This window comes from Proteus sp. G2300 (genome assembly GCF_009915965.1).
Classification (GTDB): Bacteria; Pseudomonadota; Gammaproteobacteria; order Enterobacterales; family Enterobacteriaceae; genus Proteus; species Proteus vulgaris.
Genome location: NZ_JAABNK010000021.1, coordinates 1 through 89,718 on the forward strand (window position 1 = coordinate 1; position 89,718 = coordinate 89,718).

An 89,718-nucleotide genomic window follows, 5' to 3' on the forward strand; every position below is an offset into this window, starting at 1 on the left:
TTCTTCATCAGACAATCTGTGTGAGCACTGCACATAACACGTATCTCTTAGGTAAGGAGGTGATCCAACCGCAGGTTCCCCTACGGTTACCTTGTTACGACTTCACCCCAGTCATGAATCACAAAGTGGTAAGCGCCCTCCCGAAGGTTAAGCTACCTACTTCTTTTGCAACCCACTCCCATGGTGTGACGGGCGGTGTGTACAAGGCCCGGGAACGTATTCACCGTAGCATTCTGATCTACGATTACTAGCGATTCCGACTTCATGGAGTCGAGTTGCAGACTCCAATCCGGACTACGACAGACTTTATGAGTTCCGCTTGCTCTCGCGAGGTCGCTTCTCTTTGTATCTGCCATTGTAGCACGTGTGTAGCCCTACTCGTAAGGGCCATGATGACTTGACGTCATCCCCACCTTCCTCCGGTTTATCACCGGCAGTCTCCTTTGAGTTCCCGCCATTACGCGCTGGCAACAAAGGATAAGGGTTGCGCTCGTTGCGGGACTTAACCCAACATTTCACAACACGAGCTGACGACAGCCATGCAGCACCTGTCTCAGCGTTCCCGAAGGCACTCCTCTATCTCTAAAGGATTCGCTGGATGTCAAGAGTAGGTAAGGTTCTTCGCGTTGCATCGAATTAAACCACATGCTCCACCGCTTGTGCGGGCCCCCGTCAATTCATTTGAGTTTTAACCTTGCGGCCGTACTCCCCAGGCGGTCGATTTAACGCGTTAGCTCCAGAAGCCACGGTTCAAGACCACAACCTCTAAATCGACATCGTTTACAGCGTGGACTACCAGGGTATCTAATCCTGTTTGCTCCCCACGCTTTCGCACCTGAGCGTCAGTCTTTGTCCAGGGGGCCGCCTTCGCCACCGGTATTCCTCCACATCTCTACGCATTTCACCGCTACACGTGGAATTCTACCCCCCTCTACAAGACTCTAGCCAACCAGTTTCAGATGCAATTCCCAAGTTAAGCTCGGGGCTTTCACATCTGACTTAATTGACCGCCTGCGTGCGCTTTACGCCCAGTAATTCCGATTAACGCTTGCACCCTCCGTATTACCGCGGCTGCTGGCACGGAGTTAGCCGGTGCTTCTTCTGCGGGTAACGTCAATTGATAAAGGTATTAACTTTATCACCTTCCTCCCCGCTGAAAGTACTTTACAACCCTAAGGCCTTCTTCATACACGCGGCATGGCTGCATCAGGCTTGCGCCCATTGTGCAATATTCCCCACTGCTGCCTCCCGTAGGAGTCTGGGCCGTGTCTCAGTCCCAGTGTGGCTGATCATCCTCTCAGACCAGCTAGAGATCGTCGCCTAGGTGAGCCATTACCTCACCTACTAGCTAATCCCATATGGGTTCATCCGATAGCGCAAGGTCCGAAGAGCCCCTGCTTTGGTCCGTAGACGTCATGCGGTATTAGCCACCGTTTCCAGTAGTTATCCCCCTCTATCGGGCAGATCCCCATACATTACTCACCCGTCCGCCGCTCGTCAGCAAGAAAGCAAGCTTTCTCCTGTTACCGCTCGACTTGCATGTGTTAGGCCTGCCGCCAGCGTTCAATCTGAGCCATGATCAAACTCTTCAATTAAAAGTGTTTGATGCTCAAAGAAATCGAAAACTTAGCTATTCATAAATGAATTTACTTTTGTTGTTCACTCTTCAAGACTTGATACATCTAATATTTTAGAAGATATCGTCTCTGCGAGTGCCCACACAGATTGTCTGATAATTTGTTAAAGAGCAGTGCAACATTCGCTGCCGTTTCCGGTCTTCTGCGTTGTTGCGAGGAGGTGCATTCTACATCTTCCTCATTTCGTGTCAAGCGTTTATTTTCAAGGCTTCACACTTTTTTCTTTGTTCTCTCGACTAACTCACTTAGCGTGGTTTGCCGTGACAACGAGGGCGCATTATAGGGAGTTTTCTGAATGTGACAAGTATTATTTTAAAAAAAGCTCTCGATAGCGCATTTAACAATCAACTTGACGGTCAGTGTATGAATTATAGCCACATGACGATTGAAAAACAATCAAACACCTCTCGCTCTATTTAAATTCTTTCTTTATTGATATTCAAGAAACCACAAATAATCGGAAAACACTCTTAAATAGAGGTCTTTTTCCACATATTGGCATACTCATGGATCCCTATGACTCAATATTATGACATTCAACCAATCATTATTTGGCCGTATCTCATACATATCGATTCAGAACTTCTAAAGCTTCCTATTTTGTATACACCAACAGCGAATTCATATCGTTATTCCATAGAGTGACTTATTTTCGATGTTATACTCAAAAGCACATTACTTTATTATTTAACAATCCACTTTCTTAACTATTATGAAACAGAAAACAAAACCTAAATTGACGACAAAAGGGCATCAACGAACCCAAGCGATGATAAATGCCGCTATAGATTGCTTTTTGACTTATGGTTACGAAAAAACATCTCTTGATATGATCATTCAAAAATCAGGAGGATCTCGCTCAACGCTTTATCATCACTTTAAAAATAAAGAAGGATTGTTTTCCGCAGTAATTGAAAACCTAATTGATGATATCTTTCTTGAAGTGCAAAATAAGATGCTAGAACATAAAACAGCCTATCAGCTACTTGAGCACTTTGGTTTTTCATTCATCAATAAATTACTCGAACCTAAAACAATGGGTCTTTATCGTTTAGTTATTGCGGAATCTGTGCATTTTCCTATGTTAGGACAAGCATTTAATCAACTTGCACCTGAAAATAGTTATAAATATTTGGCACAAGAACTCGAAAAATTAGAAGAAATTAAATTAGATTTTGAACAACTACGCCATGTCGCTGGATTTTTTATTGAGATGTTAAAAACAAACTTCTTTATGAAAGCATTAATTACCCCTGATTATTCCCCAACAAATGAAGAAATACGTCAACAATGTAAGTTATGCGCTTTGATTATTGGGGATTACCTTTTATTAGACAAAAAAGAAAAATAATTATTCTCTTTATACTTATACTATACATTAGCCTGTTTACCGATTTGTATTCACAATAGTGGCGGGCTTCAACACCGTTTTCTCAAAAGCGTTATATAAACTCACTCCAACCTCAATACGTACACTCTCCTTTTTTATTCATCATTCGTCATTTTTACATCAACGAAGTTGTACTCATTATTAAAAATTCAAAAAAAAAATTATGTACTATTCAATACACAAAAAACAATGTTAGAATAATTCTGTACTGAACAATACATTTTTTCATTGAGATAACATCATGACAAATAATAAAAATACAATTTCAAGACGCGCTTTTATAAAAGCTGCTGGTGCAGGCTCTTTGGGCCTAGCATTTACTACACCAAATAAAGCTTCAGCAATATCCTCTTCTTTAGATAAGGAAAATAGAAGCTACATCGCGACCAAAAAATCTAAAAAAATCATATATAACGGCTATGTCATAACAATGGACGAAAAATACGGTGATTTAGAGCATGGAGCCGTTCTAATTGAAAATGACACTATTATTGATGTTGGGGATATCTCGAAATTTGCCCACATTGATGCAGAATTAATTGATGCTGAAGGCGGTATTATTCTTCCAGGTATCATTGATAGTCATCGACATACCTGGATGTCTCTTTTAAGAAGCATTTCTGCTGATATGTCATTAGCGCATTTTTTAAACTCCGTTTTCTATGGTATCGGTGCATTAATGGAAGCTGACGATTTAAAAATGGCAACCTTAGTCGGTTCTTTAGAAGCGCTAGATGCTGGGGTAACGACGATTTTAGATTGCTGTGATTGTGTAAACACCCCCCAACATGCCGTAGCTGCTATTGACTCTTTACGTGAATCAGGGATCCGTAGCATCTATGCTTATGGCATGCAGTCTTATGATTATAAAGGTGAAAATAGATTTAAAACACATTCACAACGTCTTGAGACAGCAAAAGAGATCTACCAAAAATTTTATAAAAATAACAATACAATAAACAAAATGGGCGTATTGCTGAGCGATTTTGGGACCATTCCGTTTGAGCATACACGCCAAGAAATTGAGCAAGCCCAAAAAATGGGGATATTTATTGCCTCACATACAGGCGCTGCAGAAAAATCTATTTTATTAAAAGGATTACATGAACTAAAACAAAACAATCTTCTCCATCCTGGTCATCTCCATATCCACTGTACCTCCTTAGATCGTAGTGAATGGGATATTTTATCTCAAACAGGTGGAAAAATATCTATTGCACCAGAAACAGAAATGCAAATGGGAATGGGGAGACCGCCTTTTCGTGCAAGCATTGACCATGGATTTAAGCCTGGATTAAGTACAGATATTGTTTGCGTTGGTTCTGGTGATTTATTTTCACAAATGCGTTTAGGATTACAATTCCAACGTTGTATGGATAATGAAGCGACAGCTAATAGGACAGGTAAAACAACGACTCATATTGATTTAAGTGTGAGAGATGCATTGACTTGGGCAACTCAAGGTAGCGCTGAAGCATTAGGAATGGAAAAACAGATAGGTACTCTTACACCAAGTAAAAAAGCAGATATTATTATTGTATCTCAAAGCAAAGCCTTTGTTCCTTCGAGTTACCCTGCCGGCTCAATTGTATTACAAACTACCGCTTCTGATGTTGATACTGTCATTATTAACGGTGAAGTTAAAAAACGCTTTGGTAAATTGCTCCATCATGATATTGAAAAAATTAGAACAGAAGCAACGGCAACATTAAAACATATTCAAGAAAAAGCAAAAAATATCCCGAATACTTCACCAGAAGAGATTGCTCAGTTTTTTGATATGGCACAAGAGCAAGCAAGAGAAAATTTTGCTCAGGCTTATAAAAAATAAACTCACTCCCTACTAAATAAAAAGCCTACAACGTGAAATTTGTAGGCTTTATTATCAATAATATTATCTATTACTGTTTTGCTATTATCTTATTATCATCTAAATCTAAGATAATCTCTTTACCCGGCAATAACTTACCAGACAAGATATCTTGAGCTAGTGGGTTTTCAACCTCTTGTTGGATGGCTCGTTTCAATGGACGAGCTCCATAAATTGGATCGAAGCCAACTTCACTCAATTTCTCTAATGCAGCTCCAGTGATCGTCACATGATAACCACGCTCTTCCAAACGTTGATATAAACGACGCAACTGAATTTGTGCAATCGCTGCAATGTTTTCTTTACCTAATGGGTGGAATACCACAACTTCATCAATACGGTTAATAAACTCTGGTCTGAAATGATGACCAACAACATCCATCACAATTGTTTTCATTTCAGGATAATCAAGTGTCCCGAAACGTTCTTGAATTAAATCAGAACCTAAGTTCGACGTCATAATCACAACCGTGTTACGAAAATCGACAGTTCTACCTTGCCCATCAGTTAGACGACCATCATCCAATACTTGTAATAAGATATTGAATACATCAGGGTGCGCTTTTTCAACTTCATCTAATAAGATAACAGAATAAGGACGACGACGAACCGCTTCTGTTAAATATCCGCCTTCTTCATAACCGACATATCCTGGAGGCGCCCCCACTAAACGAGAAACGGAGTGTTTTTCCATAAACTCAGACATATCGATACGAACCATTGCATCATCACTATCAAACAAGAAGTTTGCTAGTGCTTTACACAATTCCGTCTTACCCACACCTGTTGGTCCTAAGAATAAGAACGATCCAATTGGACGATTTGGATCAGACAACCCAGCACGGCTACGACGAATAGCATTAGACACAGCACTTACAGCCTCAGACTGGCCAATAACACGTCTATGTAACTCTTGTTCCATTCTTAATAGTTTTTCACGCTCCCCTTCTAACATTCTAGAGACAGGAATACCTGTCCAGCGTGCTAAGATTTCAGCAATTTCAGCATCAGTTACTTTATTACGTAACAGTTTCATATGCTTATCCTCAGCTTTATTAGCTTCGGCAAGCTGTTTTTCTAAAGTTGGAATTTGTCCATATTGGATCTCTGACATTTTTGCCAAATCACCACTACGACGAGCTTGCTCTAATGCAATACGTGCTTGCTCTAATTCTGATTTAATATGCTGAGTTCCTGTCAGCTCTGCTTTCTCTGCTTTCCACTCTTCTTCTAAAGCAGAGTACTCTTTCTCTTTTTCTGCAAGCTCTTCATTTAGCATTTCTAAACGCTTTTTACTTGCATCATCAGACTCTTTTTGCAGTGCTTGTTGTTCCAGTTTCAGTTGAATAATACGTCTATCAAGTCTATCTAATGCTTCTGGTTTTGAATCCATCTGCATACGTAGGCTTGCACCCGCTTCATCAATTAAGTCAATCGCTTTATCGGGTAACATACGATCAGAAATATAGCGATGTGATAAAGTTGCTGCCGCGACAATGGCTGGGTCTGTAATTTGAACGTGATGATGAAGTTCATAACGTTCTTTCAAACCACGTAAAATCGCGATGGTATCTTCAACTGTTGGCTCTGCCACATATACTTTTTGGAAACGACGTTCTAATGCGGCATCTTTTTCAATATATTGACGATATTCATCAAGTGTTGTTGCACCAACACAGTGTAACTCACCGCGAGCTAATGCAGGCTTTAACATATTCCCTGCATCCATCGCACCGTCAGCCTTACCGGCACCCACCATCGTATGTAATTCATCAATAAACAGAATAACGCTACCTTCCTGTTTAGATAAATCATTTAAAACAGCTTTTAAACGTTCTTCAAATTCACCGCGATATTTAGCACCCGCTAATAACGAGCCCATATCCAAAGAAAGTACACGTTTATTTTTTAAACCTTCAGGGACTTCGCCATTAACAATACGTTGAGCCAAACCTTCAACAATTGCCGTTTTACCTACACCTGGCTCACCGATAAGAACAGGGTTATTTTTAGTACGGCGCTGTAAGACTTGAATTGTTCTTCTTATTTCTTCATCACGACCAATAACAGGATCGAGTTTACCTTGTTCTGCTCTTTCCGTTAAATCCACAGTATATTTTTTCAATGCCTGACGTTGGTCTTCTGCATTTTGATCGTTCACTGTTTCTCCACCACGTATTTTTTCAATCGCTATCTCAAGACTCGCTTTATTCGCTCCGGCGGCTTTTAGCATGTCAGCAACTTGACCACCGGTTTCCATTGCAGCTAAAAGAAAGAGCTCTGATGAAATGAATTCATCACCTTTTTTCTGTGCTAATTTATCGCACAAATTAAGGTGCTTAATTAAATCATTCGAGGGATGAACCTCTCCACCAGCACCTTCGACTTTAGGTAATCGAGACAAAGCGTCGTTAATTCGCTCATTAAATTGTGATGCATTAACACCTGTTGATGTTAATAAAGGGCGAATTGAGCCACCTTGTTGATTAAATAACGCACTCAGTAAATGTATGGGTTCTATAAATTGATTATCGTTCCCAAGTGCCAATGACTGGGCGTCTGCGAGAGCTTGCTGGAATTTATTGGTTAATTTATCCAGACGCATAACACCTCCAAGTAAAATTTAAATTAAAATTCGTAACTGGAGAATAGATGAGGTCATTTTGACAATATTCAAGCTCAAAATAAAAATTTTGAGCAAAAATATTCATCAATATTTAAGATAAGTGAGAAAAATCGTTGGTAGAAGTTTATTTAATCCAGATTAATGATGCCATTCTACCTGTTATCTGCTCTCGTCTATATGAGAAGAAGCGTGATTTATCAGTCACAGTACAGAAATCACCACCATAAATCTGTGTCACTCCACTTTCCTGTAAGATTATTCTCGCTAACATATAAATATTAGCGAAGTATTTATCATTATGGGGAATAAATGCAGGATCAAAGGCAATATTTTTTTCAATAAAAGCCAAACGGACCTCAGCCCCTACTTCAAAAGCATTAGGACCAATTGCGGGTCCTAACCATGCCATTATTTGACTTTTAGGCGCTTTGAAGTGCGCAAGTGTATTTTGCAATACGCCATGGCAAAGCCCTCTCCACCCACCGTGTGCTGCACCAACTTCTGTTCCATCGACCGTAGTAAAAAGAACAGGTAGACAATCTGCCGTCATAATTGCACAAACTTTTTTCATTGTAGAGGTATAAAGGGCATCACCTTCTACTTCATTATTTTTCCCAGAATTTAGCGTAACAACATGTGTACCATGAACTTGTTCTAGCCATAGTGGCATTTCCGGCAATTGGGCTTGTTGACAAAGTCTGTGTCTGTTTTCTTCAACACGAGACAATTCATCACCAACATGTGCACCTAAATTAAAGCTATGGTAAGGAGGTAAACTAATTCCCCCTTCCCTCAGCGTACTACAAGCACCAATATTGTCAGGTTGTGGCCAATCAGGAAAAATCAATGAAGTCATTTACCAATCCATTTCATCTTTAAATTGTTCAGCATCATCTTTTAATACATCGATAAGCTTAACCATATCATCAGGTAATGGTGCATGCCATTCCATTTCAATACCTGTGATAGGATGATAAAGGCGTAACATCGTTGCATGTAATGCTTGTCTATCAAACAAACGTAGCATTTCACGCAGTTCTTCTGAAGCACCTTTTAAAGGGCGTGGCCTTCCTGCATAAAGTTGATCACCAATTAAAGCATGATGAATATGTGCCATATGAACACGAATTTGGTGAGTACGTCCAGTTTCTAAGCGCAAACGTAAGCGTGTATGAGCACGGAAATGCTCCATCACACGATAATGTGTTACTGCAGGTTTACCCATTGGGTGCACCGCCATATGTGTACGCTTAGTCGGATGTCGAGAAATTGGTTCATTGACTAATCCTCCCGCCGTCATTCTTCCTGTTGCAACCGCTTCATATTCACGCGTAATTTCGCGACGCTGCAAAGCTTCAACTAAATGAGTTTGAGCGGGAACTGTTTTTGCAACAACCATTAAACCTGTTGTATCTTTATCTAAACGATGGACAATACCTGCACGAGGTACATTAGCAATTTCTGGATAGCGATAAAGTAATGCATTTAATACGGTACCATCTGGGTTACCAGCACCGGGATGTACAACGAGATCTCTTGGCTTATTGATAACTAAAATATCATCATCTTCATAGACGATATTTAACGGAATATTCTGAGGCTCCCAGCGAACTTCCTCTTCAATTAAGGCATCGACTTCAATTTTTTCACCGCCAAGCATTTTTTCTTTTGGCTTATTGATGATTTTATCGTTAACCTGCACTCTATTGTCTAAGATCCACTCTTTTATACGAGATCTTGAATAATCAGGGAACAATTCGGCCAAAGCCTGATCTAAGCGTTGACCCAGCTGCGAATCTGCGACTGTAGCATTAAGTCGTATTTGTTGAGACATAAATAATTTTCTATTAATTAAGTTAGTGTTTTGACGGCACAGCCGTTTCATTTAAAATGAGTTATAGTGTAACCGATTTTAGGGGAGCTTCACGGAGAGACTCCCCAAACCTATTCAGAGGATAATCAATACGTGATGAGACGCATTAAATACCTGGTGGCAGCGGCCACTGTAAGCCTATTACTTACTGGCTGTTCGAGTTCAGACAAAGACACTACTGCCGATATGTCGCCTTCTGAGCTTTACTCAACCAGTCAGGAAAAATTGCTAGATGGCAATTATGGAGCGGCTATCAAACAATTAGAGTCTCTCGATAATCGCTATCCTTTTGGCCCTTACTCTCAACAAGTTCAACTCGACCTGATTTATGCTTATTATAAATCAGCAGAGTTGCCAATGGCGATTTCTGCAATCGACCGTTTTATGCGATTAAACCCAACCCATCCTAATATTGACTATGTTCTTTATATGCGAGGCTTAACCGCTCAAGCATTAGATGATAGTGCATTACAAGGATTCTTTGGTATTGATCGTTCAGACCGTGATCCTCAACATGCAATTGTGGCATTTAAAGACTTCAGTCAATTAGTACGTTACTACCCTGATAGCCTTTACGTCGCTGATGCAACCAAGCGCCTTGTCTTTCTTAAAAACCGTTTAGCGAAGTATGAACTTTCAGTTGCGAAATTCTATACTAAACGAGGGGCTTATGTCGCGGTTATTAATAGAGTAGAGCAAATGATGCGTGATTATCCTGATACACAAGCCACTCGTGATGCGCTTGTCTACATGGAAAATGCCTATAAAGAATTAGGTCTGACACAAGAAGCGGAAAAAGTGGCTTCATTAATTGCAGCAAATCCAGCTTAACTCAAACATCACCATCAAAAACAGCAGCTTATCGCTGCTGTTTTTTATTCTTGTTAGCTAAATTGTCTTTACATTTTATCAGCCCAACCTTTCTAATATGACTGAATAAATACAACTTAACAAGCGGTCTTTTTCAGCTATTTATCATTTGTCACGTTTCTATTACTTGTTACACATACATCTAACAAAAAGTGATTTTGATCATGTTTTTAATTGTATATCACGATATTCTGAAGTTATCGAAGACGGAGTAATTAAGAGGTAACTATATGATTATAAATATTACTAGCAAACAAATGGAAATTACCCCAGCACTACGTGAACACATTGAAAGCCGTCTAACTAAACTTAATAAATGGCAGGTGAATTTAATCAATCCTCGTATTATTCTGACAAAAGATCCTAAAGGTTTTAGTGTTGATGCCAGCATTCATACACCAAATGGACAATTAGTCGCTAATGCACAACATGCCGATATGTATGTTGCTATTAATGATTTATTAGCAAAACTTGAGCGTCAATTAAACAAAGTTCAGCATAAAAATGAATCTCGTCGGGCTAATAACAGCCTGAAAGAAGAAAATTTACTTGTCGATGAAATATAAATAGTAAAGCTAGATTAAAAATTAGAATAAATCACTGACTCAAAACGCCTCTGCGCATCCTTGTGATGCGCTTTTTATTGTATTTCTCTTGACTCCTTTCACATCATCATGTTTGATAGCTATATGTTAAATAATTTACCAAACAATATAATGACGACACATTCGTTTTTGTCTTTCTTCTTTTTCTTTTTACTCTTTCATTAAGAGGCATTGTCATTTCAGAAAGAAAAATAAGAACGACAATAGCCTCCAAAAATGGAGGCTTTTTTATTTATAATGGTACGACGCAAAGATATAGGGCTAAAACATGGAAAAACGCGATTTATTAGCAATCAGAGATAAAATCACAACGTTAGATTCAGAATTACTCACGTTGTTAGCAAATAGACGCCAATTATCTGCTGATGTCGCTCAATTTAAATTGAATACACATCGCCCTATTAGAGATAAGGATCGTGAACGTGAATTACTTAATTTATTAATTGAGAAAGGAAAAAATGTTGGGTTAGATGGTTTTTATATCAGCCGTATTTTTCAAATGATCATTGAAGACTCCGTATTAACACAACAAGCTATCCTACAACAGCACCTCAATGCAACACCAAATGAATCAGCTAGAATTGCTTATTTAGGGCCCAAAGGCTCTTATTCACATATTGCAGCTCGTCAATATGCAGCCCGCCATTTCGATACCTTTGTTGATTGTACCTGCCAAAAATTTGATGATATTTTTACACTGGTTGATACAGGCCAAGCTGATTACGGTTTATTGCCTATTGAGAATACTAGCTCCGGTGCAATTAATGATGTTTACGATTTACTGCAGACAACATCACTGTCTATCGTAGGTGAAATCCGTATTCCTATTAATCACGCACTTTTAACTAGCGTTGATAGTACAACAGAAGAACTACAAATTATTTATAGCCATCCTCAACCTTTCCAACAATGTAGCCATTATTTAAATCAGTATCCAAATTGGAAAATCGAATATTGCGAAAGTACTGCTGCAGCCATGGAAAAGGTTGCATTGGCGCAATCACCTCACATAGCCGCCATTGGTAGTGAAGCGGGTGGTTCTCTTTATGGTTTAAAACCTTTAGCGAATAATTTAGCTAATCAGCAAATAAACGTTACACGTTTTATTGTTATTGCACGAAAAGCTATCGATGTCTCAGAGCAAGTTCCTGCGAAAACAACGTTCTTAATGGCAACAGGACAACAAGCAGGTGCTTTAGTCGATGCTTTAATGATTTTAAAGAAATACGACATTATTATGACGAAATTAGAATCTCGCCCTATTAATGGCACGCCTTGGGAAGAGATGTTTTATATTGATGTTCAAGCTAATCTACGTGATATCAGTATGCAAAAAGCCTTACACGATTTATCACAAACTACGCGTTCATTAAAAGTTCTAGGCTGTTACCCTTCAGAGAATGTTGTTCCCGTTGAAGTCAAATAATCTCACTCAAAGATAAAAGCCAGATAGTAATATAACTATCTGGCTTTTCTGTTCTTATTATAAATTCAATTAATTATAAAAAGCCATACATCGCTGCAAATACCCAACCAAAGACACAGGAAACTGTTACACCAATTAACCCTGGTAGAATAAAGCTATGGTTAATAACAAAACGCCCTATTCGAGTTGTACCAGAACGGTCAAATTGAATGGCGGCTAAGTCACTCGGGTAAGTTGGCAGAATATAGTAACCATAACAAGCAGGTGCAGATGCAATAATATAAGCAGGATCTACACCAATCCCCAATGCTAAGGGAACAATTGCGGCTAAAGCCGCCGCTTGTGAGTTAACAAACTTAGACACTAATAATAAAACAACAGCATAAGCCCAAGGATATTCTCGTACTAATTGCCCTAATGCGGCTTCTATTTCTTTCATATGCGCAGAGAACATGGTTTCTGCCATCCAAGCAATACCATATACAGCAACAATTGCTATCATCCCTGAGCGGAAAACTTCATTTTTAGAAATAAGAGACGGATTCGTTTTACAGATAATAATAATTGATGCGCCCGCTAATAACATAAACATCTGAATAACGAGCACCATAGATAACGGTTTACCATTAAATACAGGACGTATTTCAGAAAAGGCACCTAATATCGCAACAACCGCAATTGCACCTAAGAATATCCACATTGCCACCCAGTTTTTCATCGGCAACTTTTTATCTAAAAGTGTCGCTGTATCACCATAAACATAATCATGGTTTTCAGGAACTGAAATAAACTCTTGGAAGCGTAGATCCTTATCTAAATCCTTACCTCTAAACCAACTAAAAATACCAATCGCTAAAATACCAATAAAAGTAGAAGGAATTGTAATTGCTAATAAATCTAAAAACTCAAGGTGTTTACCATTAAAAGTGACGTCACCTAGCATTGCCACTAAGGTTACAACCGCAACAGACACGGGGCTTGCAATAATTCCCATTTGTGAACCAATAGTACTTGCAGCCATTGGCCTTTCTGGTCGAATATTATTTTTAATCGATACATCATAGATAATAGGTAAGATGGTATAAACAACATGCCCTGTGCCACATAATATTGTCAATGTACAAGTAACGAGTGGGGCAACGATAGAAATGTATTTCGGATTTTTACGTAATAGTTTTTCTGCTATTTGTAGCATAACATCCAATCCACCAGATGCTTGTAATGTTGCTGACGCAGAAACAACTGCAATAATAACGAGCATTACATCAACAGGTGGCTTTCCCGGAGGAAGATTAAAAATAAAAACTAAAATAACAAGACCTACACCACCTAATAGACCTAATGCAATTCCCCCTTTCCTAGCTCCATAGAATAGACACACTAATATAATGGCGAGTTGTATTAAAAAATCCATAAGTTACCCCTTGGAAAATACATCGGAATATAAAAATAATACAATTGGTTTTTTAGCATTTCTTTCAAGAAAAACAGCTTATGAAATATAATCTACGATAACTGTTATATCTATTTTTTTGATCACTGTTATAGTTTTAATAATACATTTTAATTTCATTCAGTTTTAAGATCTCATCAACAAAAAAAATTCAATAAAAAGAAAATATTGAACATTAATAGTTATTTAATTAAACCCAACAATAACAATTAAATAACAATAAATATAAATGACATTAGAGTATTAATAAAAGAAGGTATTTATCTTATTGTTTTTAAATATATATTTAAATTCAGCCACTCTTATTTCCTGAATAAAAGTAGGAAAAATCTATTTATTTTTAATAATTGAAAAACAGGAAAATAATATGAATATTTTTATCATGCTGATTTTAGGTCTATTTTTCACTAACCATGAAAGTAAGATTGATTCAGAAAAGGGCTATTACACTTATTCAGTGAGTCATCAATCACATTTACAACGATGTACAGTGAGTCCATGTCCAGATCCTAAAGACTACTAATTTATAACTATATTATTTTAGAGAAAATTATTATGAAAAAATTATCTATTTTGATACTCTCACTTTTATTTTCTAGTTATGTAAGTGCTCAAATCCATAATAAGAACATAAAAAATAAAACATCAATAAATACGTATTCACAAAGTAAGACTAACACAACAGACTCTAATCGTTGCGTTTGGCCACCTTGCGATGATGAGTGGTAATAAACTAAACAAACCCAATAAATAATTAGCAAAATAAAAGCCGAACAATCACTGTTCGGCTTTTATACTGTTATTCCTTTATACCTTTTATAGGTAGATAAATACTATATATAGCTAAATACGGCTATCATTCGCTTTTTGTAATAATACACCACTCTCTTTCATAAATTGAGAAGCATAATCACCGAACCAATCACTCACGTTATTAAATGAATGAACAAACTCATTCTTTGCATTAATATCTAATAAATAGATAGCTTGGCCTAATGAGTGATGATATCTACGAATTAATTCAATATTTTCTTTTGATGATAAAATAATATCTGCATACAGTTGTGGGTCTTGAGCAAATAGTCGCCCTATCATTGCTAATTCTAAACGATAAATAGGAGATGACAGTCTAAGCAAACTCGCAAGATCAACATTCTCTTTCGCTAAATGCTGACCGTAAGCAAACGTTGTAAAATGCCGAAGTGCTTGAATAAAGCTCATATTTTTATCATGATCTTCTGGTGCGATTGCCTCAATTCTAGCGCCCCATACCATTAATTGCTCTAGCAACCATTCAAACTCTTGATGGTTACGACCCTCACAATAAGCCACAACCTGTTTTGCTAAGCTAGGCACGTCAGGGCCAAACATAGGATGAAGACCTAAAACAGGCCCACTATGTGCTTTTAACATCGCTTCTAAAGGTATTTTTTTAATGGAGGAGAGATCCACAAGTAAACAATTTTCAGGTAAAGGTGGAAGCGACTCGATCACGTCAACAGTTAAATGGATAGGCACACTAATCATGACCATTCCCGCATTCTCAAAAATAGCGGGTGATTTCGTTTGCCATTCATTTGCTTCTAAACTTTCCACTTGATAACCAGAAAGGGTAAATAAACGAGAAAATAGTTTTCCCATTTTCCCCTTCCCCCCTACAATAACAATTTTACCCAGTTGAGGATTTAGCGTTTTAAAACCTTTGTCATTCTCTTTCGTATAAGACTCACGCATCACTCGGCGTAACACATCTTCAATCAAATCTGGAGATATTCCCATTTTCTGTGCATCATTACGCCGAGAAGCAAGCATAGAGGCTTCTCTATCAGGGGCATAAATCGGTAAGCCATGGCGATTTTTAACTTCTCCTACTTCAGCTACCAATTGCATTCTTTTCTCAAGTAAAGAAAGCAATGATTTGTCTACCTGATCAATTTGCTCACGCAAATATTGTAATTCTTCAGCCATCGATGCTTGCCTCTTTTTCTTTATGGTTATCTAGCTTAACTTACTTTTTTAAACAACGCTTCACGCTGGGCTAAAACAGGTGAAATTTGCGCATGTAAATTTCTTAATACAGATTCTGTTGTCTCCCAGCTAATACAAGCATCTGTTACTGAAACACCATATTTCATTTCATTACGAGGCTGTTCTGATGATTGATTACCTTCATTAATATGACTTTCTAACATAATACCGGTGATAGACTCATTACCTTTCGTGATCTGTTCAATCACTGAATCCACCACTGCGGTTTGACGTCGGAAATCTTTATTCGAATTACCGTGGCTACAATCAATCATCAATGAGGGTTTTAAGCCTGCTTTTATCATATGAGCTTCACATTGAGCCACGTCTTCTTCATGGTAATTTGGTGTTTTCCCCCCCCGTAAAATCACATGCCCATCAGGGTTACCTTGCGTTTGTAATAAACACACTTGCCCTGATTGATTAATTCCCATAAAGCGGTGTGGCATAGAAGCTGCTTTCATTGCATTAATTGCCGTATCTAAATTACCATCAGTCCCGTTTTTAAAACCAACTGGCATTGAAAGTCCTGATGCCATTTCACGGTGAGTTTGAGACTCGGTTGTTCTTGCACCAATTGCAGACCAACTAAATAAATCACCTAAGTATTGTGGATTATTAGGATCTAATGCTTCTGTTGCCAAAGGTAGCCCTAGTTGCACTAATTCAGTCAGCAATTTTCGCGCAATATGTAATCCTTTTTCCATTTCAAAGCTACCATCCATAAATGGATCACTAATTAAGCCTTTCCAACCCACTGTTGTACGAGGTTTTTCAAAGTAGACACGCATCACAATGTACAAACTATCACTTAATTCGGACGCTAATGCTTTTAGGCGTTTTGCATAATCGATAGCAACATCAACGTCATGAATCGAACAAGGCCCGCATACCACAAGTAAACGAGGATCACGATGTTGAACAATATCAGAGATTGTTTGACGTGATTGAGCAATGGCATGCAGATCATTGCGACTCAATGGGTATTTTTGTTTTAACTCTTCGGGCGTAATTAAAACCAGCTCTTCGCTGATATTCACATTATTGAGTGCATCTTTTTGCATGATCATAATCGTTACCTTTTTATATCTGTCATTGTGATTTTTGTGTGTCTGAAAGATAAGATAACATGCAATGTAAAGAAATCAATCCATATTTTCAATAATTACGATAATATTGTAACTCAATCTTTACACATACTATTTTAATTATAAATAATCAATAAATAACAATCAGTTATAGACATTAAAAAAATAAAAATGATGTGATAAATATTGAGTCAAAACAATATATCGTAAACATATAATTACACTTTATCTTTTAATGAATCTCAGCATAAGAAGAGTAGAGAAGATAGGGAGATTGAAGTAAAAGAGATAAAAAAAAAGGTCAGCAAATGCTGACCTTTTAACAATAACTTTCGGATGTGCGAAAGCGTATTATTTAGCGTTAAGACGCTCTTTGATACGAGCAGCCTTACCTGAACGCTCACGCAGGTAGTACAATTTAGCTTGGCGAACCGCACCACGACGTTTCACAGTGATGCTATCTACGACTGGAGAGTGAGTTTGGAATACACGCTCAACACCTTCGCCATTAGAAATTTTACGAACAGTAAATGCAGAGTGCAGACCGCGGTTACGAATAGCGATAACCACGCCCTCGAATGCCTGCAGACGTTTTTTAGAACCTTCAACAACCCATACCTTAACTTCTACATTATCGCCTGGACGAAATGAAGGTACATCTTGCTTCATTTGTTCTTGTTCGATTTGCTTAATAATATTGCTCATAATAACTCTCTTACCCTAGGTAAACTGATATTAATGACACCTTGTGTCAGACTTACTCTGCTGTACTTTCCAGATATTCCTGTTGGAACTCTGTTAACAGCACTCTTTGCTCGTCAGTCAGAGCTAGGCTTTCCAGAAGCTCAGGTCTTCTTAGCCAGGTTCGACCCAGTGATTGTTTCATACGCCAGCGATTAATATGTGCATGGTTGCCCGATAGTAGAACTGCCGGAACTTCCATACCATCTAATACCTCTGGGCGAGTATAGTGAGGATGATCCAGTAAACCTTCAGCAAAAGAATCCTCTTTCGCAGAGGCTGCATGTCCGAGAACACCCGGTACAAAGCGTGCTACTGCATCTATCATTATCATGGCAGGTAATTCTCCACCACTTAATACGTAATCACCCACAGACCATTCTTCATCGATTTCTGTTTGAATGACACGCTCATCTATACCTTCATACCGACCACAAACTAGAATTAGCTTCTCATTTGTTGCCAGTTCACAAACTCCTTGTTGATCGAGTTTGCGTCCCTGAGGTGATAAATAAATCACCTTTGCTCCATCACCAGCCGCAGCTTTCGCTTGATGAATGGCTTCCCTTAGAGGCTGTACCATCATCAACATACCAGGACCACCGCCATAAGGACGATCATCAACGGTATTGTGTCTGTCGTATGTAAAATCTCGGGGATTCCAACATTCTACATTAAGCAGACCATGCTTCACTGCCCGACCAGTCACCCCGTACTCGGTTATAGAGCGGAACATTTCTGGAAATAGGCTAATTACCCCAATCCACATTTTAGTGTCCCACTGTTGAGAACCGTTAACCGGATAATCTAAAAACCAGGATCCCAATCAACGATAATTTTTTTCGCTGAGAGATCGACTTTCTTGATAACCTGCCCATCAAGAAACGGAACTAACCGTTCCCCAACACCGAATGCATCTTTCAGATTAGCTTTAATCACCATGACGTCATTTGAGCCCGTTTCCATCATGTCAGTAATGACACCTAAATCGTAGCCTTTGTCAGTTTCAACATGGCAACCCATCAGATCTTTCCAGTAATATTCACCTTCAAGTTCAGGCAGTTGCGATGCATTCACGACAATTTCAACATTCGTCAGGAAATTAGCCGCATCTCTGTCGTCAATACCTTTTAGCTTGACAATAATATCTTGGTTGTGATGTTTCCAACTTTCAATTTCAATAGTTTCCCACTGTCCATGACGCTGAATAAACCACGGTTGATATTCAAAAATGTTTTCGGCATGTTCGGTGGAGGAAAAAACTCTGAGCCAACCACGGATCCCGTAAGGTGAGCCCAACTTACCCATAACAATAGGTTCTACAGGCTCTTTTAAGGTTTTTTGTTCGCTCATTGTTACCACCGCGACAGATTAAGCGCTTTTCTTCGCTGATTTGATCAGGCCAGCAACACGTTCTGAAACAGTTGCGCCTTGAGCAACCCAGTGTTCAACACGGTCTACGTCTAAACGTAATTCTTCTGCATTACCGGTTGCCAGTGGGTTATAAAAGCCTACGCGTTCAATGAAACGACCATCACGCGCATTGCGGCTATCGGTTACTACTACTTGGTAAAACGGACGCTTTTTTGCGCCGCCACGAGCTAAACGAATTGTTACCATAACATCCTCATTAGTTAATAAAACAACCAGACGCCATCGAGGAACGGAGTCCGGTTGTCATATAAAAAGCCCGAAAAGTTTACTCACTTTGGCGAAAAAAGCAATCCAAAGCACGTTTTTTTTCAGGCTTTTTGATTTTATCGGCCTGGAAATCCTGGTGGCATCATACCTTTCATGCTACGCATCATCTTAGCCATGCCACCTTTTTTCATTTTTTTCATCATACGTTGCATGTCATCAAACTGTTTTAACAAACGGTTGACGTCTTGCACCTGCGTACCTGATCCCATCGCAATACGACGTTTTCGAGATCCTTTGATGATTTCGGGTTTTTGGCGTTCTTTTTTAGTCATGGAGTTAATAATCGCTTCCATTTTCACTAAAATTGAATCATCCATTTGTGATTTTACTGCATCTGGCACCTGAGACATACCCGGCATTTTGCTTAACATACTCGCCATGCCGCCCATGTTCTTCATTTGCTTTAATTGATCTAAAAAATCATTTAGATCAAAACCATCACCTTTTTTAAGCTTCGTCGCCAATTTTTCAGCTTGAGCTCTGTCAACTTTGCTTTCAATATCTTCAATCAATGACAGAACATCACCCATGCCTAAAATACGAGAGGCAATACGATCTGGGTGGAAAGGTTCTAATGCTTCTGTTTTTTCCCCAACACCGAGGAATTTAATTGGTTTGCCCGTAATATGACGAATTGATAACGCCGCACCACCACGCGCATCACCATCAACTTTAGTTAAGACAACCCCGGTTAATGGTAATGCTTCATTAAATGCTTTTGCCGTATTTGCAGCATCTTGCCCCGTCATGGCGTCAACAACAAACAGGGTTTCAACGGGATTAATGGCTTTATGAAGGAGCTGGATCTCTTCCATCATACCTTCATCTACGTGTAAACGCCCTGCGGTATCCACCAGTAACACATCATAAAATTGAAGCTGTGCATGTTTTAATGCATTACTTGCAATCGTGACTGGGTTTTCTTGTACGGTAGAAGGGAAAAAATCAACACCAACAGTTTCAGCTAATGTTTCAAGCTGTTTAATCGCCGCAGGGCGATAAACGTCAGCAGAAACAACCAGAACTTTTTTCTTCTTTTTCTCTTTTAAGAATTTACCTAATTTTGCAACACTGGTTGTTTTACCTGCACCTTGCAGACCCGCCATTAAAACAACAGCTGGTGGTTGAGCAGAAAGATCAAGGTCAGTATTGACTTCTCCCATCGCATTGACGAGTTCATTTTGAACAATCTTCACAAACTCCTGACCAGGTGTCAGGCTTTTGTTAACTTCATGTCCTACTGCACTTTCTTTCACTCGCGCAATAAAATCACGAACCACCGGTAAGGCAACGTCGGCTTCTAATAACGCCATACGTACTTCACGCAGTGTCTCTTTAATGTTTTCTTCGGTCAATCTTCCTCGACCGCTTATATTGCGCAATGTGCGCGATAATCTATCACTTAAATTCTCAAACATTATCTTAGCTCAGTGTTAAAGTTGGGCTTATCAGTATGTATGTCATCGATTATATCACGATGACTCGCGGATCTCTGCATAGAGATTTAAGCTTAATGACTTCAATAGTTGGAGCCGAATGCTCCTAGCGCTATACTAGGAAGTTATTCAAACAATATATGTAAGCGAAACTATGCCCGTTATATCAATCTCTATCGTCGCTGTCTGCGCTTATTTACTCAGTCTGGTGCTCATTTTACCTAGCCTGTTACGAAAAGAGCAGAATGGATACCGAGGATTAGCCCTCCTCTTCGCGGTCATTGCGCTTGTTGCGCATGCTATTTCATTAAAATTTTTAATTTTCCGTCCTCACAGCGGGCAGGATCTTTCACTCACCAACCTAGGTGCTATTGTTAGCCTGATGGTCTGCGTTATTATGACGATTGTGGCTTCGCGTGGCCGAGCATGGTTTTTACTGCCTATTGTTTATTGTTTTGCAATAGTCAATCTTGTCATTGCGACACTGATGCCAGGTGAGTTTGTTACACATCTTGAAAGTAGTACATCACTCTTTATCCATATAGGGCTCGCATTATTAAGCTATGCCACACTGTTAATCGCAGCATTGTATGCATTACAACTAAGCTGGCTCGACTATCAGCTAAAAAATAAGAAACTAAAATTCTCACCTCAAATGCCACCATTAATGACGATTGAGCGTAAAATGTTTCATATCACACAAGTTGGTGTCGTGTTACTCACACTAACATTGTGTACAGGTTTGGTGTACATGGATAATATTTTTGGTAAAGAAAATATCCATAAATCGATTTTTTCTATTATCGCTTGGTTTGTTTACATCATTTTATTATGGGGACATTTCCGCGAAGGGTGGAGAGGGAAAAAAGTCATTATCTTTAACTTGATTGGCGCCATTATTTTGACATTAGCTTTTTTTGGTAATCGTTTATTACAAGAGTTAATGCTTAATTAATTTTTATTTTAAGGTAGCAAAAGGATCTCAATTTTGGAGCATGTGTCGACAACTACGCTCATTATCATACTAATAGCGATGATTATTGCCTCAGCTTATTTTTCTGGAACAGAAACCAGTATGATGACGATTAATCGTTATCGTCTTCGTCATGCAGCAAAACAAGGAAATCGCTCTGCAAAACGTGTTGAAAAACTATTGCAACGGCCTGATAGATTGATCAGTCTGGTATTGATTGGCAATAATCTGATTAATATTGTTGCATCTGCATTAGCAACTATTGTGGGCATGCGTTTATATGGTGATGCTGGTGTTGCTATAGCAACAGGGATATTAACGTTTGTGATCCTTATTTTTGCGGAAGTACTACCAAAATCAATCGCGGCGTTGTATCCAGAACAGTTTGCCTACCCAAGTAGCATCATTCTTTCACCATTACAAAAAATCATGTTACCGATTGTTTGGTTTTTTAATAAAATCACATTAATATTCATGCGAATTTTAGGAATAAAGTCGCCAGTAATACAAGGTAATGCCGTTTCAAAAGAAGAGCTAAGAACCATTGTAAATGAATCAAAATCAAAGCTTTCTCAAAGAAATCAAAATATGTTGCTTTCTATTCTTGATTTAGAAAAAGTAACTATTGGCGATATTATGGTTCCAAGAAATGAAATTATTGGTATCGATGTAAATGACGAATGGAAATCAATCGTAAGACAACTCACTCACTCCCCTCATGGTCGAATTGTGCTTTATCGCGATACTCTTGATGATGCCATTGGAATGTTACGAGTGCGTGAAGCCTATCGTTTAATGACGGAGAAAAAAGAATTCACTAAACAAATTTTGATGAAAGCGGCAGATAAAGTCTATTTTATTCCTGAAAGCACACCGTTAAATTTACAGCTTGTTAATTTTCAGCTTAATAATGAAAAAGCAGGTATTGTGGTAGATGAATATGGTGAAATTCAAGGTTTGGTCACTGTTGAAGATATTTTAGAAGAAATTGTGGGTGACTTTACCACTTCAATGTCACCGTCATTAGCAGAAGAAGTGACATCTCAAAAAGATGGATCATTACTCGTTGATGGCACAACAAATATTCGAGACATCAATAAAGCATTTGGCTGGCATTTGCCCGAAGATGAAGCCAGAACTATTAACGGTGTCATTATTGAAGAACTTGGTGACTTACCTGTTGTCGGCGATAAAATAAAAGTCAGTGATTATGAATTCGAAATACTTGAAGTCCAGGACAACGTGATCAAAAAGGCCCTAATTCGCCATCTCGCTATTCCTCATCATTAATGAATGCAAAATAAAGCGCTTATTGAAGCGCTTTATTTTTTTCTATTTATCCTAACTCAAATCGTAATTTGCTATTACGAAAATCAAACTCTCTCGCGGGTTCCATATAAGAAGGTTCTATTGCTTGTTCTCTCTTGAGTTGAATAGGCCTTACTTGTTGATAATCAGAATAAAAACCATGATTTTTTACTCACATCACTAGATTAAGTGCTGGCTCATGAGAATAAGAATAACCATATTCTTCTCGTTGACAAATAAAGCATGCTGTTTCATCTTTTTTTAACGTAAGAGAAAGAGACTTGCGTGGAAAATGAGTACGCAATGTACTTTTACCAAAGAAATAAAATTCTCGAACAAAAAATTCTAAAACCAATTTGGGTGATAGGAATGGATGATTTTCCATAATAAAAGTGTACTCCGTGTATTAAGCATAAATTTAATCCATTATTGTGATAACAATATAAGAAGATAAGAAAATAAAACAATGGGATAAAAAAAAGAAAAATAGGAAAAAATTAGAATAAAAAGAGACAATAAATCAGGATGCGAATTTCTTGATCTATTGTCCCCTAGTTTTATAAGGTGCCTAAGACTAGATATGTAGCTCTTTTAAAGTCTCTTCAGGAAGTGCTAATTCGTCGTTATGATTAATACCAATATGGTGAGATAAAATATCCCGTGCAATGTCTTGTGCTTCAGTCAGAGAGTGCATTTCATAAGTACCGCATTGATATACATTCAACTCAGGGATATGATTTTGATCTTTTACTTTCAAAACATCTTCCATTGCTGCTTTCCATGCATCAGCAACTCTCTGTTCTTCTGGTTGCCCAATTAAGCTCATATAGAAGCCTGTACGACACCCCATCGGCGAGATATCAATGATCTCGACTCCATTACCATTAAGATGGTTACGCATGAAGCCAGCGAACAGATGCTCTAATGTATGAATTCCTTTCTCAGGCATAGCTTTTTTATTTGGCACAGTAAAACGTAAGTCAAATACCGTGATGGTATCACCTGATGGCGTTTTCATTGTTTTAGCAACGCGTACAGCGGGTGCAGACATACGAGTATGATCAACAGTAAAACTATCCAATAAAGGCATAAAAAACCTCCTAAGAAAAATTTAAATATTTTTAAGAAAAAATGAAACTTTCTGCAAGTAGCCCGGTCTTAGTAATGAATACGCGCAAAATGTTATCATCCCTATTTCTCTATAGAATTTTTCAGCCACACAAATCTTAGTGTGGCTTTTTTCTATCTAAGTTTAGGAAGCCACGTTATCGGCATTCGCCCCCGCATGGTTCTTCAAATACTCATCAAAAGAAATGGTATCACTCTTTTCTAACTCTTCTTGACGTTTTATAGATGAAATTCTCTCATGTTCGAACGCTTCATCAGTCAATGTTTCATAAGGTGTTTTAATTAATTCTTGGTAATACTCTTCCGCTAAAGATAAACCGTAGCTACCAATGCCTTGTGTTTTGATTTTCTCTAACAGTCTGCCAGAAAAGGTTAATTCTGGATTATCAAACATTTCTTCTAACTTAACACAAACTTCCATATATTTTGTGCCAGAACAGCAATCAAGAACATTAGCTACACGTTTTAAATCTGCAAATAACGCTTTACCCACTTGTGCTAACGGCTCTCTTCTTTCTCCACACCCCATGCCAATAACTTGACCTGGTTTACGTCCTTCTAGAATAACGTTATTCCAATTTGAACGACAACACGCTAATTCAGATGCGCTCATTTCTGGTGCATCAGCTAAAACACACCAAATCAAAAATAAATCAAGGAAACGAATTTGTGTTTCATCGACACCAATTGGTGTAAAAGGATTAATATCGAGTGAACGAACTTCAATATATTCAATGCCACCTCGTAATAAAGCATCAGAAGGAGACTCATCACCTTTGACTACACGCTTAGGGCGAATAGGTGCATAAAGCTCATTTTCAATCTGTAGTACGTTGGTGTTTAATTGAATGTATTCGCCGTCTTTATTCTTAACACCCAGTTTTGCAAATTCATCAGATGGCTTATGAATCGCTTTTTTCAGCCCTTTGACGTAAGTCTCGAGGTGATTAAAGGTAATATCCAAATCACTTTGGGATTTGTTGGTATATCCCAAGTCACTTAAACGTAATGACGTTGCGTAAGGTAAATACTTCGCACCTTTTGGCGTATTTTCAAACGGTAAGTTTGTTTCTCTTCCCTTTAAAAAAGATCCACAAATTGCCGGCGATGCACCAAAGAAAAATGGAATAATCCAACCAAAGCGATAATAGTTGCGGATCAAACGCAAATAACCATCTGAAATCGCCTCTTTACCACTGTTTTCATCTTTGATATTCGCCCATGCTTGCCAAAATTCGATAGGCAATGAAAAATTATAATGCACACCTGAAATAGTTTGCATTAAAGCGCCATAACGATTTTTCAGCCCTTCACGATATAGCGTTTTAAAACGCCCGACATTGGATGTGCCAAATTGAGCAAGCGTAATCTTATCTTCTGCTTCAATAAAGCAAGGCATACTCATAGGCCACATGCGTTCATTATCTAAGTGACGCGCCGTATAGCGATGTAAATCAGCTAAAAAGTGCAGGGTATGTGAAATATTGTCATCAACAGGCGTTATAAACTCTAACAGCGATTCAGCGAAATCTGTTGTGATCCATTTATGAGTTAATGACTTACCTAATGAGATAGGATGCTCGGTTGATGCTAAATTGCCTTCTGGTGTTACCCTTAAGGTTTCACGCTCGATACCACGGTGGATGCCACATAAAACTTTAGGGTGTGCTTCCAACCAAGAAAGCGCTTTGGATACGTCCGGGATCAAAGGTGACCTCCCGCGTTGATTAATGTTAGTAAATAGATAGGTGTTACTTTATCGTAAAGTCACTAAATTGTCGCTGATTAGATGATGTTAGCATTGTTAGTAGATGCTAAACAAAATCTTAGCATAATGAGAAATGAATGAATCGTGGAAAGCAAAAAGCCTCGCAAAAGCGAGGCTTTAAAGATGGTGCATCCTGGAGGATTCGAACCTCCGACCGCTCGGTTCGTAGCCGAGTACTCTATCCAGCTGAGCTAAGGATGCAGGTCTAACGAATTATTCTAGAAGCGATTTAACTATGATATCTAATAAAAGATGGTGCATCCTGGAGGATTCGAACCTCCGACCGCTCGGTTCGTAGCCGAGTACTCTATCCAGCTGAGCTAAGGATGCGTCGTCGTAATCTTTCTAGCTGCTCATATTGCTATTAGCAATAATGAGTAATGAGATGGTGCATCCTGGAGGATTCGAACCTCCGACCGCTCGGTTCGTAGCCGAGTACTCTATCCAGCTGAGCTAAGGATGCGCCGTTTTAATACTTTACTCTTTTAATGCAAATTATTCACCATTTGCACCAAAATAAAAACCCCATACATTAATCATGGGGTTGGAATTGGTGCATCCTGGAGGATTCGAACCTCCGACCGCTCGGTTCGTAGCCGAGTACTCTATCCAGCTGAGCTAAGGATGCAATCTAAATGGCGGTGAGAGAGGGATTCGAACCCTCGATGCAGCTTTTGACCGCATACTCCCTTAGCAGGGGAGCGCCTTCAGCCTCTCGGCCATCTCACCATATTTAGAACCACTCAACGAAGTTCTTACTGAACATCTCGTCTCTGTGTGGCGCACATATTACTTTCTCAGCCTAAGAAGTCAAACAATTTTTCTCAACTTTTTACGAATATATGTTTGTTTGAACACTTCACAAACAAACTGATGCGTTTATCAGCAAGATTGGCTAAAAAAGTCTTAAACACAATGATATCGCTGATGAAAAATCATTCAAGTATTTTATACTCATAGCAAATATATTTATTTGCAAAACAAATAATTGTGAAGCGAATGATTAGAGGTAAAAAGAGTTTCAATTCTGTCAATCAGAATAAACGGATAGTGCAATAATAAATGCAACTCAAGGAGAGTGATGATAGGAACCAAAAAAGGAATAAAAAGTCTTATAAAGAGAAAAGCGCCCAGACCCGGCAAAAGTGTGGACGCTTACGAATGAATTGTAGCTAACTAAAAGTGGGAATTTATTTAGTAGTTATCAGTAGGCTGAGTTTTCTCGGCCTGAATTCGTTGATAGATCTCTTCACGATGGACTGATACTTCTTTGGGTGCATTTACGCCAATCCGTACCTGATTACCTTTAACCCCTAAAACGGTTACGGTCACATCATCGCCTATCATAAGCGTTTCACCAACTCGACGAGTTAGAATAAGCATTCTTTGCTCCTTGAAAATTTACAAGAGTCGGGTCTCTAGAATTTCCCGGCCATTATCCATCATACATTGTCAATTCGTATAATCATTATTTATCACAAGTAACTCATACTTCATAACAAAATATAAATTTTGTGACTGATTATTTAACGGATCATCAATATCTCTATAAGGCGTTATCCCTATAAATCAGGGATAGCGCCTTTTTTCAGGTTATTATCGCTTACAGATGCGATTCAACCCACTCGTCAACACTTGCTAAAGCCACAGGTAAAGCATCAATATCAGTACCACCAGCTTGAGCCATATCAGGGCGACCGCCACCTTTACCGCCGATTTGCTGTGCTACAAAACTAATTAACTCACCCGCTTTAACTTTAGCAGTCAAATCTTTAGTGACCCCAACAATTAAGCTCACTTTACCATCAGAAATAGTAGAAAGCACAATAATTGCTGAACCCAATTGATTTTTTAAATCATCAACCATGGTTCTTAACATTTTTGGCTCAACACCATTAAGCTCACGAACTAAAAGTTTGATACCTTTCACGTTTTTAGCTTGACCACCTAAAGAAGAACTTTCTTGGGCTGCTTGCTGATCTTTTAGTTGTTGGAGTTCTTTTTCTAATAAGCGGTACTTTTCTTGGACTGTCTTAATTCTTTCAACCAAGTTTGTACCGTCACTTTTTAGAACTTGCGCAACAAGAGAGATAAGATCTGATTGCTCATGAACACTCTCAATTGCTGTAATACCTGTAATTGCCTCAATACGACGAATACCAGCCGCCGTTCCTGACTCACTGATAATACGGAATAAACCAATATCCCCCGTCCTAGAAGCGTGAGTACCGCCACAAAGTTCAGTAGAGAAATCCCCCATGGTTAAAACACGAACACGTTCGTCGTATTTCTCACCAAACAGAGCCATCGCCCCTTTCTCTTTAGCGTCCTCAAGATCCATTAGCTCAGTGACAATCGGTGAGTTAAGACGGATTTGCGCATTCACAATGTCTTCGATTTCTCGTAATTGCTCTGGTTTAACTGCTTCAAAATGAGAGAAGTCAAAGCGCAGGTATTTATCGTTAACTAAAGAACCTTTTTGCGTAACATGCGTACCTAATACTTGGCGTAATGCTGCATGTAATAAGTGAGTCGCAGAGTGATTCAATCGAATGGCATCACGGCGAGCAATATCAATGGTAGCATTGATTTTATGGTTAACAATAAATGACCCTACGTTAACTTTACCAATATGGCCAATTGCTTTACCGTATTTTTGCGTATCTGTGACTTCAAACTGACTATCTTTACTCGTCAAGACACCTTTATCACCCACCTGACCACCAGACTCTGCATAAAATGCCGTCTTATTTAAGAAGATTATACCTTCTTCGCCTGCTTTTAATTCAGTGACTGATTGTCCATTACGAAAAATGGCCGTAACAGTGCCTTGCTGTTCGTTATGATCATAGCCAGAGAAATCACTGCGGCTATCAACTTTGATAAGGCTATTATAGTCAGTACCAAAACCGCTGGATTCACGAGCACGTTTACGTTGCTCCTCCATTGCAAGATCAAAGCCCTTTTCATCAACTTTAATATTTCTTTCACGGCAAACATCAGCCGTTAAATCAAGAGGGAAACCGTAAGTATCATAAAGGCGGAAAGCTGTTTCACCCGGAAGAACGTCATCTGTTAATTGAGCAAGCTCTTCATCTAATAGTTGAAGACCACGTTCTAACGTACGAGCAAACTGCTCTTCTTCTGTTTTGAGTACTTTCTCAACAGTAACTTGTTGACGTTTTAATTCTTCACCCGCCTCAGCCATCACTTCAATTAATGGCGCAACTAATTTATAGAAGAAGGTATCTTTCGCGCCAAGCATATACCCATGACGCACAGCTCGACGAATAATACGACGTAGCACATAGCCACGACCTTCATTAGAAGGAATAACACCATCACAGATAAGGAAGGAACAAGAACGAATATGGTCAGCAATAACGCGTAACGATTTATTACTTAAATCAGAAGCATTAGTCACTTTCGCGACTGATTCAATTAATGAACGGAATAAATCAATATCATAGTTAGAGTTTACATGCTGTAAAACAGCCGTAATACGCTCTAATCCCATACCTGTATCAACAGATGGTTTGGGTAATGGATCCATTGTACCGTCTGATTTACGGTTAAATTGCATGAAGACAATGTTCCAGATCTCAATATAGCGATCGCCGTCTTCTTCTGGTGATCCCGGAGGCCCCCCCCAAATGTGGTCACCGTGATCATAAAATATTTCGGTGCAAGGTCCACAAGGACCAGTGTCTCCCATTTGCCAGAAGTTATCTGAGGCAAATGGTGCACCTTTATTATCGCCAATGCGAATTATTCTTTCTGCAGGAATACCAATTTCTTTATTCCAAATATCATAAGCTTCATCATCTGTAGCATATACGGTTACCCAAAGCCTTTCTTTAGGTAAGTTAAACCACTCTTTGCCCGTTAATAATTCCCAAGCAAAATGGATTGCGTCATGTTTGAAATAGTCACCAAAACTAAAATTACCTAGCATTTCAAAAAAAGTATGGTGACGGGCAGTATAACCCACATTTTCTAAATCGTTATGTTTACCACCAGCACGTACACAGCGTTGCGCGGTTGTCGCTCGGGAATAAGGTCTATTGTCCAATCCAAGAAACACATCTTTGAATTGGTTCATCCCTGCGTTTGTAAACAGCAATGTTGGATCGTTATTTGGAACCAAAGAACTGCTAGGTACTATTTGATGTCCTTTAGTATGAAAAAAGTCGAGAAACGCCTGACGGATCTCAGCGGTGCTTTTGCTCATAATTATCCCGAAATCAAGCTGGAAAAACAGAAATTAGAAATCTAGTTAGAGGAGGTTTATGGTTACCTCTACTTAGCCAACGAATACATAAGTAGGGATAAGATAGAATTTCTTCTGTCAGAAGTAAAACCCCCGATAAACTTATTCGTGTTGACATTGTAAATCGTCTAGTTTTTTTCTGAAAGTGGGATTGTTATATGAGAATGGGACTTTTCTCTATTTAAGTGAGATTATTCTAAGAAATGTAAGAGGTTTAAAGTATTTTCATTTTGTAATTATTAAAAAGTATTTGTTATTATTGTTTTTTTGTCATCTCACAAACTAGATGTGTTTTTTTCTTGAATAACCTCTTTTTCTTATAACAATCAAGAATAAATACACTGGCATTATCCATTAAGAAATATAATAAACTCACGATAACTGACTAAAAAAAAAGTACTTCTCAGTATGAGATCTATCATATCACTCAATAAGCTCTTAAATATCATCCTTATTATATTCAAATATTTTGAAGGTATTTATCTCTCTATGTCAATTATTTACAATCTTACTCAGCGAGCAAATTGTAATGATTCTTATTTATATTAATAATTACTGAGAATATATCATCAAAATTTCACTATATAAACTTTCATACAACTATAAAAAATCATTAGTAAAAAATATCGTTATATTAAATAAAATAGTGTTAAAGGCTAGTTTTAATGGATAGAAAACAGAATAAAACCAATATAAGCCATAACTTGGATAAATAAAACTACACATAACAAAAAGGAAGCCTTTTTAGAGCTTCCTTTTTAAGTGAGTTAAATCACATTAATTGACTAGCTATTTACCATTACAATAATAGTAATTTATCTAAATACACTATCAATTTTAGTCATTCTATTACGAGCCGAGAGATTATTCTTCTGTCTCTTCAGTCTTACCTTCATTGGCAAAATCAGCCGCACTTGTAAACTCACCTGCATGATTTAATAACATTTCACGTAATTTTGTATTTAATTCATCGTACATCTCTGGATGTTCTTTTAGATAAGTTGTTGCATTAGCTTTACCTTGACCAATCTTCTCGCCATTGTAGCTGTACCATGCACCTGCTTTTTCTACCAATTTATGTTTAACACCTAAATCGATAAGCTCACCAAAAGTATTAATACCTTCGCCGTACATAATTTGGAATTCAGCTTGTTTAAATGGCGCTGCAATCTTATTTTTTACAACTTTAACGCGGGTTTCACTTCCCACAACTTCATCACCGTTTTTAACAGAACCAATGCGACGAATATCTAAACGAACAGATGCGTAGAATTTAAGTGCATTACCACCAGTTGTGGTTTCTGGGTTACCGAACATAACACCAATTTTCATACGGATTTGGTTGATAAAAATAAGTAACGTATTGGAATTTTTTAGGTTACCCGCTAACTTACGCATAGCTTGGCTCATCATACGAGCGGCTAAACCTACGTGAGAATCGCCGATTTCACCTTCAATTTCAGCTTTTGGTGTTAATGCTGCTACAGAGTCAACAACGATAACATCAACAGCACCAGAACGAGATAATGCATCACAAATTTCTAAGGCTTGTTCACCCGTATCAGGCTGAGAACACAGTAGGTTATCAATATCTACACCCAATTTTTGGGCATAGATTGGATCTAAAGCATGTTCAGCATCGATAAAAGCACAAATTTTGCCTTCACGTTGAGCTGAAGCGATAACTTGTAATGTTAAAGTTGTTTTACCTGAAGATTCTGGGCCATAGATTTCAACAATACGACCACGTGGTAAACCACCAGCACCTAAAGCAACGTCTAATGATAAAGATCCCGTAGAGATGGTTTCAACGTTCATGGAACGATCTTCGCCCAAACGCATGATAGACCCTTTACCAAATTGCTTTTCAATTTGACCAAGTGCTGCGGCCAATGCTTTTTGTTTGTTTTCATCAATAGCCATGTTATCTCCCTCTGGGCAGTGAAGCATAAAGATGGGTCACTACCATTAAAACGTATATGATTTTGCTTGTTGAAACTCATTATACTGTATAATCATACAGTATCAAGTTAATTATTTATAATTTCTTTAAGAATTGATTTTAAAGAAAAAATAACAGATTCTGCTCTTACTTGCTCTCGCGAACCACTGAATATACAGTGTTTTGCTGTTACCTGAACACCGGTTGTTGTTTTAACCGCAAAGCCAAACCAAACTAAGCCCACTGGTTTTTCTTTACTACCTCCACCAGGGCCTGCAATACCACTGACAGAAACAGCAAAATCGGCATTTGCAGCATCAAGTGCGCCTTTCGCCATTTCTAGAACGACTTCTTCGCTAACAGCGCCATATTTAATCAAGGTTTGTTCATCAACACCTATCATTTCATGCTTTGCTTCGTTACTGTAGGTCACAAAGCCACGGTGATAATAATCAGAGCTTCCTGCAATATCTGTGATGACTTTTGCAATCCATCCACCAGTACAAGATTCTGCCGTTGTTATCGTGCTCTTCTTTTCAATTAGCGCGTTACCCACTTCAATACTTAAGTGAGTCATTTCATCGTAATTTATCATTAAGGTTCATCTAACCTCTATTCTAAATCCTACTGTTTAAGATTTCTTTCTAGTGCAATCCCATAACCATAAACCACCTATTGCGAGTGCAAAGATAGCACCAAATCCAATTCCGATGGCAACAACAGATATTCCAATACTGGTAACCAGTGAGAACAAGCCTAACATTAATAGCATCGCTGTATTTTCACCTAAGTTTTGTACTGCGATAGCATTACCCGCTCCCACGCTGTGCTTTCCTTTATCTTGTAATAGTGCATTCAATGGAACTACAAAGAAGCCACCAAAAATACCAATAACGATAAGGATTAAATAAGATGGAATAATTGAGGTTTGCAATGAAAAGTAAACGACCCCAAGGCCAATTAAAATACCCGCAGGCATACAGCGACGTACTGTTTTCAGTGTTACAAATTTAGCGGCTAATCCAGCGCCAACAACAATACCAATAGCCACCATCGCATTTAATATTGTTGGAGTGGTGTTATCAGTCATGCCTAATGCAATAGGTACCCATTGAACGAGCAAAAAACGCAAAGTCACGCCTGCGCCCCAAAACATACTGGTTCCCACTAATGAAAAACGACTTTCTTTATCTGCCCATAAAGTACCTGTTGCCTCAAGAAATTGAGCGAACATTTTTTTTATGTTCCAACCTCGACCTATTTGCGCGGCAGATAATTTAGGGATACCAAAGTTAACAAGAACCGCCAAAGCGTACATCATTGCACAGACACCTAATGCAAAAACAATACTCCAATCAGAGAGAAAACCACCAATCACTGAGCCCAATAAAATAGCAGCAATGGTTGATGCTTCCATTAAACCATTCGCTTTGACTAAACGCTCTCCATCGGTTAATTCGCCTAAAATACCATATTTGGCTGGAGAATAAACTGCAGCACCAATCCCGACTAAGGCATAACCTAAGAAGGGATCAGAGCCCACACAAATAAGAAAAGCCCCCACAAATTTTAAGATATTACCACTGAGCATAACCCTCCCCTTAGGATTACGATCAGCAACTTGCCCCACAAAAGGGGCTAAAAGAATAAAAGCCAGCACAAAGACCATTTGTAAAACAGGCTGGCTCCATTCAGGGTAAAGAGCTGACTTAAACTGAGCTAAAATGGCAAACAGTAGTGCATTATCAGCAAAAGCAGAAAGAAATTGCGATAACAATACTGCTTTCATTCCCCTACTCATTAAAGGAGGCTGGCTAATATTCTCTGACATTAGTTATTTTCCTGTTCAGCAAGTTTTTTCAATGAGACAAAATCCGTTTTCCCACTCCCAAGAACAGGAATTTCTTTAACAAAACGAATATCTTTCGGCACGGCTATTTCCGCAACACCTTCTGCTTTAGCCAGTGTTGATAATGCGCTACGATCCAATTGCTTATCTGTTGTAAACAGTACCAAGGATTCTCCTCTACGTTTATCGCTGATAGCCACGACTGCGTGCTCACCTTTAGATGCTTTACGTGCAAGTTGCTCGACACCTTCAAGAGAGACCATCTCACCAGCAATTTTAGCAAAGCGTTTTACGCGCCCTTTAATAGTGCAATAACCTTCACTATCGATAGCAACAATATCACCAGTGTCATACCAACCTTCTTCATCAATACCTTCCGCGTTTGTAGCTACGGGGACTTCTAGGTTTTCTGGTGATTCAACACGTAAATACCCCATCATGACATTCGGGCCACGTAATTGTAGTCGTCCCCCTTCCGCGATCCCATTCATTGGGATAAGTCGGCCTTCCATGCCCGGTAATAAACGGCCTACGGTATGTGTTTTAGCACTCATAGGTACGTTGATTGACACAACAGGTGCACATTCGGTAACACCATAACCTTCCAAAATGCGGATACCGAACTTTTCTTGCCATAAAATACGAGTTGATTCTGATAGTTTTTCAGCACCAGCAACCACATACCTAACTCTGGCAAAATCATAAGGATGAGCAAATTTGCCGTAATTACCTAAAAAGGTTGATGTACCAAATAACACTGTACAATTTTGGTCATACACTAATTCAGGCACAACGCGATAGTGTAATGGGCTTGGATAAAGAAAAACACGAGCGCCTAAGCAAATTGGCGTTAATAGACAAGCAGTTAGGCCAAATGCATGGAATAACGGTAATGCTGACATAAATTTATCTTTAGGTGAAAAGTCAGCAATAGCACGAATTTGATCTACGTTAGCCAGTAAACTTGAATGACTATGAACAACACCTTTAGGCGTACCTTCAGATCCTGACGTAAATAAAATAACCGCAGCATCCGTCGATTTTTGCGGTAACATCGCTTTATGTGGAGTAATAAGATGTTTGAGGATCCAGCGTTTATCTTCACGCGTCACACTATCTTTGAGATCTTCAAGGTAAATCCAATTCGCTTCCGGAGTTTGTTCAGGAATATGTAATAAGTTCCCTTTTTCTAAAAATTGGCGTGATGTAAAAATGGTTTTGATTGAAGCTGCTTTCATTGCATTTTGTACGCCTAAGCTACCCGCAGTATAGTTAAGCATAGCCACAACACGTTGGCGCATTGTGGCACCTAATAATGCAGCCGCTGTTACCGTTGTGTTTGGCAATAACAAGCCAATACGTTCATTAGGTACTGTGTAACGTTCAATCAGCCGGCTGATCCCTAACGTTTTTTTCAATAACCCTTGGTAAGAATCTTCTTTTAGATTGATATCTGAAATTAACGGGCTAAATCGCCCATATTGAGACATCGCTTGCAAGAAGGCCTCATATAGCGTAAATGCTGGGCGCGTTTGCATAATAGCATTCATCATAATATCGCGCATCGCTTCACCTGCTAACCGACGACGCTCTGATGATTTTTCTGCTTTTGGCATAGGTAAATCAATTGCAGGCAACACCTTTATCGTGATTCGAGGAAAAAATTTGGACTTTATACGTAAACTTTTACGGACTCGTGAAAAATAGCTAAATTCAGCGCCTTCAATTCTGATAGGAACCACTTTAGCACCTGATTTTGCAGCAATAAAAGCAGCACCTTCATAGATTTTCATCAAACCATTGGTCACGGTAATTCTCCCTTCAGGGAAAATTACCACTGGACGGCCTTTATCCACTTCTTTCACAAGATGCCGTACAGCCATTGGATTAGCAGGATCTAAAGGTACAATATCGGCATAACGACCTAACCATTTTGTCGTTTTTGCAGAAGCCACTGAAGTATAAACAGCAAATACAGGATTAATAGGTAGGAATAAACGTAATAATATACCGTCAATAAAAGAAGTATGATTAGGTGTAATTATACATTTTTCATATTGCGAAAACTGATTAACAAGTCCTTCAATTCTTATTCTAAAGAAGAATTTAAATAGTGTTTTAAAAAACGCTATTAACATCATATCCATATCTCATTTTGCTATAATTAGCCTTACTATAAATAGGATGTGATGAAAATAAAATAGATGTCTTTTGTTTTATCCTTTATATCGGACGACTACCTAATTATTTGATGAGTTTTGCAAGAATTACCGCAATAATTTCATTAATAGATAATCCAGCATCAACAGTGATATCTGCACACTGCATATATAAAGGCTCACGCTTAATTAAAACATCATGCATCTCTGAAACTAACGTTTTCCCCGTTAAGCTAGGTCTTTGTGCTTCATTAGGATCTTGAGATAAGCGTTCAACTAGCGTTTCAACCGAGGCCTGTAAATAAACTGTGACACCTGAGTTTTTCATATAAGCGCGATTTTTATCTGCCAAAACCATGCCACCACCAGTTGAAATAACTTGGTTGGGTTGACTAACTTGAATAAGTGCTTCTGATTCTATTTGACGAAAAAAATCCCAACCTTTTTCTGCCACCATCGCGGATATAGTTTGTTGATACTTTTGGGTTATCCAATAATCCGTATCAATAAATCTATAATTTAAAGAGAGAGAAAGTGCTTTACCTACTGTTGTTTTCCCTGCACCTCGAGGCCCGATAAGGTAAATTGTACTTTCCATAAAATGCACTATCTCCATAGGGTATTCCCATTAGGGTGTAATTAAAAATTTACATACTGTAAAGTATAAAACATCATACCTGATGTAACAAAAAAATAAAGCCACACTTTAGAAAAGTATGGCTTATTTAATAATTTCAATAATTAACGGCGAATTGTATTATCACCATAGCCAATCCATTTATAGGTCGTTAGGGCATCTAATCCCATCGGTCCTCGAGCATGTAATTTTTGTGTGCTAACAGCGACCTCGGCACCTAAGCCAAATTGTCCACCATCAGTAAAGCGTGTACTCGCATTAACATAAACAGCAGCAGAATCTACTTGGCGAACAAAGCGATCAGCATTAGCAATAGATTGTGTCAAAATTGCGTCTGAATGTGCAGTTCCATAACGGCGAATATGGTTAATTGCTTCAGTTAATCCACTTACCACTTCTACATTTAAATCAAGTGATAACCATTCATCACAATAATCAGCATCTTTTACATCAACAATCGTTGCTCCGCCTTTTTTTAACCCAGCTAATGCTTTTTCACTTGAGTGTAAAGTCACCTTTTGCGCTGCCATGGCGTCACTTAGTTGTGGTAAAAATAGATCCGCGATATCTTCATGTACTAAAAGCGTTTCTAAAGAATTACATGCACTTGGGCGTTGCACTTTTGCATTCACAATAACTGTTAATGCTTTTTCTAAATCGGCACTGTCATCAACAAATGTATGGCAAACACCAATACCACCAGTGATAACTGGAATTGTCGATTGTTCACGGCAAAGCCTATGTAGGCCTGCCCCACCACGAGGAATAAGCATATCAATATACTCATCCATTTTTAGCATTTTCGCGACAAGTTCACGATCTGGCTTATCGATGGCTTGAATAGCCCCCGCGGGAATACCACACTTCTCAAGCGCTTGTTGAATAACGGCAACCACAGCTTGATTTGTATGATGTGTCTCTTTTCCACCACGAAGAATGGCTACATTACCTGTTTTCAAACATAATGAAGCAACATCAATTGTAACATTAGGACGAGCTTCGTAAATAACACCAACAACACCTAATGGCACACGGCGACGCTCTAAACGTAAGCCACTATCTAACATACGCCCATCAATAACTTGTCCCACAGGATCTTCTAAGCGACATACTTGTCGAACATCATCAGCAATCGCTTTTAAACGTTCAGAAGTCAACAATAAACGATCAAGCATAGCTGCATTAATATTGGCTTCACGAGCTGCTTGCATATCTTTTTCATTGGCTGCAAGAATTGAAGCTTCTTGTTGCTCTAATAAATCAGCCATAACCAGTAATGCCTGATTTTTTTGCTCTGTCGATAATTGAGCTAAATGCCAAGATGCTTCTCTTGCTGATTTACCCATTTGTTCTAACATCGAAGGCTCCTTAGCTAACAATCATATCGTCACGATGTACAGCAACACTGCCATACTCATAACCTAAAATTTGACTAATTTCTTGTGAATGGTGGCCTGCAATTAAGCGCAGTGCATCACTATTATAGTGAGCAACACCATGAGCGAGATCTTTACCCTGTAAACTTTGAATACGAATAACGCTCCCACGAGAGAAATCGCCTTTTATTTCTTTAATGCCTTTCGGTAAAAGGGAGCTGCCTTTTTCTTTAATTGCTTTTTCAGCCCCTTCATCAACCACAATAATACCTGCTATTGGTGCGCCAAAGATCCATCGTTTACGAGCTTCTAATGGGCTTTGTAATCCATGAAATAAAGTTCCAACAGGTTCATTATTGATAACTTTACCAATCACCTCAGGTTGTATTCCTGCCGCTATGACAACATCAATACCTGCACGCCCAGCAACAGTGGCAGCTTGTAATTTTGTTGCCATTCCGCCTGTACCTAAACCAGATACACTATCACCCGCCATTTCACGTAATTCGTCATTGATATCAAAAACTTCGGGAATAAGTTTAGCTTCAGGATTACTACGAGGATCAGCAGTATATAATCCTTCAATATCAGTCAGTAATAACAGCTTATCAGCGCTTCCTAAAATAGCGGCTAATGCAGATAAATTATCGTTATCCCCTACTTTAATTTCTGCGGTAGCAACGGCATCGTTTTCATTAATAACTGGAATAATGCGGTTATCTAATAATGCATGTAATGTATCACGCGCATTCAAGAAGCGTTCTCTATCTTCAATATCTGCACGTGTTAACAACATCTGACCAATATGAATACCATAGATAGCAAATAATTGTTTCCATACTTGAATTAATGCGCTTTGGCCTACAGCGGCAAGCAACTGCTTAGAAGCAATGGTTGCAGGTAAATCAGGATAATTCAAATATTCACGCCCTGCTGCAATTGCCCCCGAAGTAACAATAATAATCCGATGACCTTTTTCGTGTTGTTTAGCGCATTGGCGAACCAGCTCAACAATATGAGACTGATCCAGACGTCGTGAACCACCAGTAAGTACACTTGTCCCTAATTTAACAACCAGTGTTTGGCTGCTACTCATAACATTTACCATTCTTGTTGATTATTTAAAAAGATAATACACAGTTTTATCAGGAGAGAAGCGTTATGCCAACCGACATAACGCAAAATCTATGAAAAGTTGCCCTAACACAAAATTAGGGCTGAATCGGAAGCGGAAATTTGTTCATTTTTTCATCAGGAATAAGTGTCATCTCTAATTCACTCACTGCTGTTTTAAGAAATTGATGAAAACGGATCAGTGTTTCATTGATTGATTCAGCAACATCATTTTTACTGATGTTCTGATGGATCCAATCACCATTTTTATCAAATAGTCCAATTTGATAATGATAAATGAGCTGTTCATTGTTGCGTTCTAATTTCATCCACCAGCCCCAAAACTCACGTTTTTCTGGTACGACTTTCTTATTCACACAAACAGCTAAACAGTCAAAAAAGAACTGGCTCTCTTGGCATTGTTGCTCTCGGATATAGGGGCCGATTTGAGCAAAACGCTTTAATAACTTACCTCGGGTAGGGTTCAAAGATGAAGTCATAAATTCAGTCTCCTTAGAAACTCTACTGTTATATAATCTAGTATAATTAGCAAGTTATTGTTAAAGATTAATTATATTAATTTGTCATAGATCCAGTCAGCACTTTTTTGTAACGCGAGCTCTAGCCCTTTATAAAGCGGTTTTTCATTAATTGCTAGAATATCGCCATCCATAGAAGAACGTGCAATTAACTGTGAATCCTCTTTAGGACTCATTTCATCGCCTTTCCAGTAAACGCCCATCATAGGAACTGGAATTCGTCGTCCAATCAGTCCTTGGTTTTTCAGTGAATAACTGCTTAATGATAATCGAAGATTATTTTCATCAATATTCCATAAACCTAAACGACTCGCTAATACATCAAGATACATTACAGGAATTTTTTTTTGTAATTCGGCCTGGGTAAAGAAAGAATGGATTAACGGCCCTAAGGCGACAACACCTTTAATTAATTTTGGGTAAATATAAGCTAGACGTACAGCAATATTACCGCCAAAACGAAACCCCATCACACCAACACGAGTATGATCAACCCAAGGTACTTCAGAAAGTTGTTTTAGAACTTCGCCTTGTAACTGACAAGTATCTTCTGTCAATTTCTGTTTTATTGAATAACCAATTGAAGGCATATCTAGCGTTAACATCGCAATACCTTTAGGTGATAAATACTCCCTAAAGAAACTGACATAATCGCTTTGAAGACCATCTAACCCACCGCAAAATAACACCGTAGGGTAAGGGCCTCTACAGTCTTTAGGTAAATGTAGAAAACCAGTAGTCGTCCCTTTTCCTTCTAATTTAAATGTGAGTTTTTTCACCTCAAAAGAAGAAAATTTTGTTGCATTCTCAAAGGCTTTCATCGATAAAGTAACGGCTTGATCGGCTAAAAAATCACCATTAATAAAAGGATACGCCGCAATACTATATAAATGCGCAGCCCGTAACCAGCAATCAGCAGCCGCATCTCCAGATTCTTTTCGTAATGCTTTTTGTTGCCAAATCATAGCTTGATGTGACCATTCATATGACCAGCCACCTTTACGATACCCCACAACGGTGTCAATAAATTTATCATCACTTCGAGGGGCATCATGTATTGCAATTCGGCTTAAAACTTCTTCTATTTCAATAGGTGAAATACCACGCCAGATCCAAAGTAAACGCTGAATAGTACGATACCAATTTTGCTGACTTGTGCCATTAAGCACAGTAGACGTATTGATATTCGATTTTGGATGAGTGTACTGAATTAATGTTGAGGTTTCAGCATGTTTTGCTCTGGGTTTAAATAGCGTTTCAGAAAGGTTTGTATTGTTTACCATATCACTCTTCAAATCAGTCGATATCGAATAAAGGGGCTAAGAAGTCTGGCTTTATCATAGCATGAAATCAATATGAACAGAGGGTATCACGAAGGTAATCGCACGAAGGCCTAATTCGAGGAAAGAATAAAAACATAAAAAAATCCCCGCCAAGGCGAGGATTTTTATTAAAACAGCTCAATAAATACCACCAAATTATTTTTGATCGCAAACGGGCGGAATAAAGACAACGCCCATATCCCAAGGCTGTTCAATCCAAGTATTCTGTGGGATATCAACCACGAAATCATCCACTAATGGACGCCCTTCGGGTTTTGCAAAGATAGTCACAAAGTGGGCTTTAGGATACATATCGCGGATAACTTTCGCCGTACCACCTGTATCAACTAAATCGTCAACAACGATAAAGCCTTCACCATCACCTTCTGCTTTTTTTAAGATTTTGAGGTCACGCTGATGATCATGGTCATAGCTAGAAATGCAGACTGTATCCACATGACGGATACCTAATTCACGAGCAAGTAATGCAGCAGGGACTAATCCCCCACGGCTGACAGCAATAATGCCTGTCCACTGTTCGACTGGTAATAAACGTTGCGCCAATTGACGGGCATGTATTTGCAACATATCCCACGTTACAACATATTTTTCGCTCATAATATTGTGATCCTAGCTACTTGAATGCGAGAGAAGCTTTTTTTGCGGAAAAAAAGGTTGCGCGAGATTATAGTGATTTGAGCGCCTAAAAACCAGAGAAAACGTGAAAAGAGGTGAGATTATCCTCATTTTTTTCTGTATTACTTTTTTATGATTAAAAAATGAACCATATAAAAAATGAATGCAAATAAAGATCTAATTTCTTAGATAGAGAGATGAATAGAATGACGCATTCATCAGAAGAAAGTGATATTCTCGATTACATTGGCGTATAACGCTCAGAATAATAAAGCTAACCCTTAAAAAAGCGGTAGGCTATTAATAACACAGATGCTGTTAGAGGAGATCCATCGTGTCTGAACTATCTACTCTATCCCCACAACCATTATGGGATATTTTTGCAAAAATTTGTTCGATTCCACATCCATCACATCATGAAGAAGCCTTAGCTTCCCACATTCTTTCATGGGCAAGTGAAAAAGGTCTTTTTGCCGAGCGCGATGCTGTCGGCAATATTTTAATTCGCAAGCCTGCGACTAAAGGCATGGAAGATCGTAAAACCGTTGTTTTACAAGCACACTTAGATATGGTGCCACAAAAAAACAACGATACAGTTCATGACTTCACTAAAGATCCAATTCAACCTTATATTGACGGTGAATGGATCAAAGCAAAAGGCACAACATTAGGTGCTGATAACGGTGTTGGTATGGCATCCGCATTAGCTGTTTTAGCTGACGATACCGTAAAACATGGTCCATTAGAAGTACTGTTAACCATGACAGAAGAAACAGGCATGGACGGTGCTTTTGGTTTACAACCAGGCTGGTTACAAGCTGATATTCTTATCAACACAGACTCTGAAGAAGAAGGTGAAATCTACATGGGCTGTGCGGGTGGTATTGATGTTAAAACCACGGTAAGCCTTTCTTATGAAGCAATTCCAGCAGGCCATGTTGTTAAGCAACTAGTACTGAAAGGATTAAATGGTGGTCACTCAGGTGGTGATATCCATTTAGGTTTAGGTAATGCAAATAAATTATTAGCACGTTTCTTAGCAGGTCACGCAGAAGAATTATCACTGAAATTAATTGATTTCCACGGTGGTACACTGCGTAATGCTATTCCTCGTGAAGCAAACATTGTTTTTGCAATTCCAGCGGATAAAGCAGGCCAGCTAGACGCAGTAAAAGCGAAATTTGAAGCTCTGTTAAAAACAGAATTAGCTATTGCTGAAAAAAATCTGAAAATTGAATTAATTGATACAACAACAGATAAAAAAGTTTTCACAGCAGATTGTCAAGAACGCTTAATCAACCTACTTAATGCTATGCCAAATGGTGTTATTCGTATGAGTGACGATGTTGAAGGTGTTGTTGAAACTTCATTAAACGTAGGTGTTGTTAGCATTGTTGACGATAAAGTAGAGATCCTGTGCTTAATTCGTTCTCTGATTGATAGCGGTAAAACTTATGTTGTTAGCATGCTGACAGCATTGGCAAAACTGGCTAAAGCGGATATCGAAACCAAAGGCGGTTACCCAGGTTGGAAACCCGATGCAGACTCTCCAGTAATGCATTTAGTTCGCGATACTTATCAACAGTTGTTTGATAAAGTACCAAATATCATGGTTATCCATGCGGGCCTTGAGTGTGGTCTATTTAAAAAACCTTACCCAGATATGGATATGGTTTCTATTGGGCCAACAATCCGGGGTGCTCACTCCCCAGACGAACGCGTTCACATTAAAAGTGTCGGTCAATACTGGCAGTTATTAACAGCAATTTTAAAAGCGATCCCTGCTAAATAATCTTGCTTTAAACATCATAATGAAACCCGCTTAATTGGCGGGTTTTTCGTGGCTAAAACCATCACAAAAAAATAATTTATTTTCCTACTCACACTCAATTTTCCTTAAATATCATAATTTATTCCTCATATAACCAATAAATTTAACAGTTATTCCATCATGGAATAAAAAACAAAGCTTAATAAATTTAATATATGGAATGATAATTATTATCATTAGTATTAATGTTTATTGAGTGATATTTTCATGCCTTCCGGATTTCAAATGAAAAAATAAAAATTCAAAAGGTTCTATTGTGTCTAACAAAAATTGTATTACTAATGTCTTTCTTGCCTTACCTTTAAGTTTACTCTCGGTTCAAATTCATGCGACAGTTAATCAAAATGTGTCTGAAAAGATAATTGTCACCGCAACTCCATCACAAGATCCACAAGCCCCTGTTTCGGGGTTTCTCGCCACAAAGACACTCTCAGCAAATAAATTACCTACTGAAATTGAAAAAACACCACAATCCATTACGGTTATTACTCGTGATCAAATGGATGCTCAAGATGTAAGTTCTGTTTCACAAGCCTTACGTTATACACCTGGGGTTTTCACTGAATATAGAGGTAGCTCTAACCGTAATGATGAAGTTTTTATTCGTGGGTACAGTTATGCACCACGTTTTCTAGATGGTTTAAGTTATGGAATGGGCGCTTCATCATCGACGGGGGCACTTGATCCATGGTTATTAGAACGCGTTGAAGTTGTTAAAGGGCCAGCGTCTGTTCTTTATGGTCAAGTAAATCCTGGTGGCCTTGTTGCAATGACTAGCAAAAGACCCACGGCAACATCTATTCGCCATATTCAAGTGCGAGCAGGCAATGATCAATTGGCTGAAACTGCATTCGACTTTTCAGGTGCTTTAAGTGATGACAATCGTATTCTTTATCGCCTAAATGGTATTGCCAAAACACAACACACTCAAATAAAAAACTATAAAGAAGAGCGTTTTGCCCTTGCTCCAGTGATTACTTTTTTACCTAATGAACAAACACGCTTAACATTATTAAGTTTTATTCAACAAGAGCCTGAAGCTGGTTATCGTAACTTTTTACCTGCTTATGGTACTGTGAAAAAAACACCTGAAGGCATTATTCCTTTTGATTTCGACGTAAACAACCCTGATTATCACCAATCGTGGCGTCAACAATATGGTATAGGCTATGAATTCGAACATGAATTTAGTGACTCACTCAAAATCGTACAAAATGCTCGTTATAATCATATTAATCAGAAATATAAATACCTTGTTTTCGGTTCATTAAGAAAAGACAATCCTTATGTACTTGAACGCAGGGCTCAACAAGAACAACGTGAAACAGAAACTTTAGGAATAGACACTCGCTTACAAGTCGATTTCACTACCGCAAAAATCGATCATACTGTGATTGCGGGTATTGATTATCAATGGAGTAAAGATCAAGATAATTTACGTCGTGCGATGGGCTCGGAATACGATCTTGATTGGCGTGATCCTAATTATAGCTATCCAATTAATATGACCTTACAAAAGCCTGCAACCAATCAGTTACAAAAACGGGATCAGATTGGGGTGTATCTACAAGATCAGCTCCAATGGCAAAATTGGATATTACTGGCAGGTTTACGCCAAGACTGGGCGCAAGTACGAACTCATGACTTCTTAGCAACCTCATATGATCAGCAAGATGATCATAAATTAACGGGTCGTGCTGGTCTTTTATATGCTTTTGATAATGGTATTTCATCTTATATAAGTTATAGCACCTCTTTTGAACCTAATTTACAAACGCGTAGAGCACCAGGTGCACCACCATTTGATCCAAGTGAAGGACGCCAATTAGAAGCGGGAATTAAATATTTCACCCCTAATCAACAAACATTAGCAACGCTCTCTGTTTATCAATTACAACAGCGTAATGTGACTAACTATAATGCCGAAAAAGCCTATTTTGAACCCGTGGGTGAAATTAGAAGCCGGGGTGTTGAAGCTCAAATTAATAGCCAATTAACTGACAATATTTCATTAATTAGTAGCTATGCTTATACCGATACCGAAGTAAGAAAAACCATTATTACGGGAACACAAGGGAAAGAATTACCAAGAGTTCCTAAGCACATGGCCTCATTTTGGGGTCAATATGATGTAATCTCTGGGTTACTTAATGGTGCTAAAGCGGGCTTTGGTGTGAGATATGTGGGTGTATCTCAAGGTGATACTAAAAATACAGTCAGTGTACCTGCGGTAACGTTGTATGACGCAATGGTAGGCTATTCTTTAGGAGAATTATCACCATCTTTAAAAGGAGCTGAAATTCAACTAAATATGAATAATATTGCGAATAAACATTATGTTGCCTCTTGTGCAGGTGATACTGCATGTTTTTATGGCATTGGTAGAACGATGACAGCAACGATGAATTATCGCTGGTAATGCTACATAAATTAACTATGCAGCAAATAAATACCCTAACCATAGCCAATCTGTTGATCGGCTATGGTTTTTTTAAATTCTTATAACGCTAAAAGAAGCTGTCGCTCTATTTGTGGATCTTGCAAAGTGACATGAAACCCGATTAACCGTACACCTCGCCCATTTCGGCGCTCATGCCATGCTTGATAGGCAATATTTATTAAATCGGCTTTTTCTAAGATAGGATGAGTATGCTCTTGTGTCGTTAATTGAAAATCATCAAATTTCAGCTTAACGCCTTGCCTTGCTATCCTTAGATCAGGTTTAACTTTTGTGAGACGTTTTTCTAATTCGTTATACAACCCATCAAGTAATACTAAGCAGTCATCCCATGAATTAATATCTGTCGCAAAAGTACGCTCAACACCTACCGATTTTCTCAGTCTATCCGGGTTTATTTGACGAGCATCAATACCATGACTACGTTCCCATAAATTTTGACCAAACTTTCCAAGTGCTTTAACCAGAGAAATAACATCCGTACGACGAATATCTGCACAGGTTTCTAATCCCATGTCTTGTAAACGTGCAAACGTCACCTTTCCTACACCGGGTATTTTGTTGAGTGGTAATTTTAGAATAAAATCATCGACTTGTTCTGGTGTAATAACATATTGTCCGTTTGGTTTATTGATATCAGATGCAATTTTGGCAAGAAATTTAATTGGTGCAATACCCGCTGATGCCGTGAGATTAAGTTCGTCAACAATCTGTTGGCGAATTTCTTGGGCTATCAACGTTGCAGAGCCATGACAGTGCTTACTTTCCGAAACATCAAGATATGCTTCATCAAGTGAAAGAGGCTCAATAAGATCAGTATAACGAGAAAATATATGGCGAATTTTTGCTGAGGTTTCTTTATAGAGTGCCATTCTGCCGGGCAAGACTTTTAAATGAGGACATAGTTTCAATGCTGTGGCCGTTGACATAGCACTACGTACACCAAAGCGACGTGCGAGATAATTCGCGGTGCAGATAACGCCTCGGCTAGAAGCATTTCCACCAACCGCAATTGGGATCTCTTTTAGTGCTGGATTATCACGCATTTCAATCGCCGCATAAAAACAATCCATATCAACATGAATAATTTTACGCATACAATCACCTCACCTCATTTACTGTTTAAATATACAGTAAGTAAATATTAACTGCAATTTTTATTCGTTCTCATATCCCTAGATGTAGGTGTATTTCTCATAAAAGTCTGAATTAGTCTGTTTATTTATAGAATTGTCACAAAGTGATGCTAGATTGTTTTTGCTTGTTGATTAATTACATTTACTTTAATGATTGTTTTGTAACTATATATAAAACAAGGAAATTATTTTTCATGATCAAATTATTTATTGCTATTTCTCTCTTTTTTTATTCTGTAATTCTTATGGCATCCCCTAAAATTATCGCACATCGTGGTGGCACCGCTGATGCACCAGAAAATACTGAAGTTGCTATAAAAACAGCACTCTCTAATCAAGCTGACGCAATTTGGATCACGGTTCAATTATCGAAAGATAACGTTCCTGTACTTTACCGCCCTAGTGATTTAAAAAGCTTAACTAATGGACAAGGTGCTGTTTCTGAATTTACTGCACAACAACTTAAACAATGGGATGCAGGCTATAAATTTGGAGAAACACAGCAATTTCCTTATCGAAACAAAGGGGTTACTATTCCCACCTTAGATGAAATCCTAACTCAATTTCCTACTACTCAATTTTATCTTGATTTAAAATCGCCAGATGCTGATCCCGCAGTTCAAGGCGAAGCATTGGCCTCTGTTCTCAGTAAACATAATGCACTTGATAGAACTCGAGTTTATTCCACTAACACAGCCTTTCTTGAAGCACTACCTACCAATGTAGAGCGTTTTGAAAGTCGTGATATCACTCGTGATATCCTTGCAAATATAACGATGAGTCACATTTGTTTATTACCTGAAAATTTAGATATTACTCGTTGGTATGGACTTGAATTACATCGAAAAGTAGAGGTTGTTGAAAAATATACTTTAGGCGAGGCACGTTCGGCTTCAATTCTTAGTTGGGATAAAGATGCAATGTCATGTTTTCGTGCTGGTGGCAATGCTCATATTGTTCTTTTTGGTATCAACACCGAAAAAGATTATATTCAGGCTACTGAATTAGGCGCTGATGCAGTTATGGTCGATTCTCCAGCTAAAATGAAAGCATTTAGAAAAGAGTAAATAAGTCGATTTAGGCATTCACTTTTATCTTCACTTCATTCTCTTCTACACTTAATCATGTTATCTGATGGAAATAAGTAAGGAGGAATAAAATGTTAAACAATAAAATTTCGGGTGATTGGAATTTATTCAAAGGAAAAGTAAAAGAAAAATGGGGAAAAATCACCCATGATGAACTTGATGTTATCGAAGGCACTCGAGAGCAATTGATTGGTAAACTTCAAGAGCATTATGACTATTCCTACGAAGAAGCCAAAAAAGAAGTTTTAGAGTGGGAGGGACAAAACCCTTATCCATGGAAGTGATCCTTTGACAAAAAGTTTTGTTTTTTATGATCTTACTTTAGTTCTATTAAAATTTTTTTAGAATGAAATAAAAAAGAGTGATGGCAACTAAAATCCATCACTCTTTTTTTATCGAAAAATATTTCTTATTGTTAAAGAATTCGATTCTTTTTTAGTAGCTCTTCTCGTGCGGACTCTTTTGCCATACGTTTTTTACGTGCATCACATGGCTCAGGGCAATCGCACTCTTTTTCTATCCCCATAGCTCCTAAACCACCGCAACTACCTTGAAGGCTCTTACGCTTTACAATATATCCTAACGCCATTCCAAAGAAGGCAATTAAGAATAAGATGAAGGCAAAAAGAAATATTTTTAACATAACCTTCTCTCCTTAAATTCTATTTTTTTAAGAATGGGGCGAATGCTTTACTATAGCGCTCTTCAAACCCATTTTCAGTTTTCACTATCATAAAGACAGGAATATTTAGTTCATTTGCTACGTCTAACCCTTTTTCAGGTCCTAAAACATTCAATCCAGTAGAAAGACCATCAGCACTCATGCAAGTGGGTACAATCACAGTAATAGAAACAAGGTTATGTTTAATAGGATGACCTGTGGTTGGGTCAATAGTATGAGAAAAACGGACACCATTTTCCTCAAAATAGTTACGGTAATCACCTGAAGTTGCAATTGAATTGTCACCAGGTTCAATAATTAACTGTACACTCTGTTTTGTACCATCATTAGCTGGTTTCTCAATCGCTATACGCCAAAGTTTGTCATTACCATTCACACCTTGAGTTCTTACTTCACCACCAATATCAACCATATAGTTAGTGATATTCTGTGACATTAAATACTCAGCTACAGCATCAACACCATAGCCTTTAGCAATAGAAGAGAGATCAACATAAAGTTCAGGGATCTTCTTGATCAGAGTATTACCTTCAACTGCAAGGTAATCAATACCAATCCACTGTTTACGTTTTGCTAATTCCTCTTCAGAGGGTTGGTGAGTAAATCGACCTTCAGGGCCAAAACCCCATAAATTCACTAAAGGCCCAACAGTCACATCTAAAGCACCATCCGTTATTTTATTAATACGAATAGCTTCACTCACTACTTTAGCAGTAGCGGGTGAAACGGGGAATGGGGTATTAATTTCACGACTTTGATTGAAACGACTTAATTCAGAATGAGGGCGATATGTTGACATTTGATCGTTAACCTCTTCAAGTATACGATCAATTTCTGTTTGTAAGACGTTTTGTGGAGGTGAATTACTATCAGGGACGTATTTAATCGAGTAATAAGTTCCCATGGTTTCGCCTTCTAATACCTGCTGTTTTTCACCACATGCAGACAATAGAATTAACGCAGACAGCATCACTATCCAATTTATCATCTTTCTTTTTAACATAACTCTCTCTTCTGATCATGAGCGCCCACATAAGTGGGCGCTTGTCATTTCATTCATTTATGCTTATTGGAAGTTAGGATCAACCACCAAAGTCATCCAGCATAATGTTCTCATCTTCAACGCCTAAGTCTTTGAGCATTTTAATAACAGCTGCGTTCATTACTGGCGGTCCACACATATAAAATTCACAGTCTTCTGGTGCTGGGTGATTTTTGAGGTAATTCTCAAACAACACATTGTGAATAAATCCGGTATATCCCGTCCAGTTATCTTCAGGTAAGGCATCTGAAAGTGCGACATTCCAGGTGAAGTTTTCGTTTTCTTTTGCAAGCATATCGAAATCTTCAGTGTAGAACATTTCACGTACAGAACGAGCACCATACCAGAAGCTAATTTTACGTTTAGTATGTAAACGTTTTAGCTGATCAAAAATATGTGAGCGCATTGGTGCCATACCGGCCCCCCCACCAATAAAGATCATCTCAGCATCTGTTTCTTTCGCAAAGAACTCACCAAATGGCCCTGAAATTGTCACCTTATCACCTGGTTTTAATGACCAAATATAGGATGACATAATACCTGGTGGCACATCAGGATTACGTGGTGGTGGTGTTGCAATACGCACGTTTAACATGATGATGCCATGCTCTTCAGGGTAGTTTGCCATTGAATAAGCACGTACTGTTGTTTCCTTTACATCAGAAACGTAGCGGAACAAATTAAATTTATCCCAGTCTTCACGATACTCTTCAGGGACATCAAAATCTTCATAACGTACAGTATGAGGAGGACATTCAATCTGAATAAATCCACCAGCACGGAAAGGCACAACTTCACCTTCAGGAATTTTTAACACTAATTCTTTAATGAAAGTTGCTTTGTTATCGTTTGAGATAACTTCACATTCCCATTTCTTAACACCGAAGATTTCTTCAGGTAATTCTAATTTCAGGTTGTTTTTTACGTTAACCTGACAGGCTAAACGACAACCTTCTTTAGCTTCTCGCTTGTTAATATGCGAAAGTTCTGTTGGCAGAATATCACCACCACCTTCGAGTACTTTAACGCGACACTGACCACAAGAGCCACCGCCACCACAAGCGGATGAAATAAAAATACCTTCGTTTGACAATACGTTTAGTAATTTATCACCTGCTGGTGCATTAAAGCTTTTGTCTGGGTCTCCATTGACCTCAACTGAAATATCCCCTGTATTGACCAGTTTTGATTTTGCAAACAAAATCAAAGCCGTTAACACCAATACAATCAGGGTAAACATCACGACACCTAGAATAATTATATCCATGAGTTCTTCTCACCCTTTATAGCTGAACACCAGAGAAGGACATGAAACCTAATGCCATCAACCCTGTGGTGACAAAAGTAACGCCTAATCCTTTCATACCTGCCGGTACATCCGCGTACTTCATTTTCTCACGGATAGAAGCCAACAATACGATGGCTAACATCCAACCAACGCCAGAACCGAAACCATAAACAATAGACTCACTAAAGTTATAGTCACGTTGTGCCATAAATGACACACCACCGAAGATGGCGCAGTTAACGGTAATAAGAGGCAAGAAGATCCCTAATGCATTATAAAGTGCAGGGAAATAACGGTCTAAAATCATCTCTAGGATTTGTACTAGTGCCGCTATCACACCAATGAAAGTGATAAAGTTTAAGAAACTTAAATCTACACCTTCCATTAAAGCATTATCACGTAACACATAGTTATAAACTAAGTTATTCAGAGGTACAGAAAGGCCTAGAACAACTGTAACAGCGATACCTAATCCAAATGCTGTTTTTACGTTTTTAGATACAGCGAGGAAAGTACACATCCCTAAGAAGAATGCGAGCGCCATATTCTCAATAAAAACAGCACGAACAAACAGGCTTATATAATGTTCCATGGCGATTAGTCCTCTTCAACCTGTGCAGGTTTTAATGTACGTAATCCCCAAATTAGCAAGCCAATGATAAAGAATGCACTTGGTGCTAACAGGAATAAACCATTTGGCTGATACCAGCCACCATTTTGGATAGATTCCATGACGGTAATACCAAATAATTTACCAGATCCGAAAAGTTCACGTAAAAATCCGACAAGGATCAAGATAACGCCATACCCTAAGCCATTACCAATACCATCCATAAAGCTTTCAATAGGCGGTGATTTCATCGCATACGCTTCAGCACGTCCCATTACAATACAGTTAGTAATGATAAGACCAACGAAAACAGAAAGTTGTTTAGAGATTTCATACGCATAAGCTTGCAGTATTTGGTCAACAACGATAACTAATGAAGCAATAATCGCCATTTGAACAATAATACGAACACTACTTGGTATGTAATTGCGAATGAGTGAAATAAAAAAGTTTGAGAACGCAGTAACCAGCGTTACAGCAATTGTCATCACTAATGCAGTTTCAAGTTTTGTTGTCACCGCCAATGCAGAACACACACCTAATACTTGTAAGGCAATTGGGTTGTTATCTAACAATGGGCCAAGTAAAACTCGTTTAATTTCTTTTGTATCAGCCATTGATTTCTCCTTCACGAACTTTTTTCAGGAATGGGCCGAAACCTTTTTCACCTAACCAGAAATCGAACATATGCTGGATACCATTCGAAGTCAGTGTCGCACCTGAAAGTCCATCAATACCATAAGGGCTGTCAGATGCACCACCACGCACTATTTTTATGGCTGGCACACCTTGCTCATTAATTAAGTGCTTACCTTTCCATTGTGCTTTCCATTGTGGATTATCGACTTCACCACCGAGTCCCGGCGTTTCACCATGAGAATAATAGGTGATACCTTTTGAAGTGACTCCATCAATATCTACGGCGACAAAAGCATACATTACAGACCATAAACCAGAGCCATAAACAGGTAATACAACTTCCGTCGTTTTACCTTGTTCATCGAGTACAAAATAGACCTCTGCTGTGTTAGCACGACGGCGAATTTTGGCAATATCTTCCTCTGGGGATAATGCGATTGACGTCTCATCACTGCGTAATTCTGTGTTTAAATCAAAATTGCCTTTACTATCAGTCAGTTCACCTGTCTGGAAATTAACAATTTTTGCTTTAATACGAGTGTCATATACTTTCAATACATCTGTCGCACTCATTTTAGGTACGAGTAGCCCCGCAACATCAAGAATATTACGTTGTTTATCAAGAAGTTTTTGTTCTTCTTGTTTAGACTTCAGTCCAACAGCCGCTCCTGCTACTACCACGGAACACACAAGACATAGAATAAATACAACGAGGAACGTTCTTGCGACGCTATCTTTGTTTTTCTCTTTAGCCACGAGCTTTTCTCCGCTTAATATTCGCCTGAACAACCACATAATCGAACAGTGGTGCAAATAAGTTTGCGAATAAGATTGCCAGCATCATTCCTTCTGGGTAAGCAGGATTGACGACACGAATAAGCACAGCCATTACGCCAATCAAAATACCGTAAGCCCATTTACCTTTATCGGTAAATGATGCAGATACTGGATCTGTTGCCATAAACATCATACCAAAAGCAAAACCACCTAAAACTAAGTGCCAGTGCCAAGGCATTGCGAAGAGAGGATTGGTCTCTGATCCAATAAAATTAAACAGGTATGACATCACAATCATGCCGACCATTACTCCAGCGACAATACGCCATGAAGCAATACGAGCAAAAAGAATGACTGCGCCACCAATTAAAATCATCAGAGTTGAAACTTCACCAATCGATCCTGGAATATATCCCAGGAAAGCATCCATCCAAGAGATAGGCTGTTGAGTGGCTGTATTTACTAATGCACTTTCACCTGATACAGACCATTGTGATAATGGTGTTGCACCCGAGAAACCATCTGCTGCAGTCCAAACCAGATCACCTGAAATTTGAGCTGGATAAGCAAAAAACAGAAATGCACGACCCGCTAATGCTGGGTTCAAGAAATTACGGCCTGTACCACCAAAAATTTCTTTCGCGATAACCACACCAAATGTAATACCTAATGCAGCCTGCCAAAGTGGTAGTGTTGGCGGTACAATTAAAGCAAACAAAATGGATGTAACGAAGAAACCTTCGTTAATTTCGTGTCCACGAATGAAAGCAAAAAGTACTTCCCAAAATCCACCCACCGCAAAAACAACAAGATAAATAGGTAAAAAGTAAGTCGCACCAAGTAGCATCTTACTTCCCCACCCCGCATCTGTTGTTAATGATGCGCCAAGGTATTGTGCAAGGCGATAATGCCAATCTGAAGCAATAATTTGCTGTAATTCAACACCGCTATATAACTGATTTAGTGCAGGGATCGCTTGGTGACCGACGTTATACATTCCCCAGAACATCGCTGGAAAAACAGATAACCACACTAGGATCATCATACGTTTTAGGTCAATGGTGTCACGAACATGCCCACCATTACGCGTTACAGTACCTGGCGTATAGAATACCGTCGTAACCGCTTCATAAAGTACGTACCATTTTGCTAATTTGCCACCGGGCTCAAAATGGTGCTCTACTTTTTCAAATAAATTTTTCAACCCCATGAGTTACCCTTCCTGCTCAATTTTGGTCAATACTTGGCGCAGTGCTGGGCCATACTCATATTTGCTTGGGCAAACATAAGTACATAATCCCAAATCTTCTTCATCCAATTCTAAGCAACCTAATGCTTGAGAGCTGTCAGTATCACCTACAATTAAATCACGTAATAAATGCGTTGCCATAATGTCCAACGGCATTACACGTTCATAATTGCCAATTGGCACCATTGAACGTTCGCCACCATTCATTGTTGTTGTAAATGCAAAGCGTTTATTTTTTAAGAAGTGACCGATAGTTGTACGTGTAATAGAAAATTTATCGCTACCTGGCATACCCCAACCAAACAATTCTTTATCACGACCTTCTCGTAATACAGAAACTTGGTTATGGAAACGACCTAAATAATGATGAGCCTCATCAGATTTCCATCCCCATAATACAGAGCCGGAAATAATGCGGTTTTCACCATCAATTAATTGATCTTTGGTTAGCTCATAGAGATCAGCCCCCAAACATGTGCGCACTAAACGAGGCGATTTCACTTGAGGCCCCGCTAAAGCAACAACACGTTCAGTATATAAAGAACCTGTTGTAAACAAGTAACCAATAGCAATCACATCTTGGTAATTTAAATGCCAAACTATTTTCTTAGCACTGACAGGTTCTAAGAAATGGATATGCGTACCGACCAACCCAGCTGGGTGAGGACCCACAAATTGGTTATAGCTAATTTGTCCATCATTTAATTTTGCTGGTGATTTTTCACCATGACAAACATACACTTTTCCTTCGGTTAAACGAGTTAAAATAATAAGACCATCATTAAATGCCTTCTCATTTTGCTCAATAATAACCATAGGATCAGCAGCAAGCGGATTAGTATCCATTGCAGAGACAAAAATGGCAGCAGGTGTTGTACCTAAGTGTGGAGTACGACTATAAGGACGGGTCCTTAACGCAGTCCACATTCCCGAGTTAACAAGGTTAGTTTCAACTTGTTCACGGGTTAAATCTGACAGTGTAGCGCTATCATAGCGGTTAAAGGTGATTTCTTCGTCACCATCAATTTCGATAACGATAGATTGGAACACACGGCGTTCGCCGCGATTAATTTCAACGACTTTACCACAAACGGGACTGGTGAAAACAACACCTGCATTCTTTTTATCTTCAAAAAGAATTTGCCCTTTTTTTACATGCTCACCTTCCGAAACCATCATAGAAGGACGCATACCGACATATTCTTCACCTAGCAATGCTACGCGTCGAATCGCGGGTCCGTCTTCTATCACTTGGGCAGGCGCTCCTGCAATTGGGAGGTCGAGTCCTTTTTTAATTTTAATCATAAGATTTGCACAAGTTTATCAGTTAAACCCTAAGCTACAAATTCACCCCGAAAATGTAGCGACTCTGTAATAAAAACATCTTAAGGTGTTTTTGAACCTTAAGTTATTTATCTCCGATAATTGTTACTATTTTCTCTTATTCTGCCGACCTGAATTTTATCATCTCAGCCTAAACCTGTCTGACTATTCGAGTGATTTAGCTCAAGCAAATGGGAATATTATTTTGACTGAAACGTTAACAACTCGTATAAACCGAATTAAAATATCATCTTTCTCGACGATCGCTTAAATTTCACACAGATAATTTTGTAAAATAAAAGAAACCATCTCAGATTTTAATTTACAAATTTATTGCTTCATAGCAATCTACGATCTACTTTATCAACAAATTTTAAGCTATTTTTCTGATAAAACCATGACCAGTCACGCAAAACAACTAATCAGTTTTTTAACAATAATGTTAACGTCCTTATTAGTTAACGCTGAAAACAGTTCAAGATTTCTAATGGAATCTGTTAAAAAAAATACAGGACGACCTATCTATATTCAGATTTTCAAGGAAGAAAACTTACTTGAACTTTATACAGAAAAATTAGATGGGCAATTAGAAAAAGTACGTACTTACCCCATTTGTAGCTATTCTGGCGGACTGGGCCCTAAAAAATTTCAAGGTGATTTAAAAAGTCCAGAAGGCTTTTACCAGGTTAATTTTTCACAATTAAATCCGAATAGTCGATTTTACCGAGCGATCAACCTAGGATTTCCTAATCAATACGATAAATCAAAAGGATATACAGGGGATTTTTTAATGATCCATGGAGCGTGTAAATCGGTTGGGTGTTATGCAATGACAGATTCAGTAATGGATGAAATTTATCAGTATGCTGAATTAGCGCTAAAAAGTGGACAATCCGTGATCAATATTCATATTTTTCCATTCAAAATGACTCGCGAAAATATGAAGAAGCATCACTATTCAACGGATATCGACTTCTGGCAACAACTTATGCCTGCCTATCAATATGTTGAAGAATACAAACAGATCCCTTCTGTTACTGTTAAGGATGGACGCTACCTTGTTAATAGTGCCTCAATTGTGCCTAATCAAACTCCTCTTAATTTATCACAAAATAGTGCAAGTAAATGGTTACAGGATACGCACACCACGATCAAATAGTACAAACTCCCCCACAGGAATACGTTGCCAAGACTCATTTCCAGTAAGTGGTAATGTTGAAATAACAGAAACAACATCATCTGATTGTGTATGCTGCTGAAAATCAATTTCTACATCTTGATCAAGGAGTTTTGCTTTTCCAAAAGGTGCTTTTCGCGTGATCCAATGCAAATTTGTTGAACAATATGCCATAACAAATCGTCCGTCGGATAACAGCATATTAAAAACCCCTTTTTGCCTTAATTGAGAGGCTAAAGTAGCAATAAAACGAAACACAGCCTGCCAATTAGCAGGTGTTCGTTTATAACGCTCTTCCAGTTGATTTAAGAGCCAGCAAAACGCTTTTTCACTGTCTGTCTGACCGATGGCTCTAAAACGCCCAGTTTCAAGGGATTGATAGCCTTTTAATTGACCATTATGTGCATAAGTCCAGTTTTTACCCCATAATTCACGGGTAAAAGGATGGGTGTTTTCTAAAGAGACATTTCCTCGATTCGCCTGACGAATATGGGCTATGACGGCCTCAGATTTAATCGGATACTCTTGAACAAAGCGAGCGACAGGTGAAATAGCACTGGCTTGAGGATCTTTAAATGTGCGACACCCAAGTCCTTCATAAAAGGTAATTCCCCAACCATCTTTATGAGGCCCTGTTTTGCCTCCTCTCGGAATTAACCCACTTAGACTAAAATTAATATCTGTCGGTACATTTGCACTCATGCCTAATAATTCACACATCGCTCACTCCTTCTGGTCGATGTTTATTGCTTATTTTATAGCAATATCAATAACGACTTACTTTTCCATTTCTTTTTCAATTAATTGGATCAGAATATGGATAACTTTGATATGGATTTCTTGAATACGGTCAGCATAACCAAAATGAGGAACGCGAATTTCTATATCCGCAGTACCGTCCATTTTGCCACCGTCTTTGCCTGTTAGCGTAATGACTTTCATGCCTTTTTCACGCGCAGCACTGATCGCCTTGATAATATTGCCTGAGTTACCTGAAGTTGAAATACCCAGGAGAACATCTCCTTCTCTACCTACAGCTTCAACATAACGCGAAAATACATATTCATAGCCAAAATCATTACTCACACATGAAATATGGCTTACATCAGAAATCGCAATGGCAGGATAACCCGGACGGTTTTCACGATAGCGACCTGTTAACTCTTCGGCAAAATGCATTGCGTCACAATGAGAACCACCATTACCGCAAGATAATACTTTGCCACCCGCTTTAAAAGAATCAGCTAATAATACAGCCGCTTTTTGAATAGCTTCAATATTTGCTTCATCTTGAAGAAAACGAGAAAGGGTCTCTGCTGCTTCTGTTAACTCACCACGGATAAGATCTTGGTACATAGGATTTTTACTCCAGAAAGGGTAATCGATATTTTCTGTTTCTCAGTGTAACGGATCCGATGTCATGAAAGAAGATACTCATTGCTGACAAATGCTAACTTCTCTCATTTACGAATAATTTGTGAGCTATATTGTAATTAGAATGTAAATATATTGATAAAAGTTGGTGACTGGATTAGATCTAAATAACAAACAACAGGTCTGACCTCTGATCTCTTGCTAAATACAGGAGTTTATTATGACACTACTCAGTATTGCACTTTTTATTATTCTTATCGGCGTACTTAGCTATCGCAAATTCGGTATTGCGATAAGTAGCCTTATTCTCATTGCTTACACTTTTGTAATGGGTCTTGCTAATATCTGGAGTTACTGGCTACTCCTTCCCATTGCATTGATTTTATTGCCCTTTACTCTCCCGTCTATTCGTAAAGCCTATATTTCAGCTCCTGCCCTTAAAGCATTCCAAAAAGTCATGCCTTCTATGTCTAAAACAGAGCAAGAAGCCATCGATGCTGGTACAACATGGTGGGAAGGTGAACTTTTCCGTGGCACACCTGATTGGAAACAACTCCATAATTACCCTAAGCCACAACTCACCGCTGAAGAGCAAGCGTTCCTTGATGGTCCAGTAGAAGAAGTTTGTCGTATGACAAACGACTTTGAGATCACTCATGAATTAGCTGACTTACCGCCTGAAATCTGGCAATACCTTAAAGACAATCGTTTCTTTGCGATGATCATTAAAAAAGAGTATGGCGGATTAGAATTTTCCGCCTATGCCCAATCTCGTGTATTGCAAAAACTAGCTGGAGTATCTGGTATTTTAGCCATCACGGTTGGTGTGCCAAACTCTTTAGGCCCTGGTGAACTACTTCAACACTATGGTACTGATGAGCAGAAAAAACGCTATTTACCCGGTTTAGCCAAAGGAGATGAAATTCCTTGCTTTGCCTTAACCAGTCCGGAAGCAGGCTCTGATGCTGGTGCTATTCCAGACAGCGGTGTCGTTTGTATGGGAGAATGGCAAGGAGAGCAAATATTAGGTATTCGTTTAACTTGGAATAAACGCTATATCACACTTGCGCCTATCGCAACCGTACTAGGACTAGCGTTTAAATTGCGTGATCCTGAACATCTTTTAAGTAACGATGAAAATCCTGGCATTACCTGTGCGTTAATTCCTACCGATGTAAAAGGGGTTGAAATTGGTCATCGCCATTTCCCATTAAACGTTCCGTTTATGAATGGCCCTACTCGCGGTAAAGATGTTTTTGTCCCTATTGATTACATTATTGGTGGGCCAAAAATGGCAGGACAAGGCTGGAGGATGCTGGTGGAGTGTCTATCTGTTGGTCGTGGTATTACTCTACCATCAAACTCTACAGGTGGATTAAAAAGTGTGGCGATGGCAACCGGTGCTTATTCTCGTGTCCGTCGTCAATTCAAAATACCTATTGGTAAAATGGAAGGTATCGAAGAACCATTGGCACGTCTGGCCGGTAACGCTTATCTTTTAGATGCAGCGTCAACCTTAATTACCACAGGTATTATGCTAGGTGAAAAGCCGGCTGTTTTATCTGCTATCGTTAAATATCACTGTACTCATAGAGCACAGCGTGGCGTTATTGACGCAATGGATATTGTTGGTGGTAAAGGGATCTGTCTTGGAACTTCAAACTTTGTTGCCCGTTCTTATCAAGGTTCACCTATTGCGATCACCGTTGAAGGTGCCAATATTTTAACACGTAGCATGATCATTTATGGTCAAGGTGCTATTCGTTGTCACCCTTATGTGCTGGATGAAATTGCCGCCGCACGCGATAGCAATCTACATGATTTTGACCGAGCTTTATTTGGCCATATTGGCCATGTTGCAAGTAATACCTTACGAAGCATTTGGTTAGGTATTACCAATGGTCGATTAAGTACTTCGCCAACCAATGATGAAACACGTCGTTATTATCAACAGATTAACCGCCTTAGTGCCAATATGGCTCTATTGTCTGATGTTTCAATGGGCGTTTTAGGTGGAAGTTTAAAACGTCGTGAACGTATTTCAGCACGTTTAGGTGATATATTAAGTCATATTTTTCTCGCCTCAGCAGTCCTTAAACGCTACGAAGATGAGGGTCGCCATACAGCAGATTTACCTTTAGTACATTGGAGTGTGAAAGAGTGTTTATATCAAGCTGAAAATGCCATTGATGAACTGTTGCGTAATTTCCCGAGCCGAATGATTGCAGGTACAATGCGCGCAATTATTTTTCCTCTTGGCAAAGCGCAAAAACTCCCATCCGATAAACTAGATAGTAAAGTGGCTCAAATTATTCAACAGCCTTCTGAAACTCGAGACCGTATTGGTAGAGGTCAATTCTTAACACCATGTGAACATAATCCACACGGTTTAATGGAAGAAGCATTGCTTGATATCCTGGCAGCAGAACCCATTTTCGACCGTATTTGCCGCCTCTATGAGAAGAAGTTTAGTTTTACTCAATTAGATAAATTAGCTGACAAAGCACTGTCTGATAAACGAGTCACTCAGGAAGAAGCCAATATCTTACGTAAAGCAGAGCAAAGTCGCTTACGGAGTATCAACGTTGATGAATTTGACTTTGATGCATTGGCGGTACCCGCAAAAAAGCCAAAAGCTGACAACGTCAAAACAGATAAGGCAGCTTAAAAACGCATATTAAGGGAAATATTTTCCCTATAAAACACAAACACCTCATCACTTTTAGTCATGAGGTGTTTTTTATTAAGCTCAACTTATTGAAATTAATTAGAGATCTAACTCCAACGCTAATAATTCCTCTATTGTTTGTCGACGACGAATTAATTGAGGAGCCCCTTTTGTCATCAATACTTCAGGAATAAGAGGACGGCTATTATAATTAGATGACATTGAAGCGCCATAAGCCCCTGTATCATGGATAATTACGTAATCACCTACTTGGGCTTGAGGTAATAAACGAGGAGTAACTGTGCCACCTTCCTGTTGGGTAAAAACATCCCCCGATTCGCACAGAGGACCTGCCACAATCGTTTCTCGTAATTCTGTCATTGGCTTTATTTGCCCATGATTATCTAAAACTGAAATCTGATGATAACTGCCATACATAGCAGGGCGCATTAAATCATTGAATCCAGCATCCACCAGCACATAGTAACGACTTCCCATCGATTTAACCGCTCTCACTTGAGAGATTAATACACCAGACTCAGCCACTAAGAAACGTCCTGGTTCGATTTCAAGCTCAATATCATGACCAAGATGTTGTGCAATACGCTGACGAGCTTTATCCCACAACGAAAAGTAGTGGGTTAAATCGACTGTTGCATCACCTTCTTGATATGGCGTTGATAATCCCCCACCTGCTGAAATAGCATTAATATCAACTTTAGAGGTAAGTACTTGCTCAACCATAGCATCACATACACTAGCGAGATGTTGATAATCAACACCAGAACCAATATGCATATGAAAACCAACTAGAGTCAGGTTGTATTGTTGGATCACGGATAATGCTTCAGGAACATCATCGAACCAAATACCATGTTTACTATTTTCCCCCCCCGTATTGGTTTTTTGACTATGCCCATGACCAAATCCAGGGTTAACTCTTATCCAAACAGCATGCCCTTGATTGCGCTCCCCCAATTGACGAAGCATATCAATTGAGCCCGCATTCACAGGAATATCTAATTCCACTATACGTTCAAGGGTTCTTTCATCCAGTAAATCCGCAGTAAAAACAATCTCACTTTTTTCTCTACCACCTTGATAACCCGCAACTAAAGCGCGTTCAATCTCTCCTAATGAAACAGAATCAACTTTAACACCCTGTGCTTTCATTAATCGTAAGATATGAATATTGGAGCACGCTTTTTGAGCAAAGCGAACCACATCAAACGATTTTAGTTGAGCAATACGTTCAGAAATTGTATCGCCTTGATAAACCCATAATGGCGTTCCATATGTTTGTGCGAGTTGATAGTGAGCCATAGTGATTGATGTTGTCATAATATTTACTCATAAAAGTCACTGGTGAATAAAATGATTATTAATTAACTTGAAAAGGAATAAAAATATCAAATAAGCTACACTCTATTCATTTTTGATATAGGAATAATCAATGAAAGCTCCTTTTAACTGGCGACATATTGAAATCTTTCATGCCGTAATGACAACTCAAAATCTTACTGAAGCAGCTGAATTACTGAAAACTTCGCAACCTACGGTGAGTCGAGAGTTATCACGTCTTGAGCATCTATTATCATTTAAGTTATTTGACAGGATAAAAGGTCGACTCCAACCCACAACAGAAGGATTACGTTTTTTTGAAGAGGTACAACGCTCTTATTATGGTTTAGATAGGATCATTAATGTCGCTGAAAGTATTCGTCATTTTAGACAAGCCGAATTAAATATCACTTGTTTACCCGCATTTGCTCAATCATTGCTACCTTCGATTTGTCGGCAATTTATTGATCAACATCCCGATGTCAATTTAACCATTGTCCCTCAAGAATCACCTTTATTAGAAGAATGGCTATCTGCTCAACATTATGATTTAGGATTAACAGAACACACACAAACACCAGCAGGAACTCAACAAGAAACACTGTTAACACTCAATGAAGTTGCCGTTTTACCTAAGTCACACCCATTGTGCCAAAAATCGTTATTACACCCGTCTGATTTTCAAAACGAGCGATTTATCAGCTTGTCTGTTAATGATCCTTATCGACAGCTCATTGATGCCGTTTTTATTCAAGAAGGAATATCGCGACGATTAGTGATGGAAACACAAAGTGCCGCGTCTATCTGTGCTATGGTTAGCGAAAATATAGGTATTTCAATTGTTAATCCTATTACTGCTCTTGATTATCTCGATAAAACACTTTGTCTTCGGCCTTTAAGTTTTACGATCCCCTTTACTATTAGCTTAATTTGCCCTTCTCATCGTCCATCATCACAACTGGCTTCCTATTTTATTGATGTAATGAAAAACACATTAGCAGATTACCCTACACGCTTAAATCTCGCTTTTACCCGATAAACCAAGCCAATGCGGAGAGGATGAAAACCACTCAACAAGAAAATCGAGCAATACACGTACTGCTGCTGGCATATTTTGCCGACTCGCTAAAACAGCATAAATCCCCATAGATTGAGCTTGGTAGTTAGCTAAAATATGTTCCAGCTCTCCACTTTCAAGATAAGGTTTTGCTGAATAATAAGGTTGTAATGATATACCTGCACCTTTTAACGTTGCCTGCAATAACACAACGGATTCATTAGCACTCAAATTACCACCAACGGGCACAGAATAACGTTTATCCTCTAAATTGAATTCCCATAAGCTACGGCCAAAAAAACGATAAGTTAAACACTGATGTTGAGCGAGATCATCCGGCGTTTTCGGTATTCCTTTTTTTACTAAATAATCTTTATGAGCACATACTACAGAAAGGCATGTTGCCAGCGGTCGTGCAATTAAATTAGGCTCAAGATGATTAGTAATACGCAAAGCAATATCAATGCGCTCTTCCACCAAATTCACCGTTTGATTAGTAATTTGTAAATCGACGGCAATTAAAGGGTAACGTTGCATAAACTCACATATTGCAACAGATAAAATGCTATTTGCTAACGATTGTGAACTGGTAATACGAACAAGCCCACTAATTTGATGGCGCTCCTTAGGAATATTGGCGGGGATACGTTCTGCCATTTCTAATAATTGTAAGCTCTGTTCATAAACCATCTCACCAACAGATGTTAAGCTCTGTTTACGTGTCGTTCTATGTAATAAACGAACACCCGCCCATTCCTCCATTTCATTTAAATAACGAGTTACCATGGCTCTAGACATACCTAGATAATCAGCAGCTTTTATCATGCTACCTTGCTTTACAATGGTCACAAAAACTTCTGATGCTTTTATTTTATCCATTTTATTTGCTCGATTTACGCAACAATTAATTGCCTGAAATGGGGTTTTTCTCTTGTTTTATGCAACATATTATAGTCAGCAACAACATTATGGAGAAAACAAAAGATGAAAAAATTACTTCCTTTAACACTTGCAACAACCACCTTCTTCGCAACGTCAGCACTAGCCACTGAATTAACATTAGATATCTATAATCCTGGAGAATCGAGTGTTTTCCCTGTTTCTTCTGAAATTATTTATGGTGATAAAGATGCTGTTTTAATTGATGCACAATTTCAAAAAAATGATGCACAAGCCTTAGTTGATAAGATCAAAGCTTCTGGAAAAAACCTCACTTATATCTATATCAGCCATTCAGATCCTGATTTTTATTTTGGATTAGATGTTATTACTGATGCGTTTCCAAATGCTAAAGTGATTGCAACTGCACCCACAATCAATGCTATCAACGAAACCCAAGCAGGAAAACTTGCCTACTGGGGGCCAGTACTTAAAGAAAACGCCCCTAAAAAAATCATCATTCCTGAAGTGGTAACAGGCGATAGTTTTTCTATTGAAGGAGAGACTATTTCTATCAAAGGATTAGATAGTCAATCTCCAGATAGAACATATCTTTATGTTCCAAAACTGAATGCAGTGATGGGGGGGGTTTTAGTTTCTGAAAATATTCATGTCTGGTTAGCGGATACTCAAACTGTTGCAGAGCGCCAACATTGGGTTAGTGCGTTACAGCAAATAAAATCTCTCTCACCAAAAACCGTTATTCCAGGTCACTATTTACCTGAAGCAACATATAGTCTACAAGCAGTTGATTTTACGATGAATTACCTAATTGAGGCTGAGAAAAATCTTGAAAAGACAAAAAATTCAGATGAATTTATTGCAGTGATGGAAAAAACTCATCAGAATTTAGCAGACAAATCAAGCCTAGAGCTCAGTGCAAAAGTACTTAAAGGAGAGATGCAATGGCCTCAGTAACAAGCAGTACAGGTAATACTCAAAGTACTAAAATATTGCACTATGTTTATGATCCTCTTTGTGGTTGGTGTTATGGCATTGCTCCCTTAATTGAAGTAGTGAGCAATATATTTCCTGATGCTATCAAGTTACATGGTGGTGGTTTGTTTACACCAGCAAGAGCCGTCACTGGTGGTCAATCATGGAAAGAACACGTCACACCAATTGATGAACGTATTAGCCAGTTATCAGGTCAAGTTTTTAGTCATGCATACCGTGACGCTCTTGGTAATACAAAAATGGTACTAAACTCTTTGTTACCTATTTCAGCTATTCTTGTCGCTCAAATAATGGGAAAACGTGACGTTTATTTATTAAAAGCATTACAAGAGGCCTATTACCTTGATGGTCTAAATATCAGTGATAAAAACACACTGTTATTTATTGTGAAAAAGCTAGGCTTTGATGTTGAACTGTTTGCATCTTTACTGTCTGAAATTAGCAAAACACAAATTCAGCAACATTTAAGTCAAACACAACAATTAATGAGCCAAGTTAATGGTCATGGTTTTCCGACGTTATTTATTGAAGATAGTCAAGGTTATCATCTAATACCGGTTGAAAAGTATTTGGGTGATACAAAACATTGGCTACAATTTATAAAAGAAAATCTATAATCTTCTTTTCAGTGTGCTGATTTATTTCCGCACACTGCTTTCTCTTTATCTCCAATATATTACCCATTTTAAATAGTGTAATTTTAAAATTATCATCAAACTAAAAATAGAAACCAAGCACTATTAATGTCGAAAAAGATAGACAAGAGCCAAACGCGACTTTGTTTAAATATTCTTTTGTTGTTATTAATACAGAGCAATACACACAAAGCCCCAAAAAAGAACCGCCTAAAAGAATATAAGGTAATTTTTCAAACCCACACCATGCACCAATTGCACCAAACAATTTCACATCACCAAAACCCAATACACATTTTTGATAAATAAAATATCCCCATAAATAAACACCGTAAAAAAGCCCTGTGCCTATTAAAAAACCATAAAAAGCATGATGAAAGGATACTAATCCGTATGTAGTGTAATTACATGATAACCCCAAAAATAATAACCAAAATGTTAAATTATTAGGCAATAAAAAGTAGTCCGAATCAAAGAAGGACAGTGTTAATAAATAAAAAGTTAATATCGATAATATTATTAATAAATTCAGTGAATTATAAGTTGAGATCCAATAAAGAAAAATGGCAAAGTAGCTAAAAGCTAGCTGATAACGTCGATGCTTAGGCAATAAAGATAATAATGAATAAAATACAAAAAACTTAATCCCTATAAAAAAGTAGTTAAAAAAAGAAAATAAGGAAACCCTTATAACACCCAAAAAAAATAGCATAAATATCAATTCCTTATACATATCAACACCCTTGTTAATTAACTGTATAAGAGCATAAGTTTAATGCCGAGTTTTTTTTCATAATCTCCTTAAAAATATGAAGTTTTGCGACAAAACTCGCAAGAATATTCACGCTATAATAACAACAAAAGTAAAGTGATAACTTGCATGCCATAATGTCATGCGTATGATGCATATCACATATTTTATTTATCACGGTTAACCATCTTTTACGTAAGGGTTTCACGTTATGCGTATTCCTCGCATTTATCATCCAAAACCACTCACAGCAGGCATTCAAACAGCATTAGATGAAGAAGCATCTAATCATGTTGGTCGTGTGTTAAGAATGTCTATAGGACAAAAACTGGCACTGTTTGATGGTTCAAATCAAGTGTTTGAAGCTGAAATCATTGAATGCACAAAAAAGTCAGTCACAGTGCAAATAAATGAAGGGATTGTTGATGATAAAGAATCCCCTCTCGACCTCCATCTAGGGCAAGTACTATCACGAGGCGAGAAAATGGAGTTTACTATTCAAAAATCAGTGGAGTTAGGGGTAAATATGATTACGCCACTGATCTCAGAACGCTGTGGTGTTAAACTAGACCCTAGTCGTTTAGAGAAAAAACATCAGCAATGGCAAAAAATTATTATCTCAGCATGTGAGCAGTGTGGTAGAAATACGCTTCCACAATTGATGCCAGTGATGTCATTAGAAAAATGGTGTGCTCAAAATGATGGTAGTTTAAAACTCAATTTGCACCCTAGAGCAAGCCAAAGCATTAATACCTTACCCTTACCTGTTAAAAAAGTACGCTTATTGATTGGCCCTGAAGGGGGACTCTCTCCCGAAGAAATCGCCATGACAGCAGAACACCATTTTACTGATATTTTATTAGGTCCTCGTGTATTAAGAACTGAAACAACAGCACTCACCGCAATCACCGCTTTACAGGTTCGGTTCGGCGATCTGGGATAAAGGAGAAGTAATGATTAAATTAGGTATTGTGATGGACCCAATTTCATCCATCAAAATCAAAAAAGATACCAGCTTTGCCATGCTCTTAGAAGCACAGCGCCGTGGTTGGGAAATTCATTATATGGAAATGAACGATCTTTACCTACATCAAGGTGAAGCACGCGCTCACACTCGTATACTCAGCGTTGAAGAAAACCCAGAAAAATGGTTTGAATTTGGCCAAGAGCAAGATATTGCTTTAGGTGACCTTGATACCATTTTAATGCGTAAAGATCCGCCTTTTGATACCGAGTTTATTTACGCAACCTATATTTTAGAACGCGCAGAAGATATGGGAACACTCATTGTTAATAAACCCCAAAGCTTGCGTGACTGTAATGAAAAACTCTTTACAGCATGGTTTCCAACATTAACACCAGACACTTTAGTGACTCGTGAAGCTAAGCATTTACGAGCTTTTCATGAAAAACACGGTGATGTCATTTTCAAACCATTAGATGGTATGGGTGGCGCATCTATTTTTCGTTTGAAAAAAGACGATCCTAACGTGGGTGTCATTATCGAAACACTCACAGAGCATGGTCATCGTTTCTGCATGGCGCAAAACTTCTTACCTGAAATTGTCGATGGTGATAAACGTATTCTTGTTGTAGATGGCGAACCTGTTCCTTATTGCTTAGCGCGTATTCCTGCAAAAGGGGAAACTCGTGGTAACTTAGCGGCTGGTGGTCGTGGTGAAGCTCGTCCATTAACAGAGAGTGATTGGGCAATTGCGCGTCAAGTCGCCCCTATACTGAAACAAAAAGGGCTTATTTTTGTTGGCTTAGATATTATTGGCGATCGTTTAACTGAGATTAACGTCACTAGCCCAACTTGTGCGCGTGAAATCGAAGCGGCTTATCCTGATGTATCAGTTACTGGCATGTTGATGGATGCGATTGAAGTACGCCTAAACAAGAAAAACTAACTTTTAATCCCTCTCGTCAAAGGGTTTAAAAGTCTGAGCCTAGCCCCTACATATCAATAAGTGGTATACATTAAGAAGCACAATGTATAAAAGGGCTAGGTTTTTTACTAAAAATGATCAGGGAACAGTATTACTATTATGAATTTACTTAACCATTTTCTTATTGCTATGCCTTCATTGAACGATCCGTTATTTGAGCGTTCGGTCGTCTATGTTTGCGAACATAATGAAAACGGTGCGATGGGCTTAATTATTAATAAACCTATCGAAGATATCTCAGTAGAAGGCGTATTAGATCAACTGGATATTTTTTCAACGGATAGAGATGAAGCGATTAGTTTACAAAAACCGGTGATGTCAGGAGGCCCCGTTGCCGAAGAGCATGGTTTTATCTTACATACTCCTGTGTCAGGTTTTAGCTCCAGTATAAAAATCAGTGATAGCACCATGATCACAACATCCAAAGATGTATTAGAAACCTTAGGCACTGCAAGACAGCCCGAAAAAACATTGGTCTCTTTAGGTTATTCCAGTTGGGAGCAAGGCCAATTAGAAAAAGAAATTTTAGAAAATAGTTGGCTCACAGTTGAAGCATCGCCTCAAATTATTTTTGATACCCCTATTGCTGAACGTTGGCATAAAGCTGCTGAATTAATTGGGATTAATATCCACACTATTTCACCTATAGCAGGTCACGCCTAATGTCAAACAGAACAGTAATGGGCTTTGATTTCGGCACTAAAAGTATTGGCGTTGCTATTGGTCAAGAAATCACTGGAACCGCAAGGCCTTTAGCTTCATTTAAAGCCAAAGACGGCATTCCTGATTGGTCTCAAATCGAAAAAATTATAAAAGAGTGGCAACCTGATTTAGTCATTGTAGGTCTACCTCTTAATATGGATGGCACAGAACAACTAGTCACAACACAAGCGAAAAAATTTGCTAATCGCTTACATGGTCGATTTGGGGTGCAAATTGCTTTGCATGATGAACGACTTAGTACCGTTGAAGCTCGCTCTCACCTTTTTGAACGTGGTGGTTACCGTTCTTTGGATAAAGGCAGTGTGGATGCAACATCTGCCGTTATTATTCTTGAAAGTTGGTTTGAACAGCAATGCTAACAAGTGCCAGTAACACCAAACGTTCGCTCTTACTCTTCACTAACTAATCTCGTTGAATCAATCCTTCATGTTGACGTTGTTGGCGACTTAACATGAAGGTTTGCATGCCATGTTCACTCCCCGTTTGCATTAATGTTGTTACTTGATGATATTTCCCTTCTCTAATAAGGTGTGAAATACCCGGAGTAACTTGCATTATTTCGAATAATGCCACTCGCCCACCATCAGTTGACGGCACCAGTTCTTGTGAAATAATTGCTCTTAAACTACATGCTAATTGTGATGAAACCCATTGACGATCATTGCCCGCAAATACGTTAGTGACGCGTTCAAGTGTTTGTTTTGCGCCTTTAGTATGCAAAGTAGCGAGGACTAAATGCCCTGTTTCAGCAGCCGTCAAGGCTAATTTAATACTTTGTGCATCTCTTAACTCACCTAACATAATAACATCTGGATCTTGACGTAAGGCACTCTTTATTGCGCTTACAGTATTTTGAACATCACGTCCAATCTCTCGTTGCTGAACAATACTTTGCTTATTGCTATGTATGAACTCAATGGGATCTTCTAATGTTAAAATATGCTGACGTTGATATTGATTTAAATAATTGATCATCGCGGCTAATGTCGATGATTTACCACTGCCAGTCGCACCAGTCACTAAAATAAGCCCATGTGAATAGTTATCTAATAACGTTGCTATCGATTTAGGTGCTCTAAGTTTATCTAAGGAGGGAATTTGTGTTTCGATTATTCTTAATACCGCAGAAAATCCTTTTTGTTGGCAAAATAAATTCACACGAAGCCGTTGCCCATTCACCAATGTTACAGCTATATCAATTTGCCCTTCATCCTCAAAAATTTGTTTTTGACTATCACTTAAATAAGGTTGTAACCACGTTAATAGAATATCAGAAGTGATAGGTTTACATTGATTTTGTTGATAAAGTACACCATTGATCCGTAATCGTGGTACATCGCCACAACAAAGATGCAGATCAGAGGCGTTATGCTTTACACTATATGCAATTAAATTTTCCATTTTCATCTTATTATCTCCTGAGTTGCCATGAATACTATTAAACAGAATCTCGTCAATGTCAGGTCTCACATTGACACCGTAGCGCAAAAATGCGGCCGTTCTTCAGAAGAAATAACACTGCTTGCAGTGAGTAAAACAAAACCTGCGAGTGACATCGAAAAAGCAATCGCATGTGGACAAACTGAATTTGGCGAAAATTATGTCCAAGAAGGTGTCGACAAAATTAATTATTTTTCTGATAACAACACCTTAGTTTGGCACTTTATCGGCCCTTTACAGTCAAATAAAACACGCCTTGTTGCTGAACATTTTGATTGGTGCCATACCATTGATAGACTAAAAATCGCTCAAAGATTAAGTGATCAACGTCCTGCTTCATTGCCACCATTGAATGTACTTATTCAAATCAATATCAGTGATGAAAACAGCAAATCAGGTATTAATCTGACTGAACTTGATGGACTAGCAGCACAAATTTCTATTCTTTCAGGCATCAAGTTACGTGGATTAATGGCCATTCCTGCACCTGAAAGTCATTATGATAAACAAGTGGAAGTACTAGAAAAAATGCACCTCGCCTTTAAGCAGTTACAATCTCAATATCCCAACATCGATACATTATCTATGGGAATGACAAATGATATGGAGGCGGCTATTGCTTGTGGTTCAACACTTGTTCGTATTGGTACAGCAATTTTTGGTGCAAGAGATTACGCGACTAAGTAAAAATAGAGGTTTATATGGAACATCGTAACATCGCTTTTATTGGTGCTGGAAATATGGCTCAAGCCATTATTGCTGGATTGGTTCAAGGTGGATATCCCGCAAAAAAAATAACCGTCAGTTCACCTTCCGCTATTCGCAGAGAACCTTTAGTAAAAGAGTTTGGTATCCATAGTACTAATGACAATATTAACGCAGTGCAAAAAGCGGATGTCATTATACTAGCTGTAAAACCTCAAATGATGGAAGAAGTTTGTAAGCTCTTACAAAATATCGATATGCGTAAAAAGTTAGTCCTTACTATTGCGGCTGGCATTCCATCAGCCCGTTATAATGACTATTTTGCAACACCATTACAGCTTGTCCGCATTATGCCAAATACACCGGCGCTTGTGGGTAAAGGATTAAGTGGTATGTTTGCACCTCATTCGCTTTCATCTCAAGACAAACAATTTGCTGATGAGTTAATGAAAAGTGTCGGCATAACCGTTTGGGTAGAGCAAGAATCTGCCATCAATGATATTATCGCCGTTGCTGGTAGTGCACCCGCTTATTTCTTCTTGTTTATGGAATCAATGCAACAAGAAGCTGAACGTTTAGGTTTTTCACCTGATGTAGCAAGAGCCATCGTGCAACAAGCGGCAAGTGGCTCTACTGCCTTAGCTGAAAAACAACATATGCTACCTTTCTCAACTTTACGCGAGCAGGTAACATCAAAAGGTGGAACGACAGCGGCTGCGCTTATGCAGTTTTATGAAGGTAAATTACCTGAAAACGTCGCTTCTGCTATGCAAGCTGCGATTAAACGCGCACAAGAAATGGAAAAACAATTTTAATTTCATCAGGGCCAACTAATGAATTTTTTAAATTTCGTCATTCTGACTCTTCTTCAACTCTACACATCCGTGCTTCTATTACGTGTTTGGATGCAATGTGTCAGAGCTGATTTTTATAATCCTTTTTCACAGTTTATCGTCAAAATCACACAGCCCGTTATTCGCCCATTAAGAAGTTTTATTCCTTCTATTGGCCCTATTGATACAGCCTCAGTTTTACTGGCATATGTATTAATTCTATTAGGTATTATTATTCCATCTTACCTATCTGGAACATCAATTCCTTTCTCACTTATGTTTCCGTTTGCCTTTATTGAACTCTTAACAGCTGCGGGAAAAATGATTTTCTGGTTGATTATTATCCGTGCAATCCTTAGCTGGGTAAGTCAAGGCCGTAACCCGATTGATCATCTTTTATTTCAATTAACAGAACCGTTAATGGCACCAATTCGCCGTATTATTCCGGCAATGGGTGGATTAGATTTCTCTGCAATGATTGTTATTCTTGTGCTTTACGCCTTGAATTATCTGCGTGTAGATGTTTTACAATGGTTACTTAGCGTAACACTTTACTAAGGATAACATGCATGCAAAAAGTGGTGCTCGCGACAGGAAACCCGGGAAAGGTCAAAGAGCTAGCCTCTTTGCTTTCTGATTTCGGTTTAGATATTGTTGCTCAAACAGAGCTTGGTGTTGATTCTGTTGAAGAAACAGGCCTAACCTTTGTTGAAAATGCGCTTATTAAAGCGCGCCATGCGGCAAAAGTAACAGGTCTACCTGCCATTGCCGATGACTCGGGTATTTCAGTAAATGCTTTAGGCGGTGCTCCAGGTATTTACTCAGCACGCTATGCAGGGATTGATGCAAGCGATCAGCAAAATCTGGATAAATTGCTTAATGCAATGAAAGATGTACCAACTGAAAAACGCCAAGCACAATTTAACTGTGTATTGGTTTATATGCGCCATGAAAACGATCCAACGCCACTGATTTTCCACGGTATTTGGCACGGTATATTAAGCACCGATATGCACGGCGAAGGTGGATTTGGCTACGATCCTATTTTCTTTGTTCCTGAATTAAATTGTACTGCAGCACAATTAACAAAAGAGCAAAAAAATCAGCATTCGCATCGTGGTAAAGCACTTAAATTAATGTTGGATGCCCTTAAGAATGCTTAAGTTGCCTCCATTAAGTTTGTATATCCATATTCCTTGGTGTGTACAAAAATGCCCTTATTGCGATTTCAACTCACACACACTAAAGGGTGAAGTACCGCACCAGGAATATGTGCAACATTTACTCAATGACTTAGATGCCGATCTTATTCACGTTGGCTCCCGTAAAGTTCAAACCATATTTATTGGAGGCGGTACACCTAGCTTATTAAGTGCTGAGTCAATGGCTGATTTACTCTATGGTGTTAAAGAGCGTATTGCTGTTAGCCCGACTGCAGAAATTACCATGGAAGCAAATCCAGGAACCGTAGAAGCTGAACGCTTTGCCGGATTCCAACGTGCGGGTGTAAATCGTATTTCTATTGGTGTGCAAAGTTTTGGTGATGAAAAACTGATCCGTTTGGGACGCATTCATGATGCGGATGAAGCTAAAAACGCGGCTCGTTTAGCCAAAGAATTAGGGCTACGTAGCTTTAATTTAGATTTAATGCATGGATTACCAGACCAATCATTATCTCAAGCGCTTTCGGATTTACAGCAAGCAATAGAGTTATCCCCACCACATTTGTCTTGGTATCAATTAACCATTGAACCCAATACACAATTTGGCTCTCGTCCGCCTAAATTACCTGATGACGATATGCTGTGGGATATTTTCTCAGAAGGTGACAAATTATTGACAGCCGCAGGTTATCAACAATATGAAACATCAGCATATTGCAAACCGGGCTTTCAATGTGAGCACAACTTAAATTATTGGCGTTTCGGGGATTATTTAGGTATCGGTTGTGGTGCTCATGGAAAAATAAGCTTTGAAGATGGTCGCATAATGCGAACAGTAAAAACCAAGCATCCTAAAGGTTTTATGGAGGGCCGTTATCTCGATCAGCAACATTTTGTTGATAATGATGACCGTCCATTTGAATTTTTTATGAACCGTTTTCGTCTATTAGAAGCATTTCCAAGACAAGATTTCAGCGATTATACGGGACTTTCCGAAGAAGTTATTCGCCATCAAATAGATGAAGCTTTGGCTTTAGATTATATCAGTGAATCAGACACTCACTGGCAAATTACACCTCATGGCAAGCTGTTCCTCAATTCATTGCTTGAGTTATTTCTTTAATATTGCTGATTTCAAATAGCTAGCTTAAAAAAATGCCCATACTGATTATTCACAGTTGGGCATTTTTCTTTATTGCAAACCTTAAAACACCATAAAAATCTTAAGGTTAAGCCAATTAAAGTGCATTTTCTACCGCTTCAATTTGTTTAGTTAAGCTGTCTAAACCACCACCAGAAAGATACCAAAGATCAGCTTGTAGATAAACAATACCACTATTTTTATAGGCTGATGTTGATTTTATAGCACCATCTTCAAACGCTGTTTTTTCTAATTTACCCGCACCAATGGCCTCACTGCGATCAATAATAAAAATAACATCTGGGTTAGCTTGAACAATCATTTCTGATGTAACTACACGACGCTTGCCTTTCTCTTCTTCAGCAACAGGCGGTAATTCAGCTCTTTTAGCTTTAACAACATCATAAACAACACTTTGATTATTAGGCATTAAATTGCCAGCGTTATGTAATAGTACTAAAACTTTTTTGTCAGATCCTGCTGCTTTTTTCTGGGCTTGCTCAATAACAGTATTTAATTTAGCAATTTGCTCTTGAGTCACTTGCTGTTTATCAAATAATTCACCTAATAATTTAATATTTGACTCAACTGAATTGAGATAATTTGCACTGTTAGTACCTAAATTAACGGTTGGTGCAATTTTCGCTAAAGCATCATATGAGGCACCTTGGCGACCTGTAATAATAATTAAATCAGGTTTAATTTCGGCTAATTTTTCTAAGTCAGGCGCTTTCATGCCACCAACATTAGCCACGTTACTTGCAATACTTCCTTTAATATAGGCAGGCGCATTACCTAACGGTAGCCCAACCACTTTATCGGCTAAACCTAACTGAACTAAAGAATCATAAAGACCAAAATCAAATAGAACCACTTTTGAAGGGTTCTTAGTGACCGACGTTTCACCTAATAGGTGTTTAATCACCATCTTGTCATTGTGCTGGCTAATAACTTGGTTAGGTTGGTATTCGATTGGCGTTTTGCTTAACGCAGAGAAACTGGTTACAGAAAGGATAGATGCGATAACTAAAGGAAGGATCTTCTTCATTAATTTTGCCCTGTTTAAGTGGAATACTCAAACAGGGCATTCTAAACAGCTCATCTCATAAGTCAATTGAATAAGAATGATTTTCATTATTGTTTTCAATTGTTGTGAGCTAGCAATTTATATACTCTAAATAATTCAAGATATCGCTTGAAGCATGAGGAGTATCATTATTTTTTTAGAGAATTAACAAGCTCCACTCGTTGGCTTTCCATCTGGGTTATTTTGCTGCAAGCTTGCTGACCAAATTGAGTAAATGCAGCTTCTTGCTGTTTCCACTCCTGATCTATAATTTTTTGAAAACCATCTAAGTTTCCTAATAATCCACCTAAGGCTTTTTTACTGTCACCACCCGCGGCAGCTAATAACTGTTTTTTCCCCAACTCATTAATGCTGTCTTGCAACATACCACCTAGGCTACTTTCTACGATTTCACGGCCTTTGGCTTCAACGTCTTTAATGGCTTGAGAATGGAATGTAATGTTATTCGGTTCTATGCTGACCACTCTATCCATTTGTTGATTAAGATCTTTCTCTAATCGACTTAATCTATTGAGAATATTACTTTCTTTACCAAAAGCTTCAATTACCACTTTATCGAGCACCTTGCGAGAATCTTGCAGTTTTACCCCTGTTTCAGTTCTTAACCAAGGTACATCTCGTCTAACTGTGGCTTGATACTTCTTTGCTAACGCTTGTTGTTGCGGCGTCAATGTGGCGCTTTTTTCATTTTGGAATAATGTGCCATCGGGATAAATGACCATTAAACCCTGTGAGCCAGCAACTTCAACAAACTCAGGAGTAATACGTAAATCATCTTTTGGCATTACAGCGCAATCAAAACTGGGGGATGCATTGGCAAAGCCAGCAACAAAAAACAGTGCTACAGCAATATTTCTTAAATTCATAACAACTCTCCTGAAAACATGGCTAAAAAATCGAGCGCCCTACTTTGTTTGCTAATAATTCAAGTGCTGCACAACCTGCTAATGAATTACCTGATTTATCCAGCTCTGGTGACCAAACAGCAACAGTAAAAGCATCAGGGACAACAGCAATAATACCACCACCCACACCAGACTTTCCTGGAATGCCAATACGAAATGCAAATTCACCGGCACCATCATACATACCACAGGTTAACATTAACGCATTTATTTGGCGGGTTTGTCTTGGCGTAATAATCTGATTTTTATTCCCAACACTTATACCTTGATTGGCTAAATAACTAAAACATCGAACTAATTCAGTACAGCTCATTTCTATTGAACAATAATGAAAATAGGTTTCCAGTACCGTGATAACATCATTTTCAAAATTATCAAAAGATTTCATTAAATACGCGATTGACGCATTTCTGCTGAGATGTTCCATCTCTGATTTAGCCACAACTGCGTTATAACAAATATCAGGAGCATCCGTTAGAAAGCGAATCACTTCTAGCATTCTTTGCTTTGGTGCACTTAATCGAGACTGCAACATATCGGTGATAACAATAGCACCCGCATTAATAAAAGGGTTTCGCGGTATCCCTTTTTCCATCTCTAACTGTATTAAAGAATTAAAAGGCAAACCTGAAGGTTCTTTTCCTACACGTTGCCAAATTTCATCTTCTTCATAACGAGTTAAAGCGAGTGTCAAACTCAGTACTTTAGAAATAGACTGAATAGAAAAACGCTTGTCAGCCATACCCGATTGATAAAGCTCACCATCCACCGTATAAACAGCTATAGCCAACTGTTCTGAAGACACTTGAGCTAACGCGGGAATATAATCCGCGACTTTTCCTTGTCCTATTAATGGACGAATTTGTTGCAAAATATCTGACAGTAATGTGTTAGATAACGTTGTAATCACAGTCCCTTCCCCAGACAGACAAGGGCATCCTTTTGGATGCCCTTGTTATTATTTGCTAAATGTATAACTTTCTATCAGTCCCACCAAACATCAAATAGCTCAGAGGTCTGTACATCTTGCATTTTATTCTCTTTTAGGAAGTTTTCGACTAATTGGCGATGTTCTTCTGTACATTTACCAATTTGTTGTAAGCAAATTAGGCCTTCCCAGCTCAGGTAACCACTTGCATCAAATGCCAGCCCGTTTGGCTCAATAACTTTGAGGATCAGTTCATCAACAAAGCGATCCACTTCCTCAATTGGGGTATTTTCTGGGAAAGTCCATTTAACTGAAAAACCTAATTCCTGAAATTCATCGATACGCATTTTTTTGCGTAAACGGCGACTACGTTGTTTAGCCATTATTTTACCCTCTTAAACATAAGATCCCATACACCATGCCCCAAACGATGACCGCGTTTTTCAAACTTAGTCACGGGGCGTGTTTCTGGTCGTGGTACATAATCCTGAGTTTCTGACAAATTCTGATAACCTTCAACACTTGTCATCACTTCAAGCATATGTTCTGCATATGGTTCCCAATCTGTTGCCATATGAAAAACACCATCTAACGTTAATTTTTTTAAAATTAATTCTGCAAAAGGCACTTGAACAATGCGACGTTTATTATGACGCGCTTTGTGCCATGGATCAGGGAAGAATAACTGAACCATTTTTAAGCTATTATCTGGGATCATATGATTGAGCACTTCGATCGCGTCGTGACACATCACTCTCAGATTACTTAATTGTTCTTCTTCAGCACTCGCAAGACAAGCACCCACACCTGGTGCGTGTACTTCAATACCGAAATAATTATTTTCTGGTGTATTTTTTGCCATAGTCACGAGCGATGCGCCCATACCGAAGCCAATTTCCAAAATAACAGGTGCTTCGCGTCCAAAAACCTGACTGAAGTCGATGGGTTCCGGTTGATATTCAATGCCAAAAATAGGCCACTGTATTTCTAATGCTTGTTCTTGACGAGGAGTTAAACGGCCTTGCCTACGAACAAAACTACGAACACGCCGTAAAGCACGCCCTTCTTCATTGAATTCCGGAGAAATTACATTCTTGATCATGTCTAATACTGTCAGTCGTTAGGCCAATTATTTACTTAAAATCGTTATAATGTCGCTAGGGTATAAACTTAACCGACATTATCCAAAGATCCCTAAGTTTAGCAAGAGTCACACATAGAAGCATCACTCTATAAGATAAATATTAAGAGTGTTTACAGTTTATCCTCTCTGTGGTGCAATCTTACCTTAATCAAAACATGAGTTAATAAAATAAAACATGATGGAAGCACTGCAATTTTCGCAAGCCGTACTCAATTGGTATCACAAATATGGGCGTAAAGCGCTCCCTTGGCAGCAAGAAAAAACGCCCTATCACGTTTGGTTATCAGAGGTTATGTTGCAACAAACCCAAGTGGCGACAGTTATTCCTTATTTTGAACGTTTTATTGCACGTTTTCCGGATGTCACTGCATTGGCTAAAGCACCATTAGATGAAGTACTTCATCTTTGGACCGGCCTTGGGTATTACGCAAGAGCCAGAAACTTACATAAAGCAGCACAACACATTGTAGATAAACATCAAGGACAGTTTCCTGATACCTTTGAGCACGTTTGTGCTTTACCTGGCGTTGGACGTTCGACAGCAGGTGCTATTTTATCATTATCACTAAAGCAACCTTTTCCTATTCTTGATGGTAATGTGAAACGGGTTTTAGCACGCTGTTATGCAATCGAAGGTTGGCCTGGTAAAAAAGAAGTTGAAAATAAATTGTGGGAAATAAGTGAAAACGTTACCCCTATTGAAGGCGTAGAGTATTTCAATCAAGCGATGATGGATTTAGGTGCAATGGTTTGTACAAGAAGTAAACCTAAATGCGAGTTATGCCCATTAAATAAGGGTTGTATTGCTTATGCTCAAAACAATTGGGCGGATTATCCTGGGAAAAAACCGAAAAAAGTCATCCCTGAGAAAACAACTTATTTTCTTATTTTACAGTATGATAATCTTGTTTGGTTGGATAAAAGACCTCCAGCAGGAATATGGGGTGGGCTATTTTCCTTCCCTCAGTTTGAAACAAAAGCACTTTTAGAACAGTGGATAACTGAGCATGGACTTGAGAATAATAAATCAGAACAATTGATTTCATTTCGACATACCTTTAGCCACTTTCATTTAGATATTGTGCCAATTTGCGTAAAACTCTCAACGTTTACTTCTATGATGGAGGCGCAAAAAGGACTTTGGTATAACTTACAGACTCCTGCAACCGTAGGGTTGGCAGCACCTGTAGAGAATTTACTTAGACAATTAGCCTAAGCTAATCCCTGCGATATTGAGGATTTATTATGAGCAGAACTATTTTTTGTACTTTCCTAAACAAAGAAGCTGATGGACTTGATTTTCAGTTGTACCCAGGAGAAATTGGAAAGCGCATTTTCAATGAGATCTCTAAAGAAGCATGGGCTCAATGGATGGCAAAACAGACCATGCTTATCAATGAAAAAAAACTTAACACCATGAATCCTGATGATCGCAAACTCTTAGAACAAGAAATGGTGCGATTTTTATTCGAAGGCCATGATGTTCATATTGACGGCTATACTCCACCTGAAAAATAATATTCATATTTCCAGAGCCTTTTAGGCTCTGGTATTTTATTCACCATAGCGATGCAATTGACCATGAAAAAAATCCTTCTCTTGCTGATTATCGCCCCTCTACTCATTTCTTGTAGTAGCAAACCACCGAAAACATTTGAGCCTGATTACGCAAAGGATACCAATGCGTTCGATATTCTTATGGGGCAATTTGCCAATAATATCGAAATGATTTGGGGTATGAAGGAAGTATTAATCGCAGGCCCTAAAGACTACGTAAAATATACTGATGCTTATAAAACACGTAGCCATATTAATTTTGAAGCTGGTACGATCACGATAGAAACTTTAGGTGATGATGCACCTCAATTTCAATTGCATAAGGCAATAGTCACAACGTTATTGATGGGCGAAGATCCAGGCTCTATCGACCTCTATTCTGACGTCAATAATATCCCTCACAGCACAGAACCTTTTTTATTAGGACAAGTACTCGATAACACAGGGCAACCAATACGTTGGGAATGGCGAGCCAATAAATTTGCAGATTATCTGATCGCCAATAAATTACAAAAACGTCAATCTGGTATGAATACGATTTGGTATGTCACCCTTAATCTTGTTCCTAATCATCTTGATAAACGTGCTCATAAGTATTTACCATTAGTTCAACAAGCAGCAGCTAAATATGGTGTTGAACCTTCACTGATTTTGGCAATTATGCAAATTGAATCAAGTTTCAACCCATATGCGGTGAGTAGTTCTGATGCACTTGGTTTAATGCAGATTATGCCAGCAACAGCAGGGCGTGATGTTTTCCGGATGCAAGGCAAGTCAGGGCAACCAAGCCGTGGTTACTTGTTTGATCCTGCTAATAATATTGATGCAGGAGCGGCTTATATCTCAATACTGCAAAACAGTTACCTTGGAGATATCAAAGATCCTGTTTCTCGCCGTTACGCCGTTATACAGGCTTACAACGGTGGTGCTGGTAGTGTGTTACGAATATTTCATAATGATAAGAAAAAAGCGGCTGCAATGATTAACGATTTAGAACCCGCGCAAGTGTATACCACATTACGTAATAAGCACCCTGCCGACCAATCTCGTCGTTATCTTGAGAAGGTCAGCACAGCTCAACGCAACTATCGCTAATTGTAACTTAACTTAACAACAAGGCTTATCCAACATTATTGGGTAAGCTTTGTTGTTATTGAGCCTCTGATTGAAACTTTATAAATTGCTTTATCATCATGTATTTTGATTATCGCAAAATACATGATGATTTATTTTTACTCTTTTTCCATAGTAAGTAGTGTTTTATTAACCAATAAGTTTAAAAAAACAGCAATCAAACGGTTTTGTGATAAATAACGTTGACGAGCAAAGCGATATCAGGTTTAATACGCCCCGTTGCCCGAATAGCTCAGTCGGTAGAGCAGGGGATTGAAAATCCCCGTGTCCTTGGTTCGATTCCGAGTTCGGGCACCATCTTTAGAAAAACCAGCCTTATGGCTGGTTTTTTGCTTTCTAGGTTTATAAATTTTCAATATTAAAACTAATACCGACTCGTTTAAACATGAAAATTTCCTTTGTTGTCTTATTACTTTCCTTATTTTCTTAATAAGATAATTTCTATTACAGCCTTATTATATTAATAAGGCTGTAATGTATTAGAATAGTGTTATCTTTCTTGCATAGCCTGCTTCATTCTTGTAATTGGCTTAATCAAATATTGAAACACCGTTTTCTCACCCGTCTTAATATCCACACCAGCAATCATCCCGGGAATAACGGGTAATTCCTTTCCATTTTTATCAGTAAGATGGCTGTTCTGCGTTGTGACTAATACGCGATAAAAAGCTTCATCCTGATTAAGTTTTAAATCACTGGGTCTCTTTTGATCATGTAATGTATCTGGACTGACTAAAGTCACAGTACCTTCCAATCCACCATAAATAGCGTAATCATAAGCGGTCAGTTTGACTAAGGCCGGCATTCCTGTACGAACATATGCAACATCTCTTGGGTTGATATAAGCTTCAACTAATAATTGGTCTTCCAATGGAACAATTTCCATAATATCTTGACCAGCTGAAATTACTCCACCAACAGTATTAATACGTATATTTTTAACAATTCCTCTTAATGGTGCCCGTATTAATGCTCGTTCTACTGGATCCGCACGCCCAGCCATATTTTCCCTTGCCTGAGCTAATTCTGCTTCTGTTTTAACTAATTCCGCACTTGCTTCCGTTAAATATTTATTTTTCTTTTCATTTATCTGTGACTGAATATCGGCTGACTGACGTTCTATTCGCAATAACTCCACAGCAGACATAGCGCCTTGTGCAACAATAGGTTTTGTTATTGCTATTTCTCTGTCTAATAAGGCTTTGCTTTTTTGTAAATTATTTACCCCTGATTCGAGCGCCTCTTTACGTATATTATATACTGTTGTTTCTCGTGCCACTAAATCAGTAGCTAACCCCTCTGGAAATTTAAGTTCAGTAGAATAGGCCTCCGCTTTCAGTCTTGCTCGAATCGCTTCAAGATTATCAACTTTTGCTTCACTTTCCCTCAAAATGGCTGATGAGCGAGTATCATCCAGCGTTAACAAAACTTGCCCTTTTTCAACAATATCCCCCTCCTTGACTTCCATGCTTTTTAATATACCAGCATCCAGTGTTTGAATTATCTGTTCACGGCTACTCGGAATAATACTGCCCTGCCCCCGAGTCACTTCTTCGAGACTACTATTCCATGCCCAAATAACAAAAATAACTACAAAGATCAGTAACATTGTGATCATCATAAAACTTTTATGATGTTTTTCATTCTGAAGCGCCGCATGTAAGTCATTTAAAAGTGCTAAGTCTTTATTAGAAAAGACTTCTTTAGAATGACTTGAAGGCGTCACTTGTTTTTTATTTAATTCTTCCATTTCAACGTTCTCAATCTTACTTATCTATTTGGGCATTTGAGTGAACAGTTATTTGTTTTTGTTTTTCTTTTTCATTTTTGGCTAACTGCTGTAAAACCGCATCTCTAGGCCCATCCATCACAACTTTACCGTTATCTACAACAATTATTCGGTTGACGATACTGAGTACCTGAGGCCGATGCGTAACGACTAATAATGTTCTTGTGCGACACCATGCTGAAATAGCATTTAATGCCTGGATTTCTGAATATTGGTCAAGTCCCGTTGTTGGTTCATCCAGTAAGACAACTTTAGGATTTCTCATCGTCATTCTAGCCAAGGCGACAATTTGTTTTTGCCCGCCGGAAAGACCTAACCCATTCTCTCCCAAGGGCATATCTAACCCTCTCGGGTGTTTTCTAATGACTTTATCTAAACCAAATCGCTTTAAAGCCATGATTAAGTCTTGATCACTAGAAAAACCATCCATACGGGCTAAATCAAGATTCTCTCTTAAACTACCCAAAAACAGCCTTGGCTCCTGCTCTAATAACAAAACCTGATTACGTAAATAATGAGGGTCTATTTGGCGAATATCGACATCATCCAGAGTGATACTTCCTTGTTCCGCCGGATATAACCCAGTAGCTAATTTTAAGGTCGTTGATTTACCACTACCAATACGTCCGAGTATGCCAACTTTTTCACCAGGTTTTATTTCAAATGATAAATTTTTGACCACACTGCTATTATCTTGATTATAAGCAAATGAAACATTATGGAATTTTATATTTCCATTAATTTGTTTCAGCGTAATGTATTTTCTTTCCGGTTCACGCTCTGAAGGTCGTTCAACAATGTCATTTACGCCTTTTAAGGCGACCCAAGCCTGTTGAAAGCGCACAGCTAAGCCCGCAATTTGTCCTAATGGTGATAAGGCTCTGCCTGATAAAATAACCGTTGCGATTAATGCTCCCATCGTAATTTTATTTGCAGGGTCGTCACTATGAATTAAATAAGTACCTATAATTACTAAAAATATCGTATTCAATTGTTGCATCATAACTGCAAAATAAATGACAAAATTACTGATATTTTTAACTTTCATTGATGAAGATGCTGTTTTTGCGGTGTAATAGTCCCAACGCTTTTGCGCCCAATTCATGGCATTATTCGTTTTTAATGTTTCTATTCCCTCAATAGCTTCTACCGCTAATCCCTGCCTTTGAGATGATTCCTTCATCGATTCATTAATATATTTAGATAAAGGGATTTGAGCTAAAAATCCGACAACAATAACTAGTGGAATTATCGTCAGTGGTACAAAAGCTAAACTACCACCAACAACTGCAATTACAGATACAAATAAAATTAAAAAAGGCATATCAACTAATGTTAATAAACTCGCACTCGTCATAAAGTCACGAACAGATTCAAAATCTCGCAAATTATTAACATAAGAACCTGATGATTGAGGACGTTCTTTCAACTTAAGGTTAGTCACTTTTCTAAATAAAGCAGAACTGATAATTAAGTCTGCTTTTTTGCCTGCAATATCAGTTAACCGCCCTCGGATCATTTTTGCTGTAAATTCAAATAATATCGCAATAATAACCCCTATACTTAAAACCCAAAGCGTTTCATAAGATTTATTTGGTATAACTCTGTCATAAACATTCATGACATATAATGAACTAACAAGTGCTAGAAAATTAATAACGAATGTAGCGAGAATAATTTGATAATAATATTTTTTAAAGCGCCATATCACTTTAAAAAACCATGCTTTAGGCATTGTATATTCAGGCAACTCTGAACGAACATCAACTATAGTACGAGGTTTAATAAACCAGCAATAACCTAAATACTTTTCACTTAATTCAAGTTGAGTAAACCATACAGATAAACCATCAACTTGTTGAATCTTATATTTTCGCTGTCCGGCTTCATCAAATGAAATTTCAGTTAAAACAGCACTCTCTTCATTTTTTAATAATAACAACACTGGCATCGCCAAAGAGGGAATATCATCCAACAAACGTTGTGATAATGTGTTTTCAAATCCTTCACTCTTCAGGTACTCAATCAGCGATGAAAAATCAATTCCCATCTTTGCGGTACGGATTGTATGCGCAGTCAGTGTAGCCACAGATAAGTGTGTACCTAATAACTGAGTTGTAAGAGAAAGACCTTCTATGATCAATTTCATAACTACAATATTTACCTTAGCTTATTAGTGTGTGAGTGAGTTAAGCGCCCAGTGAGAAAGCGTTCCTTGTGCATACAAATAATCAAGCATCCCTTGTCTGAGATCATTCAATGTCGTGGCATAAGATAATTCAACATCTGATAATTCTTTTTCTGCATTCAAAACATCTAACAAAGAACGGCGTGCAACATTAAATTGCAGTTGATAAAAATCAACGACTTTTGTCGATGACAAAATTTGCGCATCTAATATCTTTAATTTTTGGGTACTTTTTTGAATATTAATAACCGACAAGCGCCTTGCTTCTTCAATGTCTCTAATAACCCGATCCATTCTCTGCTGAGCTGCATTTAACTGACTTACTTTTTCATCCACAGAATAGAGTGATGAGAAGTTAATAATATCCCATGTCACATCAATACCTATTTGACGATCATCTTTAGTTATATTTCCAGTTAAATTAACTCTTGGTAGTTGTTTTTTATTTTCAACTTTAACGCCCATTTTTTTAGCATCGATATCAGCCTGACTGACAAGATAGGCTGGATTTTTATTATTATTTTCTGCAGTAAACTCCCGATACATATCACTAACCGTCATTCCTTCAAAAGGATTGACAAGATCACTTTCGCCAACAGGAAATCCTGTATATTTTGATAACGTACTTAATGTTGTCATTAATTCTTTTTCATAATGATTAATATCTTGTTCTACTAATATTTTTCTTGCTTCTGCCTGAACATATTCAGAAATACGCCCTTCATCATTACGGGCGATCACATTTAATTCAGCTATAATTTTATTATGTCTATCTAAACTTCTTTTCTTTACCGTAATAGATTCTTTGGCTAGCAATGCTTTTAAATAGAGATTAGATATAGTATAAGCAATATTTTCTTTAGTTTCGCTGTATTTAAATTGATAATAAAGCTGTTCTTTTTCATTACGTTCAACATCACTTTCTATTCCACCAAAAGAATAGAGATTTAATTCACCGTGAAGTCCGGGAATAAAATTATTATCATCATAATCACGGCTATCACGATGATATTGACCTAATAATTTATTTCCAGTCACACTTAATATAGGAAAGTGCTGAGCTTGAGCCTGATTAACACGAGCAACAGCTATATCTACATCAGCCTTAGCTTCTAATAACTCTGGTGCATTATTTAATGAATTATTTAATATATATTTCAAAGAATTTGCATGTGAATTAAAAAATACGCCTCCAAAAATAATAATTGTTATTATTTTGAGTTTATTTATAGAAAACACAGATATTACCTCTAATAAGCAAGCGCAATCTAAATATAAAAAATTTATGATTGGATAATAAGGCTACCCGAATGGGTAGCCTTAGATTTAATTAAAACTGATAATTAAAAAACGCCTCCGTTATCGATAATATTATTATCAATATAGACATTTGCCCCACTTACACTGCTGTAAAGCGTATAAGTATGCTCAGTTCCATCTAATGCGGTTGCTTTAACTGTTGTCGCCGTTGCAGTGAATGTTCCTAAACTTCCTGCACCATCAGCACCCAAATCAACTTTATCATTAGCATCACCGGAAATATAAATGGTTGAATTTGTATTCATACCCAATACATCCGATGCTGTTAATTTGACTAATTGAGATTCATTACTAGCCTTCAGATCAGAACCAACAGTCATATCCACTTTTTCAAAGCCAGTAATACCTTCATTTTTACTGGATGCTAGATTGACGGAGATTGTTCCTGTCAGAACCAAGGTATCGCTACCTTCTCCGCCTTTAATATAACCTTGATTACCAGAGGAGGTAGAATCATAGTCTTTTGTCAGAACAACAGTGTCATCCCCAGCACCAGCATCAATGATCAGATTTTTAGCAATTGTGCCTAATTTAAAAGTGTCATTTCCGTCTTCACCATTGACTATGGTGTTATAAACAGAATCCCCCATTACGCCAGAAGTGGTATCAAATACATCATCGCCTGCTCCCAGTGAAATAGTTGTGTTATATGCACCATCAAGGACAGTAACAGTATCATTGCCGTCACCCATAGAGACCGTATTACCACCATAAATCCATCCGGCTGTTAAGGTATCCGCATTGTCGCCGACAGAAATATTACCAGTCAGGTTTTTAGTTACCGTAATATTATCACTACCGTATCCACCTAAAATTTCACCGGATACAGAGCCATAAATAGTGACAGTATTAACATCTGTGGTCGCGTCAATATTATTATCATTACCCAGGCTTAAATTACTGCCGTCCTGATAAACAGAAAGATACTCTTTTGGCAGATTTGACTTAGCTTGAGTACCGCTACCTAGATCTAATAAACCAGACAATTCAGTATTATTTTCAGTCTTCGCATCTCCCTGAATGTATGTATCGCTACCCGACCCTAAATAAATTTGACCATCATTCGCCAGATTTCCTGTACGTTTAATGGTAACAGTGTCATCACCAGCTTCCATAAAGAGATAACTACCCGCATACATAACACGCATTGCTGTATTCATGCCATCCATAGTAAAGGTATCTTTACCTTCACCAGCATAGACTCGTGTATTCGTTAACATATTGCCACGAATAACCATCAAGTCATCACCCGCGCCTAAATCAACCGTAGTAATACTCGCACTACCGTCTGTTTTAGCCCCGTCAGCACCGTTATCCAGAGAGCTAGCCACGTTACTATATGATGCTGTTTCCATTCCATCCTGGTAATAACCAACATAAAGTGTGTCATTATAGTTGGTGGTTACCATTGGGTCATTTTTGCCACTATTAACACCAATGGTATATCCAAAATCCCCACCTTCTGCCACTGATGACGATAATGAGTATTTTAGTGTGAAATCACCGTCTAAATTACGTAATGAAATTGGGTTACCATCGTAAATAACGCCCGTGGCTGAAGCGCCTGCATTATTTACAGTATCCGTCACCACTGTAGCGTTATCAGATGTTCCCGTAATGGTTGCAACCACTTTCTCCATACCTTCTGCATTAAATGCATTCTGGTTAGCTTCCATTGTTGGATCAACGATAAATGAAACGCTCTTAGAGCCAGCAGGAATAACAACCGTTACTGTTGAGGCTCCATCATATGTCACTTTGCCTGTATCACCATGTAAGGTTATTTTTCCGTCATGTTGAGAACCAGCCAACGTTGAATAATCTGGCGCACTCGCATAACCCGCACCATTTGTTAAGGAGATTGTTACGGTCACATCCTGTGATGCAACGTGATCCAGAGCAACGGTATACACTAATCCCGTAGTATCATCGTTATCCTCAATGGTTGCTGGAACATCTATAACTTTCCCAGAAACAGAGGCAGCTGCACCAATCTTATCCCCTTTATCATCCGTTGATGTTGTATCGACACTAATACTCACCGTTGGTAACACATCAGTTTTGGATGTCGCAGTTGCTGGATCACTTTCATTACCGCTAGGATCTTTAGCAACAGCGGTGACTTCACTGTTATCTTTTACATTATCATACGGAATTGTGGTGCTATCGCCATTACTGTCAGGGATCAAATTAGGATCACTGGATGTCCAGCCATTATCCCCTTTCTCCATTGTTACAGTCTGTTTGTCACCGTTTTCATCTTCAAAAGTAATTTCAACAGTATCCCCTTTATTCGCATCTTTCGGCAGTTCGACGGAAACAGAGCCATTATCTTCCGCATTTAATACCGGTGCCGATGGTGCAACTGTGTCTACCATAAAGTCTGCTGGTTTACCTTCACCACTGGTGTTACCCGCAGGATCAGTAATTTCAGCTTTAACAGAATAATGACCATCTGGTGTAACTTTATCTGCTGGGATAGTTATATCCGCTTTACCTGCTTTCACTTCATCTGCAGTCAGTGTGTGCTCAACTGTTTCTGTCTTACCATCTGGCTTGGTGATAGTCAGTGTCAATGTATCACCTTCAGCACTGCCTCCCGGTACCGTGACTTCAGTTTGTACACCGTCTTTTAGCTCTTCGGCATTTACACCGTTAGCTGCTTCTGGAATAGTCACTACGGGTGTTGTATCCACCACACCATCACCGTCGGTATCACCCGGAATTTGGGTATCAACCGTAAAGTCAGTTGGTTGACCTTGGCCACTGGTATTACCCGCAGGATCCTTGATTTCGGCTGTGACGGAATATTTACCATCCGGCGTAACTTTATCTGCTGGGATAGTTACATCCGCTTTACCTACTTTCACTTCATCTGCAGTCAGTGTGTGCTCAACTGTTTCTGTCTTACCATCTGGTTTAGTGA

Annotated in this window: 77 protein-coding genes, 6 tRNA genes, 1 rRNA gene, 1 pseudogene and 1 other annotated feature; of the genes and pseudogenes, 29 read left to right on the forward strand and 56 right to left on the reverse strand. The window is 38.4% G+C overall.

The window, feature by feature from the left end; all coding sequences use genetic code 11:
* Positions 1-52 precede the first annotated feature (52 nt).
* Positions 53-1,595, reverse strand: a 16S ribosomal RNA gene (locus GWI97_RS09970).
* Positions 1,596-2,349: 754 nt separating this feature from the next.
* On the opposite strand from GWI97_RS09970, the gene GWI97_RS09975 reads away from it, so the two are divergent.
* Together GWI97_RS09975 and GWI97_RS09980 are read left to right on the forward strand one after the other, a co-directional pair.
* A complete protein-coding gene (locus GWI97_RS09975; protein WP_036932559.1) occupies positions 2,350-2,988 on the forward strand; it encodes a TetR/AcrR family transcriptional regulator in 639 nt (212 codons plus the stop codon).
* 280 nt (positions 2,989-3,268) lie between these two features.
* On the forward strand, positions 3,269-4,858 hold the full coding sequence (locus tag GWI97_RS09980) for an amidohydrolase family protein (protein WP_052038400.1): 1,590 nt from the start codon (positions 3,269-3,271) through the stop codon (positions 4,856-4,858).
* Between the two features lie 70 nt (positions 4,859-4,928).
* Here GWI97_RS09980 and clpB read toward each other — a convergent pair whose 3' ends face one another.
* From clpB to rluD, 3 genes are all read right to left on the reverse strand, one after another.
* A complete protein-coding gene (clpB, locus tag GWI97_RS09985) occupies positions 4,929-7,502 on the reverse strand; it encodes an ATP-dependent chaperone ClpB (RefSeq protein ID WP_036932561.1) in 2,574 nt (857 codons plus the stop codon).
* A 145-nt stretch (positions 7,503-7,647) separates the two neighbouring features.
* Positions 7,648-8,379, reverse strand: coding sequence for a purine nucleoside phosphorylase YfiH (yfiH, locus tag GWI97_RS09990; RefSeq protein ID WP_036932565.1), 732 nt, complete (start codon positions 8,377-8,379; stop codon positions 7,648-7,650).
* On the reverse strand, positions 8,380-9,357 hold the full coding sequence (gene rluD / locus GWI97_RS09995) for a 23S rRNA pseudouridine(1911/1915/1917) synthase RluD (RefSeq protein ID WP_036932566.1): 978 nt from the start codon (positions 9,355-9,357) through the stop codon (positions 8,380-8,382).
* A 135-nt stretch (positions 9,358-9,492) separates the two neighbouring features.
* Here rluD and bamD point away from each other — a divergent pair, with 135 nt between their 5' ends.
* From bamD to pheA, 3 genes are all read left to right on the forward strand, one after another.
* On the forward strand, positions 9,493-10,227 hold the full coding sequence (bamD, locus tag GWI97_RS10000; protein ID WP_036932567.1) for an outer membrane protein assembly factor BamD: 735 nt from the start codon (positions 9,493-9,495) through the stop codon (positions 10,225-10,227).
* A gap of 269 nt (positions 10,228-10,496) precedes the next feature.
* Positions 10,497-10,832, forward strand: a complete 336-nt coding sequence (gene raiA, locus GWI97_RS10005; protein ID WP_036932569.1) for a ribosome-associated translation inhibitor RaiA — start codon at positions 10,497-10,499, stop codon at positions 10,830-10,832.
* Positions 10,833-10,987: 155 nt separating this feature from the next.
* Positions 10,988-11,104 (forward strand) — a sequence feature (Phe leader region).
* A 35-nt stretch (positions 11,105-11,139) separates the two neighbouring features.
* On the forward strand, positions 11,140-12,297 hold the full coding sequence (gene pheA, locus GWI97_RS10010) for a bifunctional chorismate mutase/prephenate dehydratase (protein ID WP_036932570.1): 1,158 nt from the start codon (positions 11,140-11,142) through the stop codon (positions 12,295-12,297).
* Between the two features lie 73 nt (positions 12,298-12,370).
* On the opposite strand, the gene GWI97_RS10015 is transcribed toward pheA, so the two are convergent.
* From GWI97_RS10015 to ffh, 8 genes are all read right to left on the reverse strand, one after another.
* Positions 12,371-13,711, reverse strand: coding sequence for an anaerobic C4-dicarboxylate transporter (locus tag GWI97_RS10015; RefSeq protein ID WP_036932571.1), 1,341 nt, complete (start codon positions 13,709-13,711; stop codon positions 12,371-12,373).
* 882 nt (positions 13,712-14,593) lie between these two features.
* Entirely contained in the window at positions 14,594-15,718 is a 1,125-nt protein-coding gene (tyrA, locus tag GWI97_RS10020) for a bifunctional chorismate mutase/prephenate dehydrogenase (RefSeq protein ID WP_161751943.1), read from the reverse strand.
* Positions 15,719-15,753: 35 nt separating this feature from the next.
* Positions 15,754-16,848 (reverse strand): 3-deoxy-7-phosphoheptulonate synthase, encoded by a 1,095-nt coding sequence (locus GWI97_RS10025; RefSeq protein WP_036932573.1) that lies wholly within the window; start codon positions 16,846-16,848, stop codon positions 15,754-15,756.
* A 369-nt stretch (positions 16,849-17,217) separates the two neighbouring features.
* Positions 17,218-17,571 (reverse strand): 50S ribosomal protein L19, encoded by a 354-nt coding sequence (rplS, locus tag GWI97_RS10030; protein ID WP_036932575.1) that lies wholly within the window; start codon positions 17,569-17,571, stop codon positions 17,218-17,220.
* Between the two features lie 52 nt (positions 17,572-17,623).
* On the reverse strand, positions 17,624-18,376 hold the full coding sequence (gene trmD / locus GWI97_RS10035; protein ID WP_036932576.1) for a tRNA (guanosine(37)-N1)-methyltransferase TrmD: 753 nt from the start codon (positions 18,374-18,376) through the stop codon (positions 17,624-17,626).
* 38 nt (positions 18,377-18,414) lie between these two features.
* A complete protein-coding gene (gene rimM, locus GWI97_RS10040; RefSeq protein WP_036932577.1) occupies positions 18,415-18,960 on the reverse strand; it encodes a ribosome maturation factor RimM in 546 nt (181 codons plus the stop codon).
* 18 nt (positions 18,961-18,978) lie between these two features.
* Positions 18,979-19,227 (reverse strand): 30S ribosomal protein S16, encoded by a 249-nt coding sequence (rpsP, locus tag GWI97_RS10045; protein ID WP_004244772.1) that lies wholly within the window; start codon positions 19,225-19,227, stop codon positions 18,979-18,981.
* A gap of 137 nt (positions 19,228-19,364) precedes the next feature.
* Complete coding sequence (gene ffh, locus GWI97_RS10050) at positions 19,365-20,726, reverse strand: signal recognition particle protein (protein ID WP_036932579.1); 1,362 nt, start codon at positions 20,724-20,726, stop codon at positions 19,365-19,367.
* Between the two features lie 172 nt (positions 20,727-20,898).
* Here ffh and GWI97_RS10055 point away from each other — a divergent pair, with 172 nt between their 5' ends.
* Together GWI97_RS10055 and GWI97_RS10060 are read left to right on the forward strand one after the other, a co-directional pair.
* A complete protein-coding gene (locus tag GWI97_RS10055; RefSeq protein WP_036932580.1) occupies positions 20,899-21,699 on the forward strand; it encodes a cytochrome C assembly family protein in 801 nt (266 codons plus the stop codon).
* 33 nt (positions 21,700-21,732) lie between these two features.
* Positions 21,733-23,007 (forward strand): CNNM domain-containing protein, encoded by a 1,275-nt coding sequence (locus GWI97_RS10060; RefSeq protein WP_036932581.1) that lies wholly within the window; start codon positions 21,733-21,735, stop codon positions 23,005-23,007.
* Positions 23,008-23,197: 190 nt separating this feature from the next.
* Here the strand turns inward: GWI97_RS10060 and GWI97_RS10065 are convergent, their stop codons facing one another.
* The 20 genes from GWI97_RS10065 to gpt form a co-directional block, all read right to left on the reverse strand.
* Positions 23,198-23,410: a hypothetical protein gene (locus tag GWI97_RS10065; RefSeq protein WP_036932582.1), complete on the reverse strand. Its 213-nt coding sequence runs from the start codon at positions 23,408-23,410 to the stop codon at positions 23,198-23,200.
* 189 nt (positions 23,411-23,599) lie between these two features.
* Entirely contained in the window at positions 23,600-24,115 is a 516-nt protein-coding gene (gene luxS, locus GWI97_RS10070) for an S-ribosylhomocysteine lyase (protein ID WP_036932584.1), read from the reverse strand.
* A 162-nt stretch (positions 24,116-24,277) separates the two neighbouring features.
* Positions 24,278-25,861 carry a glutamate--cysteine ligase gene (gene gshA / locus GWI97_RS10075; RefSeq protein WP_036932585.1) on the reverse strand — a complete coding sequence of 528 codons (1,584 nt, stop codon included), beginning with the start codon at positions 25,859-25,861 and terminating at the stop codon, positions 24,278-24,280.
* Between the two features lie 184 nt (positions 25,862-26,045).
* Positions 26,046-26,122 (reverse strand) — tRNA-Arg (locus GWI97_RS10080).
* 52 nt (positions 26,123-26,174) lie between these two features.
* Positions 26,175-26,251, reverse strand: a tRNA-Arg gene (locus GWI97_RS10085).
* 56 nt (positions 26,252-26,307) lie between these two features.
* Positions 26,308-26,384 (reverse strand) — tRNA-Arg (locus GWI97_RS10090).
* Positions 26,385-26,472: 88 nt separating this feature from the next.
* A tRNA-Arg gene (locus tag GWI97_RS10095) sits at positions 26,473-26,549 on the reverse strand.
* 8 nt (positions 26,550-26,557) lie between these two features.
* Positions 26,558-26,650, reverse strand: a tRNA-Ser gene (locus tag GWI97_RS10100).
* 465 nt (positions 26,651-27,115) lie between these two features.
* On the reverse strand, positions 27,116-27,304 hold the full coding sequence (gene csrA, locus GWI97_RS10105; protein WP_004244778.1) for a carbon storage regulator CsrA: 189 nt from the start codon (positions 27,302-27,304) through the stop codon (positions 27,116-27,118).
* A gap of 220 nt (positions 27,305-27,524) precedes the next feature.
* Positions 27,525-30,152, reverse strand: a complete 2,628-nt coding sequence (gene alaS, locus GWI97_RS10110) for an alanine--tRNA ligase (RefSeq protein WP_036932586.1) — start codon at positions 30,150-30,152, stop codon at positions 27,525-27,527.
* Positions 30,153-31,055: 903 nt separating this feature from the next.
* Positions 31,056-32,114, reverse strand: coding sequence for a recombinase RecA (recA, locus tag GWI97_RS10115; protein WP_036932587.1), 1,059 nt, complete (start codon positions 32,112-32,114; stop codon positions 31,056-31,058).
* 107 nt (positions 32,115-32,221) lie between these two features.
* Complete coding sequence (pncC, locus tag GWI97_RS10120; RefSeq protein WP_036932588.1) at positions 32,222-32,728, reverse strand: nicotinamide-nucleotide amidase; 507 nt, start codon at positions 32,726-32,728, stop codon at positions 32,222-32,224.
* A 36-nt stretch (positions 32,729-32,764) separates the two neighbouring features.
* Entirely contained in the window at positions 32,765-33,964 is a 1,200-nt protein-coding gene (gene lplT, locus GWI97_RS10125) for a lysophospholipid transporter LplT (protein WP_036932589.1), read from the reverse strand.
* Complete coding sequence (gene aas / locus GWI97_RS10130) at positions 33,964-36,123, reverse strand: bifunctional acyl-ACP--phospholipid O-acyltransferase/long-chain-fatty-acid--ACP ligase (protein WP_082239414.1); 2,160 nt, start codon at positions 36,121-36,123, stop codon at positions 33,964-33,966. The genes lplT and aas overlap by 1 nt, the downstream gene beginning before the upstream one ends.
* A 103-nt stretch (positions 36,124-36,226) precedes the next feature.
* The gene (gene aroL, locus GWI97_RS10135; RefSeq protein ID WP_036932590.1) at positions 36,227-36,739 is read right to left on the reverse strand and encodes a shikimate kinase AroL; all 513 of its coding nucleotides are present in this window, start codon (positions 36,737-36,739) and stop codon (positions 36,227-36,229) included.
* A gap of 143 nt (positions 36,740-36,882) precedes the next feature.
* Positions 36,883-38,136 (reverse strand): glutamate-5-semialdehyde dehydrogenase, encoded by a 1,254-nt coding sequence (locus GWI97_RS10140; protein WP_161751944.1) that lies wholly within the window; start codon positions 38,134-38,136, stop codon positions 36,883-36,885.
* A 10-nt stretch (positions 38,137-38,146) separates the two neighbouring features.
* Positions 38,147-39,250, reverse strand: a complete 1,104-nt coding sequence (gene proB / locus GWI97_RS10145) for a glutamate 5-kinase (protein ID WP_036932592.1) — start codon at positions 39,248-39,250, stop codon at positions 38,147-38,149.
* 115 nt (positions 39,251-39,365) lie between these two features.
* Positions 39,366-39,767 (reverse strand): sigma factor-binding protein Crl, encoded by a 402-nt coding sequence (gene crl / locus GWI97_RS10150; protein WP_036932593.1) that lies wholly within the window; start codon positions 39,765-39,767, stop codon positions 39,366-39,368.
* Positions 39,768-39,838: 71 nt separating this feature from the next.
* The gene (gene frsA / locus GWI97_RS10155) at positions 39,839-41,089 is read right to left on the reverse strand and encodes an esterase FrsA (RefSeq protein ID WP_036932594.1); all 1,251 of its coding nucleotides are present in this window, start codon (positions 41,087-41,089) and stop codon (positions 39,839-39,841) included.
* A gap of 195 nt (positions 41,090-41,284) precedes the next feature.
* Positions 41,285-41,746, reverse strand: a complete 462-nt coding sequence (gene gpt, locus GWI97_RS10160) for a xanthine phosphoribosyltransferase (protein ID WP_036932595.1) — start codon at positions 41,744-41,746, stop codon at positions 41,285-41,287.
* A 352-nt stretch (positions 41,747-42,098) separates the two neighbouring features.
* Between gpt and pepD the strand changes: the two genes are divergently transcribed.
* Together pepD and GWI97_RS10170 are read left to right on the forward strand one after the other, a co-directional pair.
* Positions 42,099-43,556 carry a beta-Ala-His dipeptidase gene (gene pepD, locus GWI97_RS10165; protein WP_161751945.1) on the forward strand — a complete coding sequence of 486 codons (1,458 nt, stop codon included), beginning with the start codon at positions 42,099-42,101 and terminating at the stop codon, positions 43,554-43,556.
* A 295-nt stretch (positions 43,557-43,851) separates the two neighbouring features.
* Complete coding sequence (locus GWI97_RS10170; protein ID WP_161751946.1) at positions 43,852-46,014, forward strand: TonB-dependent siderophore receptor; 2,163 nt, start codon at positions 43,852-43,854, stop codon at positions 46,012-46,014.
* An 80-nt stretch (positions 46,015-46,094) separates the two neighbouring features.
* Here the strand turns inward: GWI97_RS10170 and dinB are convergent, their stop codons facing one another.
* Complete coding sequence (dinB, locus tag GWI97_RS10175) at positions 46,095-47,150, reverse strand: DNA polymerase IV (protein WP_036932598.1); 1,056 nt, start codon at positions 47,148-47,150, stop codon at positions 46,095-46,097.
* A gap of 233 nt (positions 47,151-47,383) precedes the next feature.
* Here dinB and GWI97_RS10180 point away from each other — a divergent pair, with 233 nt between their 5' ends.
* Both GWI97_RS10180 and GWI97_RS10185 read left to right on the forward strand, forming a co-directional pair.
* Complete coding sequence (locus tag GWI97_RS10180; protein ID WP_036932599.1) at positions 47,384-48,256, forward strand: glycerophosphodiester phosphodiesterase family protein; 873 nt, start codon at positions 47,384-47,386, stop codon at positions 48,254-48,256.
* Between the two features lie 92 nt (positions 48,257-48,348).
* Positions 48,349-48,561 carry a CsbD family protein gene (locus tag GWI97_RS10185; RefSeq protein ID WP_036932600.1) on the forward strand — a complete coding sequence of 71 codons (213 nt, stop codon included), beginning with the start codon at positions 48,349-48,351 and terminating at the stop codon, positions 48,559-48,561.
* 131 nt (positions 48,562-48,692) lie between these two features.
* Here GWI97_RS10185 and nqrM read toward each other — a convergent pair whose 3' ends face one another.
* The 8 genes from nqrM to GWI97_RS10225 form a co-directional block, all read right to left on the reverse strand.
* Complete coding sequence (gene nqrM, locus GWI97_RS10190) at positions 48,693-48,920, reverse strand: (Na+)-NQR maturation NqrM (protein ID WP_036932601.1); 228 nt, start codon at positions 48,918-48,920, stop codon at positions 48,693-48,695.
* A 19-nt stretch (positions 48,921-48,939) separates the two neighbouring features.
* Positions 48,940-49,962, reverse strand: a complete 1,023-nt coding sequence (locus GWI97_RS10195; protein ID WP_036932602.1) for an FAD:protein FMN transferase — start codon at positions 49,960-49,962, stop codon at positions 48,940-48,942.
* A gap of 79 nt (positions 49,963-50,041) precedes the next feature.
* Complete coding sequence (gene nqrF / locus GWI97_RS10200) at positions 50,042-51,268, reverse strand: NADH:ubiquinone reductase (Na(+)-transporting) subunit F (protein WP_036932603.1); 1,227 nt, start codon at positions 51,266-51,268, stop codon at positions 50,042-50,044.
* A 16-nt stretch (positions 51,269-51,284) separates the two neighbouring features.
* A complete protein-coding gene (nqrE, locus tag GWI97_RS10205; protein ID WP_036932604.1) occupies positions 51,285-51,881 on the reverse strand; it encodes an NADH:ubiquinone reductase (Na(+)-transporting) subunit E in 597 nt (198 codons plus the stop codon).
* A 5-nt stretch (positions 51,882-51,886) separates the two neighbouring features.
* Complete coding sequence (locus GWI97_RS10210; RefSeq protein ID WP_036932605.1) at positions 51,887-52,516, reverse strand: NADH:ubiquinone reductase (Na(+)-transporting) subunit D; 630 nt, start codon at positions 52,514-52,516, stop codon at positions 51,887-51,889.
* Positions 52,509-53,294: a Na(+)-translocating NADH-quinone reductase subunit C gene (locus GWI97_RS10215; RefSeq protein ID WP_036932606.1), complete on the reverse strand. Its 786-nt coding sequence runs from the start codon at positions 53,292-53,294 to the stop codon at positions 52,509-52,511. The genes GWI97_RS10210 and GWI97_RS10215 overlap by 8 nt, the downstream gene beginning before the upstream one ends.
* On the reverse strand, positions 53,287-54,525 hold the full coding sequence (locus GWI97_RS10220) for an NADH:ubiquinone reductase (Na(+)-transporting) subunit B (protein WP_036932607.1): 1,239 nt from the start codon (positions 54,523-54,525) through the stop codon (positions 53,287-53,289). The genes GWI97_RS10215 and GWI97_RS10220 overlap by 8 nt, the downstream gene beginning before the upstream one ends.
* 3 nt (positions 54,526-54,528) lie before the next feature.
* Positions 54,529-55,869: a Na(+)-translocating NADH-quinone reductase subunit A gene (locus GWI97_RS10225; protein ID WP_036932608.1), complete on the reverse strand. Its 1,341-nt coding sequence runs from the start codon at positions 55,867-55,869 to the stop codon at positions 54,529-54,531.
* A 415-nt stretch (positions 55,870-56,284) separates the two neighbouring features.
* On the opposite strand from GWI97_RS10225, the gene GWI97_RS10230 reads away from it, so the two are divergent.
* Positions 56,285-57,046 carry a L,D-transpeptidase family protein gene (locus GWI97_RS10230; RefSeq protein WP_036932610.1) on the forward strand — a complete coding sequence of 254 codons (762 nt, stop codon included), beginning with the start codon at positions 56,285-56,287 and terminating at the stop codon, positions 57,044-57,046.
* Here GWI97_RS10230 and GWI97_RS10235 read toward each other — a convergent pair.
* Together GWI97_RS10235 and lpcA are read right to left on the reverse strand one after the other, a co-directional pair.
* Complete coding sequence (locus GWI97_RS10235) at positions 57,017-57,784, reverse strand: class II glutamine amidotransferase (protein WP_036932611.1); 768 nt, start codon at positions 57,782-57,784, stop codon at positions 57,017-57,019. The genes GWI97_RS10230 and GWI97_RS10235 overlap by 30 nt on opposite strands.
* A gap of 57 nt (positions 57,785-57,841) precedes the next feature.
* Positions 57,842-58,420 (reverse strand): D-sedoheptulose 7-phosphate isomerase, encoded by a 579-nt coding sequence (gene lpcA, locus GWI97_RS10240; RefSeq protein ID WP_036932613.1) that lies wholly within the window; start codon positions 58,418-58,420, stop codon positions 57,842-57,844.
* Positions 58,421-58,658: 238 nt separating this feature from the next.
* Here lpcA and fadE point away from each other — a divergent pair, with 238 nt between their 5' ends.
* A complete protein-coding gene (gene fadE / locus GWI97_RS10245) occupies positions 58,659-61,106 on the forward strand; it encodes an acyl-CoA dehydrogenase FadE (RefSeq protein WP_161751947.1) in 2,448 nt (815 codons plus the stop codon).
* A gap of 99 nt (positions 61,107-61,205) precedes the next feature.
* Here the strand turns inward: fadE and lysA are convergent, their stop codons facing one another.
* Positions 61,206-62,447, reverse strand: coding sequence for a diaminopimelate decarboxylase (gene lysA, locus GWI97_RS10250; RefSeq protein ID WP_087802629.1), 1,242 nt, complete (start codon positions 62,445-62,447; stop codon positions 61,206-61,208).
* A gap of 112 nt (positions 62,448-62,559) precedes the next feature.
* Between lysA and GWI97_RS10255 the strand changes: the two genes are divergently transcribed.
* The gene (locus tag GWI97_RS10255; protein ID WP_036932619.1) at positions 62,560-63,486 is read left to right on the forward strand and encodes a LysR family transcriptional regulator; all 927 of its coding nucleotides are present in this window, start codon (positions 62,560-62,562) and stop codon (positions 63,484-63,486) included.
* Here GWI97_RS10255 and GWI97_RS10260 read toward each other — a convergent pair.
* Positions 63,463-64,383, reverse strand: a complete 921-nt coding sequence (locus GWI97_RS10260; RefSeq protein WP_087802632.1) for a LysR family transcriptional regulator — start codon at positions 64,381-64,383, stop codon at positions 63,463-63,465. The two genes, GWI97_RS10255 and GWI97_RS10260, sit on opposite strands and share 24 nt — an antisense overlap.
* A 105-nt stretch (positions 64,384-64,488) precedes the next feature.
* Between GWI97_RS10260 and GWI97_RS10265 the strand changes: the two genes are divergently transcribed.
* Complete coding sequence (locus GWI97_RS10265; RefSeq protein ID WP_036932622.1) at positions 64,489-65,361, forward strand: MBL fold metallo-hydrolase; 873 nt, start codon at positions 64,489-64,491, stop codon at positions 65,359-65,361.
* Entirely contained in the window at positions 65,349-66,017 is a 669-nt protein-coding gene (locus tag GWI97_RS10270; RefSeq protein WP_087802635.1) for a DsbA family protein, read from the forward strand. Before GWI97_RS10265 ends, GWI97_RS10270 begins: the two co-directional genes overlap by 13 nt.
* 100 nt (positions 66,018-66,117) lie before the next feature.
* Here the strand turns inward: GWI97_RS10270 and GWI97_RS10275 are convergent, their stop codons facing one another.
* Positions 66,118-66,768, reverse strand: coding sequence for a prepilin peptidase (locus GWI97_RS10275; protein ID WP_087802638.1), 651 nt, complete (start codon positions 66,766-66,768; stop codon positions 66,118-66,120).
* Between the two features lie 229 nt (positions 66,769-66,997).
* On the opposite strand from GWI97_RS10275, the gene rsmE reads away from it, so the two are divergent.
* The 4 genes from rsmE (at position 66,998) to ruvX (ending at position 69,817) form a co-directional block, all read left to right on the forward strand.
* Entirely contained in the window at positions 66,998-67,729 is a 732-nt protein-coding gene (rsmE, locus tag GWI97_RS10280; protein ID WP_036932627.1) for a 16S rRNA (uracil(1498)-N(3))-methyltransferase, read from the forward strand.
* Between the two features lie 10 nt (positions 67,730-67,739).
* On the forward strand, positions 67,740-68,696 hold the full coding sequence (gene gshB, locus GWI97_RS10285; protein ID WP_036932628.1) for a glutathione synthase: 957 nt from the start codon (positions 67,740-67,742) through the stop codon (positions 68,694-68,696).
* A 138-nt stretch (positions 68,697-68,834) separates the two neighbouring features.
* Positions 68,835-69,398: a YqgE/AlgH family protein gene (locus GWI97_RS10290; protein ID WP_036932630.1), complete on the forward strand. Its 564-nt coding sequence runs from the start codon at positions 68,835-68,837 to the stop codon at positions 69,396-69,398.
* Positions 69,398-69,817, forward strand: coding sequence for a Holliday junction resolvase RuvX (gene ruvX / locus GWI97_RS10295; protein WP_036932632.1), 420 nt, complete (start codon positions 69,398-69,400; stop codon positions 69,815-69,817). The genes GWI97_RS10290 and ruvX overlap by 1 nt, the downstream gene beginning before the upstream one ends.
* 43 nt (positions 69,818-69,860) lie before the next feature.
* Here ruvX and GWI97_RS10300 read toward each other — a convergent pair whose 3' ends face one another.
* Positions 69,861-70,865 (reverse strand): type IV pilus twitching motility protein PilT, encoded by a 1,005-nt coding sequence (locus GWI97_RS10300; RefSeq protein WP_036932633.1) that lies wholly within the window; start codon positions 70,863-70,865, stop codon positions 69,861-69,863.
* Positions 70,866-70,886: 21 nt separating this feature from the next.
* Here GWI97_RS10300 and GWI97_RS10305 point away from each other — a divergent pair, with 21 nt between their 5' ends.
* From GWI97_RS10305 to hemW, 5 genes are read left to right on the forward strand one after another with little or no spacing between them, the layout of a single operon-like run.
* Positions 70,887-71,585 (forward strand): YggS family pyridoxal phosphate-dependent enzyme, encoded by a 699-nt coding sequence (locus tag GWI97_RS10305; RefSeq protein ID WP_036932635.1) that lies wholly within the window; start codon positions 70,887-70,889, stop codon positions 71,583-71,585.
* Positions 71,586-71,599: 14 nt separating this feature from the next.
* Complete coding sequence (gene proC, locus GWI97_RS10310) at positions 71,600-72,418, forward strand: pyrroline-5-carboxylate reductase (protein ID WP_036932636.1); 819 nt, start codon at positions 71,600-71,602, stop codon at positions 72,416-72,418.
* Between the two features lie 18 nt (positions 72,419-72,436).
* Complete coding sequence (locus tag GWI97_RS10315; protein WP_036932637.1) at positions 72,437-72,994, forward strand: YggT family protein; 558 nt, start codon at positions 72,437-72,439, stop codon at positions 72,992-72,994.
* A gap of 11 nt (positions 72,995-73,005) precedes the next feature.
* Positions 73,006-73,599, forward strand: coding sequence for an RdgB/HAM1 family non-canonical purine NTP pyrophosphatase (gene rdgB / locus GWI97_RS10320; protein WP_036932640.1), 594 nt, complete (start codon positions 73,006-73,008; stop codon positions 73,597-73,599).
* Positions 73,592-74,722 (forward strand): radical SAM family heme chaperone HemW, encoded by a 1,131-nt coding sequence (hemW, locus tag GWI97_RS10325; RefSeq protein ID WP_087802647.1) that lies wholly within the window; start codon positions 73,592-73,594, stop codon positions 74,720-74,722. The genes rdgB and hemW overlap by 8 nt, the downstream gene beginning before the upstream one ends.
* A 115-nt stretch (positions 74,723-74,837) precedes the next feature.
* On the opposite strand, the gene GWI97_RS10330 is transcribed toward hemW, so the two are convergent.
* The 5 genes from GWI97_RS10330 to trmB form a co-directional block, all read right to left on the reverse strand.
* Entirely contained in the window at positions 74,838-75,788 is a 951-nt protein-coding gene (locus GWI97_RS10330; protein ID WP_087802650.1) for a siderophore ABC transporter substrate-binding protein, read from the reverse strand.
* 167 nt (positions 75,789-75,955) lie between these two features.
* Positions 75,956-76,693, reverse strand: a complete 738-nt coding sequence (locus tag GWI97_RS10335; RefSeq protein ID WP_036932643.1) for a DUF2884 family protein — start codon at positions 76,691-76,693, stop codon at positions 75,956-75,958.
* Positions 76,694-76,715: 22 nt separating this feature from the next.
* On the reverse strand, positions 76,716-77,642 hold the full coding sequence (gene glsB, locus GWI97_RS10340; RefSeq protein WP_036932645.1) for a glutaminase B: 927 nt from the start codon (positions 77,640-77,642) through the stop codon (positions 76,716-76,718).
* 74 nt (positions 77,643-77,716) lie between these two features.
* A complete protein-coding gene (locus GWI97_RS10345; protein WP_006534836.1) occupies positions 77,717-78,043 on the reverse strand; it encodes a YggL family protein in 327 nt (108 codons plus the stop codon).
* Entirely contained in the window at positions 78,043-78,762 is a 720-nt protein-coding gene (gene trmB / locus GWI97_RS10350) for a tRNA (guanosine(46)-N7)-methyltransferase TrmB (RefSeq protein WP_036932648.1), read from the reverse strand. Before trmB ends, GWI97_RS10345 begins: the two co-directional genes overlap by 1 nt.
* Before the next feature lie 217 nt (positions 78,763-78,979).
* Here trmB and mutY point away from each other — a divergent pair, with 217 nt between their 5' ends.
* The 4 genes from mutY (at position 78,980) to GWI97_RS10370 (ending at position 81,792) form a co-directional block, all read left to right on the forward strand.
* On the forward strand, positions 78,980-80,020 hold the full coding sequence (gene mutY, locus GWI97_RS10355) for an A/G-specific adenine glycosylase (RefSeq protein WP_036932649.1): 1,041 nt from the start codon (positions 78,980-78,982) through the stop codon (positions 80,018-80,020).
* Positions 80,021-80,049: 29 nt separating this feature from the next.
* Positions 80,050-80,322, forward strand: a complete 273-nt coding sequence (locus tag GWI97_RS10360) for an oxidative damage protection protein (protein WP_006534840.1) — start codon at positions 80,050-80,052, stop codon at positions 80,320-80,322.
* A gap of 63 nt (positions 80,323-80,385) precedes the next feature.
* Positions 80,386-81,456: a membrane-bound lytic murein transglycosylase MltC gene (gene mltC, locus GWI97_RS10365; RefSeq protein WP_036932651.1), complete on the forward strand. Its 1,071-nt coding sequence runs from the start codon at positions 80,386-80,388 to the stop codon at positions 81,454-81,456.
* 260 nt (positions 81,457-81,716) lie between these two features.
* A tRNA-Phe gene (locus GWI97_RS10370) sits at positions 81,717-81,792 on the forward strand.
* Between the two features lie 193 nt (positions 81,793-81,985).
* Here GWI97_RS10370 and GWI97_RS10375 read toward each other — a convergent pair.
* The 4 genes and pseudogenes from GWI97_RS10375 to GWI97_RS10390 all read right to left on the reverse strand — a co-directional run.
* Positions 81,986-83,245, reverse strand: a complete 1,260-nt coding sequence (locus tag GWI97_RS10375) for an HlyD family type I secretion periplasmic adaptor subunit (protein WP_036932653.1) — start codon at positions 83,243-83,245, stop codon at positions 81,986-81,988.
* Positions 83,246-83,261: 16 nt separating this feature from the next.
* Positions 83,262-85,433, reverse strand: coding sequence for a type I secretion system permease/ATPase (locus GWI97_RS10380; RefSeq protein WP_087802653.1), 2,172 nt, complete (start codon positions 85,431-85,433; stop codon positions 83,262-83,264).
* A 24-nt stretch (positions 85,434-85,457) separates the two neighbouring features.
* The gene (locus tag GWI97_RS10385) at positions 85,458-86,711 is read right to left on the reverse strand and encodes a TolC family protein (RefSeq protein WP_036932655.1); all 1,254 of its coding nucleotides are present in this window, start codon (positions 86,709-86,711) and stop codon (positions 85,458-85,460) included.
* Positions 86,712-86,815: 104 nt separating this feature from the next.
* Positions 86,816-89,539: pseudogene (locus GWI97_RS10390) on the reverse strand (beta strand repeat-containing protein); the annotation flags it as partial.
* Positions 89,540-89,718: the final 179 nt, after the last annotated feature.

What these genes read in the sequence shown, in the direction of transcription:
- GWI97_RS09975 (WP_036932559.1), top strand. Translation starts at nt 2,350, where the DNA reads ATGAAACAGAAAACAAAACCTAAATTGACGACAAAAGGGCATCAACGA.
- GWI97_RS09980 (WP_052038400.1), top strand. Translation starts at nt 3,269, where the DNA reads ATGACAAATAATAAAAATACAATTTCAAGACGCGCTTTTATAAAAGCT.
- clpB (WP_036932561.1), bottom strand. Translation starts at nt 7,502, where the DNA reads ATGCGTCTGGATAAATTAACCAATAAATTCCAGCAAGCTCTCGCAGAC.
- yfiH (WP_036932565.1), bottom strand. Translation starts at nt 8,379, where the DNA reads ATGACTTCATTGATTTTTCCTGATTGGCCACAACCTGACAATATTGGT.
- rluD (WP_036932566.1), bottom strand. Translation starts at nt 9,357, where the DNA reads ATGTCTCAACAAATACGACTTAATGCTACAGTCGCAGATTCGCAGCTG.
- bamD (WP_036932567.1), top strand. Translation starts at nt 9,493, where the DNA reads ATGAGACGCATTAAATACCTGGTGGCAGCGGCCACTGTAAGCCTATTA.
- raiA (WP_036932569.1), top strand. Translation starts at nt 10,497, where the DNA reads ATGATTATAAATATTACTAGCAAACAAATGGAAATTACCCCAGCACTA.
- pheA (WP_036932570.1), top strand. Translation starts at nt 11,140, where the DNA reads ATGGAAAAACGCGATTTATTAGCAATCAGAGATAAAATCACAACGTTA.
- GWI97_RS10015 (WP_036932571.1), bottom strand. Translation starts at nt 13,711, where the DNA reads ATGGATTTTTTAATACAACTCGCCATTATATTAGTGTGTCTATTCTAT.
- tyrA (WP_161751943.1), bottom strand. Translation starts at nt 15,718, where the DNA reads ATGGCTGAAGAATTACAATATTTGCGTGAGCAAATTGATCAGGTAGAC.
- GWI97_RS10025 (WP_036932573.1), bottom strand. Translation starts at nt 16,848, where the DNA reads ATGATCATGCAAAAAGATGCACTCAATAATGTGAATATCAGCGAAGAG.
- rplS (WP_036932575.1), bottom strand. Translation starts at nt 17,571, where the DNA reads ATGAGCAATATTATTAAGCAAATCGAACAAGAACAAATGAAGCAAGAT.
- trmD (WP_036932576.1), bottom strand. Translation starts at nt 18,376, where the DNA reads ATGTGGATTGGGGTAATTAGCCTATTTCCAGAAATGTTCCGCTCTATA.
- rimM (WP_036932577.1), bottom strand. Translation starts at nt 18,960, where the DNA reads ATGAGCGAACAAAAAACCTTAAAAGAGCCTGTAGAACCTATTGTTATG.
- rpsP (WP_004244772.1), bottom strand. Translation starts at nt 19,227, where the DNA reads ATGGTAACAATTCGTTTAGCTCGTGGCGGCGCAAAAAAGCGTCCGTTT.
- ffh (WP_036932579.1), bottom strand. Translation starts at nt 20,726, where the DNA reads ATGTTTGAGAATTTAAGTGATAGATTATCGCGCACATTGCGCAATATA.
- GWI97_RS10055 (WP_036932580.1), top strand. Translation starts at nt 20,899, where the DNA reads ATGCCCGTTATATCAATCTCTATCGTCGCTGTCTGCGCTTATTTACTC.
- GWI97_RS10065 (WP_036932582.1), bottom strand. Translation starts at nt 23,410, where the DNA reads ATGGAAAATCATCCATTCCTATCACCCAAATTGGTTTTAGAATTTTTT.
- luxS (WP_036932584.1), bottom strand. Translation starts at nt 24,115, where the DNA reads ATGCCTTTATTGGATAGTTTTACTGTTGATCATACTCGTATGTCTGCA.
- csrA (WP_004244778.1), bottom strand. Translation starts at nt 27,304, where the DNA reads ATGCTTATTCTAACTCGTCGAGTTGGTGAAACGCTTATGATAGGCGAT.
- alaS (WP_036932586.1), bottom strand. Translation starts at nt 30,152, where the DNA reads ATGAGCAAAAGCACCGCTGAGATCCGTCAGGCGTTTCTCGACTTTTTT.
- recA (WP_036932587.1), bottom strand. Translation starts at nt 32,114, where the DNA reads ATGGCTATTGATGAAAACAAACAAAAAGCATTGGCCGCAGCACTTGGT.
- pncC (WP_036932588.1), bottom strand. Translation starts at nt 32,728, where the DNA reads ATGATAAATTACGATGAAATGACTCACTTAAGTATTGAAGTGGGTAAC.
- lplT (WP_036932589.1), bottom strand. Translation starts at nt 33,964, where the DNA reads ATGTCAGAGAATATTAGCCAGCCTCCTTTAATGAGTAGGGGAATGAAA.
- aas (WP_082239414.1), bottom strand. Translation starts at nt 36,123, where the DNA reads ATGATGTTAATAGCGTTTTTTAAAACACTATTTAAATTCTTCTTTAGA.
- aroL (WP_036932590.1), bottom strand. Translation starts at nt 36,739, where the DNA reads ATGGAAAGTACAATTTACCTTATCGGGCCTCGAGGTGCAGGGAAAACA.
- GWI97_RS10140 (WP_161751944.1), bottom strand. Translation starts at nt 38,136, where the DNA reads ATGTTAGAACAAATGGGTAAATCAGCAAGAGAAGCATCTTGGCATTTA.
- proB (WP_036932592.1), bottom strand. Translation starts at nt 39,250, where the DNA reads ATGAGTAGCAGCCAAACACTGGTTGTTAAATTAGGGACAAGTGTACTT.
- crl (WP_036932593.1), bottom strand. Translation starts at nt 39,767, where the DNA reads ATGACTTCATCTTTGAACCCTACCCGAGGTAAGTTATTAAAGCGTTTT.
- frsA (WP_036932594.1), bottom strand. Translation starts at nt 41,089, where the DNA reads ATGGTAAACAATACAAACCTTTCTGAAACGCTATTTAAACCCAGAGCA.
- gpt (WP_036932595.1), bottom strand. Translation starts at nt 41,746, where the DNA reads ATGAGCGAAAAATATGTTGTAACGTGGGATATGTTGCAAATACATGCC.
- dinB (WP_036932598.1), bottom strand. Translation starts at nt 47,150, where the DNA reads ATGCGTAAAATTATTCATGTTGATATGGATTGTTTTTATGCGGCGATT.
- GWI97_RS10180 (WP_036932599.1), top strand. Translation starts at nt 47,384, where the DNA reads ATGATCAAATTATTTATTGCTATTTCTCTCTTTTTTTATTCTGTAATT.
- GWI97_RS10185 (WP_036932600.1), top strand. Translation starts at nt 48,349, where the DNA reads ATGTTAAACAATAAAATTTCGGGTGATTGGAATTTATTCAAAGGAAAA.
- nqrM (WP_036932601.1), bottom strand. Translation starts at nt 48,920, where the DNA reads ATGTTAAAAATATTTCTTTTTGCCTTCATCTTATTCTTAATTGCCTTC.
- GWI97_RS10195 (WP_036932602.1), bottom strand. Translation starts at nt 49,962, where the DNA reads ATGTTAAAAAGAAAGATGATAAATTGGATAGTGATGCTGTCTGCGTTA.
- nqrF (WP_036932603.1), bottom strand. Translation starts at nt 51,268, where the DNA reads ATGGATATAATTATTCTAGGTGTCGTGATGTTTACCCTGATTGTATTG.
- nqrE (WP_036932604.1), bottom strand. Translation starts at nt 51,881, where the DNA reads ATGGAACATTATATAAGCCTGTTTGTTCGTGCTGTTTTTATTGAGAAT.
- GWI97_RS10210 (WP_036932605.1), bottom strand. Translation starts at nt 52,516, where the DNA reads ATGGCTGATACAAAAGAAATTAAACGAGTTTTACTTGGCCCATTGTTA.
- GWI97_RS10220 (WP_036932607.1), bottom strand. Translation starts at nt 54,525, where the DNA reads ATGGGGTTGAAAAATTTATTTGAAAAAGTAGAGCACCATTTTGAGCCC.
- GWI97_RS10225 (WP_036932608.1), bottom strand. Translation starts at nt 55,869, where the DNA reads ATGATTAAAATTAAAAAAGGACTCGACCTCCCAATTGCAGGAGCGCCT.
- GWI97_RS10230 (WP_036932610.1), top strand. Translation starts at nt 56,285, where the DNA reads ATGACCAGTCACGCAAAACAACTAATCAGTTTTTTAACAATAATGTTA.
- GWI97_RS10235 (WP_036932611.1), bottom strand. Translation starts at nt 57,784, where the DNA reads ATGTGTGAATTATTAGGCATGAGTGCAAATGTACCGACAGATATTAAT.
- lpcA (WP_036932613.1), bottom strand. Translation starts at nt 58,420, where the DNA reads ATGTACCAAGATCTTATCCGTGGTGAGTTAACAGAAGCAGCAGAGACC.
- fadE (WP_161751947.1), top strand. Translation starts at nt 58,659, where the DNA reads ATGACACTACTCAGTATTGCACTTTTTATTATTCTTATCGGCGTACTT.
- lysA (WP_087802629.1), bottom strand. Translation starts at nt 62,447, where the DNA reads ATGACAACATCAATCACTATGGCTCACTATCAACTCGCACAAACATAT.
- GWI97_RS10255 (WP_036932619.1), top strand. Translation starts at nt 62,560, where the DNA reads ATGAAAGCTCCTTTTAACTGGCGACATATTGAAATCTTTCATGCCGTA.
- GWI97_RS10260 (WP_087802632.1), bottom strand. Translation starts at nt 64,383, where the DNA reads ATGGATAAAATAAAAGCATCAGAAGTTTTTGTGACCATTGTAAAGCAA.
- GWI97_RS10265 (WP_036932622.1), top strand. Translation starts at nt 64,489, where the DNA reads ATGAAAAAATTACTTCCTTTAACACTTGCAACAACCACCTTCTTCGCA.
- GWI97_RS10270 (WP_087802635.1), top strand. Translation starts at nt 65,349, where the DNA reads ATGGCCTCAGTAACAAGCAGTACAGGTAATACTCAAAGTACTAAAATA.
- GWI97_RS10275 (WP_087802638.1), bottom strand. Translation starts at nt 66,768, where the DNA reads ATGTATAAGGAATTGATATTTATGCTATTTTTTTTGGGTGTTATAAGG.
- rsmE (WP_036932627.1), top strand. Translation starts at nt 66,998, where the DNA reads ATGCGTATTCCTCGCATTTATCATCCAAAACCACTCACAGCAGGCATT.
- gshB (WP_036932628.1), top strand. Translation starts at nt 67,740, where the DNA reads ATGATTAAATTAGGTATTGTGATGGACCCAATTTCATCCATCAAAATC.
- GWI97_RS10290 (WP_036932630.1), top strand. Translation starts at nt 68,835, where the DNA reads ATGAATTTACTTAACCATTTTCTTATTGCTATGCCTTCATTGAACGAT.
- ruvX (WP_036932632.1), top strand. Translation starts at nt 69,398, where the DNA reads ATGTCAAACAGAACAGTAATGGGCTTTGATTTCGGCACTAAAAGTATT.
- GWI97_RS10300 (WP_036932633.1), bottom strand. Translation starts at nt 70,865, where the DNA reads ATGAAAATGGAAAATTTAATTGCATATAGTGTAAAGCATAACGCCTCT.
- GWI97_RS10305 (WP_036932635.1), top strand. Translation starts at nt 70,887, where the DNA reads ATGAATACTATTAAACAGAATCTCGTCAATGTCAGGTCTCACATTGAC.
- proC (WP_036932636.1), top strand. Translation starts at nt 71,600, where the DNA reads ATGGAACATCGTAACATCGCTTTTATTGGTGCTGGAAATATGGCTCAA.
- GWI97_RS10315 (WP_036932637.1), top strand. Translation starts at nt 72,437, where the DNA reads ATGAATTTTTTAAATTTCGTCATTCTGACTCTTCTTCAACTCTACACA.
- rdgB (WP_036932640.1), top strand. Translation starts at nt 73,006, where the DNA reads ATGCAAAAAGTGGTGCTCGCGACAGGAAACCCGGGAAAGGTCAAAGAG.
- hemW (WP_087802647.1), top strand. Translation starts at nt 73,592, where the DNA reads ATGCTTAAGTTGCCTCCATTAAGTTTGTATATCCATATTCCTTGGTGT.
- GWI97_RS10330 (WP_087802650.1), bottom strand. Translation starts at nt 75,788, where the DNA reads ATGAAGAAGATCCTTCCTTTAGTTATCGCATCTATCCTTTCTGTAACC.
- GWI97_RS10335 (WP_036932643.1), bottom strand. Translation starts at nt 76,693, where the DNA reads ATGAATTTAAGAAATATTGCTGTAGCACTGTTTTTTGTTGCTGGCTTT.
- GWI97_RS10345 (WP_006534836.1), bottom strand. Translation starts at nt 78,043, where the DNA reads ATGGCTAAACAACGTAGTCGCCGTTTACGCAAAAAAATGCGTATCGAT.
- trmB (WP_036932648.1), bottom strand. Translation starts at nt 78,762, where the DNA reads ATGATCAAGAATGTAATTTCTCCGGAATTCAATGAAGAAGGGCGTGCT.
- mutY (WP_036932649.1), top strand. Translation starts at nt 78,980, where the DNA reads ATGATGGAAGCACTGCAATTTTCGCAAGCCGTACTCAATTGGTATCAC.
- GWI97_RS10360 (WP_006534840.1), top strand. Translation starts at nt 80,050, where the DNA reads ATGAGCAGAACTATTTTTTGTACTTTCCTAAACAAAGAAGCTGATGGA.
- mltC (WP_036932651.1), top strand. Translation starts at nt 80,386, where the DNA reads ATGAAAAAAATCCTTCTCTTGCTGATTATCGCCCCTCTACTCATTTCT.
- GWI97_RS10375 (WP_036932653.1), bottom strand. Translation starts at nt 83,245, where the DNA reads ATGGAAGAATTAAATAAAAAACAAGTGACGCCTTCAAGTCATTCTAAA.
- GWI97_RS10380 (WP_087802653.1), bottom strand. Translation starts at nt 85,433, where the DNA reads ATGAAATTGATCATAGAAGGTCTTTCTCTTACAACTCAGTTATTAGGT.